This is a genomic window from Rhizobium sp. R339 (assembly GCF_002211395.1).
GTDB lineage: Bacteria > Pseudomonadota > Alphaproteobacteria > Rhizobiales > Rhizobiaceae > Rhizobium.
The window spans coordinates 115,344-230,686 of the sequence record NZ_LOKV01000029.1; the positions used below are offsets into that span (position 1 = coordinate 115,344).

At 58.3% G+C, this 115,343-nt stretch carries 102 protein-coding genes and 7 pseudogenes (1 of these 109 only partly in view); 64 read left to right on the forward strand and 45 right to left on the reverse strand.

Going from position 1 to position 115,343, the window contains the following annotated elements; translation table 11 throughout:
- The 7 genes from ATY76_RS32335 to ATY76_RS32365 all read right to left on the reverse strand — a co-directional run.
- Positions 1 to 1,048, reverse strand: partial view of a sugar ABC transporter ATP-binding protein gene (locus tag ATY76_RS32335; protein ID WP_013984721.1) — the 5' portion only. The gene continues 512 nt to the left of window position 1, outside the view; the window shows 1,048 of its 1,560 coding nt (coding positions 1–1,048); the start codon lies at positions 1,046 to 1,048; its stop codon lies beyond the left edge, outside the window.
- 538 nt (positions 1,049 to 1,586) lie between these two features.
- Positions 1,587 to 1,985, reverse strand: coding sequence for a GFA family protein (locus ATY76_RS32340; protein WP_028003115.1), 399 nt, complete (start codon positions 1,983 to 1,985; stop codon positions 1,587 to 1,589).
- Positions 1,986 to 1,987: 2 nt separating this feature from the next.
- A complete protein-coding gene (locus ATY76_RS32345; protein ID WP_176536670.1) occupies positions 1,988 to 3,214 on the reverse strand; it encodes an LL-diaminopimelate aminotransferase in 1,227 nt (408 codons plus the stop codon).
- A 67-nt stretch (positions 3,215 to 3,281) separates the two neighbouring features.
- Positions 3,282 to 4,451 carry an ABC transporter substrate-binding protein gene (locus ATY76_RS32350; RefSeq protein WP_013984725.1) on the reverse strand — a complete coding sequence of 390 codons (1,170 nt, stop codon included), beginning with the start codon at positions 4,449 to 4,451 and terminating at the stop codon, positions 3,282 to 3,284.
- Between the two features lie 128 nt (positions 4,452 to 4,579).
- Complete coding sequence (locus ATY76_RS32355) at positions 4,580 to 5,704, reverse strand: LLM class flavin-dependent oxidoreductase (protein WP_013984726.1); 1,125 nt, start codon at positions 5,702 to 5,704, stop codon at positions 4,580 to 4,582.
- A gap of 52 nt (positions 5,705 to 5,756) precedes the next feature.
- Positions 5,757 to 6,158, reverse strand: a complete 402-nt coding sequence (locus ATY76_RS32360; RefSeq protein WP_013984727.1) for a carboxymuconolactone decarboxylase family protein — start codon at positions 6,156 to 6,158, stop codon at positions 5,757 to 5,759.
- An 89-nt stretch (positions 6,159 to 6,247) separates the two neighbouring features.
- A complete protein-coding gene (locus ATY76_RS32365) occupies positions 6,248 to 6,757 on the reverse strand; it encodes a flavin reductase family protein (RefSeq protein ID WP_013984728.1) in 510 nt (169 codons plus the stop codon).
- Between the two features lie 129 nt (positions 6,758 to 6,886).
- Here ATY76_RS32365 and ATY76_RS32370 point away from each other — a divergent pair, with 129 nt between their 5' ends.
- Positions 6,887 to 7,654, forward strand: coding sequence for an SDR family oxidoreductase (locus ATY76_RS32370; protein ID WP_004130089.1), 768 nt, complete (start codon positions 6,887 to 6,889; stop codon positions 7,652 to 7,654).
- Positions 7,655 to 8,029: 375 nt separating this feature from the next.
- On the opposite strand, the gene ATY76_RS32375 is transcribed toward ATY76_RS32370, so the two are convergent.
- The 6 genes from ATY76_RS32375 to ATY76_RS32400 all read right to left on the reverse strand — a co-directional run bounded on the left by ATY76_RS32375 (position 8,030) and on the right by ATY76_RS32400 (position 15,636).
- The gene (locus ATY76_RS32375; protein ID WP_015341911.1) at positions 8,030 to 9,262 is read right to left on the reverse strand and encodes an alpha/beta hydrolase; all 1,233 of its coding nucleotides are present in this window, start codon (positions 9,260 to 9,262) and stop codon (positions 8,030 to 8,032) included.
- Between the two features lie 103 nt (positions 9,263 to 9,365).
- Positions 9,366 to 10,055 (reverse strand): GntR family transcriptional regulator, encoded by a 690-nt coding sequence (locus ATY76_RS32380; RefSeq protein WP_004130085.1) that lies wholly within the window; start codon positions 10,053 to 10,055, stop codon positions 9,366 to 9,368.
- Positions 10,056 to 10,206: 151 nt separating this feature from the next.
- Positions 10,207 to 10,983: an N-acyl homoserine lactonase family protein gene (locus tag ATY76_RS32385; RefSeq protein WP_028003113.1), complete on the reverse strand. Its 777-nt coding sequence runs from the start codon at positions 10,981 to 10,983 to the stop codon at positions 10,207 to 10,209.
- 21 nt (positions 10,984 to 11,004) lie between these two features.
- A complete protein-coding gene (locus ATY76_RS32390) occupies positions 11,005 to 12,129 on the reverse strand; it encodes a zinc-dependent alcohol dehydrogenase family protein (protein ID WP_013984731.1) in 1,125 nt (374 codons plus the stop codon).
- 12 nt (positions 12,130 to 12,141) lie between these two features.
- Positions 12,142 to 13,035: an MBL fold metallo-hydrolase gene (locus tag ATY76_RS32395; protein ID WP_013984732.1), complete on the reverse strand. Its 894-nt coding sequence runs from the start codon at positions 13,033 to 13,035 to the stop codon at positions 12,142 to 12,144.
- A gap of 84 nt (positions 13,036 to 13,119) precedes the next feature.
- A complete protein-coding gene (locus tag ATY76_RS32400) occupies positions 13,120 to 15,636 on the reverse strand; it encodes a HAMP domain-containing methyl-accepting chemotaxis protein (RefSeq protein ID WP_088678655.1) in 2,517 nt (838 codons plus the stop codon).
- Between the two features lie 461 nt (positions 15,637 to 16,097).
- On the opposite strand from ATY76_RS32400, the gene ATY76_RS32405 reads away from it, so the two are divergent.
- Positions 16,098 to 18,542 carry a glycoside hydrolase family 3 C-terminal domain-containing protein gene (locus ATY76_RS32405; protein WP_088678746.1) on the forward strand — a complete coding sequence of 815 codons (2,445 nt, stop codon included), beginning with the start codon at positions 16,098 to 16,100 and terminating at the stop codon, positions 18,540 to 18,542.
- Positions 18,543 to 19,146: 604 nt separating this feature from the next.
- On the forward strand, positions 19,147 to 19,404 hold the full coding sequence (locus ATY76_RS32410; protein WP_033054115.1) for a hypothetical protein: 258 nt from the start codon (positions 19,147 to 19,149) through the stop codon (positions 19,402 to 19,404).
- 177 nt (positions 19,405 to 19,581) lie between these two features.
- Here the strand turns inward: ATY76_RS32410 and ATY76_RS32415 are convergent, their stop codons facing one another.
- The 3 genes from ATY76_RS32415 to ATY76_RS32430 all read right to left on the reverse strand — a co-directional run bounded on the left by ATY76_RS32415 (position 19,582) and on the right by ATY76_RS32430 (position 24,084).
- On the reverse strand, positions 19,582 to 20,580 hold the full coding sequence (locus ATY76_RS32415; protein WP_013984736.1) for an MBL fold metallo-hydrolase: 999 nt from the start codon (positions 20,578 to 20,580) through the stop codon (positions 19,582 to 19,584).
- Between the two features lie 612 nt (positions 20,581 to 21,192).
- On the reverse strand, positions 21,193 to 23,058 hold the full coding sequence (locus ATY76_RS32425; RefSeq protein ID WP_028003112.1) for a TRAP transporter large permease subunit: 1,866 nt from the start codon (positions 23,056 to 23,058) through the stop codon (positions 21,193 to 21,195).
- 9 nt (positions 23,059 to 23,067) lie between these two features.
- Entirely contained in the window at positions 23,068 to 24,084 is a 1,017-nt protein-coding gene (locus ATY76_RS32430) for a TRAP transporter substrate-binding protein (RefSeq protein ID WP_015341920.1), read from the reverse strand.
- A gap of 394 nt (positions 24,085 to 24,478) precedes the next feature.
- Between ATY76_RS32430 and ATY76_RS32435 the strand changes: the two genes are divergently transcribed.
- The gene (locus ATY76_RS32435; RefSeq protein ID WP_267880566.1) at positions 24,479 to 25,447 is read left to right on the forward strand and encodes an NAD(P)-dependent oxidoreductase; all 969 of its coding nucleotides are present in this window, start codon (positions 24,479 to 24,481) and stop codon (positions 25,445 to 25,447) included.
- Entirely contained in the window at positions 25,444 to 26,292 is an 849-nt protein-coding gene (locus tag ATY76_RS32440) for an alpha/beta fold hydrolase (protein ID WP_013984742.1), read from the forward strand. The genes ATY76_RS32435 and ATY76_RS32440 overlap by 4 nt, the downstream gene beginning before the upstream one ends.
- A 71-nt stretch (positions 26,293 to 26,363) precedes the next feature.
- Here ATY76_RS32440 and ATY76_RS32445 read toward each other — a convergent pair whose 3' ends face one another.
- Complete coding sequence (locus ATY76_RS32445; RefSeq protein ID WP_088678656.1) at positions 26,364 to 27,293, reverse strand: LysR substrate-binding domain-containing protein; 930 nt, start codon at positions 27,291 to 27,293, stop codon at positions 26,364 to 26,366.
- 229 nt (positions 27,294 to 27,522) lie between these two features.
- On the opposite strand from ATY76_RS32445, the gene ATY76_RS32450 reads away from it, so the two are divergent.
- From ATY76_RS32450 to ATY76_RS32520, 14 genes and pseudogenes are all read left to right on the forward strand, one after another.
- Positions 27,523 to 28,374, forward strand: coding sequence for a TIM barrel protein (locus tag ATY76_RS32450; protein WP_088678657.1), 852 nt, complete (start codon positions 27,523 to 27,525; stop codon positions 28,372 to 28,374).
- A gap of 21 nt (positions 28,375 to 28,395) precedes the next feature.
- Entirely contained in the window at positions 28,396 to 29,388 is a 993-nt protein-coding gene (locus ATY76_RS32455; protein WP_013984745.1) for a dihydroxyacetone kinase subunit DhaK, read from the forward strand.
- Positions 29,389 to 29,398: 10 nt separating this feature from the next.
- Positions 29,399 to 30,040, forward strand: a complete 642-nt coding sequence (gene dhaL, locus ATY76_RS32460) for a dihydroxyacetone kinase subunit DhaL (RefSeq protein WP_013984746.1) — start codon at positions 29,399 to 29,401, stop codon at positions 30,038 to 30,040.
- Between the two features lie 654 nt (positions 30,041 to 30,694).
- Positions 30,695 to 30,868, forward strand: a complete 174-nt coding sequence (locus tag ATY76_RS33905) for a hypothetical protein (RefSeq protein ID WP_190233781.1) — start codon at positions 30,695 to 30,697, stop codon at positions 30,866 to 30,868.
- A 199-nt stretch (positions 30,869 to 31,067) separates the two neighbouring features.
- Complete coding sequence (locus ATY76_RS32465) at positions 31,068 to 32,099, forward strand: DUF3991 and toprim domain-containing protein (protein ID WP_190233782.1); 1,032 nt, start codon at positions 31,068 to 31,070, stop codon at positions 32,097 to 32,099.
- Positions 32,100 to 32,163: 64 nt separating this feature from the next.
- Complete coding sequence (locus ATY76_RS32470) at positions 32,164 to 32,769, forward strand: DUF1419 domain-containing protein (protein WP_088678747.1); 606 nt, start codon at positions 32,164 to 32,166, stop codon at positions 32,767 to 32,769.
- Positions 32,770 to 32,915: 146 nt separating this feature from the next.
- Entirely contained in the window at positions 32,916 to 38,015 is a 5,100-nt protein-coding gene (locus ATY76_RS32475; RefSeq protein ID WP_088678748.1) for a helicase-related protein, read from the forward strand.
- 582 nt (positions 38,016 to 38,597) lie between these two features.
- Positions 38,598 to 40,340, forward strand: coding sequence for a ParB N-terminal domain-containing protein (locus ATY76_RS32485; protein WP_088678659.1), 1,743 nt, complete (start codon positions 38,598 to 38,600; stop codon positions 40,338 to 40,340).
- A 94-nt stretch (positions 40,341 to 40,434) separates the two neighbouring features.
- Positions 40,435 to 40,910: pseudogene (locus ATY76_RS32490) on the forward strand (hypothetical protein).
- A pseudogene (locus ATY76_RS32495) lies at positions 40,907 to 41,790 on the forward strand (hypothetical protein). The pseudogenes ATY76_RS32490 and ATY76_RS32495 overlap by 4 nt, the downstream one beginning before the upstream one ends.
- Complete coding sequence (locus ATY76_RS32500) at positions 41,790 to 42,146, forward strand: hypothetical protein (RefSeq protein ID WP_088678660.1); 357 nt, start codon at positions 41,790 to 41,792, stop codon at positions 42,144 to 42,146. Before ATY76_RS32495 ends, ATY76_RS32500 begins: the two are co-directional and overlap by 1 nt.
- Positions 42,143 to 42,550 carry a hypothetical protein gene (locus tag ATY76_RS32505; RefSeq protein WP_088678661.1) on the forward strand — a complete coding sequence of 136 codons (408 nt, stop codon included), beginning with the start codon at positions 42,143 to 42,145 and terminating at the stop codon, positions 42,548 to 42,550. The genes ATY76_RS32500 and ATY76_RS32505 overlap by 4 nt, the downstream gene beginning before the upstream one ends.
- 368 nt (positions 42,551 to 42,918) lie before the next feature.
- Positions 42,919 to 43,506: a hypothetical protein gene (locus ATY76_RS32515; RefSeq protein WP_088678663.1), complete on the forward strand. Its 588-nt coding sequence runs from the start codon at positions 42,919 to 42,921 to the stop codon at positions 43,504 to 43,506.
- Positions 43,507 to 43,808: 302 nt separating this feature from the next.
- Complete coding sequence (locus ATY76_RS32520; protein WP_088678664.1) at positions 43,809 to 44,732, forward strand: zincin-like metallopeptidase domain-containing protein; 924 nt, start codon at positions 43,809 to 43,811, stop codon at positions 44,730 to 44,732.
- A 6-nt stretch (positions 44,733 to 44,738) separates the two neighbouring features.
- On the opposite strand, the gene ATY76_RS33910 is transcribed toward ATY76_RS32520, so the two are convergent.
- Complete coding sequence (locus tag ATY76_RS33910) at positions 44,739 to 44,915, reverse strand: hypothetical protein (protein ID WP_183934909.1); 177 nt, start codon at positions 44,913 to 44,915, stop codon at positions 44,739 to 44,741.
- 480 nt (positions 44,916 to 45,395) lie between these two features.
- On the opposite strand from ATY76_RS33910, the gene ATY76_RS32530 reads away from it, so the two are divergent.
- From ATY76_RS32530 to ATY76_RS33920, 7 genes are all read left to right on the forward strand, one after another.
- Positions 45,396 to 45,704: a DUF736 domain-containing protein gene (locus ATY76_RS32530; protein ID WP_088678665.1), complete on the forward strand. Its 309-nt coding sequence runs from the start codon at positions 45,396 to 45,398 to the stop codon at positions 45,702 to 45,704.
- A gap of 227 nt (positions 45,705 to 45,931) precedes the next feature.
- Positions 45,932 to 46,465, forward strand: coding sequence for a hypothetical protein (locus ATY76_RS32535; protein ID WP_088678666.1), 534 nt, complete (start codon positions 45,932 to 45,934; stop codon positions 46,463 to 46,465).
- Positions 46,466 to 46,594: 129 nt separating this feature from the next.
- Complete coding sequence (locus ATY76_RS33520; protein ID WP_141105072.1) at positions 46,595 to 47,509, forward strand: hypothetical protein; 915 nt, start codon at positions 46,595 to 46,597, stop codon at positions 47,507 to 47,509.
- Positions 47,510 to 47,941: 432 nt separating this feature from the next.
- Positions 47,942 to 48,250, forward strand: coding sequence for a DUF736 domain-containing protein (locus ATY76_RS32545; RefSeq protein WP_088678667.1), 309 nt, complete (start codon positions 47,942 to 47,944; stop codon positions 48,248 to 48,250).
- Between the two features lie 322 nt (positions 48,251 to 48,572).
- Positions 48,573 to 48,737: a hypothetical protein gene (locus tag ATY76_RS33915; protein ID WP_190233783.1), complete on the forward strand. Its 165-nt coding sequence runs from the start codon at positions 48,573 to 48,575 to the stop codon at positions 48,735 to 48,737.
- Positions 48,738 to 49,064: 327 nt separating this feature from the next.
- Positions 49,065 to 49,556, forward strand: a complete 492-nt coding sequence (locus ATY76_RS32555) for a hypothetical protein (RefSeq protein ID WP_088678668.1) — start codon at positions 49,065 to 49,067, stop codon at positions 49,554 to 49,556.
- A gap of 330 nt (positions 49,557 to 49,886) precedes the next feature.
- On the forward strand, positions 49,887 to 50,060 hold the full coding sequence (locus ATY76_RS33920; protein ID WP_190233784.1) for a hypothetical protein: 174 nt from the start codon (positions 49,887 to 49,889) through the stop codon (positions 50,058 to 50,060).
- Positions 50,061 to 50,094: 34 nt separating this feature from the next.
- Here the strand turns inward: ATY76_RS33920 and ATY76_RS32565 are convergent, their stop codons facing one another.
- The 5 genes from ATY76_RS32565 to traC form a co-directional block, all read right to left on the reverse strand.
- The gene (locus tag ATY76_RS32565; RefSeq protein ID WP_088678670.1) at positions 50,095 to 50,352 is read right to left on the reverse strand and encodes a WGR domain-containing protein; all 258 of its coding nucleotides are present in this window, start codon (positions 50,350 to 50,352) and stop codon (positions 50,095 to 50,097) included.
- Positions 50,353 to 50,553: 201 nt separating this feature from the next.
- Positions 50,554 to 50,997, reverse strand: coding sequence for a thermonuclease family protein (locus tag ATY76_RS32570; RefSeq protein ID WP_190233785.1), 444 nt, complete (start codon positions 50,995 to 50,997; stop codon positions 50,554 to 50,556).
- Positions 50,998 to 51,364: 367 nt separating this feature from the next.
- On the reverse strand, positions 51,365 to 53,341 hold the full coding sequence (gene traG, locus ATY76_RS32580; RefSeq protein ID WP_088678673.1) for a Ti-type conjugative transfer system protein TraG: 1,977 nt from the start codon (positions 53,339 to 53,341) through the stop codon (positions 51,365 to 51,367).
- Complete coding sequence (locus tag ATY76_RS32585) at positions 53,334 to 53,549, reverse strand: type IV conjugative transfer system coupling protein TraD (protein ID WP_088678674.1); 216 nt, start codon at positions 53,547 to 53,549, stop codon at positions 53,334 to 53,336. The genes traG and ATY76_RS32585 overlap by 8 nt, the downstream gene beginning before the upstream one ends.
- Before the next feature lie 4 nt (positions 53,550 to 53,553).
- Positions 53,554 to 53,850, reverse strand: coding sequence for a conjugal transfer protein TraC (gene traC / locus ATY76_RS32590; RefSeq protein WP_088678675.1), 297 nt, complete (start codon positions 53,848 to 53,850; stop codon positions 53,554 to 53,556).
- A gap of 257 nt (positions 53,851 to 54,107) precedes the next feature.
- Here traC and traA point away from each other — a divergent pair, with 257 nt between their 5' ends.
- Genes traA through ATY76_RS32610 form a run of 4 tightly spaced genes read left to right on the forward strand, consistent with a single transcriptional unit; the run spans position 54,108 to position 59,766 of the window.
- Entirely contained in the window at positions 54,108 to 57,419 is a 3,312-nt protein-coding gene (gene traA, locus ATY76_RS32595) for a Ti-type conjugative transfer relaxase TraA (protein WP_088678676.1), read from the forward strand.
- 53 nt (positions 57,420 to 57,472) lie between these two features.
- Complete coding sequence (gene traF, locus ATY76_RS32600; RefSeq protein ID WP_040140158.1) at positions 57,473 to 57,982, forward strand: conjugative transfer signal peptidase TraF; 510 nt, start codon at positions 57,473 to 57,475, stop codon at positions 57,980 to 57,982.
- Positions 57,972 to 59,135, forward strand: a complete 1,164-nt coding sequence (locus tag ATY76_RS32605) for a conjugal transfer protein TraB (RefSeq protein ID WP_088678678.1) — start codon at positions 57,972 to 57,974, stop codon at positions 59,133 to 59,135. The genes traF and ATY76_RS32605 overlap by 11 nt, the downstream gene beginning before the upstream one ends.
- 16 nt (positions 59,136 to 59,151) lie before the next feature.
- Positions 59,152 to 59,766: a TraH family protein gene (locus ATY76_RS32610; protein ID WP_088678679.1), complete on the forward strand. Its 615-nt coding sequence runs from the start codon at positions 59,152 to 59,154 to the stop codon at positions 59,764 to 59,766.
- Positions 59,767 to 59,783: 17 nt separating this feature from the next.
- Here the strand turns inward: ATY76_RS32610 and ATY76_RS32615 are convergent, their stop codons facing one another.
- From ATY76_RS32615 to ATY76_RS32625, 3 genes are all read right to left on the reverse strand, one after another.
- On the reverse strand, positions 59,784 to 60,161 hold the full coding sequence (locus ATY76_RS32615) for a DUF5615 family PIN-like protein (protein WP_088678680.1): 378 nt from the start codon (positions 60,159 to 60,161) through the stop codon (positions 59,784 to 59,786).
- Positions 60,158 to 60,790, reverse strand: coding sequence for a DUF433 domain-containing protein (locus tag ATY76_RS32620; RefSeq protein WP_088678681.1), 633 nt, complete (start codon positions 60,788 to 60,790; stop codon positions 60,158 to 60,160). The genes ATY76_RS32615 and ATY76_RS32620 overlap by 4 nt, the downstream gene beginning before the upstream one ends.
- Before the next feature lie 101 nt (positions 60,791 to 60,891).
- Positions 60,892 to 61,113: a helix-turn-helix transcriptional regulator gene (locus ATY76_RS32625; RefSeq protein ID WP_040140166.1), complete on the reverse strand. Its 222-nt coding sequence runs from the start codon at positions 61,111 to 61,113 to the stop codon at positions 60,892 to 60,894.
- Positions 61,114 to 61,341: 228 nt separating this feature from the next.
- Between ATY76_RS32625 and ATY76_RS32630 the strand changes: the two genes are divergently transcribed.
- Positions 61,342 to 61,662: a transcriptional repressor TraM gene (locus ATY76_RS32630; RefSeq protein ID WP_088678682.1), complete on the forward strand. Its 321-nt coding sequence runs from the start codon at positions 61,342 to 61,344 to the stop codon at positions 61,660 to 61,662.
- A gap of 3 nt (positions 61,663 to 61,665) precedes the next feature.
- Here ATY76_RS32630 and ATY76_RS32635 read toward each other — a convergent pair whose 3' ends face one another.
- The 14 genes from ATY76_RS32635 to ATY76_RS32700 form a co-directional block, all read right to left on the reverse strand.
- Positions 61,666 to 62,370, reverse strand: a complete 705-nt coding sequence (locus ATY76_RS32635) for an autoinducer binding domain-containing protein (RefSeq protein ID WP_245310219.1) — start codon at positions 62,368 to 62,370, stop codon at positions 61,666 to 61,668.
- A gap of 78 nt (positions 62,371 to 62,448) precedes the next feature.
- Positions 62,449 to 63,189: a LuxR family transcriptional regulator gene (locus ATY76_RS32640; protein WP_088678684.1), complete on the reverse strand. Its 741-nt coding sequence runs from the start codon at positions 63,187 to 63,189 to the stop codon at positions 62,449 to 62,451.
- 162 nt (positions 63,190 to 63,351) lie between these two features.
- Entirely contained in the window at positions 63,352 to 64,656 is a 1,305-nt protein-coding gene (gene trbI / locus ATY76_RS32645; RefSeq protein WP_088678685.1) for an IncP-type conjugal transfer protein TrbI, read from the reverse strand.
- A gap of 12 nt (positions 64,657 to 64,668) precedes the next feature.
- Positions 64,669 to 65,106, reverse strand: coding sequence for a conjugal transfer protein TrbH (gene trbH / locus ATY76_RS32650; RefSeq protein ID WP_088678686.1), 438 nt, complete (start codon positions 65,104 to 65,106; stop codon positions 64,669 to 64,671).
- Positions 65,107 to 65,109: 3 nt separating this feature from the next.
- A complete protein-coding gene (trbG, locus tag ATY76_RS32655; protein WP_088678687.1) occupies positions 65,110 to 65,922 on the reverse strand; it encodes a P-type conjugative transfer protein TrbG in 813 nt (270 codons plus the stop codon).
- Positions 65,923 to 65,938: 16 nt separating this feature from the next.
- Positions 65,939 to 66,601: a conjugal transfer protein TrbF gene (locus tag ATY76_RS32660; protein ID WP_088678688.1), complete on the reverse strand. Its 663-nt coding sequence runs from the start codon at positions 66,599 to 66,601 to the stop codon at positions 65,939 to 65,941.
- A 24-nt stretch (positions 66,602 to 66,625) separates the two neighbouring features.
- On the reverse strand, positions 66,626 to 67,801 hold the full coding sequence (gene trbL / locus ATY76_RS32665) for a P-type conjugative transfer protein TrbL (RefSeq protein ID WP_088678689.1): 1,176 nt from the start codon (positions 67,799 to 67,801) through the stop codon (positions 66,626 to 66,628).
- Positions 67,795 to 67,995, reverse strand: coding sequence for an entry exclusion protein TrbK (trbK, locus tag ATY76_RS32670; protein WP_088678690.1), 201 nt, complete (start codon positions 67,993 to 67,995; stop codon positions 67,795 to 67,797). The genes trbL and trbK overlap by 7 nt, the downstream gene beginning before the upstream one ends.
- Positions 67,992 to 68,795: a P-type conjugative transfer protein TrbJ gene (gene trbJ / locus ATY76_RS32675; RefSeq protein ID WP_088678691.1), complete on the reverse strand. Its 804-nt coding sequence runs from the start codon at positions 68,793 to 68,795 to the stop codon at positions 67,992 to 67,994. The genes trbK and trbJ overlap by 4 nt, the downstream gene beginning before the upstream one ends.
- Positions 68,767 to 71,223, reverse strand: coding sequence for a conjugal transfer protein TrbE (locus ATY76_RS32680; protein WP_088678692.1), 2,457 nt, complete (start codon positions 71,221 to 71,223; stop codon positions 68,767 to 68,769). Before ATY76_RS32680 ends, trbJ begins: the two co-directional genes overlap by 29 nt.
- An 8-nt stretch (positions 71,224 to 71,231) precedes the next feature.
- The gene (locus ATY76_RS32685) at positions 71,232 to 71,531 is read right to left on the reverse strand and encodes a conjugal transfer protein TrbD (RefSeq protein ID WP_088678693.1); all 300 of its coding nucleotides are present in this window, start codon (positions 71,529 to 71,531) and stop codon (positions 71,232 to 71,234) included.
- Positions 71,524 to 71,907 carry a TrbC/VirB2 family protein gene (locus ATY76_RS32690; protein ID WP_088678694.1) on the reverse strand — a complete coding sequence of 128 codons (384 nt, stop codon included), beginning with the start codon at positions 71,905 to 71,907 and terminating at the stop codon, positions 71,524 to 71,526. Before ATY76_RS32690 ends, ATY76_RS32685 begins: the two co-directional genes overlap by 8 nt.
- Complete coding sequence (gene trbB, locus ATY76_RS32695; protein ID WP_088678695.1) at positions 71,897 to 72,874, reverse strand: P-type conjugative transfer ATPase TrbB; 978 nt, start codon at positions 72,872 to 72,874, stop codon at positions 71,897 to 71,899. Before trbB ends, ATY76_RS32690 begins: the two co-directional genes overlap by 11 nt.
- A gap of 12 nt (positions 72,875 to 72,886) precedes the next feature.
- Entirely contained in the window at positions 72,887 to 73,510 is a 624-nt protein-coding gene (locus ATY76_RS32700) for an acyl-homoserine-lactone synthase (RefSeq protein ID WP_088678696.1), read from the reverse strand.
- Between the two features lie 391 nt (positions 73,511 to 73,901).
- Between ATY76_RS32700 and repA the strand changes: the two genes are divergently transcribed.
- From repA to ATY76_RS33925, 4 genes and pseudogenes are all read left to right on the forward strand, one after another.
- Positions 73,902 to 75,092, forward strand: coding sequence for a plasmid partitioning protein RepA (gene repA, locus ATY76_RS32705; RefSeq protein ID WP_088678697.1), 1,191 nt, complete (start codon positions 73,902 to 73,904; stop codon positions 75,090 to 75,092).
- Between the two features lie 75 nt (positions 75,093 to 75,167).
- Positions 75,168 to 76,163 (forward strand): plasmid partitioning protein RepB, encoded by a 996-nt coding sequence (gene repB, locus ATY76_RS32710; protein WP_088678698.1) that lies wholly within the window; start codon positions 75,168 to 75,170, stop codon positions 76,161 to 76,163.
- Positions 76,164 to 76,320: 157 nt separating this feature from the next.
- Positions 76,321 to 77,565 carry a plasmid replication protein RepC gene (repC, locus tag ATY76_RS32715; RefSeq protein ID WP_088678699.1) on the forward strand — a complete coding sequence of 415 codons (1,245 nt, stop codon included), beginning with the start codon at positions 76,321 to 76,323 and terminating at the stop codon, positions 77,563 to 77,565.
- 559 nt (positions 77,566 to 78,124) lie between these two features.
- Positions 78,125 to 78,389: pseudogene (locus ATY76_RS33925) on the forward strand (hypothetical protein); the annotation flags it as partial.
- An 88-nt stretch (positions 78,390 to 78,477) separates the two neighbouring features.
- On the opposite strand, the gene ATY76_RS32725 reads toward ATY76_RS33925, so the two are convergent.
- Complete coding sequence (locus ATY76_RS32725; RefSeq protein ID WP_141105073.1) at positions 78,478 to 81,774, reverse strand: AAA family ATPase; 3,297 nt, start codon at positions 81,772 to 81,774, stop codon at positions 78,478 to 78,480.
- A 226-nt stretch (positions 81,775 to 82,000) separates the two neighbouring features.
- A complete protein-coding gene (locus tag ATY76_RS32730) occupies positions 82,001 to 83,155 on the reverse strand; it encodes a site-specific integrase (protein ID WP_088678702.1) in 1,155 nt (384 codons plus the stop codon).
- A gap of 197 nt (positions 83,156 to 83,352) precedes the next feature.
- Between ATY76_RS32730 and ATY76_RS32735 the strand changes: the two genes are divergently transcribed.
- From ATY76_RS32735 to ATY76_RS32805, 15 genes and pseudogenes are all read left to right on the forward strand, one after another.
- Positions 83,353 to 84,525 carry an RHE_PE00001 family protein gene (locus tag ATY76_RS32735; RefSeq protein ID WP_190233787.1) on the forward strand — a complete coding sequence of 391 codons (1,173 nt, stop codon included), beginning with the start codon at positions 83,353 to 83,355 and terminating at the stop codon, positions 84,523 to 84,525.
- Between the two features lie 96 nt (positions 84,526 to 84,621).
- Complete coding sequence (locus ATY76_RS32740; RefSeq protein ID WP_245310221.1) at positions 84,622 to 85,488, forward strand: RES family NAD+ phosphorylase; 867 nt, start codon at positions 84,622 to 84,624, stop codon at positions 85,486 to 85,488.
- A 104-nt stretch (positions 85,489 to 85,592) separates the two neighbouring features.
- On the forward strand, positions 85,593 to 86,222 hold the full coding sequence (locus ATY76_RS32745; protein ID WP_141105074.1) for a hypothetical protein: 630 nt from the start codon (positions 85,593 to 85,595) through the stop codon (positions 86,220 to 86,222).
- Between the two features lie 175 nt (positions 86,223 to 86,397).
- Complete coding sequence (locus ATY76_RS32750; RefSeq protein WP_190233788.1) at positions 86,398 to 88,452, forward strand: DNA methyltransferase; 2,055 nt, start codon at positions 86,398 to 86,400, stop codon at positions 88,450 to 88,452.
- Positions 88,445 to 90,241: a DNA methyltransferase gene (locus tag ATY76_RS34485; protein WP_088678706.1), complete on the forward strand. Its 1,797-nt coding sequence runs from the start codon at positions 88,445 to 88,447 to the stop codon at positions 90,239 to 90,241. The genes ATY76_RS32750 and ATY76_RS34485 overlap by 8 nt, the downstream gene beginning before the upstream one ends.
- Positions 90,242 to 90,443: 202 nt before the next feature.
- Positions 90,444 to 91,265: a helix-turn-helix domain-containing protein gene (locus ATY76_RS32760; RefSeq protein WP_190233789.1), complete on the forward strand. Its 822-nt coding sequence runs from the start codon at positions 90,444 to 90,446 to the stop codon at positions 91,263 to 91,265.
- A 4-nt stretch (positions 91,266 to 91,269) separates the two neighbouring features.
- Entirely contained in the window at positions 91,270 to 93,441 is a 2,172-nt protein-coding gene (locus ATY76_RS32765; RefSeq protein WP_088678708.1) for a DEAD/DEAH box helicase family protein, read from the forward strand.
- Positions 93,428 to 93,625, forward strand: coding sequence for a hypothetical protein (locus ATY76_RS32770; protein WP_088678709.1), 198 nt, complete (start codon positions 93,428 to 93,430; stop codon positions 93,623 to 93,625). The genes ATY76_RS32765 and ATY76_RS32770 overlap by 14 nt, the downstream gene beginning before the upstream one ends.
- A gap of 1 nt (position 93,626) precedes the next feature.
- The gene (locus ATY76_RS32775; RefSeq protein ID WP_088678710.1) at positions 93,627 to 95,591 is read left to right on the forward strand and encodes an AAA family ATPase; all 1,965 of its coding nucleotides are present in this window, start codon (positions 93,627 to 93,629) and stop codon (positions 95,589 to 95,591) included.
- A 2-nt stretch (positions 95,592 to 95,593) separates the two neighbouring features.
- Positions 95,594 to 96,007 carry a hypothetical protein gene (locus ATY76_RS32780; RefSeq protein ID WP_088678711.1) on the forward strand — a complete coding sequence of 138 codons (414 nt, stop codon included), beginning with the start codon at positions 95,594 to 95,596 and terminating at the stop codon, positions 96,005 to 96,007.
- Positions 95,991 to 96,989 carry a hypothetical protein gene (locus ATY76_RS32785; RefSeq protein ID WP_088678712.1) on the forward strand — a complete coding sequence of 333 codons (999 nt, stop codon included), beginning with the start codon at positions 95,991 to 95,993 and terminating at the stop codon, positions 96,987 to 96,989. Before ATY76_RS32780 ends, ATY76_RS32785 begins: the two co-directional genes overlap by 17 nt.
- Before the next feature lie 322 nt (positions 96,990 to 97,311).
- A pseudogene (locus ATY76_RS34420) lies at positions 97,312 to 97,416 on the forward strand (IS66 family insertion sequence element accessory protein TnpB); the annotation flags it as partial.
- An 87-nt stretch (positions 97,417 to 97,503) separates the two neighbouring features.
- Positions 97,504 to 97,638 (forward strand): hypothetical protein, encoded by a 135-nt coding sequence (locus ATY76_RS34490; RefSeq protein ID WP_280950960.1) that lies wholly within the window; start codon positions 97,504 to 97,506, stop codon positions 97,636 to 97,638.
- 51 nt (positions 97,639 to 97,689) lie between these two features.
- Complete coding sequence (tnpB, locus tag ATY76_RS32800) at positions 97,690 to 98,022, forward strand: IS66 family insertion sequence element accessory protein TnpB (RefSeq protein WP_088678713.1); 333 nt, start codon at positions 97,690 to 97,692, stop codon at positions 98,020 to 98,022.
- Between the two features lie 9 nt (positions 98,023 to 98,031).
- Positions 98,032 to 98,951: pseudogene (locus tag ATY76_RS32805) on the forward strand (IS66 family transposase); the annotation flags it as partial.
- On the opposite strand, the gene ATY76_RS33930 reads toward ATY76_RS32805, so the two are convergent.
- On the reverse strand, positions 98,864 to 99,097 hold the full coding sequence (locus ATY76_RS33930) for a hypothetical protein (protein ID WP_190233794.1): 234 nt from the start codon (positions 99,095 to 99,097) through the stop codon (positions 98,864 to 98,866). The pseudogene ATY76_RS32805 and the gene ATY76_RS33930 sit on opposite strands and share 88 nt — an antisense overlap.
- 228 nt (positions 99,098 to 99,325) lie before the next feature.
- Between ATY76_RS33930 and ATY76_RS32815 the strand changes: the two genes are divergently transcribed.
- The 9 genes and pseudogenes from ATY76_RS32815 (at position 99,326) to ATY76_RS32855 (ending at position 107,558) form a co-directional block, all read left to right on the forward strand.
- Positions 99,326 to 100,186, forward strand: coding sequence for a heparin lyase I family protein (locus ATY76_RS32815; protein WP_141105076.1), 861 nt, complete (start codon positions 99,326 to 99,328; stop codon positions 100,184 to 100,186).
- A gap of 518 nt (positions 100,187 to 100,704) precedes the next feature.
- A complete protein-coding gene (locus tag ATY76_RS32820) occupies positions 100,705 to 102,540 on the forward strand; it encodes an ABC transporter ATP-binding protein (RefSeq protein WP_088678715.1) in 1,836 nt (611 codons plus the stop codon).
- 466 nt (positions 102,541 to 103,006) lie between these two features.
- The gene (locus tag ATY76_RS32825) at positions 103,007 to 103,612 is read left to right on the forward strand and encodes a methyltransferase domain-containing protein (RefSeq protein ID WP_190233790.1); all 606 of its coding nucleotides are present in this window, start codon (positions 103,007 to 103,009) and stop codon (positions 103,610 to 103,612) included.
- Between the two features lie 137 nt (positions 103,613 to 103,749).
- The gene (locus tag ATY76_RS32830; RefSeq protein WP_088678717.1) at positions 103,750 to 104,235 is read left to right on the forward strand and encodes a class I SAM-dependent methyltransferase; all 486 of its coding nucleotides are present in this window, start codon (positions 103,750 to 103,752) and stop codon (positions 104,233 to 104,235) included.
- A gap of 250 nt (positions 104,236 to 104,485) precedes the next feature.
- Complete coding sequence (locus tag ATY76_RS32835; RefSeq protein WP_141105078.1) at positions 104,486 to 104,995, forward strand: transposase; 510 nt, start codon at positions 104,486 to 104,488, stop codon at positions 104,993 to 104,995.
- Positions 104,970 to 105,143 (forward strand): hypothetical protein, encoded by a 174-nt coding sequence (locus tag ATY76_RS33535; RefSeq protein WP_245310222.1) that lies wholly within the window; start codon positions 104,970 to 104,972, stop codon positions 105,141 to 105,143. The genes ATY76_RS32835 and ATY76_RS33535 overlap by 26 nt, the downstream gene beginning before the upstream one ends.
- Before the next feature lie 27 nt (positions 105,144 to 105,170).
- Positions 105,171 to 105,602 (forward strand): transposase, encoded by a 432-nt coding sequence (locus ATY76_RS32845; RefSeq protein WP_088678718.1) that lies wholly within the window; start codon positions 105,171 to 105,173, stop codon positions 105,600 to 105,602.
- Positions 105,599 to 105,955, forward strand: a complete 357-nt coding sequence (gene tnpB, locus ATY76_RS32850; protein ID WP_088678719.1) for an IS66 family insertion sequence element accessory protein TnpB — start codon at positions 105,599 to 105,601, stop codon at positions 105,953 to 105,955. The genes ATY76_RS32845 and tnpB (ATY76_RS32850) overlap by 4 nt, the downstream gene beginning before the upstream one ends.
- A 71-nt stretch (positions 105,956 to 106,026) precedes the next feature.
- Positions 106,027 to 107,558 (forward strand): annotated as a pseudogene (locus ATY76_RS32855) (IS66 family transposase).
- Between the two features lie 89 nt (positions 107,559 to 107,647).
- On the opposite strand, the gene ATY76_RS32860 reads toward ATY76_RS32855, so the two are convergent.
- The gene (locus ATY76_RS32860; protein ID WP_141105080.1) at positions 107,648 to 108,154 is read right to left on the reverse strand and encodes a hypothetical protein; all 507 of its coding nucleotides are present in this window, start codon (positions 108,152 to 108,154) and stop codon (positions 107,648 to 107,650) included.
- A gap of 405 nt (positions 108,155 to 108,559) precedes the next feature.
- Here ATY76_RS32860 and ATY76_RS32865 point away from each other — a divergent pair, with 405 nt between their 5' ends.
- The 5 genes and pseudogenes from ATY76_RS32865 (at position 108,560) to ATY76_RS32885 (ending at position 113,755) form a co-directional block, all read left to right on the forward strand.
- Entirely contained in the window at positions 108,560 to 109,060 is a 501-nt protein-coding gene (locus ATY76_RS32865) for a hypothetical protein (protein ID WP_088678721.1), read from the forward strand.
- A 12-nt stretch (positions 109,061 to 109,072) separates the two neighbouring features.
- Positions 109,073 to 109,417 carry a hypothetical protein gene (locus ATY76_RS32870; protein ID WP_088678722.1) on the forward strand — a complete coding sequence of 115 codons (345 nt, stop codon included), beginning with the start codon at positions 109,073 to 109,075 and terminating at the stop codon, positions 109,415 to 109,417.
- Positions 109,418 to 109,591: 174 nt separating this feature from the next.
- Positions 109,592 to 109,720, forward strand: a pseudogene (locus ATY76_RS34425) (transposase family protein); the annotation flags it as partial.
- 1,291 nt (positions 109,721 to 111,011) lie between these two features.
- Positions 111,012 to 112,769, forward strand: a complete 1,758-nt coding sequence (locus ATY76_RS32880; RefSeq protein WP_088678723.1) for a hypothetical protein — start codon at positions 111,012 to 111,014, stop codon at positions 112,767 to 112,769.
- 386 nt (positions 112,770 to 113,155) lie between these two features.
- Positions 113,156 to 113,755 (forward strand): hypothetical protein, encoded by a 600-nt coding sequence (locus ATY76_RS32885; protein ID WP_088678750.1) that lies wholly within the window; start codon positions 113,156 to 113,158, stop codon positions 113,753 to 113,755.
- 453 nt (positions 113,756 to 114,208) lie between these two features.
- Here the strand turns inward: ATY76_RS32885 and ATY76_RS32895 are convergent.
- Positions 114,209 to 115,311 (reverse strand): IS3-like element ISRel21 family transposase gene (locus ATY76_RS32895; RefSeq protein WP_088678725.1). Its coding sequence is split into 2 segments (ribosomal slippage): positions 114,209 to 115,050 and positions 115,050 to 115,311, totalling 1,104 coding nucleotides; the frame shifts between segments, so codons are not numbered across the junction.
- Positions 115,312 to 115,343 lie beyond the last annotated feature (32 nt).

Consider the following 115,343-nt stretch of genomic DNA (forward strand, 5'->3'; position numbering starts at 1 on the left):
CTTCCCGCTTCCGGTCTCCGGATACGTACACAATGCCCTTGTTCGCGGCGTCGTCGAGCGTGCTGACTTTGACGAGACCGGTGCTCTCCCGATCCAGGATCCGGACCTCCCCTCCGAACGGCGATATAATCCTCGCGACCAGTCGCACGAAGGCGTCCTGGCCCTGGCCGTCCAGTCCCGCAACGCCCACGATAGATCCCTGCGGGAGGACGAAGTCGAACGGTTGCGATGCCTCTTGGGGGCGCGCGCCATGCACGGAAAGAACCTCCCTGCGATCACCCAACAGGCCCGCTGCAGACGTTGAAGCGGCGGCGGAAATCTGGCGGTCTTGAGGGGTCATCATGCGGAGGAGGTTCGCCTCGGTGATCTCGGATTTCTCAAGGACACCGACGGTGAAACCGTCTCTCAGTATTGTCGCCCGGTCGGCGATACGGACGAGCTCAGCGATGCGGTGCGTGACGATGATTACCGCGCACCCCTCGGACCGGAGCCGATCGATCTCTTCGTGGAGCCGGACGGTCGCATCGAGATCGAGTGCAGCCGAGGACTCGTCCAGGATCAAGACCTTGGGTTTCCTCAGAACGGCCCGGGCGATCACGATCCATTGCTTGATGCTGAGCGGAAGATCACCGACGTTCTGCCTGAGATCGATATGCTTTCCGACCAGGCGGTCCAGAAGGCTTTGCGCAACGCTTTCACGTTCCCTGGAGGATTTCCGAAGCGAGAACAGGTCCTCGCTTCCCACGAAAAGGTTGTCGAGGACACTCGCCTCATCGGCGACAAGGACTTCCTGGAAGATCGTAGCGAGCCCAACCCCTTTGGCATCGACTGGTGAGGCGATGGGCTTGCCAAGGATCAGGACAGATCCTGCATCGGCAGCGATAACTCCGGACATGATCTTCGCCATGGTGCTCTTGCCGCTGCCATTCTCGCCAACGATCGCGTGCACCTCTCCAGCCCTGGCGACAAAATCGCATTTCTTCAAAGCCTTCGTTTCGCCAAACGATTTGGCAACGGCCGTCATGCTTACGGCGACGTCATTCGTCATGCCCATCCTCCCTTTAGGCAGCAGCAAATCGCGCCAGGGCATCCGATGCCCGGCCTCTTGCTGGATTGTGACTGCCGTCCTTGAATGCTCCGAGTACTCACCCGGCGAACAGCAGAATGACAGATTGTCTGCTAATCTGTCAATAGAGACGTCATGCCCTTGTCGGGATGTCGAGTTGGCTTCGATGAAATCACGATGATATGGTCGCTAGACGCCCCGATATTTGCGAAAGCGCGTTGCCACGCACCTGACGTCCGGTCAGTGGTTCTCAACCGGAACTCGTCCGCCAGATCGGAAGCGATCTGGCGGCCTTCGCTATCAAGCCAAGACCAAAGCGCTGTTGAAGGTGTCCGGTCATGGGAATTACCATCGCACCCACTCCGATGAAGGCGACCGTTTCAATTGGGGGATACGTCACAGCCCAACCTCCACGCTTCGAACGCGGCAAGTGCCACTCGATTTAGCCCCTTCTCGGGGGTGCCCGGGCAAACCGCACTCATTGTCGATCAGCCCATAGGGGTGCGCAACCGTGAAAGGATCACGGGAATTCTTCGAAGTTTTCCTTCGCGGGGTCTTGGGCAAGCCACGGCCTGGCGTGGGACAGCCAGACGTTGGACATAGGAACTGAACCAGGATCAGTGTCAAAAGTGCCTGCCCGCAGCACCTTCATCTCCGGGTTGGCAGGCCGTTCGGCATAAACGTGCGAACCACACCGTGAGCAGAACCACCTCAGTTTTCCAGGCGTCGACTCAAAGCTGTGAAGGACGTCCTCGCCGGAAATCAGCTTGAAGTTCTCACTCTTCACCTTGGCGGCAGTGTTATGATCGGCCGCATGGGACTTTCTGCACGTCTGGCAGAAGCAGTTCCACATCGGGCCGTCCAGTTCCGACACTTCATACTGTACCGCTTTACATTGGCAAGATCCGAGGATCGGCATCTTCAAAATCCTTTCATCGCTTTATCGAGTTGTGGCTGTCGCGCGCTTGCAGAAAGCCACCGCTTCAAGTTCCGTGCGGCCTGCCGGATCCTGTCTTCATTCTCCACGAAAGCCAGCCGTACGTATTCGTCACCCATCTCACCGAAACCGATACCCGGCGAAATCGCGACCTGTGCCTTCTCGAGCACGAGTTTCGAAAACTCCAGCGAGCCAAGGTGTCGGAAATGCGGGGGTATCTTCGCCCATGCGAACATCGTCGCCGCAGGAGCTGGAAGGTCGAAGCCGGCATCGGCAAAGGTCTTCACCAGTGTATCTCTGCGCGTCCTGTAGATGTCTCTTGCCCGCGCGGCGTCCTCCCCGTCCGAGTTTAGGGCATGAGCGGCGGCGACCTGTATCGGCGTAAATGCTCCGTAGTCCAGGTACGATTTCACGCGCGTCAACGCTCGGATGAGCCGTTCGTTACCCACCGCAAACCCAACGCGCCAACCGGGCATCGAGAATGTCTTCGACATCGAGGAGAATTCGACGGCCACGTCGATCGCGCCGGGGACTTCGAGAACAGACGGCGGCGGGGGACCGTCGAAGTAGATTTCAGCGTAGGCGATATCCGACAGAACGATGAGATCGTGCTTCTTCGCGAAGGCGATGACGTCCTTATAGAAATCGAGCGTCGCGACGCGAGCGGTGGGGTTTGACGGGTAGCTTATGATGAGCGCCAGAGGCTTCGGTACCGAATGCCGCACCGCCATTTCGAGAGCTTGGAAGAAGGTCTCATCCGGCTCGACCGGTACCGACCTTATCACGCCCCCTGCCATGAGAAATCCGAACGTATGAATCGGATAGGAAGGGTTCGGACAGAGAATGACATCCCCGGGGGCGGTTATGGCCTGTGCCATGTTCGCAAACCCCTCCTTGGACCCGAGCGTCGCAACAACCTGGGTATCCGGATCAAGCTTCACATTAAACCGGCGGGCGTAATACGCAGCCTTGGCGCGGCGAAGCCCGATAATGCCCTTGGAAGCCGAATAGCGGTGCGTGCGCGGATGCTGCACCGCTTCGCATAGCTTGTCCACAACCCAGCTTGGCGTGGGAAGATCGGGATTGCCCATTCCAAGATCGATGATGTCGACTCCGGCCGCGCGCGCGCTGGACTTGAGACGGTTCACCTGCTCGAAGACGTAAGGGGGCAAACGCTGTATCTTGTGGAATTCCAACTTCTGGTTCCTTATCGTGGGTCCTCCGCGCCGACGGATGAAGCCGGCGCGGAGGTCGCGGGACAACTTGGGAGGTCGTCGATTACTTCTTCGGCCGCCAGGCCAGCGGATCTTCCGGGCGCTCGAAGTACTGTGCTGCTACGTCCGCGGGCCACCATGCATCGCCCTTGGGCTCGATCCACGCCGTGGAGTTCGGATCGCAATCTTCCGGAATTGCTTCCTTCACATCGTCGATCGTGTAGGGAAGAGCCGGTCGCAGGATCGACTGGATCTTCGGCCCCTGGCCTTGGAGCGTCCTCATCATCACGTCCCACACCAGGCGGGCGTCAGCCCGCGGCGGCCAGAAATGGAAGCTCTGGCTGATGAAGTCGGGATTATTGCGCCAGTAGCACGCCGCCGACGCCTCGCCGCCGAGGACGATTGGCATCATGTCGCGCCCGGACTGCTGGACCGCGTTGACGACACCGTTTTCCGAGGCCGACTGGACGAGGATACCAGCGATTTCGGTAGGGTTGGTCGCGAGGAATTTCTGGACTTCGACCTGGGCGACCTGATCGGTCCACTTGCCGGCGACATCGCCCACGACGGTGATGTCCTTATACTCGTCGAACGCCTTCTTGGCACCGACATTGAAGCTGTCGGATGATGCGAAGCCCGGGATGCCCGAAACCGTCAGCACGTTGCCCTTGCCGCCGATTTCCTCGGCCAGCCATTTCGCGGCCGTATAACCGCCCTGGGTGTTGTTTTCGGTCGCATTGATCGCGTAGGGCGATGTCACGTAACCCGAGAACGAGAACACCGGAACGCCCTTGGAGTGCGCGTATTCGATGGTCTGGTTGATGGCCGTTACGTTCGAGCAGCAGATGATGATAGCATCGACGCCGTCGTCGACCATCTGGCGCATCTGCTGGATTTGCGTCGCGTCCTTCAGGTCGGACTGCGTGACGACAAGCTCAGATACCAGTCCAGCCTCCTTGTATTTCGGAAGCAGAACCTCGTTCAATTCAGTGAGGATCTGGGCACGCCACGTGTTGCCTGCATAAGTGGATGCGTAGCCGATTTTCCATGGCGGCGGCCGCTTCGCCACAAAATCCTTGAGCGGCGTACCACCGAGGGGAATTGCCGGGTCCACGAGCTCGTAAAGCTGCTTCTGGTCCGGTGGTAGCGAGTCTAAGCCGTCCGCGAATGCGGCGGTGGTCATCAGGCCTAGCCCGGTGATCACGCTCAATGCGGTGTAAACCTTCTTTAGCATGTGTAGGGTCTCCTCCCCTCTGTGCATCCGCTACAGCAGTTGACGCCGTTGGCGTCGAGCCACGGAATTGGTTAAAAGTGTTTCGATTTCGGATTGGTGGCGGGCGACTTGCGCCGCCCGCGGAACGGTCAGTTCCTGAGGCCAGCCTGTTTCAGCAGAGGCATGACGCGGTCGTTGAAGAACGGCAGCTCTTCGTTGTAGTCGACCATTGTGAGAAGCGCGCCGTCGACGCCCGTGTTGCTCAATGCGACGAGCTTGTCGGCGACCTGTTCCGGCGTTCCGACGATCGGGTAGCCGCCCCAGCCAGCGATGAAGCGCTCCTTGAACTTCTGGTACATCTCTGCCGAGTGGTTCTGTGACTGAACCTGAAGAACCTCGCAGATGTTTTCGCAGGCTTCCCAATCGCCCTTCTGGTTCACGTAGTAGTCGTAGTAATCCCGGGCTTCCTTTTCGGTCTCGCGAACGACGACCGGGCACGCGGTGAAGGTTCCGAGTTCGCGCTTGTATTCCTCGCGAGCCAGCTCCTTCACCTTCTTCACCCACGCTGCGCCCGATTCCATGTCCTGCATGAAGCCGAAGTTGAAGTCGCAGAACTTGGCCGTGAAGTGCAGGCCCTTGCCCGACGAACCGGCGCAGATGAGGACCGGGCGACCCGTCTCTTTGTTATAGGGCTTCGGCTCGCTGAACGCGTCTTTCACCTTGAGGAACTGGCCGTCAAAGGTGACGCCGTTCTTCGTCCACAGAGATTCGACGATTTCCATCCATTCCGTGGCATATTCGTAGCGGGTGTCGTGTTCCATCATCGGAACGCCGAACATCTCCATTTCCGGGGTAAACCAACCCGTCACCAGGTTCAGGCCGTATCGGCCCTTCGAAATGTTGTCGATCGTCGTCGCCATCTTCGTCGCGACGATCGGGTTCAGGGTCGGGATATGCGTCGTCGAGAAAAACTGCAGCTTCGTGGTCACGGCAGCCAGGGCCGCGGCCCACGTGAACGTGTCCATGTTCACGCCGTTGAAGTTCGTCGGCCCGCCGAAACCGCGCCACCGGGCGATCGGCACCATGCATTCCCAGCCGGCCGCTTCGAGCTTTTTGGCAATTTCGACATTGTGTTCGAAGGTCGGTTCGAACGTTGATTCCGCGGTGGTGATGGCGCAAGCGCTGGAACAATTCGTTCCGAATACGCCAAGCTTCAGCTTGTTGCCGTTAAACATCGGGTTTCCGGCGGCGCGGAAATCATCGCTGGTCGTCATATTGAAGTCTCCTCCACAGAGTTAGTCTGTTCCCGGCCCGAAAGCCGGGCGATTAGATACCCATCTCCTCGAAGACTTCCTGCGCGACGCGGAAGCTGTCGATCGCCGCGGGCACGCCGCAATAGATCGCGACCTGAAGGAAAACTTCGCGAAGCTCGTCCTTGCTGAGGCCGTTATTGATCGCGCCGCGAACGTGCAGCTTCAACTCGTGGGGGCGGTTAAGGGCGGAAATCATGCCAAGATTGAGAAGGCTGCGCGAACGGCGGTCGAGGCCGGGCCTGTTCCAGATCTCGTTCCAGCAATACTCGGTGACAAGCTCCTGCATCGGCCAGTTGAACTCGGTCGCCTTGTTTACCGAAGCGTCCACATATGCACCGCCGAGAACCTCCCGACGGGTCTGCAGACCCTTTTCGAACCGTTCACTGACGGGACGCCCATTCACTTGCGATTTCATATCGGTGGCAATAGTCACGGATCAAACTCCTCATTATCGGCCGAAAGGCATTTGGTGGATGTCATAGGCCGAATGCTCGGCCAAACGTTTCAGGCGGCAGCATCGATCAGCGCTGCCGATCTAACCAATTTCCCGTCCTCGTAGAGGAGCGGGGCAATATTCTCGATAAACCGGGCCTCGATGACTTCCCCGAGAACGACGTCATGGGTGCCAACGGAGACTGCGGAGTTGAGGCTGCAAACGAATGCGGCCTGGGCGTCGCCGAGGACGGGAACTCCGCCAGCCCCGATCCACTCACCGTGAGCGAACCTCTCCTCCCCCTTCAGTTTTCCACTGAACAGCGGAACCAAAGGCGCATGGCTAAGATGCAGCATGTTCACTGCGAATTTCCCCGCCAGCTTGAGCGGGCCGCTGATCGAAGCGGATTGGTTGATGCAAACCAGGAGGGTCGGAGGGTCAGCCGTCACTGACTGGACGGCGGTTGCAGCCATGCCGTAACGGGCACCTTCCCATTCCGTCGTGATCAGGCAAATTGTTGATGTGAACCGGCGTAAAGCAGTCTTGAACGCCGCTTGCGCTGCTATTTCAGCACCAGCCATCGTTACCTCCCCCAAGTCATTCGTGACCTAAGATAAGCAGATTGGCAGACAATCTGTCAACACGTTTTGTTGGTCATTGACAGATTGTCTGCGAAAATGTTTTCTTGGGCAGTGAAAGAGGAGACGATTATGGATCTAGAATCGAAAGTCTGTGTGGTGACCGGGGCTGGCAGCGGGATCGGGCGCGCAACAGCTGAACTGTTTGCGCGCCAGGGCGCTAAGGTTGGCGTCGTCGACGTCAACATCGATGCAGCACGAGACGTCGCCCGAGAAATTGGGACGGATGCGATCGCGTTAAAAGCCGATGTGTCTTCCTCCGCCGAAGTCGAGGCGTTGGTCAGGTCAGTTAAGGAAAAATGGGGGCGTATTGACGTTCTCGTCAACAACGCGGGGTTCGGAATGACGGGAAACGTCACCACCATCGCCGAATCCGACTGGGACCGGATCATGGCGGTGAACGTGAAGGGGATCTTCCTCTGCTCGAAATACGTGGTTCCGATTATGGCGGAACAGGGCAACGGATCGATTATTAACACGACCTCATACACCGCCGTGTCAGCCATCGCCAACCGCACGGCCTACGTGGCGTCGAAAGGCGCGATCTCGGCACTCACGAGAGCCATGGCACTGGACCACGCAAAAGACGGGATCCGCGTCAACGCTGTCGCCCCCGGGACGATCGACTCGCCCTATTTCACCAAGATTTTTGCGGAAGCGGCGGACCCACAAGCCTTGCGGGAAGACTTCAACGCCCGTGCAGCCTTGCACCGGATGGGCAACCCGGAAGAGATCGCCGAGGCGATGCTCTTTCTCGCTTCGGACCGCTCGCGGTTTGCGACCGGAAGCATTCTCACAGTCGACGGAGGATCGTCGATCGGTAACCACTTGGTGCGCTGAAGCACATAGGTGCTAGCAGGTGCCTCCTTCTTGACCACGGGAGGCATTTTTACTGTGGTACTACGTGTCGGAAACACAGAGACCCGCAGTGGGAAAAGATAGAGATCACGCGCAAAGCTGCGTGATCAAGACCCTGCGATGAGACGTGGCTACGGCGCTTTATAGTCGCATCGCCGCGCCTGATCCTTCCCCCAGATATCGCGGGAATTTTCCCAATCCACACCGGAACTTCTCGGGAGCGCGTGAGGGATGCCGCCTGCGATGCCGGCCGTGTCATCGCCGGGACGCCAATTGCAAAGCCTCGGTATGCGCCCGCCCGCTTTCGCATGCGATCGCCCGGCGGCTGCACCGGGCGACGAGAGTCAATCCAACCGCTCAGCGAGCGGCGTGCCGTACGAAATCGAGCCCTTTGACAAGATAGCTCCGGAAGAAGTTCGGGTGTTCGCACATTGGAAAGTGACCTAGTCCGCCCATAACGAGGTGGAGGCATCCCGGAATAAGTTCGGCGAGCTTGGCACCGTCGGCCGGCGTGGCTGAGTAGTCATAGTCGCCCGAGAGCAGCGCCACCGGGGTGCGTGATGGGTCAATACGGGGAGCTGTCACTGCTCCGTCGAACTCGTCGCTGTAGAAGGAAAGATCGCCTGGGTAAACTCCGGGTGCTCCCTGCGAATAGATCCAGCTTGACCTCCTGCGCTCCCCTGCGGGGCTCAGTGGGCTCATGATCCCTCTGACATATGCCGAGTTATGAAGTGAGCCGTGTACGTTTACGTTGTGCTGGTATGGGTTCCGTCGTCCCTTGGAGCGGAAAGGTGGCTCGATCGCTACGATCCCGAGGATATGCTCCGGCCGTTCCGCCGCGAGAACCAGCGACATTGCCGCGCCCATGGACCCACCCGCCACAATCGCCTTTTCGCGAACCACCTGTTCGAGAATGGCCGTGCACCATTTCAGGTAGAGCGATGCCGTGAGCTTGTAGGGTGCTCCGTCCCACGTCAGCGGCGGCATGGACCGACCGTGGAATGGTAGGTCAACCGCGATCAGCCTGTAGCTTTTCGCAAGCTCGGTGTCCGCCAGCTGAGGCATGAATTGGCGGCTATCTGCTCCGGCGGTGTGAAGAAACAGGACCGGCACCCCCTCACCTGCTTCTTCGTAATATATTTCATGGGGGACGTCATCGATATTGACGACGGCATACTGCCCCCGAATTTGACGCAGGTCGCGTTGCGCACGCTCCGCTGTCATCTCGGGGGACGTGACGACGAGCTCGAACACCCGTTCGAGAGCCGGGCGTGCTTTCGCGAGGTCGAGCGGTGAGCCGGCGATCTCGAAGAGAGGATTTGCAAGCTGCAACGCCGTGAAGGAGTGAAAGGTCGCCGGCGGCGGCGTCATCAGAACCTGATCCCAGGCGTCCGTGGTGGCCCTCACTGTCACCTGGGGGGCACTGCTTTCCCCCGAGATCTCCGCGCCGCCTTCAGCGAAATCGAGGGCGATCACCTGATCGCCGACGTAGAAGGCGATCTTTATCGTCAGGTCCGGAGTGAGCCGGGGCAATTCCTGATCCCCAAGAGCCTCCGACATGCGGGACCGCAATTCATTAAAAATGCCCAAAGCAACCTCCCTGTTCGAGCGAGCGCCGCACGCGTCGGCAGCGCCATGACTTCGAATAAGCAGATTATCAGACAATCTGTCAATACCGGCTAATGCCGCTTCTTCAATCGCCGTGGTTTTCAGAGGTTTTACGCAGGTAGTCCAACGCGACCTTAGCCGCCATATCGATGTGGTACTTGCAGGCTGCGGCGGCTTTCGGTCCGTTTCGGTCGGTAATGGCCGCAGCGATCTCCTTTATCTCTTCCACACTGTGGTTCAAGCGCCCCGGCTGCGTCATCGACGTCATGCGCAGCAGCGTCACCCGATTGTGGAGCGATGTCAGCATTTGCTTGACGAAGACGTTTCCGCTCCCTTGCATCAGGCAGTCGTAAAACGCGGTTTTCGCCTTGATGAGCCTGCTACCGGCGCCGTTTGCCGCGGCTTCCGCAAACTCAGCAACCGCCTCATTGAGTGTGTGGATATCCTGGGCGGTTCCGTTTTCAGCGAATTCCTTTCCAGCATAGCTCTCGAGCAAAGCCCTGACGCTGTAAAGCTGAGCGGCTTCTTCGTAAGTGATAGTGCTGACGACGGGGCCGCGGTGCGGATAGCTGGTAATGAGGCCCTCGGCCTCGAGTTGTCGAAGCGCCTCGCGGATTGATGTTCGTCCGACACCGATCGACTCGCAGAGTTCTCGCTCAACGAGGCGCTGACCCGGCTTGAAACGGCCGCTGGATATCGCCTGCCGCAGTTTATCCTCTACCTGAGTGCGCAAAGTGGCACTCTGCCGTGCAATCTGTAAATCCATATCACCCATAGGATCCAAAAGTCCGTTTTACCAAGGCCGGAACCGGCCGCGCAAGTCATGGTACTATATGGTGGGTTATCCCGATGAGACAACCCGATTGTCTGACGAAAACGAAGAACACCCAAGCCTGGCCTCTTACCGGACATTCCATGCGTCCCCATTACCGTAGAACCTTTGCAAATGCGAGATCCGGTGACAGCGATGGGAAACTCGTCAGGACTGCGGGATCGTGGCCTGGAACGAGTACTCCGGACGGTCCTGAAAGCTCACGGAGAGTTCGGTATCCCTCCAGTACGTCGGCGTAATCGGCGAAAAGCGGAAAGACGTCGTCATGCTCTAGATAGCGTTGAAAATGGAGTGCGTCCGATGCGATAACGACGACGTCATTGCCATCGTCCAGCCTCACGACCTGAAGGCCCCTAGAATGACCGCCGACGAGATGGATAGTGAGCCCCTCCATAATCTCGCCGTTCCCGTCGTGGAAGCACACCCTGCCGGAAAACGTCAGGCGGACCGCATCGACTACGGCGTCCACCGCAAAGGGACGCCGAAGACGATCATGGCACATGCATCGTCCTGTACCGTAGGCCATCTCCCGATCCTGCAAGTGGAACAGGGCTTCGGGGAAGTCCGCAAGGTTTCCTGCGTGATCATAGTGAAGATGCGTGATGACGACGTCGGTAATGGACGATGCGGAAATCCCGAGCTGGCGAAGCGCCTCGACCGGATGGATCAACATGGTCCTCCCGCGCCTTTCAGCCTCCTGCGGGCTAAACCCGGTGTCAACCAGGATCAGACGTTCACCATGGCGGATCAACCAAACGAAATACTCGATCCTGCCCGGGGCGTCGTGGGGATCTCCTGCTTCCAGGCCGAGTTCGCCAACGGGCCGAACCGCAGTGCCGTAATGTATCGCCAGGACTTTCCAGTCGGTCAAATTCTCGCTCCTTCCGCAGGCTTAAGGAACCAGCAGATGCCGGATCACCTCGCCACGGTCTAACCGGTCGAAGGCCTCGTTGATTTCCTCAAGCGGGCCAGTGCTGGACAACAGTCTCTCCACGGGCAACCTACCCTTGAGGAACAGGTCGATATAGCGGGGAACATCGCGCGAAGGTACGCAGGACCCCATGTAGCTGCCTTTGATGACGCGTTCTTCCCCGACAAGAGGAAGCGGCGAGATCTCGAATTTGGTGTTCACGTTCGCCAGACCCGCTGTGGCCGTCGTGCCGCCGCGCCGCGTAATGCCATACGCGGTTTCGAACGCTTTGCTCGACCCTGCCATCTCGATGGCGTAGTCCACTCCGCCGCGGGTCGCTTCCTTGACCTCGCCGATGACATCCGGCGTGGTTGCCAGGAAGGTACGCGTCGCGCCCAGCGCCTTAGCCAACTCAAGCTTCTCCGGCATCAAATCGATGGCGACGATCTCGCTTGCCCCGCTAGCCACCGCTCCGAGGACGGCCGACAACCCCACGCCTCCCAGGCCGATGACGGCGACCGACTGCCCCGGCTTCACGCCACATGTATTTACGACGGCACCGACGCCTGTCATCACGGCGCATCCGAACAAGGCCGCCATGGTGACGTCCACGTCTTTGGTGATCTTGACGACCGAGTGCGCCGACACGACCGCGTATTCCGAAAACGCCGATACGCCGCTGTGATGGTTGATATCGTAGCCCCGAAGACGGATATGCTTGCTACCGTTCAACAATGTCCCGGCGGCGTTTGCGCGATAGCCCGGCTCACAGAGGCTTGCGCGTCCTCCCGCGCAGTAATCGCAGTGTCCGCAGATGGGCAGGAACGACATCACGACGTGATCGCCAACCTTCACTGTATCCACACCGGGTCCGATTTCTTCGACAATGCCGGACGCTTCATGCCCCAACGCGACAGGCAATGGACGGGGGCGGTCGCCATTTATCGCCGACAGGTCGGAGTGGCACACACCAGCGGCCTTGATTTTGACCAGGACCTCAAGATTGCCCGGAGGCGCCAGGTCGACGGTCTCGACACTGAGAGGCCGCGAACTTGCATACGGCTTGGGAAGCCCTGACTCTCGGAGAATGACTGATTTCATCTGCATTGTCGCGTATTCCTATCTCGAGAGCATCTGCATGGCGGCGGGTACGTAGCGGAAGCCTTCCCCCTCGCGGGCGACGTTGCCGAGCCCGGGCCACGCAAAGTGATAGGACATCACTGGTATGCGGTCTGTCGCGAGCATATCCAGCACCCGTGTGCGCGACCGCGCCGAGAGCTTGGGATCGGTGTCGTACTTGAACTCCATCCACGGGCGTTCCATCAGCAGGATATGATGATGGGTCAGATCGCCGAGGAAGCAGAGCCGATCGCTGCCCGACTGCATGAGGAAGCAGAAGTGGCCCAAGGTGTGGCCTGGAGCGTGCACTGCCTGCACGCCCGGCAGAAACTCCTGACCGTCCACGAAATGCGTTATCCGATCACGGTGTGGAAGAAGGTTCCTCCGGGCATTTTCCACCTGGGCCTTGAAACCGTCATCAAGCTTGCCTCCGTCGGTCCAGTCATCGAAGTCGCTTTCGCTTATGAAGATCTCCGCGTTGGGAAAATTAAGCTTGCCGTCCTGATCGCAAAGTCCGCCGGTGTGGTCGATGTGTGCGTGGGACAACACCACGGCATCGACTTCCAAAGTGTCGATCCCTGCCTCCTGCATGCTCTTCAGCAGGCGACCGGTCGTCGGCCCGAATATCTTCGACGTCCCCATCCCGGTGTCGAACAGGATGGTCTTTCCGTTGATTTTGACCAGCGGGATGTTCTGCTCGAGGGTCACCGACGAACTGGACAGGAAGTTCCTGTCGAGCATTTCCGTCACCGTGGCTGCGTCGACCCCGAGGAAATTCTCCCGTGGGTCGCCCAATTCCAACGGTCCGTCCGAAAGTACCGTTATTTCGCCGCTTCCGAACTTGAACGGATAGAAATAGGGCAACTTAGTCTGATGCGCTTGGTCATTGAGCACGCCGCTTATCCTCCCAGATTGGCTGCACCATTTGACAGATTGTATGAAAATCTGTCAACACAATAGTGGTGATTGTCTACGAAGTCAGGAAACGATCGAAAGCACGTGACCCCTTGGCCTGCCGATGTTGAACTGTTCGATCTGCTGCATCAGCCGCTGGGTCTCTTTTGTGAGTTCCTGGGTGGCGGCGTGGGCTTGCTCGGCGATGGCAGCGTTTCGCTGGGTGCTGTCGTCGATCTCGCCAACGGCCTGGTTCACTTCGATAAGCGAAGCCGCCTGGTCCCTGCTCGCCGCAGCGATAAGCTCAACCCTTTCGGAAATTCCGGCAACATTCGACGATATCGCAATCAGCACCTTGCCCGCCTCGTTCACCAATCGCGATCCCGAGGCGACTTCCTCGCTTGATCTTGCTATGAGTTCCTTGATTTCCTGGGCGGCTAGAGCCGACCGCTGGGCAAGTTCCCTGACTTCCTGGGCCACGACAGCGAAGCCCTGCCCCGCTTCTCCAGCTCTCGCGGCCTCGACACCGGCATTGAGTGCCAGGAGATTGGTCTGGAAGGCAATCTCGTCGATGACGCCGATGATTTGCGAAATGCGCCCGGAAGCCGCTTCTATTCGTCCCATAGCGTCAACCGCGTTCGTGACCACTGAAGCAGACGCATCCGCGGCCTGCTTGGTTTCTTTTACCAGCTGGGCTGCGGCTTGTGCCTGCTCTGTCGAGGAACGCACCGTCGCGGTGAGTTGATGAACAGCGGCCGCGGTCTCCTCCAACGACGCGGCTTGACGCTCGCTGCGGCGGGAGAGATCATCGGCGCCACTGCTGAGGTTGTCTGCATTTTGCCGAATGAGCACGATGTTGCCGCGAAGTTCCGACATCGTCGCCTGCAAACGCAGCAACGAATTGTTGAAGTCCCGTCGCAATTGTTCCAGCCGCCCGGAGAACGGTTGATCGATCGTGCTCGAAACATCACCGTTGGATAACCTCTCCAGCCCAGCGGCAAGACTGTCGACGGCGTCGCCGATCTGTTTGTCGATCTCGGCTTTCTCCGCCTCGTTGTGCCGACGGTCAGCTTCGGAAGCCGATCGTTGACGATCCGCGTCGTTCTCGATCTCGATCTTCCTCGCGGCATTCTCCCTGAAGACACAGAGCGCCCGGGCCATTTCTCCGAGCTCATCAGCGCGCTCAGAACCGCCGATCTCAATGTCAAGGTCCCCTTCCGCCAAACGCCGCATGTCGTCGGTCAACTGGACAACAGGTTTTTTGAAAGTCGCAATCATCCCGAAGCCAGCGAGAAGTGCGACGAGGACGCCGGCAAATGTCGTGATGAGGCCAATGCCATTCGCGTAAGCCGTCTCTTCAATGGCTCTTGCGCGCTGGGCGTCGGCAAACGTCGTGAGGTGGCCCCATATGGTGTTCAACTGGTCTGTCGTTTGCCTATATTGCGCACGCCTCACTTCCGAGATCTCGACGAGCTTCGCACTGTCCTGCGTCATACCCTCTACCGCCGGCGGCACCGTATTCTGGACTGCCTTGAAAAGGTCGAGGTCGGAAGCGGCACTCCAGATGTCCAATATCTCCTTCTTCGTTCTGTCAAAGTTCTGGACGAGCTGCGCACGGTTTTGTTCGGTAGGGTCGGCTATGAAGCGCGCAAGGTTTATCCTGATGAGATAGCTGGAGTCTGAAAGTCTTCGGCTGCCGTCCAAGGCGCTGCTGATCTTCGCCAAATGTTGGTCGAGACCTGCGAACTCGACGATTGCTTTCTTTGTTTGCTGGTTCGCTACCGCGTTAATCGCGACGGAGATTTCCTTGAACGCGGACATTGCGGTGTCGAGGCCTACGGTGTTGTCCGATGAAGCGCCCTGCGACAGAAGTTGTGTTACGCTTTTCACCGCGCCATCGACCGAGCTCGACAGTTTTGTGGCGTCCGATGGCAAGGAAGCCCGCAGATTTCGGGCGCTCCGACGCAACTCGCCCACTTTGCCGCCCAAATATTTGAGTTTCAGCTCGGTCGTTCCGGCGGATTGGTAGCCCGCGGCAAGATCAAGGAAGAAGGTTGCATAGCCTGTCACCCTGTCGGCATCGCGCAACACGGATTTGGCGGCGCCCTCGGACTGCTCGCCGGACTTCTTTAACTCGTCTGCTAGCCTGAGCATTTCATTCTGCGACCAAACCAGCGATTCAGAATGATTGGCGATCGAGCTTATCAGTTTCTCTTCGCTTTCATGGATGCTCCAGAGAGAACCAAAATTGTTCACCACGTCCAGCATAATCGCGTTTGCCGACTGGAGGCCTTCGCTTTCCGCCGTAGCTCCGGCATTCGTCACCAAAGCCTGCAGATGCGATTGCTGCGCGAGCAGGTCAGCCTTCACGCGATCGCGCCTTTCTTCCGACGCCTCGTCGAGAAACTCTCTCATCGAGGCGGAGACGTCACGGAAACCCGAGAGCACCTGCATCACCTGGCTTGAGGTTTCCAGGCGGCTTTGTAGGAGACCCGCGGCGTAGTGCCCCAAAAACCCCACCGCGCAAATACTGATTATGAAAGGCAGTACGAAAATGATTACTTTTGTCTGTAGCCGGAAACGGGACAACAGCCTGTCCATTGTGGTCCATCCTTGTCCATAGGCGGTGAAGAAGCTTCATCAATCGGGATCCGCCTCCGATGGAAGCATCGAATCATCAATGACGACACGAGGCTGCGCGACTGAGGATTGTCTGTCAACAGATTGTCTGATAAAGCATGTTTAGGTTTATCAAAATTGTCTCGCGAACTTGCGCAGGAATAACTCCAGAACCGGCGCTGCCGCAGTCGGCACAACGTTCACCGCTGACATCGATCAAACCGCGATGTCCTTGTTTTCAGTGGAAAGCGGTGACGGCATCTCGGCCATGTGAAGACTGCGAACATGTCGTCGTCGTGGTGACGGCGCCTTGGGGAACAAACGGGTCCTTCTCATGGATGGACGGCTCCACGGATGACGCCGACCTCACCAGCTTTCCCAATATGCATATCGAGATGTCCGATCTGGGAACGGTAAGTGTTGAGATTGAGGAAGCAGAGAAGATGACTGATACGAGAGCATTGCTCGATAATATGACCTTGGCCGAGCAGGTCTCGCTACTTTCCGGCGATACGTTCTGGTCTTTACCGCCCATCGACCGCCTAGGGATAGGGAGACTGCGCTTGACGGACGGCCCCAACGGCGCCCGCGGGGCGGGGTCTTTTGTCGGGGGTGTGACTGCAGCGGCTTTCCCGGTAGGCATTGCCATCGGAGCGAGTTGGAACCCGGACCTAGCCAGGGAAATCGGCAGTGCGCTAGGTGACGAGGTTCTTTCCAAAGGGGCCCATGTCTCGCTGGCGCCGACCGTTAACATCCAGCGCAGCGTCACAAACGGCCGAAACTTTGAGTGTTTCTCTGAGGATCCGATACTGACGGCGGAACTTGCCGTCGGCTATATCGAAGGTCTGCAGTCCAAGAAAGTGAGTGCCACGATAAAACATTTCGCTGGCAACGAGTCCGAGATCGAACGTACAACCATCTCTTCAGATATCGATGAACGCACTCTGCGCGAAGTCTACCTAATACCCTTTGAGGCGGCGGTGAAGCGGGCAAAGGTCTGGGCCGTGATGTCTTCATATAACAAACTAAACGGTACTTACACGGCGGAAAGCCATTGGCTGTTGAACGAGGTACTGCGCGGTGGCTGGGGTTTTAACGGCGTGGTGATGTCGGACTGGTTCGGCTCGCGTTCGACCGCACCCACCGTGAATGCTGGGCTGGATTTGGAGATGCCGGGCCCGACCCGCGACCGCGGCTCCAAGCTTCTGGCGGCGATCGACGCGGGCGAGGTAAGTGTCGAGACCGTCCGCGCCTGTGTGCACAATATCCTGACCCTGATGGAACGCACCGGCGCAATCAACGATCATCGCGAGTTTAAGGAGTACGCCATTAATCGGCCGGAACATAGGGCACTCATCAGGCGCGCGGGAGCGGAAAGCGCAGTTTTGCTACAGAATGACGGCATCCTGCCATTGGCTCAGCAAGGTACGGTCGCCATCATTGGACCCAATGCCAAGATCGCGCAGGTTATGGGAGGCGGCTCGGCGCAGTTGAAACCCCACTATGTCGTCAGTCCGTGGCAGGGGCTGGCGGACGCCTTGGGTGAGGAGAACGTGTGCTACGCTCGGGGTTGCAGCAATTATCGGTTTCAGCCGCTGATCGAAAACCCGACAACCTTCGAATTTTTCCAAGAAAGGGAGCTTGCTGGCGAGCCCGTGAAGGTTATCGAGGAACCGTCGAGCCTCGGTGTATGGCTGCCCCCCGTGGCCGGGGGCCTAGTCGATCCGCATCGCTTTTCCGCCCGAATGCGCACCGTTTTCACAGCCTTAGAAGCCGGCGTCTATCGCGTCGGCCTGACCTCGGCCGGGCTTAGTCGGGTCTATGTGGACGGCAGGCTTGTGGTGGACGCCTGGGCTTCCTGGACACGTGGTACCACATTCTTTGAAGAAGGCTGCGAGGAGGTCGTGGGTGAAATCACGCTCGAAGCCGGCCGTACATACGAGGTCGTCGCCGAGTACGCCCGGCACGATCACGTCAACGTCTATATCGCCGCAATTCGGGTAGGAATAGGCAGGTTTTCGGCCGAAGCGGAGATTGCCGAGGCAGCAGCCGTCGCCGCGAAGGCTGATCATGCGGTAGTCTTCGTGGGCAGAACGGGCGACTGGGATACCGAGGGCTCCGATCTCCGCGGCATTGCACTTCCTGGTCTGCAGGACCAGCTTGTTGAGGCGGTAATTGCGGCCAATCCGAACACGATTGTCGTCCTGCAAACCGGTGGACCGGTGGAAATGCCCTGGCTTTCCGGTGCTCGTGCAGTACTGCAATGCTGGTATCCCGGCCAGGAAGCTGGTAACGCGATCGCCGATGTGCTCCTCGGCAAGGCCGAGCCCTCAGGCCGACTGGCACAGACCTTCCCCGTGCGCTGGGCTGACAATCCCACACATACCGAGGATGACGCGGTCTATCCAGGCAAGAATGGCCATGTGCGATATGACGAATGTGTGTTCGTTGGATATCGGCACTACGATCGCCAGGACATTAAGCCACTGTTCCCCTTCGGTCATGGTCTCGGTTATTCAAGCTTTGCGATGTCAGACCTGACGGTAGGGCTGCCGGATCCTGCCGGCGCGGTGACAGTGACACTGGGATTGACCAACGTCAGCGAGCGGCCAGGTTCGGCAGTGGTGCAAATCTATGTCGGCGATGTTGAAGCATCTGTACCCAGACCGGTTAAAGAATTGAAAGCCTTCTCGAAAATCGCCCTGGAACCCGGTGAGAAACGAAGGCTCAGTTTCATTCTTGACGCCCGAACATTTGCCTTCTTCGACACGACCGAGCGGTGCTGGCGGATAGAGACGGGGGAATTTGCAGTTATGGTTGGGTTCTCGGCCACCGACATCCGTTTGAGTGGAACTGTCACGCAAAAGGGCGCTGTCTTAGCGCTCTAATCGTGCAGAGAATCAAAGACTACGTTTGGCGGTGGTTGAGTCCCAAAAAGAGCGCAGTGGCGGTGAAGCTCGGTGAATGAGTGAAAGAATGGCTCAAGACGGGCGATATTGTCATCGACAGGAAGGATACCGACCTTCATAGGCGGCGAAGATGGCGTCGGAAGCGTTGGCGGACACGTTCGCGACAGCGTCGGTCCTACGTTTTTTTTGATGCCTTTCGCAGTCTCTCGAACTGAGCTCACGCTAGCCGCGAGATCGGAATCGTCAATCGTATCGAAGGCTGCCACATTCTCGTGCAGTTCGGCTCGACCGATCTCCTTCAGGACATATGTATCGAGCAGAAATTTCAAGCTTAGTCATCCAGCGCGCTGAGATCGGGAGCCCCGATTGACCCGAGCGATATCGTATCCACCGGTGCGAAGATTGCGGGCAGCAAAGGTGAATCTCGATCGCCCAACCCTGATCATTTCTGGCAATGAGAAATCTTGTTTTCGGACGCGGAGCCACGGACAGACGCCATCGCTCTGTGCGAAAACTTGAGCCTGCAGCCCTTTCCAGGTATCTATCGGTCGAGAGCGCAAAATTACAGGCACAGGATGCGGCGATGCTGAAAACCGACACCCGCCAAGCAAATTGGCGCCGTGCTAATCCAGCGAAATATGATGCTCATCTTGCTGTACAGCGAGCTGTAAAGGCAGGCGAGCTGGAAAAGCAAACATGTGAGGTCTGCGGGATTGAAATGGTCGACGCCCATCATGATCAATACGACGACCCTTTAAAGGTGCGCTGGTTATGCCGACGGCATCACACGAGGCTTCACCACTGCGGCGAGGATATGTTTCCGATCAGGAATGGCCTTTAGGTGCGGTCCGCCGATCGCTCTTGATTTCAGTTGGCGTTCCCGCGAGACTTGATGTCTAGCAACGCGATGAAGGCGCACACTGCTTGTTGCGTAACTTCCGCCATGTGATGATTTTGTTCGACTGCCCTCCGGATAGGATTGACGCGAAGGCATTGCCCTCGCGCCCTTCTCTACCACTCAGTCCAACAGGCTAAGATGTAGTGGCTCAGGAAAATACTCGAAGCCCTCTCCCGCTATGCCAACGTGCCCGTAGCCCGGCCATGGGAAGTGGTAGGACATGAAGGGTATTCTATTGGAGGCCAGCATTTTCAGAATGCGCACACGCGATTGAGCTGACAGTTTGGGATCGGTATCGAACGCAAATTCCATCAAAGGCTTTTCGAACAGAAGCACAGGATGATGAGTGAGGTCGCCGCCATAGCACATTGTCTTTCCTGCTGACTCAATCATAAAGCAGCTATGGCCGAGTGTGTGTCCAGGAGCGCTAATGGCATGAATACCAGGAAGAAACTCTTGTTCGTCCTGGAAAAAAACCATGCGGTCCCGCACGGGTTTGAGGTTGTGGATCGCGGCTTTAACAAGACCGTTGAGATCGCCTCCAAGTTTTTTCTCGTCGGTCCAGAAATCGTAGTCGGTTTGGCTGATGTACACCTGGGCATTTGGAAACGTTGGTTTCCCGTCGTCGCCCCAGATTCCGCCGACGTGGTCCCAATGAGCATGCGAACAGACGACAGCGTCAATATCTTCCAGCGCAATATTCGCGGCGGCCAAGCAAGACTTGAGACGGCCAGTCGTCGGGCCAAATTGCTTAAGCGATCCCATCCCCGTGTCGAACAAAATCAGCTTGCCACCGATGTTTACGACAGGTGCGTTCTGAGCGAGAACGACCTCATCCGTGGGCAGGAAGCTGTGGTTTAGCATGGATCTTATCTCGTCGGCCGGGACGCCGAGAAAGCTTTGTGTCGGGTCGCCGAGCGGAAGTGGGCCGTCTGATACGATGGTTACCTGGGCGTCCCCAATGGCAAATCGATAAAAGTCCGGAGCTTGTGCCCCGGAAACGGGGCTCGCCCCAGCGTGAGCCGCTACACTGTTCGCACCCAAAACGGCTCCACTCAAAGCAGCTCCCCCTGCCAATAGTAAGTTGCGGCGGTCGATCTCGAAACGTTCATTTCCCATTTCACTCCTCCCCATTTGTAAAAAAGCGTCTGCAGACCGCGCTTGTTGCGACGGATTTCGGCTTTGTCTGCATTGGAAAGGTATCAAGTGGCAGGTCTACGACAATTGAATTGCAAGTCCATTTCAGTGAGCATCGCTCAACAAATGATCTCGCTCGGACCTGCGATTAATCAATCGAAACAACCGGTTTCGGGGTACCGCGTTGCTCCGGCCATTAGATCTCGTTGGCTTACGGTGAGTTCGAAAGAACTCTTGGCTCCCTGACTGCGGGACGCGGCTCGCATCCGAATATCGGCAAGATTATCGTGGATCGCCTTGGCTGCCTCATTGTCATGTGAGTGGCTCTGCGTCAGGTCGCCAACGGTGTTCATTAAGCGGTCGGAGGATAGATGTTACCTCTTCCCTCGAAGAGCGCACCGCTCCTGAGGAAGAAGCCACGGAAAACCGCGAGGACGTAACGATCTTCCGGTGGGCGGCACATTCCTTCCCGGGCATAGTGCGGAGCCAGCAGCATGCTTCTGAAGCACGTTGCCAGCCCGGCATTCCGCCTTATCCGACATGGTTACGACCGTAGAATAGCCGACTTCTCTACCGGCCGCCTACGGTCGCACGTCATAGGAAGCCGATCGAGATCCAGGGCACCGCTGCGACGATCGCAAGCCCGAGAAGCAGGGCGATCATGTACCCCCACAGCGGCTTTATGCCTTCCACCGGGTTCACACGGCCGATTGCACAGGCGGCATAATAACCGACGCCGAACGGCGGGAGGAACAAGCCCACTCCCATGGCGAGAATGACCACGATCGAATAGTGCACGTCGTGGATCCCTAATCCCTTGGCGATCGGAAATACCAGGGGTGCGAACAGAACCACCGCGGGAATGCCTTCCAGCACGCTACCGAGCACAATGAACGCGACGATCGACACGATCATAAAGATCGGCGCTCCTCCGGGTAGACCCGCCATCGTCTGAACCAGCCCACGCGAAAAACCCGATTGAGTCAGGCACCAGGCCACAGCCGTTGCCGCCGCGATGATGAAAAGGATGGCTCCGGACAAGACCGCCGTTTCCACCAGCATCGGACCCACCCGCTTCCAGTCGAACCGGCGGTAAATGAGGAGGCCTGCCAGCAGCGAGTAGGCAATGCCGATTGTCGAGACTTCCGTGGCGGTAGCAACGCCTTCGACAACCGCTGTACGGATGATAAAAGGCAGGGCCAAAGCCGGAAGCGCAATCAGGAATGTGCGAAAGATCTCCCTGGCTGGCGGCTTGCGAAAACCCGACATGTCCTCGTTGCGATAGCGCCACCAGACGACAACGCAAAGCATCAATCCGCAGACGAACGCCGGCAAAAGACCGCCTATGAACAGGGCCGAAATCGATACGCTCGTAACCGATCCGATGGTGATCAATACGAGGCTCGGCGGGATCGTCTCCGTCTGCGCACCCGTAGCCGCAAGCAGGGCCACGAGATCGCCGGGCTTTGATCCTCTCGCTTTCATCTCCGGGAACAGTGCCGGGGCGACAGCAGCCATGTCGGCGGTCTTCGAACCCGATATCCCAGACACCAGATACATTGCCGCGACGAGGACGTAACACAGGCCGCCTCTGACATGTCCGAGCAAGGACGCCAGGAAGTTCAACATCGCTTTTGCCATACCCGTAACCTCCATCAGCATACCCAGCAGCACGAACAGCGGGACCGCCAGCAGGAGAAGATGCGACATTCCCTCATCAAGCCGACCCGCGATCACGCTTATCGGACGGCTCGTACCCAGAGCCACATAACTGATGGCAGCGAGAGCGAACACGAACGCGATTGGTACGCCGCTCAGCACACCTAGTGCGATGAAGACTACGAAGAAAAGCACGAGGTTCCAGTTGCCCATCGCCATGATCAACGGTTTCGCCGCAATCGCCAACCCTATCAAGCATGCGGCTACAAGGACCCCGATCAGGAAATCGCTCAGCGTGATGCGCTGAAGGGCATTGGTCACGCCAAGGATAAGCATCAGGCCAAGTCCGATCGGAAGACCAAAAGAACGCCATGCGACCGAAACTTCCATCGCGGGAGTGACGACCGGAACTTCATGAAGAGCGTAGGCCGTGGCCTTGGGCAGAAGAAGCACGCAGACCGAAAGGCAAAAGACAAGTGCAGCCACCTCCAGTCTTGCCCTTACGACGGGCGGCATCGCGTCCGCGATAACGCCCATCCTCATGTGCTGTCCGCGGTGAAAAGCGAGGACCGCGCCCACGATCGAAAGCCAGAGGAACAACATGGAGGCGAGCTCATCCGACCAGATGAGCGGCTCGCCCCATGCATAGCGGGCGAAGACGCCCGCCGACAGCACGAGTACCTCGACGACAACAAGTGCTGCGGCGATCAATTCAATCAGGCGCACCAGGCGCGTTTCAGCTTTCGCCAGGACTGGCCACGCGCCGATCACCGGGGGGCTGACATTTTCAGAAGTAGCCATGTCAACGCCTCAGATCAATTTGCCCGAGGTAGACTCCAGCAACGCCCATGCTTCCTCGCCAAAACGCCCCTTCCAATCGGAGTAGAACGACGAAGCTTGCAGCGTCGCGCGGAACTTGGAAACATCGACGTCGATAAATTCAAGACCCTTGCTCGTCAGCTCTGCCTGGAGTTCGGAATTCAGCTTTTCGACATCAGCGCGTTGCACGATAGCCGAGCGATTGATCTCGGTGACGACAATGTCACGCAAGTCCTCAGGCAGCATCTCGAAGTTGTCCCGATTGGCGAGAATCCAGAAGCCGTCCCACATATGGTTAGTCCGGGAGAGATACTTTTGAACCTCGTACATCTTGGCAAAGTAAATGCCAGCGAGCGGGTTTTCGAGACCGTCGGCGACGTGGGTCTGGAGTGCGGAATAAGTTTCGCCCCATGGAATCGACGTCGGCGCGGCGCCGAGAGACTTGAAAAGCGATGTCCAGAGCGGCGCAGGAGGGACGCGGATCTTGAAGCCCTTGAGGTCCTCGGGCGACTTGATCGGTTTCCCGATCGAGGTCGTCTGCCGAAAGCCGTTGTCCCACATCTTCTCGAAGGCGATCAGGTTGACCGTCTCAAAAGCCGTCCGGATGCTCCGGCCGAGCTCACCATCAACCGACTTCCACACGTGCGCGTAGTCGGGGTAGGCAAATCCTACACCGGTGATGGCCGCCGGCGGGACGAGTGTCGCTGCGATGAGGCCTGTCTGCGCAAGAAGGTCCAGGCCACCTGATCGAAGCTGGCTGAGCATATCAGCATCGGTGCCGAGCTGGCTCGCGGGGAACACCTGAATACTCACGCGGCCGTCTGTCTGCTGGCTGATCTTGTCGGAAGCCTCGGTCATCCGCGTGTTGAGCGGATGATCAACCGGCATGATGTTGGCGAATTTAAACGAGAATTCAGGCGAACTCGCACGCATGATGCGCGGTGCCGCAAGCGCGGCGGTCATCGCCACGGAACTCATAATAAGGGTACGGCGATTCATTCTGATCATTGGTTCCTCCTCTAACCGTGTTGATCTATGTCGATGTTTTTAGGAGCCTCCAGCGCAGGCGCTCTCCTCGTAAGCGTCCTCAGTTTCTTGCAGGTTGCTTAGACCTTGGACTGATGTCGCTGAAGCCGGGAGCCTCCCACTGTGCGGCTGGACGTAAATTAGGCGCTTGCGCCAAACGTCCGCAAATGAATTGCCTCCGGCCAATGGTGAGTTGAACTCAGGCGAGTTCGGCGTGACCCGCGATGGAGGCAAAGTTTTTCTAGGAGAACGCGCCAGGCAACATGAATCCAGGTCACATGTTTTTTGCGCAAACTCTTTTGATGTGGAGGAAGCCGCCATGCTAACCGCTTTGCATGCGAGCATGGCACTCCGGTGGGATGTGCCGGCCTATGACGTGCCAGTATCGCGGAGGAGACCGGAATTGCACCAAGCTTTAGAAACAAAGCCGAGCCCGGCACGAGGACCGGGAAAACCGACAATCGGTTTTATCGGTCTCGGCTCGATGGGATTGCCGATGGCGTCGCATCTCCTAAAAAGCGGCTTCAGGGTCAAGGGGTTTGACATCTCGGAGAATGCTCTAAGAAGCTTCGCTGACAGTGGCGGGACTGCCTATCCAGACGCTACAGAAGCGGCCAGCGAGACCGACGTCTTGATGTTGATGGTAGTCAACATCGACCAGGCGCACCAAGCCCTCTTCGAACGGGGCGCCTTGGCAAATTCAACCAGGGCCAGCGTCGTCGTCCTGATGTCAACATGCCCTCCCGGCGAGGTTGAACAGCTCGCCGAGGCCGTTATTGCTCGCGGTCACCGGTTTCTGGATGCGCCTGTTTCCGGCGGCGTCGCCGGAGCGCGCGACGCGTCGCTCTCCATCATGGTGGCTGGCGACAGGCAAACCTATGAGACGAGCCGCAATCTTTTCGACGTGCTCGGCTCCAAGATCTATTATCTCGGAGAGCGGCCTGGCCAGGCATCGGTTGCCAAAGCAGTCAACCAGTTGCTGTGCGGCGTACACTTGGCGGCAGCGGCTGAGGCGCTGTCGCTCGCCGAAAGGGCTGGCCTCGACACCTCAACGGTACTCGAGATCGTGTCCGGCTCGGCGGCCGCCAGCTGGATGCTCAACGATCGTGGCCAGCGGATGCTTCTGGAAGACCCTGAGGTAACGAGCGCGGTAGACATTTTTGTGAAAGATCTCGGTATCGTGCTTGCCGCCGGCTCCTCTGCCAGGGCCGCCCTGCCGCTCGCCTCCGTTGCGCATCAGTTCTTCCTTGCCGCGTCTGGGCAGGGGTCAGGCTCGGCAGATGACAGTCAGGTCATTCGTGCGTATCGGGGAATGACCGCGGGCCAGAAGGAGGCAAAGAAGTGAGTGCCGAGATAAAGAGCAATTACGCGCGACTGTCCGGCATCACCATGCACTACCTGACCGCAGGATCCGGTGAGCCGCTGGTTCTCCTTCACGGGGTGCCGCAGAGTTCGCACGAATGGCGGCACGTGATCCCCTTCCTCGCGGACAAGTACGCGATCATCGCGCCGGACCTGCGGGGCCTCGGCGACACTTCCCGGCCCGCCGATGGGTACGACAAGAAAACGATTGCCGAGGACGTGTGGGAGCTTCTTTCTGAACATCTGAAGATCGATCGCTTCAATCTTGTGGGACACGACTGGGGCGGCCCGGTGGCGTTTGCCCTGGCCGCGCAGCACCGGGGGGCTGTTAGCAAGCTCGCGATCCTGGACGTTACCATTCCTGGCGATGGAGCGGACATGTCGCAAGGCGGCCGCCGTTGGCACCACCCTTTCTTCAGGACGCCGGATTTGCCGGAAGCGATGTTCGGCGGTCGCGAGCAAATCTATCTGGAATGGTTGTTTGACAATTACGGCAGCCGGGCAAACGTGCTATCTCAGGAAGACAAGAATGAGTATTTCCGTACCTACCTGAAACCGGGTGGCCTGCGCACACTTCTCGCCTATTATCGGGGCTTTCCAACCGACGTCAAAGACAACGAGTTATTCCTCGAAAGGGATGGCAAGCTCGAAATGCCGGTCCTCGCCCTGGGCGGAGACAGTGGTTTTGGCCGCGGCATGGAGACGATGGAATCACTGCAGCGGGTGGCAAGTGACGTTCGAGGCGGATTGATCCCGGGCTCGGGTCACTGGGTTGCGGAAGAAGCTCCCGAATTCATAGCGAACGAACTCGGGAAATTCTTCGGCTAAACCACTGCCTGACGTCGGGGATGCGCGTCTGATCCACCAGTCGCGCATCCCCGACCCTGATTGCGCATAACTCACCTCCCGCCGGCGTCGATCTCATTCGCAGAAACCGCGTCGCCAGCCAGGGTCTCTTCGATCCAACGTTTGAACAGAGCGATCTTTGGCGTTCTTGCCCTGGACCGTAAGTACACGAGACTATGGCAATTGATGCTGGGGCCTTCCAGGCCAAACGGCGCAACGAGCCTCCCGCTTTTCAGATCTTGCCGGACGAGTATGAGGCTTTCCAGGCAAACGCCAAGTCCATCCGCGGCCGCATTGATGGACATGAAAGATCTATCGAAACGCAGCCCCCGATCCATGTTGAGCCTCACACCGTGGTCGTCGGCCCAATCCTGCCAGCGATAGAGGTTCACTTCGGAGTGGATGAGCGGAAATCTGGCGAGATCCTGCGGTGAGCGTATTCCGTTTGCGCCCTCGACCAACGATGGGGCGCACAGGACCACTATTGGCTCGGGCGGGAAGGGCTCGACGGCGATGCCAACCTCCACGGGCTGCGTTCCGTAGCGGATGTCTATATCGACGTTGCCGGTCCTGAGCTCGGCCGGGTCACCAGAAGCGTGCAGTCGAAGATCGATCTCCGGATAGCGGGCGCTAAACCGGGCGAGGCGAGGCATGAGCCACTGCGAAGCGAGACTGACAACCGAATGGATATTCAGAATGTCACTTTTGCCCTTCGTCGTGAAATTGCGAGTAGCGCTCTCGATCTTTCGAAAGGAGGCGCTGATCTCTTCAGCGTAAGCCCTTCCCGCGTCAGTCAGCATGATTGAACGCCCGGAACGATGAAATAAAGCAATTCCGAGCTCCGAATCCAGCGCGGCCATTTGATGGCTCACGGCCGAGGGGCTGATGCTCAGTTCCTCGGCGGCTTTTCCAAAAGATCCAAGACGTGCGACGGCTTCCAACACCTGTAGCGATCGCAGCGAAGGAAACTCCAACGCGCTCATCACCCCTCCTCCTGTTTATGCGTGCCTCGCCACCTTTCCTACTTGAGACATTCAGTACGCTGGAGGACGCCCTTCCTCTATATTCCATGAGGAAATTTAACGCAAATAACGCATTTGTTGAGATGGATTCATGCATTGACCGATGGAATTCGCTTGTCCGGATGAAGCGTTTTTAACACTTTGCCCTTCGGAACGGCCTTTGCGCCGTTCTTTGCTAAGGGAGGAATGCATGGCTGAACGGGTGATCTCCGTGTCCGGCGCGCCGTACGACGGGCATAGCAGAGAGGCCGCACTGGAGAGCGCGGCAACCCTCGGGTTCACGCATTTCGAGCCGGCCTTTATCGTTGGATATACAGAACCCTTCGATGAGACCGCCTTCACACCTTCCGAGATGACCAGTTGGCGCAGCGCGCTTAGGTCTTCGGGGCTCTTGTGTCATGCAATGTCGTCGCACATCGACCTCGGTTTCGAAGATTCGGTCGAAGTGTTCACGGGCCGCATGGCATTCGCCGCGGCGATTGGAGCCAAGGTTATTGCGACCAACGCGGCTGCCCGACAGAGAGAGGCAACATTCCGTCGCAACGTCGAAACCATACTGAGAAGAGCGGAAGCCTTCGATATCATCGTTGGCCTGGAAAACCCAGGAGACGGCAGCGATAGCCTGATCAACACCGCGCGGGACGGTATTTCTCTTGTTGAGGAATTCGGATCGCCCTTTCTAAAGCTAAATTACGACGCCGCAAACACAGCGTCACATCGACCGGACATGGACGATCTCGCAGGTGATGGAATCCTGGCGCTGCCGGAATCGGCGCACGCCCATATCAAGGATGTCCGTGAAACCGACGAAGGTTGGTTTTTCTGCGATATCGGCGACGGCAAGGTCGGGTGCGAGCGCCTCCTGGCTGCAATCGCAAAGCTCGACAGTCTCCCGGTCAGTATTGAACTTCCCTTGAGACTGCATCGCAATCGGCAGGCGCAGCCCGTTCGCCGCCGAGATCCCGTGCCGCTGTCATCGATCGAGGACTCGCTGGCTCGGTCGCTCAAGGTCGTCCGGCGAGCGCTCAACGACAATCAATGACCGTGTCTGGAGGAGGACGCAGTGCAACGTTTTGTAAACAACCGCGATGAGGTCGTGGAAGATACCATCAAGGGCTTTGTGAAGGCACACCGAGACATCGTGCGCCTCGCCGAAAACCAACGCGTGGTGACGGCGATTGACCGGCCCGCGCAAGGAAAAGTGGGTGTCGTAACTGGAGGTGGCTCCGGACACGAGCCTGCCTTCAGTGGCTATATAGGCCGCAACATGCTCGACGCGGTCGCGGTCGGCGAGCTGTTTTCGTCGCCAACGGCAAAGAGCTTTCATGATGCCATACGCGAAGCGAATGGTGGAAACGGCGTCGTTGTCCTCTACGGAAATTATGCCGGAGACAACATGAACGTGAAAATGGCGATGAAACTCGCCGCGAAGGACGGCATCGAGGTTGCCACGGTGGTTGCGAACGATGACGTGTGCTCCGCCTCCGCCGAGGAGCGGGAGAAGCGCCGAGGCGTTGCCGGAGAGATCTTCATGTGGAAGGTCGGCGGAGCGAAAGCGTCGATGGGCGCCAGCCTATCCGAGGTTCGTGACGCAGCACAGAAGGCCATCGACAATTGCCGCTCGGTCGGTGTCGGATTGGGGCCGTGCACTCTTCCAGCGGTCGGACATCCGAACTTCCAGATCGAGCTTGGCACCATTGAAGTCGGTATCGGCCATCACGGCGAGCCGGGCGCGCGAGTAGAAGCGCTCAAGAGCGCATCAGAGGTCGCCAAGGATATGTGCCAGATCGTGCTGGATGATCATGATCTCGGCTCGGGGACAGAAGTGGCCGTACTGGTATCTGGCCTTGGCGCGACACCGCTGAACGAACTTTACATTCTCTTCGACACCGTCGAGGAGGAAATCTCCGGCCGCGGCCTCAGGATCCACAAAGCGTATGTTGGTAACTACTTCACGTCTCTTGAGATGGTTGGAGCGACTTTGACGGTCATGGCGCTCGATGAAGAGCTAAAGTCGCTACTGGAGGTCGAGGTTCGCTGCGCGGCGACGCTTTAAGGAGGGAACAATGCAAAAAATGAATAACGCGGCAGCCGGAGAAATCGTAGTCTCCATGGCAAGAGCGATCATCGACAACCGCGCCTACCTCAGCGAGATCGACGGCAAGATTGGCGACGGCGATCACGGAATAAATATGGCGAAAGGTTTCGGTTTAGTGGCCGACCGGATACGCGGCAAGGAGCTATCGCTCGCAAAAGCGCTTGAGACCCTCGGAACAGTCCTGATGACCGAGATCGGCGGATCTATGGGTCCGCTTTACGGTGTGATGTTCACCGAGTTTGCCCAGCAGATCGATCAGGTCGACCAGATCGACAACAAGACGTTCAGCCGAATGCTGCATGCTGGCTTGACGGGTATTCAACAAATTGGTTCGGCCAAAGTCGGCGACAAGACATTGCTTGACACGTTGGTGCCTGCTGTTGAAGCTTTTGACAATGCGACATCAGAAGGAAAATCCTTCGACGAGGCATTGGAACTCCTCGTTGCGGCAGCCGAAAGTGGCCGCGATTCGACGGTGAACTTGATCGCGCGGATCGGCCGAGCCAGCAGGCTGGGCGAACGATCGCTCGGCGTGCTGGATGCTGGTGCGACGTCTTGCGCGCTGATCCTCAAGGAGTTGTCTGAGGGAACCCGTAATAGGCTTCAATAGTGTCATCGCTTCTTGAGCGTGATCATAGTGAGAACCGAAGTGATGCCGAGCTTAAGGGGAAGCCAATCCAGAGTGCCGCTCGGTTATTGATGTGAAACGCGCCGCGATAGAAATCCGGCAACAGTCCTCCGTGTGCCGCCCGAGGGTGGACACCCGCTTTCGCGGACTCCGGGAATCAAATTTGGCGGACAGATTGGGTCGGCGGCGAACTATGCATTCGGTCTCCGGGCACCATCGCTCTCGCTTGCAGGGTCGGGTTCCGCAAACCGCGAAAGGCACGACTCATCGCAACTTAGGCGGTGCCACGACTGAAGCTGACGCGACATTCGGTCACGCGGCGACGCAGAGTCCTTCGCTCAGCCAACACCTGACCCGCTAAATCGAAGACACGAGTAATCGGCCTGCGGGCAGCGACGACCTGGCACGAAGCTCGAAAATCGTGCGTCGAACGGTGGCCCAAACGGAAGCAAGCCAATCCCGCTTGTCTGTGATGGCGTCCTGGCCCGGTTCCGGATCTTCCACGATCAACCCATAAAGGGTCCGCTAGCAAGCTGCGGCCGCGTCGGCTTCGCCTCGCGGTGATCGCGCCCGGACCCCGTGCCTTTTGAGGAGCCATCGAGCGGGAATTGGCCCGCTCCCGTAGGAGCCTCTCAAATGTCGCACGATCTCTCTCTCGCACAGTCCCACGCCCTCCAGCTTTCCCGTGACCTGATGGTCCCGGTCACCCTCTTCGAGGTCGACGGAGAATACGGCGTCCTTCCTTCTGACGAGATCGACGCCGACGATCTGGCGATCGTGCACGAGTATACGCCATGGCCGGCTCATTGAGCCGGCGCCGCGTGGGTGCCCCTTGCGAGCGGCAGGCCGCAAGGGGGGCTTCGCCGCGTCCGACGTCAGCTTGCATGATCCGACAATTGCCAGCCGCGCCCTTGCGGTCTTTGCTCTTCGGGGCCTGCCGAAAGGCGTCGGTGAACCGACGGGCAAGGAAGGATTATGGAGGCCGATCGCTGGGCGATCGGAATGAAAAATGAAGAGAAGAGAGATTGAAGCGCTGCGCGATCAGGTCAGTTGTGCGGCAGTGCTTGAGCATGCCGGTTTTGCAATAGACGCGAAGGAAAGCACACGGCGGGCGGTCAAATTCCGCCGCGGCGGCGAGATCATCATCGTCACCTATGAAGGGCGCGGATGGTTCGATCCCCTGTCCGACGCGAAAGGCGATGTGTTCCGGCTTGTCGAGCATCTCGATCGGGTCGGCTTTCTCGAAGGTGCCGAGCGGGTCGCGGCTCTGGTCGGTTTTCAGATCACGGAGCCGGAATGGCAGTCGGCGAGAGATGGCGAGAGATGCGACCTCTCTCTTGCCGATCGTTGGCAATCCCGCAGGCGACCCTGGCCCGGTTCCGCGTCGTGGCGATACCTCAATGGCGAGCGCCGCCTGCCAGCGACCGTGCTGCGAGCGGCGATCAAAGGCGACCTTCTGCGCGAAGGTCCGCAAGGCAGCATGTGGGCGGCACACCGAGACAAGGCCGAGCTCTTGACCGGCTGGGAAGCGCGGGGTCCGCAATACCGGGGTTTTGCGTCCGGAGGAACCAAGGTTCTTTTCCGCTTCGGTTCGGACAGCGCACTGCGCCTGGCCGTCACGGAAGCCGCGATCGATGCCATGAGCCTCGCAGCGATTGAGGGTTTGCGTCAGGGCACGGTTTATCTCAGCACTGGCGGCGGATGGTCTCCCACCACGGAGGCAGCGTTGCGGGAGTTGGCCGCAAAACCTGGCGTCCAGATGGTTGCTGCGACGGACGCCAATGCGCAGGGCGACATGTTTGCCGAACGGCTGCGGACGCTTGCCGACGATGCAGACTGCGACTGGACGCGACTTCGGCCGCCCGTGGAGGACTGGAACGAAACCCTGAAGATCAGGGAAAAGGAAAAGACGGAAAGGATGGAAGGAGGAGGCGTGCCGCATGCGCGCCGCCCGCGTCAAGGGAGGCTTCGCCCGGCGGAGCCGGCCCTTGACCCAGACGGTCACGATGCCGGCGGCAGCCAGGGGGTCATGAAGGACTGAAGAGGAAGGCAAGGTCGAGAGGACAGTGCCGCGCTTCGGCCCGAAACCTCCGAAGGAGCCGCAGATGAATTCCTCTCCCGCAATCCGAAAAGTCTTCCAGGGCGTCGCAAGCCGACCGCAGATGTTCCGCATGTTCGACCGTCATCTCCAGGGGCCCAACCGCTGGGAAGACGACGCAATGCCGCTCTATGCCGGCGAATGGTTCGAGATCGGCGAGGCCGAGCACGACTATATGTTCGAAATCCTGCCGCCGCTCTGGATCCGCGGTTCGATGTTTGCGATGCGCGAGTTCCTGACCGGCTCGGTGACATCGGTGTTCTTCGCACTCCGGATCGACGAGGCGTTCCGCTATTTTCACGGCTATTGCGACCTTGCCGAGCAATCGTCCGTCGAGACCATGCGCCTTGCGATCATCGAGCGCGAAAGTCGTCCGGTCAGGGCCATGACGCATGAGGAGCGCCTCGAGCATATCTGGAGCAGTACGGCGGACGACTATCGCGGCTATGCCGGCGAGCGCTGGCCGGAGGCCTCGCGTGGCAAGCGCACCGTGATGATCTACGGCGGTAAAGGCGGCACTGTTCTGAAGTTGCTGGAAGACCTCAGCAACGACGAGATCGCCGCCAAGCTGCCGGTACAACTGCGCAACCTCGCATCGCCGATCGCGGCTTGAGAGTTTCCGCTTGTATCCGTGCGCGAGCAATCGCGCTCGGCCCACGATAGCCGCGCAGCCCATGCAGGCGGCCCCCCTCCACCCCTTCGCGTTCCTCGACTGTCGCTTGCGGCGGATCGATGACGCTCGCTTACAAGGAACTTTCGATGAGCAACGATCCCTTCACCCTCGATATGTTTGGCAGCAGCGCCTTGTCATCAGGACTCGGTCTTGGCGTCACCGCGTTCGGCGGTTTTGCCGCCAACGACGACGAGTCCGACCCGACCCCGCCCTCTCCTGCGCCGGCGCGGGCTCTGCCGGCGACCAACCGGCCGGCGTCGCGAAAGCAAGGGCAGCGCGCCAACTTCTATCTCGACGACGGCGACCGCGATCTCGCCGCGACCTGGAAGGAGCGGGCACGCATCAATGTCGTGGCCATCCTCACCGCCAACGAAATCGAGAAGCTCAATCTGCCGGCGACCCCGACTGCGCAGGCGAGGCTGATCCGCTTCACCGGCTTCGGCGCTGGTGAATTGGCGAATGGCATGTTCCGGCGGCCGGGGGAAACCGACTTCCGCACAGGTTGGGACGATCTCGGCAACTCGCTGGAATCGGCCGTCAGCGGGGAAGAATATGCGTCGCTTGCCCGTTGCACCCAATATGCCCACTTCACCCCCGAATTCGTCATTCGGGCGATCTGGATGGGCTTGCAACGTCTCGGCTGGCGCGGCGGCCGTGTGTTGGAGCCCGGCATCGGCACTGGCCTGTTTCCGGCGCTGATGCCGAAACACTATCGCGAACTGAGCTACCTCACGGGTGTCGAACTCGATCCCGTCACGGCCCGCATCGCGCGTCTGCTGCAGCCGAACGCGCGCATCGTCAACGGCGATTTCGCGCGCACCGACCTCAATGCGATCTACGATCTTGCCATCGGCAACCCGCCCTTCTCCGATCGGACGGTTCGCTCCGACCGGCAATATCGTTCGCTCGGTCTTCGGCTGCACGATTACTTCATCGCCCGATCGATCGATCTCCTGAAACCCGGTGCCCTGGCCGCCTTCGTCACCAGCGCCGGCACCATGGACAAGGTGGATGGCACTGCCCGCGAGCATATCGCCAAGTCCGCCGACCTAATTGCCGCGATCCGACTGCCCGAAGGCAGTTTTCGGCGGGACGCAGGGACCGACGTCGTCGCCGACATCCTTTTCTTCCGCAAGCGCAAAGCAGGCGAGCCGGAAGGCGACCTTTCGTGGCTTAACCTGGAGGACGTCCGGCCGACTGCCGAGGACGGGGGGGTGATCCGCGTGAACCGGTGGTTCGCGCAGCATCCGGGCTTCGTGCTCGGCGATCATGCCCTGACTTCCGGTCCCTTCGGGAAGACCTATACGTGCCGGCCTCGCGCCGGCGAGGAGCTCGACGCGGCGCTGACGGAGGCAATCGCGCTTCTTCCGGAAGGTCTTTATGACGGCGAGCCGACCGCCATCGACATCGATCTGGAGGATGAGCTTGCCGAGATCGTCGATCTGCGTCCCGACAATGCCAAGGTGCGCGAAGGCAGCTATTTTGTCGATGTCAGACATGGTCTCATGCAGGTCGTCGACGGCGAGCCCGTTGCCATCAAGGTGCGCAAGGCGCGCAGTGGCGTGGGAATTTCTGAAAAGCACGTCCGGATCATCCGCAAACTGATCCCGATCCGCGAGGCCGTGCGCGACGTCCTGAAAGCCCAGGAACTGGACCGGCCGTGGCGCGAGCTGCAGGTACGGCTGCGCATCGCCTGGTCGAACTTCGTGCGCGATTTCGGCCCGATCAACCACACCACTGTCTCGATCATCGAGGATGAGACGACGGGCGAGGTTCGTGAGAACCATCGCCAGCCGAACCTTCTGCCATTTCGCGACGATCCGGACTGCTGGCTGGTCGCCTCCATCGAGGACTATGACCTCGAAACCGACACGGCCAGGCCCGGGCCGATTTTCTTAGAACGCGTCATCGCGCCCCCTTCCCCGCCCGTCATCACCTCCGCCGCCGATGCCTTGGCCGTCGTCCTCAACGACCGCGGACGCATCGACCTCGATCATATTGCCGAACTTCTTCATTGCGCCACGGATGCGGCTCTCAATGCGCTTGGCGATACTATTTTCCGCGATCCCGCCGACGGCTCCTGGCAAACCTCCGATGCTTATCTCTCCGGGGCCGTGCGCACCAAACTTGCTGCCGCGGCAGCTGCGGCCGAGCTCGATCCCGCTTATGAGCGCAATGTCCGTGCGCTTCAGGCGGTGCAGCCGGCTGATCTCCGCCCGTCTGATATCACCGCCCGGCTGGGCGCACCCTGGATTCCGGCCGCTGATATCGTTGACTTCGTGCACGAGACGATGGGCGCCGAGATCAGGATCCATCACATGCCGGAACTCGGCTCTTGGACAGTCGAGGGGCGGCAACTTGGTTGGACGGCAGCCGGTACATCCGAATGGGGCACTGACCGCCGGCATGCCGGTGAGTTGCTCGCCGATGCACTAAACAGCCGCGTGCCGCAGATTTTCGACGTGTTCAAGGACGCCGACGGTGAGCGGCGCGTTCTGAACGTCATCGACACCGAGGCCGCCCGCGACAAGCTCCAGAAGATCAAGCAAGCGTTCCAGAACTGGGTCTGGACCGATCCCGATCGCACCGACCGGCTGGCGCGGGTCTATAACGATCGCTTCAACAACATCGCCCCACGAAAATTCGACGGCTCGCACCTGAAACTTCCCGGCGCCTCTGGCGCCCTTGTTCTTTATGGGCACCAGAAGCGCGGCATCTGGCGCATCATCTCGTCGGGATCGACATATCTCGCCCACGCCGTCGGCGCCGGCAAGACGATGACCATGGCAGCCGCCATCATGGAACAGCGCCGGCTCGGTCTTATTGCCAAGGCGATGCTGGTCGTACCCGGCCATTGCCTGGCGCAGGCGGCGCGGGAGTTCCTGGCGCTTTATCCAAACGCCCGCATTCTCGTTGCCGACGAGACGAATTTTTCGAAGGACAAACGCGCTCGGTTCCTGTCACGCGCGGCGACCGCCACGTGGGACGCGATTATCATCACGCATTCGGCATTCCGGTTCATAGCCGTGCCGTCGAGTTTCGAGCAACAGATGATCCAGGATGAGCTCGAGCTCTACGAGGATCTGCTGATCAAGGTCGACAGTGAGGATCGCGTGTCGCGCAAGAGGCTCGAGCGGCTCAAGGAAGGCCTGAAGGAACGGCTGGAGGCGCTGTCCACCCGCAAGGACGACCTGCTGACCATCCCGGAGATCGGCGTGGACCAGATCATCGTCGATGAGGCGCAGGAATTCAGAAAACTTTCCTTCGCCACCAACATGTCGACCTTGAAAGGCATCGATCCGAACGGATCGCAGCGTGCCTGGGACCTCTACGTCAAGTCTCGCTTCATCGAGACGAAGAACCCTGGCCGGGCTTTGGTTCTGGCGTCCGGCACGCCGATCACCAATACGCTTGGCGAGATGTTCTCGGTCCAACGCCTGCTCGGGCATGCGGCCCTCGCCGAACGCGGGCTGCATGAATTCGACGCCTGGGCCTCGACCTTCGGTGATACGACGACGGAACTGGAGATCCAGCCATCAGGCAAATACAAGCCCGTCAGCCGTTTTGCTTCCTTCGTCAACGTCCCGGAACTGATCGCGATGTTCCGGTCCTTCGCCGACGTGGTGATGCCTGAGGATCTCCGCGACTACGTCAAGGTGCCTGATATCTCGACCGGCCGCCGGCAGATCCTGACGGCCAAGCCGACTCAGGCCTTCAAGAATTACCAGACGATCCTCGATGCCCGTATCAAGGCGATCGAGATGCGCGAGGGACCGGCGCAGCCCGGCGACGACATCCTTCTCTCCGTCATCACCGACGGTCGCCATGCCGCCATAGATCTCCGCCTGGTCGACGCGGACAATGACAACGAACCGGACAACAAGCTCAACCTGCTGGTCCAGAACGCTTTCCGCATCTGGCAGGAGACCGCGCAAAGCACGTATCTCCGCCCCGACGGCAAGCCTTTCGATCTGCCGGGTGCGGCGCAGATGATCTTTTCGGATCTCGGCACCATCAATGTCAAGAAAAGCAGGGGCTTTTCCGCCTACCGCTGGATCAGGGACGAGCTCGTCCGCATGGGCGTTCCGGCATCCGAGATCGCCTTCATGCAGGACTACAAGAAGTCGGAGGCGAAGCAGCGCCTGTTCGCCGACGTCCGTGCCGGCAAGATCCGCTTCCTGATCGGCTCGTCGGACACAATGGGTACCGGCGTCAATGCGCAGCTCCGTCTCAAGGCGCTGCATCATCTCGACGTCCCCTGGCTGCCTTCGCAGATCGAGCAGCGCGAGGGCCGGATCGTGCGTCAGGGCAATCAGCATGACGAGGTCGATATCTTCGCCTATGCCACCCAAGGTTCGCTAGATGCCTCGATGTGGCAGAACAACGAACGCAAGGCTCGCTTCATCGCGGCGGCACTCTCTGGCGATACTTCGATCCGCCGGCTGGAAGATCTCGGCGAAGGTGCGGCCAATCAGTTCGCCATGGCCAAGGCGATTGCGAGTGGCGACGAACGCCTGATGCAGAAGGCGGGACTCGAGGCGGACATTGCCCGTCTCGAACGCCTGCGCGCCGCCCATGACGACGACCAATATGCCGTGCGCCGGCAGATTCGTGACGCCGAACGCGATATCGAGATCTCGAAGCGGCGGATTGCGGAAATCGGCAAGGACATCGGGCGCCTCGTTCCGACCGCGGCCGAAGCCTTTGCCATGACTGTCGTCGGCGAGGCTTTCAACGAACGGAAAGCCGCCGGTCGCGCCTTGATGAGGGAAATTCTCACTCTCGTTCAGCGCCAGCAGGAAGACGACAGCGTCATCGCCTCGGTCGGGGGCTTTGACCTCGTCTATTCCGGCGAGCGGTTCGGCAGGGACGATGGGTATCGCTACACGACCCTTCTCCAACGCACTGGAGCCGATTACGAAATCGATCTGCCGGTGACCGTGACGCCGCTTGGCGCTACCTCCCGCCTCGAGCACGCGCTCGACGGTTTTGACGAGGAGCAGGAACGCTATCGCCATCGCCTTCATGACGCCCAGCGGCGTCTCGCCTCCTACCGCTCGCGCGAGGGCGGCCTGTTTGCATTTTCCGAAGAACTCGCCGAGAAGCGCCGGCAGCTACGGGACGTCGATGAGGCATTGGCAGCCGTGGCACACGAGAAGAGCTTATCCGCCTCGGAAGCGGCCTAGGTCCGACGCCATTGCCGGACCTGTGTCCGCTCGGGTTTTGGAAGCGCTGCAGCATTCACATGGCTGCAGTGCACAAAAAGCGTTTTCCAAGTGGTCAAAAATCGAGCATAACGCATACAGCTGATGCACATGGCGGCTTTCCTCCCAGTTCCGCCGCAGCAGCTGTTCCCCTCTGGAGGTTTATTGACCTTCACACTTCATGGGCCGCGGTTTCCGCTGGCCCATTTTTTTTGTCTCCCATCTTATCCCGATCGACATCCAGTCGCGCGCAATCCGATGTGTTTTGCAGGCCGGCGCGTCAGCCGCCGAAATGAGAAACAAGCAAGGGAGAAAAGAAGAAGAGGGAGATGAACCGGTCGCAGAGCAGTCGGCTGGTCGCCGCTTCCGCTCAACCGCCGCCTCCGCATCCCGCCACTCGTCCTTCGCAGGGCTGTAAGCCCCGCTCGTCCTTCGCGGCAGCGATGCTCGGCCGCAGTTGCACCCAGCCGCCCGCTCCGCGGCCCGGGAAGTGTCTTCGGAAAGAATGAAGACGCGAGAAGGGCAGGCAGAGGGCCGTGTCCAATCCCCGACAAGGAGCATCCCATGCAACTGATGAAGGTCGATCCGCGTGCGCTGAAGGACAACCCCGACAACACGCGCCAATCGAAGTCGACGCCGCAGGCCGACGCCCTGCTTTTGGCGACGATCAAGGCCGTCGGCGTGATCCAGCCGCCGGTCATTTTCCCGGAAGTCGGCGGCAACGGTTACATCATCGAAGCCGGTCACCGGCGCACTCGAATGGCGATTGCCGCCGGTCTCGAGGAAATCGACGTGATCGTCGTCGAAGCGGCCAACGACAATGGCGGCATGCGCTCGATGGTCGAGAACATTGCGCGCGAGCCGCTCAATCCGGTCGACCAATGGCGGGGCATCGAGCGGCTGGTCGCGCTCGGCTGGACCGAGGAGGCGATCGCGGTGGCGCTCGCGCTTCCCGTCCGCCAGATCCGCAAGCTTCGTCTGCTCGCCAACGTGCTGCCTTCCATGCTCGACCAGATGGCGAAGGGGGACATGCCCAACGAGCAGCAGCTAAGGACGATCGCGGCCGCATCGTCCGAAGAGCAGAAAGAGGTCTGGAAAGCCCATAAGCCCAAAAAGGGCGACACGGCGGCCTGGTGGCAGATCGCCAACGGCCTCTCGAAAACCCGCATGCATGCCCGCGACGCAAGTTTTGGCGACGATCTTCGCCTCGCGTACGGTATCGAGTGGGCCGAGGACCTGTTCGGCCCGGCCGATCAGGACAATCGCTACACCACCAATGTCGAAGCCTTTCTCGGCGCCCAGCAGGAGTGGATGGCGAGCAACCTTCCGAAGAAGGGCGCCATCGTCGAGGTCAACAATTGGGGCCAGCCGGAACTGCCCAAGAAGGCCGAACGCGTCTACGGCAAGCCGGCGAAGGGCGATTGCACCGCGATGTATCTCGATCGCGACGGCAAGGTGCAGAGCGTCCACTACCGGATGCCGGAGCCAAGGAAAACCGATGGGCGACCCGGTCCAGCCGGTGGCGCTTCGACGGAGGCCGACGACGACACCGATGTCGTCGGGAAGACCAGGCCCGAGGTCACGCAGAAGGGCCAGGACATGATTGGCGATTTCCGTACCGATGCGCTGCATGAGGCGCTCGCCCGGGCGCCGATCGAGGACGACATGCTGATGGCGCTCCTGGTCATGGCGTTTGCCGGCACCAATGTTCGGGTCGATTCCGGTGCCAACGACACCGTGTTCGGATCGAAGCGTTTCCAGCGTCATGTCGCGCGCCTCTATTCCGCAGACGGACGCTTGTCGTTCGACATGGACGGCGCGCGTGTCGCCGCCCGCTCCGTTCTCATCGACGTGCTCTCATGCCGGCGCGGCATGTCGAACAGTGGCGTCGTCTCGCGCATTGCCGGTGACGCGATCGGCGCGGACGCTTTCCTTCCAAACATGGGCACCGAGGATTTCCTGCTTTGCCTGTCGCGTCAGGCGCTGGAAGCCGCCGCCAAGTCGGTCAATCTCGTCCCGCGGGCACGGGTCCGCGAAACCCGCGCGGGACTCGTCGATCACTTCGCGGCCGATGCTGCCTTCGTCCTTCCGGCGGCGCTGTTTGCGCCTGACCCGAAGGACATCGCAGATATCATGAAGCACGCCGATGATGTCGCGGGCGACGACAGCGACGGTGCTGAGGACGAGAGCATCGGTGTCGACGGCCTCGATCCAACGGCGACGGGACATGACGATCCCGGCGACGACCCACTGAGTGATGCCGCCTCCGACGAGGAGGAAACCGCCTACGGGATTGCGGCGGAATAGCCGCCGCCCCATCCTTCTCCGTTTGATCTTCCGCCGCTGGTCGTCCCGGCGGCGGTTTCGTTTCCACCACCCGCAAAACTTGAAGGAGGATGCGATGTCCGCGTCTCTGATTTATGATCTCGCCCCGATCGGCTCCATCGTCGCCTGGTCGGATGGTACCCCACGACCGCCCGAGTGCCACAAGAAGAAACTGTCAGCTTGCAAACGCGCAATAGCCAGGGTCGGCTGATCCGCAAGGAAGGCAAGCGCGGCGTCGGCGCCACCAGCCTGACACCGTGTTTCACGCTGCATGAAGGCGATCTCGGCGCAAATGGCATCATCACCATCCGTATCCACCGGACCTTCTCGCTCGATAGCGGCCTGACATTCAAAGTCGTCGAGCGTCCCGCACTTGGATCAGTTCGCGTCTTCGATCGCCCCGGCGCCAATGCCGAACTCGTTTACCTGGGAAACAATCGGCAGGCGGCCGCGGAATGGCTCGCCCGGCACGGATATCCGCATGCCGTTCTCGAGGAGGTGACCGCCGACGAGGTCGCCGCCGATCAGATCGAGGGTAGGACTGCAGCATGACTATGGTCCGTTCGCAATCCTTCGAAGTCTCCGCCCCTGACGCGTCAGGGGTGGAGTTCGGCAGAAGCGCCGACGGCATGGCCGTTGCGCGTGTGGCCGATCTCGTCTTCGCCATGGTTCCCGCCCGGGATAGGCAGTATGTTCTTGCCAGTGCCTGGCGCGTGTCGCGGGCGCTTGCCGAACTGAAGCGCGATGATTTCTATTCGCACCATGGCTCTGTCGAGGGCGAAGCCGCGTTCCGTAACCGCATGATCGAACAGGCCGGGCACAGCCGCGAACTGCGGATACTATCCGCCAGACCGTCCGGGTGACCTGCAGCACCCCATGGGGGCCGTCGCAGGGCGCCACCGTCTACGCCGACGGAATCGTGTGCCATACGACGGCAGGTCATGGTGGCTTCAGGCTCTCCGACGCCCGCAATGCCAAGGTCCACTCGATGCTTAGGATAGATGGCGGCTGGTATGAAGAGGACGCCGCCTGGGCAATCGTCGCCCTCACCTTTCCGGACCTGTTCACGACCTATGAGCGCAAGTGCGCCGACAAGACGATCCGCGAGAGCTGGCCGGATGCCTGGGAAACGATCTTCGGTCGCTCGCTTGCACCCGGCGAGTCTTACCATAGGAACGCCGAGCCATTCGCACGGGAACATGCCGGCGACTGGATCGTCACCGCGGCACTTCGTTCGGACCATCACACTGGTATGACCGAGGTGATCGCCACCATCGGCGGCAGGCGAGGCGAACATGCGCAAGAGCGGCGCGTTCTGGTGCCGAGCGACGAGTATGCGGTCGGTCGCTTCGGCTTCATCATCGATGAGACGCGGCATGCCGTCTATGCCGGCCCCTCCAGCTTCGCCGCTTGGCGCGGGAGGGCGGCGTGATGTCCAATTCCGAGCAACGCGCCGCGCAGTTTACCAAAATGGAATCGGCGCGACGGCAGACGCAGCACCAGCTCGATCTAATCAACCGTCAGATCACGCGACGCATGACCACGATTGTTCCCCAGTTCGGTCGCCGTCAGTGCGGATATCGTCGCGGCAAGGCGCCGCAGCCAAGCGCCTTCCTCGAACGCTACCGATCCAATCTTGCAGCGATCACCGCCGAGCGTCAGCCGGAAATCGATGCGCTTTCGAGAAAACTCGCCCGACAGGATGCGGCAATCGCGGCGCTGCGGGCGAGAGCCGGGTCCGACGGCACAGTCGTGGCCGCTACCGGTCCGGGAGGCAGGACGCCATGAGCACGATCGGAGACCTGGAGCGAAGAGCAGGCATCGGCGCATCACCGGCGGAACGCACCGCTTTCTGGCTGCAGTTCCATCACCTCGAAGGCGAAGCCTGCCTCAATGCCGGTGTCGCGGAACTCAGGCGGTTGATCGCTCTAAGGGAAGCACCGGCGGATCCCAGACCAAAAACGCGCACCGTCCGTCGCACACGCGAAACGCTGCCGCCTTTGACGCCGGAACGGGAAGCAGCACTTCAGGCCTATGCCGCCAGGCATGGAAGGCGCTGGAAATCGATCCTCAACAACGCCTGGATGGGCGGGCCGCCGTATGATGACGGCGGTCTGCTTCGTGGACTTCGCAACTCGCACGGTCCCACCTGGCTACAATCCTACCGGTTGCCGAAGCCGGCCAAGCGATAGGTCGAGTGCTTGACGTCGGTGAGCTGGAAAGGCTCAGGCAAGCGGGCGGGCCTGTTATTTCGTTCGAGGACATCATAGTCCCGCGCCTTGCCGGATCGCCCTTCGGTTTTGCTGCGGTCTGAACCGGCGGCCGTGCGCTTCAAGGCCGCTGTCGCGCCGCGGGGCGGCCGGACCCCGCCGTCCTTCACGGAGCAGGCTTCGCGTGCTCTATCGAGGGCAGTTTGCCCTCTTCGCCCGCAAACCGGCTCCGCTCGTCCAGGCAGGACCGGACCCTGAAACGCCCGCCTTCCGCCGGTTCGGGATGACCGCACCGAAGGGCAAGCCGGCATGGGCCGGAGCCCGTTCGGACGACCTCGAAAGGAACGATCATGGCCAAGCCCGCACCCTCCTCTCGCCAATCCGCCCGCGTCATGCAACTGCGCAAGGGCGCCACCATCGAAATGGTCCGGCTGACATGCCCCGACGCCAGCCAGGCCCTAAAGATCGCCGAGAGTTTCGGCACCGCGGTCATCGACAGCGACGGCATCCGCGACCTGCATGAACGCCTCGTCATCGAGACCGCCGATGCGCTCGGAGACGGCCTGGGCGACAAGGCCATGCAGATTCATCTGCAGCGGATCGTCGGCGCCTTCGTCGGCTCGGCCCATGGCGCCGGGCAGTTCTATAGCCGCGCTGTCACCGAGGCGCGCGATGCCACGGCAAAGGCCGCCAACGATGCCCGCGACGAGGACCTCGACGGTCCGGTCGGCTATGACAGCGCCGCCCAGCGCAAGCGCGAGTTCGCCGCCGACATGGGCATCCAGGCCCATTCGCTGAGAATGGCAGCCGAAGGCGCCGTCGCGGCCTATGCCCAGGTGATCGGCGAGACCTGGAAGCCGTTCGACCGGCCGGTCGAGCAGCCGGGTCATTCGCTGGGCCGCAAGGCCGCCGAAGCGCAGATCTCGGCCTTCGACTAGGCTATGCCGGCGGGGCTCCGGCCCCGCCTTCGATAAACGCGAGAACGGCCGGTTCCCTGGCGGAGCCGGCCGTTTTCGTGTCGCTGACGGGGCCAAGAGGGAAACGGAAATCTGGCAGATGGCACGTCCGTTGCGGCCCGTCCCGCTTGTCGGGTCTGCAGGAGCTGCCGGCAGATGCAACGGCTCCGCCGTCCTCCACTTAAGTTCCGGCCGTTCCGGTGCATCGGCCGGCTGATCGGCTCCTGCCTTCTGCCCTCCGCAACGGGCCGCGATGGGCGCGGCCTCAAAACGGAGGCTTGAAGATGAGCAGTACGGAGAAACAACGGGTCGATATTTATACCCGCATCACTGACAGAATCGTTGAGGATCTGGCGAAGGGCGTGCGGCCGTGGATGAAGCCATGGAACGCCGAGAACACCACCGGCCGTATTACCCGGCCGCTACGTCATAACGGCCAGCCCTATTCGGGTGTCAACGTGCTGCTTCTCTGGTCGGAGGGAACCGCCCGGGGATATACGTCATCCACGTGGATGACGTTCAAGCAGGCACTCGAACTGGGTGCTGCCGTCCGCAAGGGCGAGACCGGGGCGACGGTCGTCTTCGCCAGCCGTTTCACCAAGTCCGAAACCGACGGAAATGGCAGCGAGGTCGAGCGGGAGATCCCTTTCCTGAAGGCCTACAGTGTCTTCAACGTCGAACAGATCGGCGGACTTCCCGACCAGTATCGTCGCCAGCCGACGCCTGGTCCGGATCCGGTCGAGCGCATCGAGCATGCCGACCGGTTCTTTCGCAACACGGGTGCCGTGATCCGCCACGGTGGCAACCAGTCCTTCTTTGCGCCGGCCGCTGACATCATTCAGATGCCGCCCTTTGAAAGCTTCAAGGACGCGGCCAGCTATTATGCGATTCTGAGTCACGAGGCCACGCACTGGACGGCGCCGGCGCATCGCCTCGGCCGCGACCTCAGCCGCTATGCCAAGGACAAATCCGAGCGGGCGCGAGAGGAACTGATCGCCGAACTCGGCAGCTGCTTTCTGTGCGCCGACCTCGGCATTGCTCCCGAGCTCGAGCCCCGTCCCGATCACGCCTCGTACCTCGGCTCCTGGCTCAAGGTCCTGAGCGACGACAGGCGGGCGATCTTCCAGGCGGCGGCGCATGCGCAACGGGCCGTCAGTTTCCTGCATGGCCTGCAGCCCGAAACCGCCGACGAGCGGCTCGCGGCCTGAGGACCATCAGCGTCGGTCGTTGGTCTCGCCAGCGGCCGGCACCTGATCAGGCTTCGACGCGGAGAGCGTGTCGGGATCAGCCGTAAGGTCCAGTTTGCCCCAGATCGAGGATTTCCGGTCGGTCGGCTTGAGCTTCCGGGACGGCTTGATTTCGACGACAAACGGCTTTGGCTGCTGACGCATAGATCCTCCAGGCGACGATTCGCGAGCACGACGATAGCCCGAAGAACGGCCAAAGCAACGCCCTTGTTCGGCTGTTCCCGGACGTCTGATTTTGGCATGTGGACGGGGCGGCAGGTCCACCGTTGCAGGGATCCGGCAGGCAGTCGGGGCGCAGCTGCCATCGCCATATCCCCTTGGCCCTGGAGCCAGGCCACGTCCTTCGCGGGCTCGATGAGGCGTGTCTGATCGAAAACCGGCTTCGCCTCGATCGTCCTCCCGCAACGGCCTTCCAAAACTTTCTTCCCCTGAGCGCGGTGCGCCCATTCCTCGCGGATCAACAAAGTTCTTCCTGGCCGCCCTCCATTTCATTCCGGCCCTACGAGCCACCCCATTGCGCAGGCGCAACGGGGACCCCGGGGGTGCGGTCCGATCGTCCCCGATCCTTGCGACAGCCATCGAGGCCGCGATGGGCGCGGCCCGAAACAGCAAAGGAATACGACAATGGCAACCATCGGCACCTTCACCACCTCCGAAGCCGGCTTCAACGGCTCGATCCGCACCCTCGCCCTCAACGTCAAGGCCCGCATCGCCCGCATCGAAAACCCCTCCGACAGGGGCCCGCACTACCGCATCTACGCCGGCAACGTCGAACTGGGTGCGGCCTGGCAGAAGCGCTCCGAGCAGGATCGCGACTACCTCTCGGTCAAGCTCGACGACCCGAGCTTCCCCGCTCCGATCTACGCAACCCTCACCGAAGTCGAGGGCGAGGACGGCTACCAGCTGATCTGGTCCCGCCCCAACCGGGACTGAGGCCCGACAGGCCCCGCCGCCGAGGCGGGGTCAACCGGCGACAAAGATAAGCCGTCGGCTTTTTCGGTGCCATGCGTGACCGGAAGTGTCTGATTATGTGAGCAAGGGCAAGCAGAACTTGAGATGAAGAGGCGCGTTTGATTTAATGCGCTGCTCCCAGGGCAAGCCACCCTAACAGGGCCGTCAACGAGCGCGTCTTTTTTCTGATTTAGCCGAGTTTCAATTTGATGGCCGAAAACGATATTCAAGTCAGCCTCGAAAACTGCCTTCAGTTACTGGTAGGGCTGCCATTAAGCATTGCCCGCAACGCTGCGGACATGAAGGTTTTCCATTTTGGTACCATTCGACCGCATCCCTCAGGCAGAGGGACTGTCGGGGCCTATGCACTGCATGTTCAATGCCCGTGGCGCTTCGTTGACGAGAAGACAATAGTCACAGGGACATCAGATCGTTTCGTCGAGCCGGCTGAAGGAACGGAGCCAAACGATGACGACCCTAAATCGGGAAACTTACAGCTCATCAAAATTGCATCTCTGCTGAAAGGCTACGACGCGGAGACAAACTCCTTCGTGAACGCCACAGAGCAACTCGTCGTCATAGCCGTTAACACAGACAACTATGGCGGGGCCGACTTCTTGCTGTCAGGTGGTTACCGCCTGCAGGTTTTCCCGGATGGTTCACTTGGTGAGGATTGGCGCTTTGTCGAGCTTCAAGGCCGCCATGTCGTTATCGAAGGGGGTCGCGTACAGGTTAACGGATAGCAATCTAATCTCAACACCCGCTCGTCGGAGTTTTTCAACGGTATCTGCCATAAGCGGACGTAACTCGTTCGACGTCACAATGACCGTAAGGTCATGTTGGATAGAAATACTGTGAAAGGAAGGCAGAGAATGGATCATTTCGATATACTTGGCCGCAGCATTGCCGACCCAGTTGTCGAGTCTTATCTTGCCCATCACGAGAAGCTTGACCCTATCGATTTTCGTACGAATGCGGAGATGGGATTTTTCGGCGGTTTCGATAGCGGTTTCGGTCTGCAGGTGGAAAGCCTTTCCGCATACATTGCCGAATTCGAAGAGGTGCGGTCAAGACGCCTGTCGGACGGCGAGGAGAGGATCGTCTCTCGCCTGTCATTTACCGGGCCGGATGCGATCAGGGCAGTGCAACGCGCCTATTCGTCGGCGTTGCCATTCGGTCTGACGTTCGGAGACAGCAGCGACATCGTGGCCGAGAAGCTCGGGACGGGCCCGTTTCGAGAAGGCAAGAGCAGCACGCTGCCGGAATATTCAGCCGAACGCTTCGTTCACTCATATGCTGTCGGCAATATAGTCGCGATCGCAAAATATGACTCCGACTTGCGGCTGATGGCGGTTTATCTGATGCAGGCTGACCGCACCATGCTCAAGGCCACGCGCCGAAAGGCGTCCTTGCCCAAGCAGAAGATCATGCCTGGAAATATCGATAAAGTCGAAGCATTGCGGGTCCAGATGCCGACGCAGCGCTGGCGGGAGTCCATGGCCGAGGGAGACGAGCTTTTCAACGAGGCCGATATCGCCGCGGCTGAAACGGCGCTGAATGCGTTCATCGACACGGTGAAGGCCGCAACCAGCCAGCGGGATGCGCAGGCAATCCAGGCAGCGGTCAAGGACATCGTTCTTGCGATCAATGAGATCCACGGCAGAAGCGGGATGATCGAAACACTGGAGCGCGACGAACTTGGTGTCCTGATCGACGCGGTCGTAAGGGCGTCGGGCTTCAGCCTCCCGGATGATGAAGATATCACCGCCGAATGGCGGGAGTGGTAACGAGACCCGTGTCGCGGAAATCCTGATTTTTGCTACGGGGGCGGCAAGCGTCGTGTACGGATGTTCCCTTGATGACGGCAGGATCCGGCAGGCAGTCGGGGCGCAGCTGCCATCGCCATATCCCCTTGGCCCTGGAGCCAGGCCACGTCCTTCGCGGGCTCGATGAGGCGTGTCTGATCGAAAACCGGCTTCGCCTCGATCGTCCTCCCGCAACGGCCTTCCAAAACTTTCTTCCCCTGAGCGCGGTGCGCCCATTCCTCGCGGATCAACAAAGTTCTTCCTGGCCGCCCTCCATTTCATTCCGGCCCTACGAGCCACCCCATTGCGCAGGCGCAACGGGGACCCCGGGGGTGCGGTCCGATCGTCCCCGATCCTTGCGACAGCCATCGAGGCCGCGATGGGCGCGGCCCGAAACAGCAAAGGAATACGACAATGGCAACCATCGGCACCTTCACCACCTCCGAAGCCGGCTTCAACGGCTCGATCCGCACCCTCGCCCTCAACGTCAAGGCCCGCATCGCCCGCATCGAAAACCCCTCCGACAAGGGCCCGCACTACCGCATCTACGCCGGCAACGTCGAGCTGGGTGCCGCTTGGCAGAAGCGCTCCGAGCAGGACCGAGACTACCTCTCGGTCAAGCTGGACGACCCGAGCTTCCCCGCCCCGATCTACGCGACGCTCACCGAGGTCGAGGGCGAGGACGGCTACCAGCTGATCTGGTCCCGCCCCAACCGGGACTGAGATCTGGACAGGCCCCGCCGCCGAGGCGGGGCCAACCGGCCACAAGGACAAGCCGGCGGCAGGCATCGAGCCTGCCGACGGCTTTTTCGGTGCGATGCGGAACCGGAATATGTCTGCTCAGTGGATGCTATCGTGCCGGGAAGAAATGCCGGCCTCGAGGACGAGCGGTTTCCCCCAATTTTGCCTCCGCTCCGGTTCCCTCCGCTCCAACAAAATCGGCACCCCCACTCGCCGGCTCCGCCGGTCGCTTTTGCGCTCCTTGACCCCGTCATCTCTTCCCGCCCCGCCGTCTCGTCTTTCACGAACTCAAGGAGATGAGACGATGACCATCGAACAGCACATCGAGGAACTGCGCGCTGAGTTGAGGAACGCCTGCGATGCCGTCCAGCGGCGCCAGGTCGAAGCGGAGCTTCAGCTCGCCGAGGCCGATCTGGCCGTGGCGCTTGCCGAACAGGACGGCATCATCGAAGCCGAGCCGCCTTTCTGAGGCGGCTCTCATTCTACTGGAATATGAGCCTGGCGGCCGGATCGACCGGCCTTCCGGCTGTCAGGGACTTCATCCCTCGACACTCCCGCCGGCTCGCGCCGGATACGGTCACGCCCCCCGCGGGGCCGTGGGTCTCTTCTCTCTCTGACGTCCCAGTTTACTCCAGCAAATCCGGCGTCAAGGACGGCGCGGTCTCCCCCAATTTTTCCGCCGCTGCGCTTCTCAGAAAAATCGGTTCCCCCGCTTGCGAGCCGCGTCCCGCGATCCTTGACCCCTCTTTGCCACGGAGTGGCCGATCTCCGTCATCAAGATGAAGGAGATCACACAATGACATCTGACCAGAACCTTGCGCTCTACACCAAGCTTTCCGGTTTCCGGCTCGTCGTCCTGGCAAACCGCTTCGGCTGCGAAACCGACGTCTTGCGAAAGCTCCATGAGCGACTGCTCGAAGGGCTCGAGGCAGCTGCGGGTCGTATCCGGACCATCATGGCATTGGAGCGGAGCATTCTTGCCGGCGACGACGGATTTGCCACGTACCGGCTGGAAGGTGAGACCGAGATCTTCGGGCGTTTCACCATCACTCTCCTGGACGAGCTCGACATCGATTTCGACACGCACGAATACCGCATCAACGGCGGCGATTGGTCCAGCGCTTTGACGGCGGACCATACCGGCGTCGACATCGACTATCCCGAACTGATTGCGCTCACCGACGACGAACTCGGCTCACTCGCGCCGATCATCAAGGATATCACACGCGAAACCGGTATTGCGGTAGGCGCCTCCCGCGTCAGCTACATCAGGTGCCCAGCATCATAATCAATGCTGTGGCGGGCTCGACCATCCGGATGGCTGCGAGAGCGGTCCTTCGTTGAGATGCCTGCGAGACCATCGCAATGATGGCGAGAACGACCAGTTGAGCCTCTTCCTTTCGACATTCCGTCATCTGTCATCGGGGATGATGCAGCCCGTTCGTCGGGACGCAACCTGGCGGCAACAGAATTTTCCCCGCCGCCTTGCTGCTCCTTGCGGATCAAAATTCAGCCGCCGCCAGGTCCTCCACATTCGTTTCGGCCTTGTCAGGTGCATCCCTCCTTTCCGGACTGCGCTCTCACCCCGCGATGACCGCAATTCGAAAGGAGAAATACCATGCAACAGCTCGCTCAATTCCTCGCCGCCACCGGCCGCCGACTCCGCGCCGTTGGCAAAGTGATCAGCCACTTCTTTCGCAAGGGAAAGCTCGGCCTGAAGCTCGCGATTAAGATCCCGTTCTTCGTCGAGATCGAGGTGTCCTTCGAAACCGACTGGAACCGGCGCCGATGACGTGCTGGGCACGGCCCGCTTCGGCGGGGCTTTCTCAACTCGCCACGGAGGCGCGCGGGCGGTAACCGCGTTTTCGCTTTTGTCGGAGCAGATCGAGAAACAGTTCGACGGCTTCTTCTTCCCGTCCGAAATGATGGACCATCATCTGACCCTTTGCGCCAATGCGACCCCACTTTCGCATCAGGCAGACATCCCCGAACAAGTTCGGCTCGATCGACATCGCATAGTAGCGCGCCATGTTCTTTGCTGCGTCCGTGCGTTCGACATAGAGATGGTAGGGTTGCGCGATCATGAGACCAGAATCGCCGATAGCGGGAATCGCGTCCAACGAGACTTATGAATCGGTCGACGCAGATCGATTCATAACGGTGATGACATGCGAACGGTCGTGACAGGCCTGGGCGAGACGCCTTCGGCGCACGGCTCTATTCGCGGTGCTCACGGAGCCCGCACGCGGTCTCCGCCTCAAGGGTGACGATCCTCTCGCGGCGCCTCAGCCGCACCATCCGTGTCTTGCACCGTCCCAGCGCCTGGCGAGGCCCTCCTCGACAAGTGTGATGCCGAGCGATTGTCCTGATCGTGTTACGGTCCGGAGCTTGCGGCCATACTTGTCTTCGTCGCGCCAGCCGGCCGCCAGCGAGAAATTGCCGGCGTTCAACAGCGCCAGGAGGCGCGCCTTTGCCGCCTCGCCTTTGATCCGTTCCGCCTCACAGCGCGGCGGGCTGAGCTCCGGCGTGTCGATATCCGAGATGCGGATTTTCTCTCCCTGGAACCAGAACGTGTCGCCGTCGACGACGCAGTTCACGTGGCGATCGGGGCCGCAGAATGAAAATGCCCCCGACGAGGAATCCGTTGTTGGTATCCTGGCCGCAGCTACAAGCCCGGGAAAGTTGTCAACGTTCCCGAAGGCAAGCCAGCCTCCCGTAGCAATGATCACGGCGCAGAGGATCGTCGTCAGTGGTTTGCGCCGGCGGCTCGGTCCCGATCGCGGTGACTTTCCTTGCCAGCGGTTCCGACCATTCCTGCTGCCAGGCTTTCTCGGCTTTTTGAACGGGATCACATTCGATTTCGTCACCCTAGTCCTCTCCTGTCCGTCTCAACCTAACTTGGTTTCGGTTTCATCTGCGTTTACGGACAAGGTGCCTCCATGCGGTGTGCGAGGCGCAGGGCGCAGTCGGTCCCGCCTCCCCTGCGGGCCACTATGTTGAGGCTCCTGCGGCTGCGCTGTTTCCCGCTCTCGCACGACGAGAATTCCCGAAATCCCGCCCTTCGTGCGACCGCTATGCTGATTTCTCCGATACTCTTCATCTTTCTGAATCGACCTTGCTCGTTGCACTGCGCGCCGGCTCGATCCCAGTGACTTCGGGCTTGCTGCTGAGCCCGTGAAACCTGTTCGTCCCAACACAAGCCTTCATGTCGTCGCGCCGGAACCAGATGGCGCGACCGCATCTGAGCGGCGCGTTGCCCGCGGTGAAGACGATCTGCTCATCGGCGCGCATGCGAAGCACCTCATACGGTTGGATCAGTGCTCGCGCGGCGAGTTGCTTTGAACGTGTGCGCGAGGATCCTTTCGCCTGGAAACTGCGGCTGACCTGGTCGATCTCGACTGTCGTCGTGCCGCAGCGGCGCGAGATGTACTCCGCTATTTCCGGATCGTTGATGGCTGCGAAACTGATCCAGCTCGCGCTCTCAAACCATTTGCTGGCGGCATCACGACCGCCATAGGTTTCCCGCATCTGCCCGATCGACTGATAGATCATGACAAGCGTGATGCCGTACTTGCGGCCGGCGTCGCGCGCGGTCTCCAGGATCCGCATGTAGCCGAGGCGCGCCACCTCATCGAGAAGGAACAGGGCTCTGCCCTTGATCGAACCATCGCGATTGTAGATCGCGTTGAGGAACGACCCGATGATGACGCGTGCAAGACCGGCATGCGTCTCCAGTGTTTTCAGATCGATGTTGATGAACACGTCCGTGTTCCCATCGGCTAGATCGGCCGTGGAAAACGTCTTGCCCGAAACCAGCGCGGCATAGTTCGAATACGACAGCCAGTGGGTTTCTTTGATCGCATTGGCGTAGACGCCGGAGAAGGTTTCGGGCGTCATGTTCACGAAGGCTGCGACATTCTCCTTCACGAAATCCGACTCCGAATTGTCGTAGATTTCCTGCAGCCGTTGGCGCAGTTTCGGCTCCGGCTCGGAGAGATTGGCGCGAACCTGGCGCAGCGTCTGGTTTTCCTTCTCCGTATGGCCGGACAGGCAAACGTCGGCGATCATCGCCGTCAACAATTGCAATGCCGAGGCCCGGAAGAAATCATCGCGCACACCACGCGTGCCGCCGCTATCGCTCATGATCCATGAGGCGACGGACGCGATATCCTCTTCCTTGGTGCCGCCGAATTGCCCGATCCAGTCGAGCGCATTGAAACCTGTCCCCGGGTTTTTGGGGTCGAGGACGAGCAGGTCCCGGTTGGCGCTCGTCCGGTGGGCCGAGACCATCGGCGCCACCTCGTTCGACGGGTCGAGGACGATCAGCGAACCGCCCCATTTGAGCGCCGTCGGTATCGTCGCCGACGTCGTCTTGAAGCCACCGGAACCGGCAAACACGATGCCATGCGACGAACCGAAGGAGCCGTCGAAGCAGAGCAGCGGCGACTTGCCACCGGCGCCCCATGTCTCCGGGTTGTCGGCACGAAACGAGCGCGCTGCGGTGCTGTCCTTGTCGACACGATATCGTTCGCCGATGACAATACCGCCCGTCACCGGAAACAGCTTTTCGGCATCGGCAAGCGTCATCCAGGCGGCCTCGCCATGCAACGCCCGCTTGCCGCGGATGCGCTTCGGCTCGGCTCTGGCGAATGCCGCATTGCCGGCCAGCGCGATGCGCAGCGCGAAGCATGAGGCCATCGCCGCCGCCCCGGCTCCGATCAGAGTCGCCGGATCGACATAGGAGAGAAGGGACTTTCCCGCCGGAACCTTATCGGTGAGTGCAGACAACCTCATCGTTTCGCGAAGTGTGGCGATCAGGATCGTCGCCACACCGCCGGCGATGACGCCGCAACCTGCTGTCTTGATCCTGATCGCGCCGGCGCTCGCAAACAGGAAGACGATGCCGACGAGCCCTGCGCTGACATACGGCAGCACGATCCCGGCTCGGCCAAGCGTCTGCCGGGCGGCTTCCGTCTTTCCGAAGGCGGATAGCCAGTGTTCGATCCCGGTCATGCCGATAGTCACCAGGATCATCAGTGCGGCGGGCGCGATGAAGAGCATGATCCTACTCATCGGCTTTCCCGAAGGCCTCCGCGCCGATCGCCATCAGCCGCGCTCGTTCCATCTCGTCGACTTTGAGGCGCTGGCGCAAATCGATCAGCGCCCCCAGCAGAAGCGCGCGCTTCTCGTAGCGAAGACCGGCTTTGACGATCAGGCCGCCAAGCTCGATCTTTTCCCGCGTGTCCTTCTTGCGGGCATCGGACGTGGTGGTGCGCGCCATCCGCTCAAGCCTCAGCATTCCCGCCCGCAGGCGCGCCAGACGGGTTCTGCGTGGACGGTGCGCTGCTTTCGCCGGCGTTACCTCCCTTCTTCCCTCCGTTCGTAGCGGCCTTTCCTCCTCGAAACCGCTTCGCCAGTTCCTCGAACGCTGCCTGCAGCTCGGATTCTTCGATCTCGATCTCGCCAAGACCAGCCTTGAGGGCGATCCGGCCGATGCGCTCGGCCTCACGGGTCTCGGCGGCCTTGAGCTGCTCCTGGAGCTTGGCGATTTCGTCGCGGATTTTTGAGGATGGCTTCTTCATTCCGTCTGTCTCCCTTGGGTGAGAACGCTTGTCGTTCGAACCCAGTTTTTAGGGAGGTCAGTGCGGAACGCACTACTGTGAATCCTACAATCGCCAAAGCGCAAGGTTTGGTGAATGATCCCGGCCGTTCCGAAGGAGCGGATCCGAAGGGCGCAATTATACGTCGCTGGCGCGACGCCCTTGCTTGAGGCCCATGCCGGGCCTGCCGCTCTCGATGAACTCATTGGTTTCGTTCGCAACCGGGAAAGAATTCCGCCGTGGCCGTCCCCCATTTCTCCGTCAGCGTCGTCGCTCGTGGCTCCGGCCGCAGCGCCGTCCTGTCGGCGGCCTATCGCCACTGCGCCAAGATGGATTACGAGCGTGAGGCGCGCACGATCGACTACACCCGCAAGCAGGGCCTGCTTCACGAAGAGTTCGTTGTTCCCGTCGATGCGCCGGAATGGCTGCGCTCGATGATCGCGGACAGTTCGGTGTCCGGCGCCTCCGAGGCTTTCTGGAACAAGGTCGAAGATTTCGAGAAGCGCTCCGACGCGCAGCTCGCCAAGGATGTCACAATCGCCCTGCCGATCGAGCTGAGCGCTGAGCAGAACATCGCGCTGGTGCGGGATTTCGTCGAGCAGCACATCACCGCGAAGGGCATGGTTGCCGATTGGGTCTATCACGACGCGCCCGGCAATCCGCATGTTCATCTCATGACGACCTTGCGGCCGCTAACCGAGGACGGTTTCGGCGCCAAGAAGGTCGCGGTAACAGGACCGGATGGCAATCCGATCCGCAACGACGCCGGCAAAATCGTCTATGAGCTCTGGGCCGGAAGCATCGACGATTTCAACGGGTTTCGCGATGGCTGGTTTGCCTGCCAGAACCGGCATCTGGCGCTCGCCGGCCTCGACATTCGCGTCGATGGCCGCTCCTTTGAAAAGCAAGGGATCGATCTCGAGCCGACCATCCATCTCGGCGTCGGCACGAAGGCGATCGAGCGGAAATCCGACGGTGCCGCCCAGCCGATCGAGCTGGAACGCCTCGAATTGCAGGATGCGAGACGGAGCGAAAACGTCAGGCGGATCGACAGGAATCCCGAGCTCGTGCTTGCGCTGATCATGCGCGAGAAGAGCGTCTTTGACGAACGGGACGTCGCAAAGATCCTGCACCGTTACGTCGACGACGCGGCGCTGTTTCAAAGCCTCATGGTGCGGATCTTGCTCTGCCCCGAAACCTTCCGCATCGAGCGCGAGCGGATCGACCTTGCCAGCGGTATCCGAGTGCCGGCGAAGTACACGACCCGCGAGATGATCCGGCTCGAAGCCGAGATGGCCAATCGAGCGGTCTGGCTGTCCCGGCGGTCGTCGCACGGTGTTCGCGATGCGGTGCTGGCCGCGACATTTGCGCGTCATGAACGTCTATCTGACGAGCAGAGAACCGCGATCGAGCATCTGGCGGGACCTGAGCGGATCGCTGCCGTGATCGGCCGCGCCGGCGCCGGCAAGACGACGATGATGAAGGCGGCGCGCGAGGCCTGGGAAGCGGCCGGCTACCGGGTCGTCGGCGCAGCACTTGCCGGCAAGGCGGCCGAGGGCCTGGAGAAGGAAGCGGGCATCATCTCGCGCACACTTGCGTCGTGGGAGCTCCGCTGGAACCAAGGCCGTGATCAGCTCGATAGCAAGACGGTGTTCGTTCTCGACGAGGCCGGCATGGTGTCATCTAGGCAGATGGCGCTGTTCGTCGAAGCGGTGACGAAAGCAGGCGCCAAACTCGTCCTCGTCGGCGATCCCGAACAGCTTCAACCGATCGAGGCAGGTGCCGCCTTCCGCGCCATTGCCGATCGGATCGGCTATGCCGAACTCGAAACCATCTATCGCCAGCGCCAGCAATGGATGCGTGACGCCTCGCTCGATCTCGCGCGCGGCAAGGTCGGTAGCGCGCTCGATGCCTACCGCGCCAACGGCAAGATAATAGGATCGGATCTGAAAGCCGACGCGGTCGACAACCTCATCACCGCCTGGGACCGCGATTACGATCCGGTAAAGACGTCGCTGATCCTCGCTCATCTGCGCCGCGACGTGCGCATGCTCAACCAGATGGCGCGCATCAAGCTTATCGAACGCGGTGTTCTCGACCAGGGAACCATGTTCAAGACCGCCGATGGCGAACGCAACTTTGCCGTCGGCGACCAGATCGTTTTCCTGAAGAACGAGGGATCGCTCGGCGTCAAGAACGGTATGCTGGCGAAGGTCGTGGAAGTGGGACCGGGACGCATCACCGCGCGGATCGGCGATGGGGAGAATGCCCGCCAGGTTGTGGTCGAACAGCGTTTCTACGACAACCTCGACCACGGCTATGCCACGACCATCCACAAGAGCCAGGGGGCGACGGTCGACCAGGTCAAGGTGCTCGCCTCCCTTTCGCTCGACCGCCATCTCACCTATGTCGCCATGACCCGTCATCGTGAGGACCTGGCCGTCTACTACGGTCGTAGATCCTTCGCCAAGAACGGTGGGTTGATCCCGATTCTGTCGCGAAGGAACGCGAAGGAAACGACTCTCGATTACGAGAAAAGTGACTTCTACCGCCAGGCGCTCCGTTTTGCCGAAGCCCGTGGTCTGCATCTCGTCAACGTCGCCCGGACCCTGGTTCGCGACCGGCTGGAATGGGTCGTCAGTCAGAAGCAAAAACTTGCCAATCTCGGTGCCCGCCTTGCTGCGGTTGCCGGCAAGCTCGGGCTCGTTCGTGGCGCCGCGCAGTCCCCAAGTCAAAACAACATCAAGGAGGCAAAGCCGATGGTCTCGGGCATCACAACCTTCGCCAAATCCGTCGACCAGGCGATCGAGGACAAGGTCGCCGCCGATCCAGGATTGAAGAAGCAATGGGAGGAGGTCTCGACCCGCTTCCACCTCGTCTACGCCCAGCCGGAAAGCGCGTTTAAGGCAGTCAATGTCGACGTGTTGCTGAAGGATGAGACCGTTGCGAAGTCAACGATAGCCAAGATCGGATCGGAGCCCGAACACTTCGGCGCGCTGAAGGGCAAGACCGGGATACTCTCCAGCCGCGCCGACAAGCAGGAGCGAGAAAAGGCACAAACGAACGCGCCGGCGTTGGCCCGCAATCTTGAGCGCTATCTGCGCCAGCAGGCGGAGGCGGAACGCAAGTTCGAGGTCGAAGAACGTGCCGTCCGCCTGAAGGTCTCGATCGATATTCCCGCACTGTCGCCAAACGCAAAACAAACATTGGAACGCGTTCGCGACGCGATCGACCGGAACGATCTGCCCACCGGTCTCGGATATGCGCTCGCCGACAAAATGGTGAAGGCGGAACTGGAGGGTTTCGCCAAGGCGGTATCGGAGCGGTTCGGCGAGCGGACCTTCCTGTCGCTTGCTGCAAAGGACCCCAACGGGCAGACCTTCAACACCGTCACTTCGGGAATGACAGCCGGACAGAAAGCTGAGGTGCAAGCGGCGTGGAATTCGATGCGGACGGTGCAGCAGCTCGCCGCGCATGAGCGCACAACCGAGGCGCTGAAACAGGCGGAGACCCTGCGTCAGGCGAAGAGCCAGGGGCTCTCGCTCAAATGAAGACATCCGTGTTTGCGTTTGGGACGCGACGCGCTCAAAGGGCGCACGCAGTCATGCTTTTGGCCCTGGCGGCATCCATCGTTGGCGGTGGTGTTGCTGCCGCAATCGTCGGCGGTTTCCGCATCAACCTAACACCGAGCGAACCCCTCGGTCTCTGGCGTATCGTGACGCTCGATCGCCCGGCTGCTGCCGGGGACCTTGTCTTCATTTGCCCCCCGCAAACGACAGAAATGCGGGAGGCGAGAGAGCGTGGTTATCTCCGCGCCGGCACCTGCCCGGGCGGCGTCGCGCCGCTCATCAAGACCGTCATCGGAGTCGCCGGGCAGCGTGTCGAAATCGGCGCCGGCGTGACGATCGATGGGCGTGCGATCGCGTCTTCCGATTTGGCAGATCGGGACGGCAACGGCCGGCCGATGACACCATTTGCCGGCGGAGTCGTGCCTGACGAAAGCGTCTATCTCCATTCAGGGTTCAGGGGCTCCTATGACTCCCGCTATTTCGGGCCCCTGCCCGCCTCTGGAATCCTTGGCCTGGCGCAACCGGTGCTCATCTATGCGCCGTGAGCAGCTCCAGCCCACCGCTTTGATTGCCGTTTCGATCGTCGCCGGAACGGTGGGATGGAGTGGCTATGTACTGCTACTCCCGGTCGCGTTCGCGTTTCCGTTTCTCTGGGCGCTTGCGCGAACGAGGCGGACGGCCGCGGGTGTCTCGGCCGGCTATTTCCTGGCCGCATCCCGGGGATTGCCGCAGGGCGTAGCGACCTTCTATTCCTCGGACCTCTTGCCGGGATTATTGCTTTGGCTCTGTGCGTGCGCCGGCTTCGTCATCGTGCATACCGTCCTCTGGACAAAGAAGACGGGTGCTCGTCCGCGTCGCTATCTCCTGGCAGCGGTTCTGATGGCCATTCCGCCATTCGGCATCACCGGCTGGGCTCATCCGATCGCCGCTGCAGGCGTACTGTTTCCAGGATGGGGATGGTGGGGACTGGCTGCCGCTACAGCCGGCCTCATGGGCCTCGTAACCCGCATGTGGCCAGCTGTCGCGATTCTCCTGGCAGGCTTTTGGATCTGGTCCGCCGCAACCTGGGACGAACCGAAACTACCGGAAGGTTGGCAGGGGGTCGACCTCGAAATGGGTGCATCGCTGGGGCGCGACACCAGCATTGAGCGTCACCGTGATCTGATTGCCACGGTGACGGATCGGACATCCGGTGGCGCCCGGTCCATTGTTCTTCCCGAAAGCGCTCTTGGCTTCTGGACGCCGACCGTCGAGCGGCTATGGGTGCGAGCTTTGCAGGCAACTGACGCCACCGTTATCGCCGGCGCGGAAGTTATCGATGCGGGCGGATACGACAATGTTCTGATCGCCATCTCTGGTGACGCCGCTCGGCTCCTTTATCGCGAACGTATGCCGGTGCCAGGCTCGATGTGGCAACCTTGGCGTCCCTTGCTTGGGGCAAGTGGCGGCGCGCGGGCGCACTTCTTTTCGAACCCCGTCGTGACCGTTGCCGGCGGACGCATCGCACCACTGATCTGTTACGAGCAGCTGATCGTCTGGCCCGTCCTGCAGTCGATGTTGCTGGAGCCGGACGTCATCATCGCCGTCGGCAACGGTTGGTGGACCAAAGGGACGTCTATCGTCGCCATCCAGCGCGCCAGCACGCAAGCCTGGGCGCGCCTGTTCGACAAACCCGTCGTTTTTTCCTTCAACACCTGAGTGCCAAGGAGCCCTCATGCTCGATGCTGCCTTGATTCAACATTGCGCCGACCCCTCGCTGAAGCCCGCGATCGTCGAGCAGTTCGTGTCCGCCGCTGGCGCGAACGATCCCCTTGCCGTCACTGTCAAATCTGGGGGCCGGTTGATCCTCGTTCCGAAGGCGGCGTTGCCGGACGAAGCGATGGCGATCGTCCGGCAGTATGTTGGCCAGGCTGTCGTTCGCGTCGGCCTGACGCAGTACCCGGCGGGCGTTGGCGTGAAGGACGCCGCCGATCTGAAGTCCGATCTCGTCGATCCTTGCGAAAACCTCCGCAAGGGAACGGCGATGTTCGCCAAGGTCTTGCGGATCGTTGCCAAGTGGTACGGCAATCCGAAGAGCGACGACGTCTTCCCCCAGATCTTCGACGATGCCGTCTATGCCTGGAAGAGTGGAGAGTTCGAGGGCGTGAGTGTCTTCCAGGCGGACAATCCCGGAAAAGGCGTCACGATCGACAACATGTTGCCGGCAGACCAGGGCAAGGCCAGCGTGGACATACCGCCCGCGGCTGCAAACACTGAAAGCGTCGAGAAAGGCGAAAGCGTTGGATCGGCAGAAATGCGGATCGACCTATCAAGGATTGGAGGACAATGATCTCCTTGGGAAGGCCGCTATGCCTCCGGAAGCGAATAGCGCGTGAGAACAGCGTCCTCGCCATCGAGGATCACTTCGATGACTTCGTTGACCATAGCCTGCTCTCCCGCCAAATCCTGCAGTATGAGGGCAAACAATTCTCGTTGCTGCGCGGGAAGCACCTGCGGGACAATGATCACCAGGCCCGCATGCAATTCCTCTTTCGCGTACAGCTTCCGGAAGTCGCGAGCATTGTTCGTTACGAAGGTAAAATCCTCCTCGATGATCCGAGGCATCAGATCCCAGTCTGCTTCGCCGCTCAGTCCCAGCCAGTTCACATGGAAGCCATCGTGGCCGTGCGCTTGAGCCACGGCCACGAGAGACGTGTGAAGGCATTCATCGATAAGAAATTTCAAGAGGTCGAGCCAGACGGTTTGAAGACGTTTTCGTTCCGAAGGCTCAGGCGCTTCACGGATTTCACCTTCAGGCCCTGCTCCGAAAGCTTCCGCGGACGTCCTCTGGCAGGATGGGCCGCAGCCCAGATCTCGGCAAGTTCCACCATGCGCTCGGTGAGCGAAGGATAGCCCTCGACGATTTCCGCTGTACTTGCGCCTTGGGTCTTAATCGCGGCAATCGTTCGCACGGGAACACGGGTTTTCTTGAATACCGGCTCACCGCCCACGACCCCTTTCACGCTTTCAATCAGTCGTTCGGCTTCTCGAAGCGCCTCGGCCCGCGCGGCCAGTTGTTCTCGTGCCCGCGCAACGTCGATAATGAGATAGTCGTCTGCCCTAACAGTTTCGGCATTCGGGTTCTGGTCGATCGTATCGAATAAGCGCTTGCGGCGCTCGGCAGACAAGATCGATCCGACGCCGTACCAGAGCTTCAACCGAAGCAAATCCTCATCGGTGAGTGCTCGACCCCTGCTACCAACGAGATGAGTCTCGATGATGCGCTTGTCGATCGCATTGTGCACCGATTTCACAGCGATCTCGCTGACAGCCGCCGCCTCGGCGGGCGTGTAGGCGTGTGATGTGCTGGTCATAATCATTCTCCTTGTGGAGAATATATAATGCAGGTGACGTCCCCCGTAAAGATCGACCGATCTTTTCGATCTTACGAGCTCGTCAGGCCGGCAAGGAAGGTTCACTTCTTGTCCGGCGATCGTTTCAGCAAATCAGACGCTTCTACTTCCAGAATCGCTGCTAAGCGATCCACCACATCAATGCTCGCATTGTATATGCTGCGCTCCAGGGAACTGATGTAGGTACGATCGATCTCTGCTCGAAAAGCAAGCTCTTCTTGCGACAGTCCCTTGGCGAGCCGCGCGGCTTTCAGATTTCGTGCAAATACCTCTCGAATCTCCATGATCGAGAGAGCATCGGCTTGTAGAGTATTTCACCACGGAGTATTCTCTACAAAGACATTCCGTTGACGAATCAAGCTGATGCAGCAGCAGCAGAAAGCTCCTTTCGTGCGCGTGCTGAGGCGCTCAAAATATGAACTCCCTCCCATCCTGTGACGAGCTGGTATTTAATCGCGAGCGTATGCAGCCTCGGGTCTTGATGTCACAGTATGCAATTTGAGGAGACGGGGATGAAGGACGCCAGCTCATCCGGCGCAGACGACAAAAATGGAAGACAACTTCGTTACAGTTCAGCGCGAAAATCGGACTTGAAGGCGCTGGCTATTTCGGCAATCCGCGAACACCGTCGGCTCCTCGCAGCCGACCAAGCCGTTTATGACGAGTGGGCGCACGCAAGCGACGATCCGTCGATTCCCGGTTCGGTGCTTCAAGCTCTTCAAAACGAATACATCGCGCGTCAGAAGAAGTCTGAAATCCAGCATGAGGAGCTCTCGGAGATCCTGGACGCGCTCGGCTACGTTCCGGACGTGCCATTTGAGAGTGACGAATAAACGTCAGACCAAGCCGCGATCCTTGGCAATGGCGACGAGCTGCGGCACGGACTGGGCGTCAAACTTTTCACGCGCCTTGTCGAGATAGTGTTGCACGGTTCTAGCATTGATTCCGGTAAGCATCGCCGTTTCGGGTGCAGTTTTTCCCTTCGTCGCCCAAAGCAAGCACGTCATTTCGCGCGGTGATAGCGTTCGCTTCGGCGCCAGCTGTGTCCTCGCGGCTATGAACCGCAGCCGGTAGTGAACGACTAGCAACGCTTGCAAGGCTTGGAATGTCTGCTGCATTTCAACCAAGTCGGTTCTTGCTTCGGAAGTCGCAAACGTCAACATCAGGTGCGAGCCGAAGCTGCCGTCGGTCCCGATCGTGACGCCGCTCCTCAGCCCATGATCCACGGCTTGTTCTCGGAACTTTCGAAGGTCAGACATCCCGCGCACCGGCCAATTATCTGCAGTCCACCCAAATGCCTCACGTCGGCGCTTCGCCTCAGTGACAACGGGGTCTATACGTGAGTAGTGACCCGATAAATATGTTTCCTGCCACTCTTTAGGATAGTTGTTGAATGTGCGAACTTCCGCGCCTGACGCTTCGAGGTAAGCGTATTTCTCGAGCCCGAATGCGGCTCCAAAGTTACGCAACGCCATTTTGATCGATACCTCGTCTTGCGACGCCTCAACGGTATCGATCAAATTCCTCAACGCGTCATTCAATCTCACTCTCCCATGTTCGTGCCGTCGTTCGAACATGCGATGAGAATGCGAGGAGATAAATCCCCCGAACCGATGCCCCTAACTTGGGGTACCAACGTGAGGCGTGATGAGGTTTAGGTGTACTGCATGAGCTATTGCGGCCGACAGCGTGGGGCAGCCCAGCTTGTAGCGTGCAGCTTTTAGGTAGCCGCGCGTCGTATGCTCGGATAGTCCCAGAATCTTGCCAATGTCCTTGCTATCTTTGCCGCGCGAGGCCCAATGAAGGCACTCGATTTCCCGTGATCCGAGCGCAGGTACGGGATCGTTCTCACCGTGGAGTTCGAACACTGCTTTGCGATGCAGAAGAAATCCAAGCTCAAGCCACTCTGGCAAAAATTGGCGCTCGATCAACGTCCATTCTTCATCACTCTTCTGGGAGTTGATCGAGAGGAGCGAACGCCTCGATTTGTCAACAATCGGGACAGAGACTCCGTTGGTGCCGATCCCATGCAGCTCGGCATCGACCATGAACTCTTGCGCAGTCTCGGTAATATCGATCTCGCGCCAATCGAAAGGCAACTGTCGAGAAAAGCCCTCCCGAATGATTGGATCGACGTTTATGTAATCGTTGAGCAAATAGCGTGAAACCCAGCTATCGGGATAGGTCGTTCGTACAAACGGAGCGTCAACGTTATCGACGATTGTTCTCGCAAGATGAAACGTGACGAAATCAATAGGATAGTGCGATTGGAATTCATCCAAAGCGGCCGCCACTGTCGCCGCATTTTTCATCGCGCCGAAAGCGTCGGGATAGGTGGTCGAATGCTCGTTTTCCTGCATGCTTCTTTCCGTAACAGTGATTATCGTTTGCGGGTTAGCGACCATAGAATCGCTGAGCTAGTCGCTAAATGCAACCCCTGAGAGCGGTAAAAGCCGACATGCTGCGGCATCCGCTATCGCCGCGAGTATTTTTTGGAGCATTTGCAATGATAAGAGAACTCATTACAGTTGCGACTGTCGATAAGCTTGCGGAAAAATGATGTCCTGATCGACGAGCACGTTGAATTTGTAGCCAGGGCGAATTTGAATTGTCGGCTGTACATTCAGATTCTTCGAGATCGTCTGCTCGGCGACGCGACCGAAGCTTTCCGCGAAATTCCGCCTGGCCGCATCGGATGCCGTCTCCTGCGTCGCAAGCGTCGAACTCTCCGGCATCGACATGTCGATCCCGGTTCCGATCAACGCGACGAGGGCTGCCGAACTCCAGGTGCGCCAGAGATGGCGATCGACCTTGTCCTTGAAGCCTCCATATCCCTCGGCATCCGTGCCGGCCATGCCGCCGATCTGCAGGGTGGATCCATTCGGAAAGATGAGGTCAGTCCAGACCACGAGGACGCGCTCCTGGCCGAACGAGACTTTGGAATCGTAGCGGCCAAAGAGCTTGGCCCCCTGCGGGATGAGAAGCCGGTAACCGGTGGCGCTGTCATAAACGTTCTGACTGACCTGCGCGCTGATGCGTCCCGGCAGGTCGGAGTTGAGGCCGGTGATCAACGTGGCGGGAATGACGGAGCCGCGCTTTAGCTCGTAGGGCGACATCTGCGGCACGACCTGGTTCGGCAGATAGCCGAGATCCTTGATGTCCTGATTGAAGAAGTCCTCCTTCGAACCTTGGGCATTTTGGTCAACGGTCTCGCCCATGAGACCAGATTTCATGGCGGCGGCGTAGAGGTCCGAGGCATTGTTGGCTGTCGCTGTCGTCTGCCTGCCCGCGTCCGTGGCGTTGTTGGCGGTTTTCTCGACATCGGAGAAATCCACCTTCAATGGCGAGTCCAAAGCCGTTGCCCGCGCCTGCAGCCGAGCCATCCTTTGGCGCTGGGCCTCGCGGATATATTGCTCGTCCTGCTCCCGCCTCAGGCGCGCTTTCCATTCCTCTTCGGATTCGAGCCTAGGCCGCCGTTCTTCCCTTTCGGTTGGCCGGTGGTCGACAACAGGTGTTTCCTTCTCGACTTTCTGTTCGACGGTGGGCGTTGGCTGAAGCGCCTCACGTTCCACCGGCTCGCCGATGATGCCGTCCGTGACGCCGCGTTTGAGCTGGTCTCCGAAGTTCGTCGCGGGAGCATTCGAGGCACTGTCGAGATCGTTGTTCCGATTGAAGGGGAGCCCGCGCCATGAAAGTCCGATCACCACCACGCCGACGAACAGAGCGATGATGACGATGGCGATAATGACCGGCAACCGATTGAGACGGCGCATGCCATTCTGATCGTCAGCCTGATTGGATGCGCCGAGCTGGAGCGATTGGACCATACCCGCCTCCCCTTAATTCCGCTGAATGATCGAGAGCGGGCTTGCCGGCGTGGCGCCGGCTGCCGTTGTCGTGTAGGCCCGGCCAAGGACAATCGACTGCGTTGAAAGCTGCGCGAGCACCTGACCGTCGATACCATCGACCGAATAGGCGAGCTCGACCGGTTTCACGTCCTTTCCGACCTTGCCGTCGGTGATGACCGTGTAGCCCCATCCCTTCAGCGCCGCCTCCAGTGCCGCTGCAAAGTCCGACGAGTCCTTTTCCATTTTAAGCGTTGTCGCGCCATCCGGACCGATCTGTTCGGCGAGCCGGCTCGCCATGTCGCCGGCAATGGCACTTGCGGCCGGGCCGGTGACGGCAACGGGCGTCGAACTGGTGGTCAATCCGTCTTCTGCTGTCTGGCAGCCTGAAAGAATGGTGATGATGATGACGATGACAAGAAGCTTGCGCATGGTTCAGCCTCCCCGCCTGATGGTGACTTTCTGCTGACGCCATCCGACGCCGGAGACGAGGATCGCTTTGTCGACTGCATAGTCGACGATCATCATGTCATTCTTCATCCGGTAGTTGACGATTCGGTTCTGACCGCCGCTGACGACGAAGAGCACCGGTGCATCCTGGCTCGAGACTGATTTCGAGAATTGAATGTATGTTTTCACTCCATCCGAATAGACACGCTTCGGCTTCCAGGACGCGCTCCCGCTCACCGAGTAAGAGAAGTTCAGTTTGTCAGGTGCCGCCCCGGGAATACCGCCAGTCTCAAGCCGTGAATTGATATCGGCGAGCTTGGTCGAAACGTCCTCCGGGTACTCGAAGCCGACGCGGGCCATGTACTGGCTCGGATGGGACTTGAGCTGGATGTGATAGGTGCGGCGCGATGTCGTGACCACCATCGAGGTGATGAGACCTGCTTCCGATGGCTTGACGATCAGGTGGATCGCCTGGCCGCCGGTGGCGCCGGAGGTCGCTGGTTCCACCTTCCAGCGCACAGTGTCGCCTACGAGAACGTCGCGCACAATCTCGCCGCCCTGGAGTTCGATGTCGCAGACCTGCAGCGGCGAGCAGACGACAGACGGCTGCGTTTCGCCAAAGAGGAAGATGACCTTGCCATCGGGACCGGTCGTGACCAGTCCGGGCGTACCACGCCATTTCCGGGAAATGTTCGTGCCCTTCGTCTCGTTCGTCGTCATGCTCTGCGCCTCAGCACCCCCGACAAAGACGAGTCCGGCCAGGCAGCCGGCGGCTGCGATCAATCCTGTTCTGTGCATTGAGTAATCCCCTGCCTTAAAGCTGCGCTGTCCAGTCGAAATCCCGGACATAAAGGCCGATCGGGTTGAGGCGGATGGTGGCCTCATCCTGCGGCGCGGTGAGCGTCACCGTCGCGATACCGCGGAACCGGCGCGTGCCGGTTTCCTTGCCCTTGCGATCCCGTTCGTATTCGGTCCAGTCGATCTGATAGGTCTGGTTCGACAGCGCCACGATGTTGTTGACCTCGATGGCGATCGTCGAGGACTTGGCCTTTTCGAAAGGCGAGTTGCTCCGGAACCAGTCATTGATCTTCTGCGTCGATGGATCGGAAGTCCGAAGCAGCGCGTAGGTCCGGTCGATATACTGCTTCTGCACAACAGCATCCGGCGTGATGCTGCGGAAGCTGGTCACGAAGTTGCCAAGGGTAGCCCGCACCACCCGAACGTCGGCATATTCGATCTGCTCGGGGAAGCCCGCGGTCACCGCCGTGCCGAGCTTGTCGACCTGGACGATATAAGGCACCAGCTTGACCTGCGTGCTGAGATACATCGAATATCCGAAGCCAATCACGGCCATTGTCAGACCGAGGATGCCGACGATGCGCCATGCGGCGGCCGCCTGCACATAGGAACCGTATCGCTCGCTCCATTCCTGGCGCGCGGCAAGATACGGGTTTTCGGGGGCGCGGTTCGCTGCCATCGATCGATCACTTTCTGATTGCTGTTAGTCTTTGCGTTCGGGAGGTGGCTTTGGTCCGCTGTGCCCACCGCGCGCCTGATCCAGCTTTGCGTTGGCCAGTCCGAGGATCGAACCAGCGTACGCTCCTGGCGAACCGATGGCCTTTTCCTTGGCCGCGGAGCCTGCGGCCATCCCCGCAAACCCGACCCCAGCGCCGAAACCTCGAAGAGCCGCACCAGCGACGGATGAACCTGCAGCTCGGGCAGCCTGACCCGCCGCAAAACCTGCCCCTGCCGCGCCCGCCCCAAGGAACCCGGCGCCTGTGGCAAAGGAGGCTGCCTGCCCACCATGCCGGATCGCTTCCATTCCGCCGGAAACCGAGGCGCCCTGAACAACACCCTGAATGATGTTCGGAACGTACATTGCGATAATGAAGACAACGACCGAGATCCCGGCGATGGCGAGCGTCGTGACGAACTGGTCTGAGGAAGCCGTTGGCGCATTCGCCAAGCCCAATAGGACCTCTGATCCGATCTTTGCGATCATCACCAGCGCCATGAGCTTCATTCCGACGCTGAAGGCGTAGACGAGATAACGGACTGCGAAGTCTTTAGTGAAGGAGGATCCGCCGAGCCCGAGCATGATCATGCCGGCGAGTAGGCCGACGTACATCTCCACCATGACTGACACGAAAATCGCAGCAACAAGCGAGAAGCAGATGACAACGACGCCCATCGCCAGCACAGCCGCGATCGCCAACGCATTGTCCTCGAACACGCCGAATTGTGCCTGCTGCGACATTTGCGAGGCAACCCGGATGCCTGCGTCGAAGACTTCGGCGGGCGACGCCGATCCGCCGCCGGCGCCAATCTGGAAGAGGCTGTCAACAACCGCTCGGGCAAATGTCGGACCTTGCGTGAGAACAAAGGCGAAAAAGCCAATGAACATGATGCGCCGGACAAGCTCGGCAAACCAGCTGTCAAGGGAGGCCGCCTGGAGCGCCAGCCAGACCGCGGCAATGCCCACCTCGATGGTCGCCAGGATCCAGAACAGGGATTTCGCTGCGTCCATGATGGTGGTCTCCCACCCTTTCGCGGCGGTCGAAACCTGATTTTCTAGTTCTGTCAGGACTTGTCCCTGTTGCGCGAAGGCGGGAGTTGCAAAGACGAGGCAAAGGAGGCCCGCGATCAGGAACGATTGTTCAAGGGTACGTTTCACCATCTTGGACGCATCTCCTGGCCTTCCTTGACCTGCGGCAGCTCCTTGATCGAGCCGAAGAATTTGTCCCTGACGGCGCGTTGTTCCTCGGTGAGCGCGGGTCTCGTGGTGTCTCTGGATTTGACCATCAGCACCGTCGCCGCAGATGAAACAGCAGCAACAAGTGCCAACAGGGCAATGACGACGGCGCGGTTCACCAGCGGGGCTCCATCTTCTGACCTTCGGGAATACTCTTGACCTCGGCGTTGAAGAATTTCTCGCGCCGCGCCTGGGCAAGATCCTTGTCGGTTTGCTCGGTCTGAAGCCAGGTTCCCATCATTGTCATTTGTTGGGAGACGAGGCCGCGAAGCTTCTGCATCTGCGCGACCTGTTGTGCAGCGATCTCGTGACCGACTTGCAATGCCTTCATCTGCCCGTCGGCGGTCTCAGACATCGACCGCAGCGAGGACATTGTGCCTTCCTCGCTATCGAACTGGTCGGCCGTCAGGCTCGCGGCCTTCAGTGTGCTGGCGATCGTGTCCCGGTTCGTATCGGACCACGTTTGGTAGCTCGACGAAAAACTTGTCGCGTCCGGTAAGTTGGTCTTGAGGCTCGAATAGCTCTGGAAGCGCTGCTGCAGCACGTCATCGGCATTGCCCATCGAAAACGAGATGCTTTGACCCTGATCGACGATGCTGCGCAGCTGATTGAGGTCGCTTTCGACCTGCCCCCACATGTGCGACGGAAGGGTCGCGGTGTTCTGAAGCAGGTTCTGATAGATGTTCAGCTGCGTCTCGATCTGTTGGGCGAGCTGGCTGATCTGGGTGAGCTGATTCTGGATCTGCTCGCCGGACTTTCCGACCAGCGCAACCAACTCGCCATTGTTGAGGACCTGCGTCCACTCGGTTGCGGCCCCAGTGGCGGTACCCGCATTTGCGGGCACGACACCGGCGGCCATCAATCCGACGGCCGCCAGACCAGCGAGCAATCTATTCGACGTTGAGCAGCGATGCGGCATCGTGAACTCCTCTCGTTTGAAGCCAGTGGATCGGCCAGTCGCGACCGTGTTCGGAACTGAGGGCGCGGATGTGCTTCAAATCTTCCTTGCCCGATGCGCCGACGAAGCTGAGCGCCACGGGACCGAGCGCCATATCGAACAGCCGCCGACCTTCGGGGGTGACGACGTAGTATTCGCGCTTGGGGATCGCGTTCGAAACAATCTCGATCTGCCGCTCGTTAAAACCGATCCCCTCATAGAACTCGCGTGTTCCAGGCTCTCTGGCTGCGCCGTTCGGCAGGCAGATTTTGGTGGGGCAGGATTCCTTCAGGACATCGATGATCCCGGAACGCTCGGCGTCCGAAATCGACTGCGTGGCGAGCACGACGGCGCAGTTCGCCTTGCGCAGTACCTTGAGCCACTCGCGAATCTTGCTGCGGAATACCGGATGGCCGAGCATCAACCAGGCTTCGTCCAGCACGATCAGGCTCGGCGAGCCATCGAGGCGCTTCTCGATCCGCCGGAACAGATAGGTGAGCACGGGCACGAGATTGCGCTCGCCCATGTTCATCAGCTGCTCGATTTCGAAAGTCTGGAAGGCACCGAGCGAGAGACCATCCTGTTCCGCATCGAGAAGCTGGCCCATCGGTCCGTCGACGGTATAGTGATAGAGCGCGTCCTTGATCTCGCGCATCTGAACGCCGCTGACGAAGTCCGAAAGCGACCGGCCGGCTGCGTTGGCCATCAACCCAATCTGGCGCGAAATGGCGTTGCGATGATCAGGCGTGATGGCAACACCCTGAAGGGCGACCAGCATCTCGATCCATTCTGTTGCCCATGCCCGATCTGCATCGCTGGACAGGTCCGATAGTGGGCAGAAGGCAAGTGCCTTTGCCTCTTCTTGAGCGTCGCCGCCAATCTCATAATGATCGCCGCCGGCGGCGAGCGTCAGCGGCAGGAGCGAGTTCCCCTTGTCGAAGGCGAAGATCTGGGCGCGTTCGTAGCGCCGGAACTGCGCGGCGATCAATGCCAGCAGCGTCGACTTTCCCGAGCCGGTCGGCCCAAAGATCAGGGTGTGACCGACATCGTCGACGTGGAGGTTCAGCCGGAAAGGCGTCGAACCGCTCGCCACCTGCATCAGCGGCGGCGAATTCGGCGGGTAGAACGGGCAAGGTGCGACCGGGTTGCCCGACCAGACTGAATTGAGCGGAACGAGATCGGCGAGATTGCTCGTGTTGATCAGCGGTTCGCGGATATTGCAGTACCAGTTGCCCGGCAGGCTGCCGAGAAAGGCGTCGGTGGCGTTGAGCGTTTCGATCCGCGCGCCGAATCCCTCCGCCTGGATCAGCCGGCGGATTGCTTCTGCTTTTTCCTGCAGGGCCTCCCGGTCGTGATCAAAGAGAACGATCACCGGCGTATAGTAGCCATAGGCCACCAGCTGCGAGGAGGCTTGGGCGATGGCGTCTTCCGTCTCGGCCACCATGGTCATCGCGTCCTGGTCTACCGACCGGCTCTGCGTCTGGAAGAGCTGATCGAAGAACGGCCGCACCTTCTGCTGCCACTTCTTACGGGTGCGTTCGAGTTTTTGCCGCGCCTCTTCCGCATCGAGGAAGATGAAGCGCGATGACCAGCGATAAGTGAGCGGCATCAGGTCCAGGCTGTTGAGAATTCCCGGCCAGCTCTCGGCCGGCAGTCCGTCGATCGCCACGACGCCGAGGAAACGGTTTTCGACCTTCGGCGTCAGGCCATGCTCGAGCTCGGCAGTTGCAAGCCAATCGAGATACATGGGGGCATCCGGCAGCCGGATCGGATGGTTTTCTCCTGTGACGCAAAAGCGAACGAATTGTAGCAGCTCGTCATAGCGGGCGACCCGCTCCCCTCCCCTCTCGACGGTTTCCCGGGTTTCCATGCGACGGATTGAAAGGGTGTTGGCGAAATACTGCTCAATCTCCCGGACAGCGTTCTTGAAAATGAACAGTACCGTGTCCGCATAGGTTTTCTTTCGGCTCTCCTCGTCCGAGTAGATGTATTTGCTGAGCGCCGTCTTTTTGGATTCGAGCGGCCGATAGGTCAGGATGAGCGCGTGCTTGCTCTCGAAATGCCCCAGCTCGCGCCCGAAATGCGCCCGCCGTTCGGCGTCGATCGCGCGGGTGACCGCGTCGGGGAAGTGGCAACGATCATCCGACGGATAGTCGAACGTCGGGATGCGCACGGCTTCGACCTGGATCATCCAGCCGCTTCCGAGACGCGACAGGATCGTATTGATCTGCCGCGACAGTTCGTTGCGCTCGAGATCCGTGGCGCTTTCGGAGTCTGGTCCGGCAAAATACCAGCCGGCCATCAGGCTTCCGTCCTTCAAAAGGAGGACGCCATTGTCGACCAGACCGGCATAGGGAACGAGATCCGCAAAGGATGGGCCGGTGGCCCGGAAATGTTTGAGAGCAACCATGCCTGCCCTCAATACCGGCGCCACGGCGAGGAGGTCGCCTTGTAATAATGCTTGTAGGAGATGTGGCGGACATAAACCCGTCGCATCAGCGGATCGGCCTTTGCCATCATTCTCAAAAGCCCGACGATGACGATCCAGACGGCAACGCCGAAGAGCGCGGAATAGATCGTCAGCACCACGAAAATGAGAATGACGGCGGCAAGCCCCGTGAGAAGCACCAGTTCCCGGTCCGCGCCCATCAGGAGGTTCGGGCGCGACAGCGCGCGGTGGATGCGGTTGCGTTGCAGTCCGGACAGGGACTCAGCCATGGGCCCCCTCCCCTTCTCCACCGTGATCGATGGACGTAGCTCGCGCGTCGGGTAGTCCGATCGAGGCTCCGGTTGCGCCAAAAAGGCCAACGATGGTGGTTGCACCGAGAAGAATGCCGGCGACAAGTACGACATAGACGAGCCGCCGCGCGAAATCGTTCAGCTCGCCGCCAAAGATCAGCATGCCGCCGGCAATCGCGACCGCCGCAAGGGCAATGGCGCCGGCGACCGGTCCGGTGATCGACTCCTGGATCTGCTGCAGCGGTCCTTCCCAGGGAAGACTGCCGCCGGAACTCGCGAGCGCGGGCGAGACTGAGGCAAGAGCGATGGGCACTGCCAAGAGTGCAACGGCAATGAGGGCGTTTCTACGCGACATGGCGCGCCTCCTGTTCTTCCGTGAGCTGGTCGGATTCGATCTCGTATTGGCCGCAGGCGAAGCGCTCGACTTGGATGACGTCGCGAACACGCCGCCCGCGCGGCGTCCGTTCTATCGAGACAACGAGATCGACCGCCTCGCCGATCACCTCGTGCATCGGCTGTTGGCTGGCTTCGGCGGTCAGTTGCTCGAGGCGGCGGAGCGCTGACATCGCGGTGTTGGAGTGGATGGTGGCCACCCCTCCGGGATGGCCGGTATTCCAAGCTTTAAGCAATGTGAGGGCTGCACCATCTCGGACCTCGCCGACGACAATCCTGTCCGGACGCAGCCGCATGGTGCTCTTCAACAGTCGCGCCATGTCGACGTTATCGCTGGTGTGCAGGAGCACGGCGTTGTCGGCGGCGCACTGAATCTCAGCGGTGTCTTCAAGGATAACCAGGCGGTCTTCCGGGGCTGACTTGACGATTTCAGCGATAACGGCGTTGGCGAGCGTTGTCTTGCCGGAACCGGTGCCCCCCGAGATGATGATATTCAGCCGGGACGAAATCGCGCTGCGGATGGTCGAAGCTTGATGCTCGGTCATAACGGCAGACCGCACATAATCGTCGAGCGGGATCAGGCGCGAGGCACGCCGCCTAATGGTGAAGGCCGGTTTGGCGACAACCGGAGGCAACAGCCCTTCGAACCGATGACCTCCAATCGGTAACTCGCCGGAAATGATCGGCTGCTCGGGGTCAACCTCGGACTGGAGTGCATGCGCCACGGTTCCGATCACCATTTCTGCAGCCGCCGCCGACATTTCGCCGGCAGCCGCCACGCCATGCCCCAGCCGTTCGATGAACAGCTTGCCATCGGGATTGAGCATGATTTCTACGACCGTTGAGTCGTCCAAGGCGACGCAAAGCTGATCGCCGAGCGCCTCCTGGAGTTTGCGGACAAGTCGAGGATGAGAGCGAAGCTGGTTCACGGGTTTTCTTCCTTACGCTGCCTGGCTGACGGTGCTGAGTTCGGAACGGTAGTGGGCCGGCCGAAGCCGTCGGAATGTGTCGGCGTTTGCGGGCAGGATGCCGGCCACGGCGATCGTCACCCCGATCTTCCTCGGCTCAGCCAAACGCTGCAGGGGCCAGCCGACACGCGCGAGGATCCGCTCGAACCGGAGATCGGTTACCATGACAATCTCGGTGTAGCCATTCGCCATGCACCACTCGACGATGCCCGCGAACATGGTCAGGGTCGCTTCATGGACGGTGCCGTCTCTCCTGCCCTCCTCAAGGGTCGTATCGACGCAAAATCGGGAGCTCTCGATCATCGCGGCGTGTGCATTCAGCCGGCCATTCGGAAGAAGCGACGGAAAGATGTTCGTCACCATCGTCGCGCCAAGTGCCGGGAGCAGTCTTGCGCAGCCGGTTACGTCGCCGCCGTTAGAAATTGCGAGGATGTAGGTCGGCAGAAGAGCGTCAAAGTCGTCAGACTCTTGACCGTCGGCAACGTTGACCTCCCAGCCCAGGCGCTCAGAGAAAACGCGTGCTCGTAGCTGATGATGGCGGTGGAGAAGCTGAACTTCTTGAATATTTCGCGGGTGGGAAATCGCGAGAATCTGCATGGATTTCTCCGTCGTCGTTGGTCGGCGGGGAAATCAGCACAGATGAGAATCGGACGGTAGTTGTAGGATCCTACAAATCCGGTTCGAAGTGAGTCGCGCCTTCGGCAAGTGGCCAATAGCGATTTGGATGGCTCGCTCTGCCAATGGGTGCAGAACGTATTGTAGGATTCACAGTAAAACAAACCTAGAACACGAGCCGTCGTGCAGCATGCTAAATGCGCGAAAATAAAGAAGAAAGACGACGAGATCGGCTCTTTTGGCTGCTGTTGCGTTAACCTTTTGTTAACCTTAAATCCCTTGCGGCTCGGGGGGAATCGGGAGATAGTTGCGAAAAGTTTGGCCATAGAGCCATTTTTTCGAAATTGTCCTCATCTCGGAAATAGTTTGCAAAATGAGCCAGCCGCAACCCAACCGATTTGATTTCGAGATCGCCCAGCAAGGGTCGAAGATCTCGACCGCGTTGCATATGCTGCGCAGTCAACAGTATCCGCCCGACGCTCGCAAGGGTCTCCGCAAGTTCCAACTCGGCGAAGTCGCCGACTTTATGGGTGTTACGCAGAGCCATCTGCGACAGATCCATTCGGAGGGTAAGGGACCCGAAATCGAATCTATCAGTGGCCGGCGTTACTATACGGCCGAGCAGATGCTTGAGCTTCGCGAGTATCTCGAAGCGAACAAAAAATCCGACAAGCGATATTATGTTCCACAGCGGCGCGAAGGCGAGCCGATGCAGGTCGTATCGGTCGTGAACTTCAAGGGCGGAAGCGGCAAGACGACGACCGCCGCACATCTCGCGCAATATCTTGCCCTCACAGGCCATCGCGTCTTGGCGGTCGATCTCGACCCACAGGCGTCCTTGACATCCCTATTTGGAATTCAGCCTGAGCTCGACGACACGGCCTCCCTTTACGAGGCACTGCGGTTCGACGATGAAAGGAAGCCGATCGCTGAGGTCATCCAGCCTACGAACATTCCCGGTCTGGACGTCGTCCCGGCGAACCTCGTCTTGCAGGAGTACGAGTACGATGTGCCGCTCGCCATTTCCTCAAAGAAGGGAGATGAAGGCCGGCTGTTCCACATGCGTATCGGCAATGCATTGAAGGAAGTTGACGACAGGTATGACCTGGTGGTCATCGATTGTCCGCCGCAGCTCGGATATCTGACCATCACTGCCCTTATGGCCTCAACCGGCATCCTCATTACGATCCACCCCCAGATGCTGGACATCATGTCGATGAGCCAGTTCTTGATGATGCTGGGTGGCATTATGACGCCAGTCGCAGAGGCAGGTGCGGAGATCCGCGTCGAATGGTTCCGCTATCTTGTGACGCGGTTTGAGCCGACGGACATCCCGCAAACACAGATGGTCGGCTTCATGCAGTCGATGTTTGCTCAGCACATGCTTCGAAACCACGTGCTAAAGTCGACGGCCATTTCTGACGCCTCGATTAAAAAGCAAACCTTGTATGAGGTCGAGCGTGGCGATTTCGTCCGATCAACCTATGGCCGGGCGATTGAAAGCTTGAACGCGGCCAATGGCGAGATCATGGAGCTCATTCACAACGCTTGGGGGCGGAAATGAGCAATTTGTCAGCCGTTTTTCCTCCAATTTTAGATAGTAATATCAGAGCCTTATCAAAGTTGAAGGAGGTTGGCTGTGTCGCGTGAAAATCCGTTCGCGAAGCTGGACCTCGCCTCCATCTCTGCAGACAAGACGCCCACAAAACCTGGCTACGGCATGACTGGTGCCGCGAAGACAGTTGTTCGATCTATCGAGGATCTGGCGGAGAATACTAAGAAGCTTATGGAAGGCGAAGTGATCGTGGAGTTGGATCCCCGATCACTCGACGTCTCTTTCGTTGCCGACCGTCTTTCCGATGATGACGAGGAGTACCAGGAGCTCAAACAGGCGATCAAGGAGTCCGGGCAGTCAACCCCCATTTTGGTGCGCCCCAGTTCCACGGACCCACAGCGTTACATGGTTGTCTTTGGCCATCGTCGCCTGAAGGTAGCTCAGGAACTCGGAATCCCTGTCAAAGCGGTCGTCAAGAAGCTGGACGACATCGCCTCTGCGATTGCGCAAGGGCAGGAAAACTCCGCTCGTTCAAATCTATCGTTTATTGAGCGCGCCTATTTTGCGCAGAATCTCCTCGCGTCTGGACTGACAAAGGACGTGGTTAGGTCGTCGCTCGCAATCGATGAGGCTATGCTCTCCAAGATGCTCGGCGTCATCGACGTGGTGCCAGCCTCTGTCATTCAAGTGCTCGGGGCGTCCAAGAAGATCGGACGCGACAAGTGGCTAAGCTTGCGCCAGATTCTGCTCGCCCCTGCCCTCCTCAAGGTCGCCACAGATTATGTGGGAACTCCCGAGTTTATCGAACACGGAGAAGAAACCAGGTTCGACAATCTCCACGGTTACCTGACACGGTACAAAAACAAATCGGCGGCCAAGACGCCGAAGCGCCAGTCGTCAGCGACGGAATGGACGTCGAGCGACAGCTCTTTGAATTTAACGATGAACGCCAAGTCGAAGAAGGTTGCAATCGAGCTTTCGAATGCGGAGGCGAAGCCCTTCAGCGATTGGCTTTCGAGCCGGATGGATCGCCTGTACGACGAATACAGACAGTCCAAAACTGAACCCAACGGAGATTAGACCGCAAAAGAAAAAGGCCCCCAAACGGTAAACCGTGGAAGCCTCTCTCGTTATCCTTAGCAAGATCGAGAATCGCATTTCCCGGAATCGCAGTCAAGAGTCTTTGGCACCGATTTGGTGAGTGGATTTCTTTTGCCTGAAGAAAGGTGAGAGAGAAATGCACACGGGACATGTAACGACGCCCTTTGGGCGGCGGCCGATGACGCTTGCCTTGGTTAAGGGGCAGCTTGAGGTCGCGGAATCAAAATTCACTGCACGCGTTGAAAAATGGAAGGTGTTTCGTGACGTCTGCGAAGCGCGTGAGCGCTTCGGCCTCCAGGACAGAGCGCTTGCGGTTCTCGACGCACTGCTGACTTTCTACCCTGAAAACCAGCTCGACACGGAGCAGGGGCTTGTCGTGTTCCCGTCAAATGGACAGCTATCAGTGCGCGCCCACGGAATTACCGGAACCACCTTGCGACGACACCTGGCGGCCCTCGTTGAAGCTGGGCTCGTCCAGCGGCGTGACAGCCCGAACGGAAAGCGTTACGCGCACCGCAATCGCGAAGGCGAGATCGAGCAGGCCTACGGTTTCGATCTTGCGCCGCTGGTAGTGCGCGCCGCCGAATTCGCAGCTCTTGCGCAGGACGTCGCAGCCGAGCGCATTCGGTTTCGCCGTGCGAAGGAATCACTGACGATTTGCCGGAGGGATGTTCGTAAGCTGATCACCGCCGCGATTGAGGAGGGGGCGCCGGGGGATTGGCTTGCTGTTGAAGGTGTGTACATCGACATTCTCGCGCGGCTACCGAGGCATCCTAGTCACCCGCAGGTCGAGGCGACGCTCGATGAAATGGTGCTTTTGCGCGAAGAGGTGCTCAACCGCCTGGAAATTCAGGTAAAAGCTGAAAATAAGGATGGCAATGGTATCCAAGATGGATGCCACATACAGAATTCAAAACCCGAATCCGTCTATGAATTTGAACCTAGCTCCGACAAAGAGCTGGGCGGACCGGCGCGGCCTGAACCGGAAACGAGCCGCGAGTCGCCGGCAAAAGCGAAGGCATTCGTCGAGCCGATTAAATCGTTTCCGCTGGGGATGATTCTACGGGCTTGCCCCCAGATTGCCGACTACGGGCCGGGCGGCGGCATTTCGCATTGGCGCGAACTGATGGCGGCCGCGGTTGTGGTCCGCTCAATGTTGGGCATCAGTCCGTCAGCCTACCAAGAGGCTTGCGATGCCATGGGTCCCGAAAATGCGGCCGTTGCGATCGCATGCATCCTCGAGCGATCGAACTTCATCAACTCCGCTGGTGGCTATTTGCGAGATCTGACGAGACGCACGGAGCGAGGCGAGTTTTCACTTGGACCGATGCTAATGGCTCTGCTGAAAGCAGCTGGCGAGGACAGGCTCCGAGCCGGGTGAGAACGGGCTCGCGAGGGCCGCGGGCGTCGATGGATTGTTGCGATTGAGGGACCTGAGCCGATCCGGCGACATAAGCCCCTGAGTCACTAGGAAAAATCGGCCGAGACGAGGGGCTCCTAAACTAAACTTGTCAGCCGTTTTTTTTGGATGTTTAGTGTTGAACAGCAATGACTTATGAGTTTTGAACCTAATTTTTGACAATGTCATTGCCCGACTGAAGAACAGGAGTTTCCAGAATGTCTCCTGCGATTTTTTTAGAATTGCTCGATCAGACGACCTCGCGGGAGCACAAATTTCGGTGAGGCTGCTGGGTCAACGACGGGTATCCGGAAAACTGCCAGTGAATGGGGTGTGTCGCGCGTTGCACCGGCAGCGCGATTATTGCTGGACCCTGATTGTCCCGGTCGTCCAGAGGCGACGACTATCTCGCCATCCACTCATTTCGTCAGGTCGTCGGACTGATTCACCCTCAGCTTCACAAGCTAGGGCTCTATGTGGGGGATACGGCCCAGTAAAGTATCTATATCACCGAGCAGGCAAATAGTTGTTCAAGAGTAGGTTGAGCACTAAAATCCACGCCAACACCGAGGCGCTCGGGCTTCGGCCCAGCCCCGGGCAGCGGAATGACATTGCAATCTCACTCAAGCGCAACCGGAAAGTCCTGCGCCCTTACGACGCGGATCTCTACAAGGAGCTCAACAATATCGAGCGCTTCTTCAACAAGCTCAAGCAGTTTCGACGCGTCGCAACCCGCCAACGTCGTGGGATTCGTCAGAGTAGCTAAATTATCGCTGCGCCCTAGTCTTATGCGCGGTATTGCCTAACCACGGCAGCCAGACGAGGCGCCCCCGGCGGCCCGTCAGGAACGACGTCCCGTCTGATATTGACGAGGCGATAGATGGCGAACTTCGCTTAATTAGCTGTCAAAGGCGAGTTGGTCGCCGTGACGGCGTCACCCGGATTACAAGCAGCGAGTTCAGCGAGTAGCCAGCTGGCATTTTGCTCAAGTTCATCATGCGGGCTAATCTCCGTCATGACTCTCTCGTGTCCAAACCTGTCGATGAGGAACCGCAATTGTGCCAATGGCTGTGCACGCTCGTGGGCACTTTGCAATATCTTCCAACCGATAACACCGAGATTCTGCCCACCCTCGTTTCGCACGAGTTCCCAAAGAAGTTCATTCTTGAACTCTATCAACTCCCTGCTCGATGTCCCCCTTGCCGGTGTCCCAGCGAAGTACGTCAGCGGGCGCCGAACGTCCGGATTTGGCGATCGTGCAATCTCCATTGCAACAGTCTTCAGATGATTTAGGTGTTCCAGGTTAGTGGATGAATAGAGAAGAACCTCCACTGCCAGAGCCGCATTGCGACGGCCAACATCATTTGCTGAAGGGATTGCGGCCCTGATAAGTTCACTTAGATAGGGCCAAAGCCTCGGTGGAAGGGCTCGGGTTGAAGTCCCAATGTATGCTAGTGCTTTACTATGTTTTGCCGGTGTTCCGTTGTCATTGACTATACGACAGACAGCGGCCCGACGGTGAGAGCCAAGTAGCTCCACGGCCAACCAGAGATCCTCTGGATCGACTTCTTCATAGGCGCGAAAAAGCTCCGCCTGCAGCAGCCGGTTCCGTTTGTGCATCAGTGCGCACATGATGAGTTTGCTTCGTAGGCCGGTATTCGAGATCTCGACTAGTAATCTTCTTGCATTAAGCCCAAGGGGAGCAAGACTAGCACTGTTCGGATCCCTCGCGTAAAGTGCGCGGGCTGCCCGAAACAGTTCTAGTACATTCTCATCTGACGGCAGAGGGTGTTCGTCTAAAGCTAAGCTCACAGCCTCAGACATTTTTGCAGGGAATAACTCAGCGATTTCTCGCAGAATAGGAGTGCGTAGGTGAACTGGAATCTCCCACAAGGGTTTAAGTTGATTTGCCGGAAGCGATACGAACGCTTCGATCAGTAGGAACACTGCGACCGCCGAACGCTTCTTGCCGCGCGTCAATTCGGCAGCCAACAGCGAAATGACCTCCGGCCCGGAGCGTTTAGTCAGATCCGCAGCCGCTCGACCGAAAGGTGTGATGAACCGCCCAAATTGATCGCCCTGCCAGTACTTCAAGCGCCAATCATCGAGATCTTCGTAGTCGGCAAGCGGCAGTACCACTTCTAAGTGGTCGAGGGCGGGCAGCCGCAAATTGCTGATGAGTTGGCCAAAGTTGGACGTTAGTAGGTAGAGGTTCGGGCGGCGCCAGAGCATGACAAGCGCCCTAATCTCTTCCTTAATCGCTCGAGCCTCTGCAAATTCGCTGACTGCACGAGCAGCGGCTTCAAAAAGCTGCCTGTTACCGTCGGATTGTTGCACGATCGTTCGAATGGCATTGTGTGCCGAAGCTTTGTCGGCGTTTTCCATAATCGCAACAGAGAGCGCCAAAGCCCCTACCTTGAGCGGGTTAACGTCCGCGGAACCACAGCTCTCTAGAAGGGTCTTGAAATCGATCGCCGAGGCCCAGAGGTATTCAATAATTTCATCCATTTCTGGGCGAACGACGTCGTCGTGCACTCGAAGAAGGTCCGATTTCGTGAACTCATCAATAATTACTGCCGATGCGGTGTCAGGCAGATCTTGAAGTCTTACTCGACCATCTTCGGATCTCGCGATCAGACGGCCCAAGGCGAGAAGGCTGGTCATTGCCGCTGCCCGGCCAACACCTGATCGGTGTTCGACATCTCGTACAGCCTCGTCCACCCGCGCCTTCAATATCGCAAGCCGTGTAGGGGAGTGGCCCGGGTTAGGTTGTCCATCGGACATACGGGAGGCGTTTGCGATCATCGATGGCGTCCGAAGATAGCTGTTGCCGTGGCGCCAGATATCCATGCCATAGGCAGCATAAATCAAACGCGCTTCATCCCAGCTTAAGAAATCCATGGGAAGGGAATTCAGCGAGCTCGTCCGCTGTTCAGCGATGTCCTGCTCAAATAGCTTGGATGCAATTTCGTCCAGTTCCGGTAGAAGCAACGACCACGTCTCCGGCCGGGTGGTAATGACGAAACGAACCGGCGCGCCATTGCAGAGCGCTAATGACCGTGTCAACCATCGATGCAGTCTTTGTCGTGCCTGAGCCGGGACGCGATCAAGTCCGTCGATTAGGATTATGCGGTTTGCGCTGTCGATCCAATTCCAGACTGCTTGGTCTAGCTCAAACGAGGTGATATTTGAAAGCCGACCGCTCCTCAGATGTCGACCAAGCGTGATGGCAATTGAATCGTCACTGTCGGCAATGTCGTCGCCCCGAATGAGCGTGAACGGATTTGTGGAGTTGTCTTGTTCCAATAGCCTTGCGAGCCATGTTGTCTTTCCGAAGCCTGAACCGCCGACGACAACCATTACCTTCGAACCAGACTGCAAGAATTGATCGAACGCCAAGCTGATCGACTCCCGGCTAACGTAGGGCGCATCGCCCGCTTTGCCCGAGGCTGTAAATGCCGACAATTGCTGACGTCGAAGAGACTCTACTAAGCCGTCGATCTGTTCATAGGTCGCACGTTCTGGCGTGTCGCTGGGCCCGCGAAAAAACCAACGTGCCACCTTTGGTTGGGCCCATAGCTTTTGATTAATATCTATACCGCCGATGTGCTTGAAGCGTAGGCGAGAAAATCTTCGAACAACTGCTTGATGTTCTTCTTCGGGTGTTATGTTGCCTGGCAGGTCAGCAAGGCTGCGATACGCTTTCCTGACTTTCTCAATCGCTTCCGGAATTAGGGCAACTGCGCGATGTTCAGGATCGCTAGCCAAAATGAATTCGCGTAAGTCTTCAGTTATCCCTTTGCTGGTCCAAAGCTCATAGGGAATCGTGTTGGCTTGGCCCAAAATTCTCTCGTCCCGAAGGGAAAACATAAGCAGCTTGCAGACCTCGACAATGAAATTGTTGAGCCCAAAGGACGAAGCATATCGTTTGCATTGGATGATCCCTGAGGGGATGCCTTCATTATAGAGTACAATGTCGCGGCCCTTATCCGCGCCATAACCGAGAAGCGAAACCGCACGGTGGTCGATCGCCGGAATCTCCCCCTTTGCGAGTTCATATACAAGTATTTCGAACTGTCGGTCGTCGAGGAGATTTAGCGGGAAATCTCGCACCTGCGCCACATAGTGCGGTCGAACCGGAACGGAACCCCGCTCGGCAACAATAGCTTCCGGATTTATGAAACTGTGCAAGTTCATTCCTCGTTACGACCGGCGACTTCTGAAACTGAAGCACTTGAGAAAACGACATATACTGGGATCTCTACTGCTCTGCCAGATGCTCTGCGCACGCTCAAAAAGACTCGACAGCTGCTAGCGCCTCAATGCGCCAGCGAACTCCCAGACCAGGTTATGCTACGCTGCCTGGCTTCGTGAGGCGTACGCGGCGTCGAACGAGAGGTCGTGGAATCAGGGGCAATCAGGGAATAAGACGCGCAGCTCGACCGCTTCGACGTGCAGCACTATTATAATAGCTGGATGCCTGTTGCACCGAGCGATGCCGTGATTGCTCCATTGCCTCGGGCAGGGGGATCCCGCGGTTGGCTGCCTCCGTCAGGTATCCCGACCGCAGCCCATGGGCGGAAAACTCCCCCACCTCCAGCCCAGCCATTTTCACCCGCTGTTTGACGATATCATTGACCGCCTTCGGATCGAGCCCCCGGCGCGAAACATTGCCCCAGCGATCGATCGCCCGGAACACACTGCCGCTCCCAATCTTCGCGGCGGCCAGCCATGCATTCAGCGCCTCCACTGGTCGGCCGGTCAAATAAACGATCTCATCCTGACCGGCGCCGGAATTCTTGGTGCGGCCGAGATGGATGGACAATGAGGGGAGGGGGCTGCCGTCCTCGCCGGCAATTGGCGGCTCGATCGTCAGTTGCTCCTTGCGCAAGCCGGCGACCTCGCTGCGCCGGCGGCCGCCGGATCCGAAGGCAACCATCAGGATCGCCCGGTCGCGCAGATCGCGCAGGCTGTGTTCGCCGCAGGTCGCCAGCAGCTTGGCCAGCACGTCTGATGTCACCGCCTTGGCGCTCTTGCGGCGGCGTAGCCGCGGCACGGCGCGGACAGCGAGGCGCAGCGCTGATCGGAGGGCAGGGGAGGAGAAGGCGCCGTCGAGACCGCGCCATTTGGTCAACGTCGACCAGTTGGCCAGCCGTCGGCGCACGGTGTCGGGCGCATGCGGTCCCGACGTTCTCAGAAAGCCGCCACTTCTCAGGGCCTGGTCGACATCACCGGGCATCCCGTGCTCGGGATCGTTTTCGCGCCGTGCCGGATCCCACAGATGATGGGCGACGAATTTCAGCAGCAGCGCTTCCGGCGCCGGCCAGGGCAGGGGATTTTCGGTCGCCGCCAGTGCCCAAGCCTCGAGGTAGCCGAGGTCGGAGGTCAGCGCCCTCAGCGTATTGGCGCCCATGCCTTCGTTGACCAGGTGCCGCAGCGTCTCGACGTCCTGGTCGGTGAGGATTTCCGCGAGCTTGTCGCGCCGGTCGATCGGCAGCACCGCGGCGATGGTGTCGAGCGTTTCGGCACGCCGAGCAATCGCGTCTGCCGTGTTCGCAGCAAGAATGTCCAAAATGCCTCCTGAGGCGCGAAAACCGGGAGTCAGCACGGCTGCATTGCCCGTCCATTGAACCGTTTTCGCTGATTTGCGGCTTCAAATCAATCACTTCCGATAAGCGGTACTTATCGGAAGTGAGACGTCGTCTCGGCGACATCGATCTGTGACGGACTCTATTTATCAGATAGCGTCCGTTTAACAAACCATTTACCATGAATTCAATGTCTTATGATTTGTCGAAAATCCATCTGGCCAGCTTGCACCGACCGGTTTCTGATGCGACCGTGGCTCTGGTGCGGCTGGACGAGCGCGTCACCCGTTCACCAGTCGGCCAAGGCTGGATCGAACGCATGCACTTTGCCGATGCCTGCGCCTCGCTGTGGATCGACGGCGAACTCGTCCATCTCGAAGACCTGGTGCTGCACGACGCCCGTCTCGACGTCCGCGCCCCGACCCATGAGTTAGCCATTGCCCGTGACGTTTTGAAGACGCGCCGGCGGATCGTCGCGCAGCCACCGGGCTGGGCGCAGAGCCCGGATGGTCTGCGCGCCTTGCGCGGGCAGGCGTGGCCTGCACCATCACTTGCCGCCAATAGCCATTACTCCGACGATACGCCCGACGTGATTCCCGCAAGCATCGCGCCGTCGGCCACTACGGCCGCAGAGGCTGGCGGGGAAGGGGAGGGTGCGGCGCTGGACGCGTCCGATCCGTTGGCTGCGGAGCTTGCGGCGATCGACGAAGTGCTGGCCCGATCGGAGACGGCCATCGCGGAGGCCAAGGCGCCCGGACGCGGCGGGGGGAGAGAAAGGGATCCGTTGGTCTACGATCTCGATTGGGACGAAGACGAGCGGCTCGACGAATGGCGCGTCGTGCTGGCAGAAACCGAAGGCCTGCCGCCGGTGTTGCGCGCCGCGCTGTTGCTCGATGCCTGGAACGATCTGCAGGTGCTGCAACATGCGCCCTGGCTCGGTCGTTTGTTGGCGGCGGCGGCGCTGCGGCAAGCGGGTCTGACGACCGCGTCGCATCTGGCCGCCCTTAATTTCGGCCTGAAAACTATTCCTGTCGAGCGGCGCCGGCATCGCGCGCGCGACACCCGCCTCTTGGCGACCCTCAACGGCATCATCGCGACCGCCGAATTCGGCCTCAAGGAGCATGACCGGCTGGCGCTCGCAAAACAGATGATGGAGCGGCGACTGGTCGGCCGGCGATCGTCCTCAAACTTGCCGGGCCTGATCGAACTTGTCGTTTCACGGCCGCTCGTCTCGGCTGGCGTGGTCGCTGAAACGCTGAAGGTGACGCCGCGGGCGGCGCTCAGGATCGTCGATCAACTGGGGCTCAGGGAGATGACCGGCAGGGGGAGGTTTAGGGCGTGGGGAATTGTTTAAACCCGCGTTGAGCGAGGATGGAGCGAGGGTCACGGTAGACTGTTATAGCTTCTTCGGGTTCGTCTAATTGCGATCCAACAGGTGGGGAAGAGCCAGGTGCAGCAGATAGAAATGGATGACCCCAGTAAGCGGGAGTTTGCTTCCTATCGAAGCTATGGGGAGTTTGCGCGACGAGTGCGACACCAAAGTCGTTACGTGTGGGACGAGCACGTCAAAGCGTTCATTGGCACCGTGCTGGCTACTCTGAAAGACCGGGATGTCGTTCTGAAGAAGGGAACGCCTCTTTATCGTGCTCAGCTCGGAATCGACTATGTCTCATTTGATAAGAATAGACCCGACGAGCCATCGGGCTACAATGCAGCAAGAATGAAACCTAGACCTAACCGCTCCACGGAAGGTCGAGCGAATGCCGCCGGCGTCTCCGTCCTTTACCTCGGGACCACAGAACAGAACGTCATTTCAGAGGTCAGGCCTTGGGTAGGTGCCGAAATATCGGTCGCTCAGTTCGAGCTGAAGCGGAATTTACGCACCCTCGATTTAACGAGGGGCCATGGCAAGTCGTCGCTTAGCATGCTTCTTGATCATCTGGTAAACGGGACTCCACTCACTCCGGAACAGCGAGAGACGGCTGTTTGGATTGACATCGATAATGCATTCTCCCGGCCGGTGACGAAGACCGATGATGCTGCAGAATATGTTCCTACGCAAATTCTGGCGGAGGTATTCAGGAGCGCCGGATATGACGCGATAGGATACAAAAGCCAATTCGGGGAAAACGGGTTCAATATCGTCGTGTTCAACCCGGATGATGCCGATGTGCTCAACTGCGCCCCGTACCAGGTGAAACGTCTGGACGTGTCATTCGAGGAGATGGGTAATCGCTGGTATCGTTCGGAGAAGGTCCAGAAGGCAAAGTCGTCATCCAAACGACGAAGCGCAAAGGCGAGCCCCAAACAAGTCTGACGCCGCCGGCACCTCAATATCCAACCTTTCCCGGTGAGTTGACTTTGGGGCACGGGCTCTGACCGATACGATCGAGCATGATGAGGGCATACGAGGGAGGCAGCGTGTCAAAAGCTGAAGAAAGTAAGACTTACATCGCAGGCAAGCTCACTGGTGACGATTGGCGGAAATTCAAGGCGAAGCTGGTTGTCGGCGGTGACCACGAGATTTGGGCGTCGGCCTATGAGGATTTCTTCAGGCAACGTTTGAAGCTTCGTTACCTCGATCCCATCGAGCTTCTCGGCGCACCAGGGAGTTGGCAAGGCGAGGGATTTTCGATCGTTTCAATTCAATGCGCGCTGATCGAATTCCTTGCTGCGACCAGGTCCGGGAAGAACTACAGGTTCCTGAGAAAGGGCGACGTTCTTGGGCCCCACGATTATAGCAGCAGCAGTGCTCTCTTTCAGGATTTCCTCTCGGGCGTCGCTCCATTTTCGACTGCATTCGACGCTGATTCTGCCAAGGACTTCTATCAAGCGATCCGCTGCGCGCTGCTCCACGAGGCGAGAACCCGCAATGGCTGGCGCATTTGGGTATCGGGCTCCAAGCCGATAGATTCTGCTCGCAAGATTGTCTACCGGGACGCGCTGCAAGCGGCCATTTTGACCTTCGTAGACGATTACGGTCGAGCCTTATTGACGAGCCCTCTGCTGCAAGAGGCATTTATCCGAAAGTTCGACGATCTCGCCGCCTGAATCTGGTCGTGGATGCTTATTTTATGCATCCGCGCAACGTCCGTGGATGCACATCGACAAGAGGCAGAGCCAATGGGAAAGTCAGAAAAGCAATAATTTATAAACAGTTAGCGAAGCCAACTTGGTTGACATATTTTGTAAACCTGCGATGATTCCCGCGCCACAGGGAATCACAATGTCGCTACCAGAAAACTCGATCAAGGTCCGTCGCTCGGCTCTTGGCCTAACGCAGCAAGATGTAGCCGACCGGCTGGGACTGACGAAGAGCCATGTCAGTCACATCGAGCATGGCCGCAGGATTGTTACCGACAGTCAGGCGTCGGTTTTGGCAGAGATGCTAGGCATGCCTGCAGATCTCGTTTTGCTGAGCAGCGGGCGGTTGCCCAAAGATGTTCAGGGGGCGATAGAGGCGGATGCAGCGGGGGTGGCCGCAGCGATAAGGGCCAGGGGGCAATCCCATGCCATCTCTTATCCGGACGCGCCACTGAGTGCGCCAACAATGGCCGTTTGTGATGAATTGCATCATTGCTATTCCGATTCCGATCTGCCGGTGGTCATCAGTGCTAGCAAGGCAACGACCTCTTACAGGGCGCACAGTTACCATACCAAAGTTCCGCCGGCGGCTATCTCGCCGTTCATTGAGGCCTATTCGCGACCAGGCGACTGGGTTTGCGATCCATTCTGCGGCTCCGGCATGACTGGGGTGGCCGCGCTGATGGCCGGTCGCCGTGCTCTGCTATCGGATTTGTCACCAGCTGCAGTTCATATCGCACGCAATTATACGACTTGGTGCGATCCTGTTGCCTTGAAGTCCGCATTTGATGAGGTCGAAGCGCGAGTGGCGCCGACGATGCGTTGGCTGTACACGGCGCTTCCAACCCACGAGGAGACAATCGAATACACGACATGGAGCGATGTATTTGTTTGCTCCAGCTGCGGTGAACCGATCGTTTACTGGGATACAGCCAGCAGTTTGGAGGGAGACCGGTTGAGATGTCCCTCCTGTCAGGCGTCGCTGCGCAAGGGCGATCTCCAATGGGTAGGCGAGACCCCGGTGCAGACGCAAGTCTCCAAGGGTAGCAACCGGATCTTCAGCCGTGCTCCGACGCAAGGTGACTTGGCGCTTATTGCAGAAGTAGATGCGGCGCACATCCCCTATTGGATCCCAGAAGTTTCATTTGGGTCCGACCGGGAGATGTGGCGGGCAGGTCATCGTGCGATGGGCATCGATCATGTGCACGGCTTTTATTCGACGCGGAACCTGCACGCACTCGCAGCGCTGCGCCACGCGATCATAGAGACTGCGCAAGGAAGAGTTAGGGAGGCGTTGTTTTTTGCGTTCACAGCTTGCGTTAATCGCGCCTCCAAGCGCTATCAATGGAATGCCAAGCGCCCGACCAATGTGATGACGGGAACGTTGTACGTTTCATCATTGCGCTATGAGTGGAACGTTTGGAGCCTCTTCCGCCGCAAGTTTGTCGATGTATTGAAGTATTACAAGGACTTTCCGCGTGATGCGCACACCGTCGAGATCTTCCAGCATTCTGCAACGAACTTGGACTGTATCAATTCGAGCTCGGTCGATTTCGTCTTCATGGATCCTCCTTTCGGATCTAACATTTTCTACGCTGACAGTTCGTTACTCTGGGATTCTTGGCTAGGGACGCTGACCGACCAAGCGGATGAAATTGTCGTCAACAAGCATCGTCCTCGAAATTCAGGTGGCAAGGGCATTGCCGAGTATGGCGCCCTGATGACGAGCGCATTTTCAGAAGTGGGTCGTATATTGAAACCAGGTGGAAGAAGTGTTCTCGCTTTTTCCAACGCTGACGATCAAGTTTGGTCAGCCGTGCAGGATGCGATATCGGACGCTGGCCTAGAGGTTCGCGCCGTGCATCTGCTCGACAAAGGGCAGCCGTCTATCAAAGGCGTAAAGGGCCAGTTGGGCAAAGAACATGTAACCCGATTGGATCTCATGCTCGACCTTGCTCACCGTCGCAAACCCCGGCAACGGAAGCAAATCGTGCCTCCTGATGACTTTATCGAAAAATCACTCGAGGCAGCTGTCAGCACCGGGGCAACTCGGACCGACCATATCTACTCCCTCGTTCTACGTGATGCACTGCAGGCTGACTTCGCAGTCACCGGAATTACCATGCCGATGATTGCGAAGCGCCTGTCAAAGACCTCCGCCACCTCACGCAAAAAAGCGGTAGCAGAATATGCCTGACAAACCCTCCACTCACCTCGATTTCGTTGCAGGATATATCTGTGAGCCGTCACGCATGCCCAAGGCGCAGAAATCGCTGACGCCGGATACCCCTCCGGAAGGCAAGAGTGTTTCTGGCGGGCGCGGAAGCCCATTCTATCTCGCGCACAGTTACCACACGAAAGTGCCGCCAGAGGCAATTGAACCGTTCATCGAACATTTCACCAAACCCGGTGATGTCGTGCTTGATCCTTTCAGTGGTTCAGGGATGACAGGCGTCGCTGCATCCATGCTCGGAAGGCAGGCGATCATCAACGATCTCTCTCCCGCCGCCGCTCACCTTGCCTGGAATCACACGCGTGAGTGCGATCCGCGAGCGCTTCGGACGGCATACCAGCAGGTGGAGAAAGCCGTGCTTGACCGCCTCGGCGACCTCTACGCTACAAAGGATGATTCCGGGAAGCCGGCTCAGATCAATTGGACGATCTGGAGCACTCGCCACGTTTGCCCGAACTGTGAAGGAAATTTCTTACTTTGGGACACCTTTGACAGGTCGTCAGGTCGGATGGGGCGTGACTCCACATGTCCGCATTGCAAAGCGACGCTGAACAGGCGGCAGTTCGCCACCGCCGGAAATGTGCCAGCATGGATCTCCTTTACCCGCGCCGGCGGCAGCAGGGGATACAAGCCGGCCGATCCAGAGGACGTTGAAAGGGCGCTTCGAATTTCTCGCGAGGCTATCGGGGAGTGGTATCCTGACACTCCTCTGGGGCCGGACAGGGAGATGTACCAACGGTGCGCATTGCATCTACAGGGGGTGAAATCGGTTGCAGACATGTACACGACCCGGAACCTTATGGCGTTAGCGGTTCTTTGGTCCGAGATTGTCGGTGTTACTGACGAGAGAGTTCGCCGCGCTTTGGCCTTTGCGTTTACAAACACTGCGTGGCACGGCACGCGTATGCGCAGGTTCAATGCTCGCGGCGGGCATCGGCCGCTTACAGGCACCCTTTATGTACCCCAGCTCTCATCGGAGGCTAATGTCCTCGATGTCATGCGAAAAAAGATCGGCCAACTCGGCCGCTATTTCTCGGAGTTCACGCCTAAAACCAAGATCCCTCCTGCCGTTATGGTCGGCAGTGCAACGAGGTTAGCGCATGTTGAGGACGCGAGCGTCGACTACGTTTTTACCGACCCTCCGTTTGGATCAAACATTTTCTACGCCGATTGTAATGTAATCTGGGAATCATGGCTCGGTCGACTGACCGACGTCGCAGAGGAAGCTGTTGTCAATAAGTCGCTTAAAGAGACTGATGGCGGCAAGAGCTTGAACCGTTACGCTACCATGATGGCGAGCGCTCTTTCAGAGATGCATCGCGTCCTGAAACCAGGCGGGTGGGCAACGATCGTCTTTCACAACACTGACTCCGCCGTGTGGGGAGCATTGCAGCAGGCTGCGGATCTCGCCGGCTTTGAGTTTCACGAGGCCGCATCCCTCGATCGAAAGCAGCAGAGCCATAAAGGCTATAAAGGCCGCGAGGGTATCGAGGACGTCGCGCATTTCGACGTCATCATGAATTTGAGGAAGTCCGTCAACGCCGTCGATCGCATGTCCAGCAATCGCCGATCCAGGAGCGATCTTGTCGAGCTTGTTGATCGTGCCGCGCAAGACCGGTCTGTAGCGGTGAATGGATTGCAGGGGATCCATGCCGAAGTGATGCGCCAGCTGATCTCAGAAGGAAGCGGTTGGTTTCCCGACTTTGCCGATATTAGAAAGGTGTGGGAAGCGCGACATTCCGTCAGCGTATAGCGAACTTTGTTCGGAGCAGCGTGGTCTTGTTTGAAGAGCGGCATTGCCGCTCTTTTCTATTTGCAGCTGTCCGCACTAATTCCCCGGTCTTGCCAGCTATCTAAGCTGCTGACTGACAATGACTGAAAGCGCTTAGTTTTTTCTTGACAGCTAACTAAGCTGTTGCAATAATCGCAAAGAGCGAGCGGCGCTGGTGGTGGCATTGGACAAGATTCTTACAATCGCAGAAATAGCAAAACACCTGAAGATATCCGCTCGTACGGCGTATGCGATGGCGGCAAGTGGAGAGCTTCCTGCCTTCAAGGTTGGTGGGCAATGGCGTATGCGGCAGGGCGACTTTCTCGTTTGGCTCGATCAACTGGCAGGCCATCGGCCCATTCAAGGCTCGCAGGTCGAGCTAAATGATCAACGGATTTCGCGAGAGAACATCGAGGAGGCAGGGCTGATGGACGAGGTTGCGCTTGGCGATGGGCTTGCAGTGCCGCATTTGACCGAACGGCTGAGTCTCGTCGGCATGCATGAGCGCTTCGTCGCGGCATTAGGACGTCGGGTGTCGGACGTAGGTCCGCTCGACGCGAAGCCGCTCGAGATATCTCTTGGCCCACCTCTCCCGATCAAGGCGCGCGTCTATATGTACAATGCTACTCGCCCGCCAGGTGGGCGCCCGTTAGGAGAGCATAAGGTTCAATTGATCGTGCCCGGGCAAACAAGGGGGCAGCGCGGCTCCTTTGACAACCATGATGGTCGGACCGTCCTGCTTGTCGGTTACGCTGCAGAGGAGGACGTATTTATCCTTTGGGATGCCGGGCTCTACACGGACTTTGCCTGGTCACGGAATGTCCAAGTCAAGGCGGAAACAATTATCGAAGCGACTGCTGGAAAACTTGCAACCCAGTTGAGGCAGCTTCGCCCGGCAGATGGAAAGGCAATCCAAGAGGTCTTGATTGCAGCGCCCTCGGAAAAGCTTCCCGAGGCGATCGACCGCCGCGTTCAGATAACCCGGGACCGGATGAGTAAGGACTGATTTATTGGCATCGCTGTCGGACCTTCCAATCAGGAAGTCGTATCACAAGCCAGAAGATGATATCGCCCGCGAGTTCTACCTTCCGGCGATGGCGGCCTCGACTGGCTATGATCGGGCTGTCGGGTTCTTTAGCAGTTCGATTTATCTGCTGGCTTGGAAAAGTTTGAAACAGTTCGTCGATAACGGCGGCAAGATGCGTATGATCTGCTCACCGGTGCTTTCAGATGAGGACAGCGAGGCGCTCTATTCTGGCTACTCGGCGCGGGCCGAGAGCGCGGCGGCAGATGCCATCATTCGCGAGTTTGACCAGATGATGCTCTCCGGCGCCATGATGAAGCCGGCGATCGTTCTTGCGAGCTTGGTCCAGATGGGCGTTGTTGAGTGTAAGCTCGCATGGATTGGGGCCGAAGCTGGAGGCCGACCCCGGCGCTTATTCCACGACAAGGTCGGTATCTTGAGCGATGGTGAAAACCACGTCGTCTTTAAAGGCTCGATGAATGAAACATGGCCCGGGTTATCACTCGACGGCAATCTCGAATCAGTCGACGTATATGTGAGCTGGCGGGACGCCGGCGAACGGGAAAGAATCGACGAAGAAGTCGAGTATTTCGAAAGGTTGTGGCAGGATCACTGGCCGGGCGTTTCCGTTGTCCCGCTTCCGGAAAATGCTCGCCACCATATTATTTCGGCGAGCGAGGCCTCGAAGTGGCCCAGCTATGTCGATGAAATAAATCTGGAAATGGAAGAAGCGGCCAGCTGGTCTCCGGAAGCATCAAAGCAAGGCGGCCGGCTACCCCGAAGCCACCAATTGCAAGCATTGGAAGCATGGACTGCTGCGGGTCGCCGCGGCATCCTTGAGCATGCGACCGGATCAGGGAAGACGTTTACTGCCCTATGCGCGATTAACGACGGACTCGGCCGTGGGGAGGTTCCCCTCGTGCTGGTGCCGTCTGAACTGCTTCTGGTCCAGTGGGAAGAAGAACTGCGTGTTGCGTTCGACCCGTCCGGACTACAGCTGCTAGTCTGTGGCGGGGGCCACGCCGACTGGCATGTGCAGGCGCGCTTGCGAGGCTGGACGAGAGAGCCGTCTTCAAAGGAGCCGCCACGAGCGGTTCTGGCGACGCTGCAAACGGCCTCCAGTGACCGCTTCATTGGTCTGTGCTCGCAGGGCTCTCATCTCCTCTTGATAGCCGACGAGGTGCACCGGCTGGGCGCCTCGGGAACTAGGCGCATCATGGCAATGACGACTGGACCTCGTCTTGGCTTGAGCGCGACACCAAGGCGCGCGGGTGATCCGGAGGGGACCCAGGCTGTCCTCGACTATTTTGAGCGGATTATCCAACCTCCTTTCGGAGTTCAAGAGGCGATCAAGTCTGGCGCCCTGACGCCCTATGCATATCGGGTTTATCCGGTCCATCTGAATGACGGCGAGCAGGCCGAGTGGCAGAAGCTAACGGATCAGTTTCGTAGGCTCTACGCTAAGACAGAGGCCGGCGGTGACAGTGCCAGGTCGTTGAACGCGTCGCGATTGAAGAACCTCCTCATTCAGCGCGCCCGCATTGTTAAGGCAGCTGCGGGGAAAATCGACATTGCCGCGCGGGTGTTGCGGACACATTACCAGGTGGGTCAGCGCTGGATTGTCTATTGCGATAATCAGATACAGGTCCAGCAGGTCCGGAGCGCAATCCTGAATTCCGGGCTGGAAGATGTCTACGAGTATCATTCTGCGATGAGTGGCGACAGACACAGCACGTTGGCTCAGTTCAATGCGCTCGGTGGCATTGTGGTCTCGATACGCTGTCTCGACGAGGGCGTCGATATCCCTGCAGTTTCGCACGCGTTGATCCTGGCATCCTCCCGCAATCCGCGGGAATTTATCCAGCGCCGTGGTCGCGTTCTAAGGCGGGCGCCAGGTAAAGCTTTAGCCTTCATTCATGACGTGATCGTTGCGCCGCACGCCACCGAGACTGGCGACGGCGATTCCATTCTGCTTGGCGAGATTGCTCGCGCAATCGAGTTTGGCTCGCACGCAATCAACCCGGCCAGCGTGACCGACTTGAAGGTGTTGGCTGCGAAAATCGGCTTGGATTGGGCGGAAGCTGGTTATGGCATTGAAATTGATGATGAAGATCAAGACGGCGATTTCGAGAGCGAGGTGACGCATGCCGGACGATAAAGACAAAGAGGCGCGGAACGAAAGCCTGTTCGATGTTCTCGAACGCATCCGCACGGAGCATTACCCGCATATCGACCGCGAGATCGTCCGCGAGATTTTGCGCCTCCACGCGGATCCGGGCTCGAATAACATGGAGCTTAGCCGTGCTCTCGACGAGATGATTTTCGCAAGGACTGGAAATTGATATGCTGCGTCTAACAGCACTCCATCTCGATAATTTTGGCCCATACAAGGGCAGGCAGACCGTCACGTTCCCAAGCGAAGATGGTGTTACGATCATCTATGGCGAGAACATGCGGGGCAAGACATCGCTGCTGAACGCCATACGCTTTGCGTTTTTTGGCCGGATCCTCGGCCGCGGCCGTAGGGACGCAGCTCTTCACCTCGTCGGAAATTGGGAGGAGGCTAAGGATCGTGGCGTCTACGGCTTCGATGTCCGGCTGGATATGACCTATGATGGAATCAAGTACCGGCTGACGCGCTCCTTTAGGCCACGTCCGGGCATCAAAACGCCTGAAGATGACGCCGATTACGAACAGTCTCATTTTCTAGAGCGAGACGGGATTCCTCTCGGACCGCACCAGACGAAGACGGAGCTGGAGCGGATCCTACCTGAGCAGATATCACGGTTCTTTCTATTCGACGGAGAGCTGCTGCAGGAATACGAGGACCTGCTGGTCGCAGAAAGCGACATGGGCCCAAAAATCAGCGAGGCGATCGAGAGAATCTTGGGCCTTCCGCTGCTAACGAACTCCCGAAATAGCCTTTCCGCGGCAAGGGAGCGCGCCGAGGCTCGGTATTCGCGCGCTGCTCAGGGCGACCAGAAGACAAGAGAGTTCGGCAATCAGCTGACCAGTCTTCAGGAGGAACGCGCGGTCCTCGTGGCGGATCTCGAACGTCAAGAAACCGAGCTCGACGAATTGCGCAAGCAAAAGACTGCATTGGAAGAGGCAATGCGCAAGTCCCAACGTCTTGCCTCTCTTCTCGACAAGCGTGACGGTCTCGAGCGCGAACTGGTCGAGCTTCGAGCGAAGCTACAAGCAAAGCGATCCGATATCGGATCATCTATGAGCACGGCCTGGTCAGCATTAATCGTCAACAAGATGAAGGCCTCGCTGGATCACCTCAGGGACCGTGAGACCCAACTGCAGACCGCCCTCATCCGGACAGCAGTCCTGCGGAGCCTGTCTCTTGAGGGGCAAACGACGTGTCCTGCCTGCCTGCAGCCGGTGTCCGATTCCGCTCGTCAACACGTCCATGACTCGCTCGTGCAACATGGCGGTCTTGCGGGCGCGACGGAGGAGCAGGAGCTTGCATCGATCCGTCGCAAGATCGATGCCGTTTCCAAATCGGTCAACGCGGCCAATCCTGAAGCACTCCGCTTGAAATGGCAGGCGATTGAACAGGATGATCGGGATATCTACAGCAAGCAGAATGAGATCAAAAGCCTGACAAGCCAGATTGAAGGCGTTAATGAAGACGAACTGCGCCGGACCCGGTCGGATTTCGAGCTCACAATCCGGCAAATTTCACTGCTTGAGCAGGGTCTATCGGACACTCGCGACAGCCTCCAGCACAACACAACCTATCGGGAAAATATCCAGCGGAAGCTCGACCGCTTCGCCGGCTCAAGCTTCGACGTCGAACGCAAACGAAGCGTCTTGGCTGCTGATCTGGAAAAGATGTTCACCGAGGGGATCGAGGTGTTCCGAGAACAATTGCGCAAACGCGTCGAAGTGGACGCGACTGAACACTTCCGGCAACTGACCTCCGAAGCCGACTACGCCGGCTTGAGGATCAATGACAGCTACGGGCTCTCGATTGTCCATAAGGACGGCACGGGCATTCCGGTTCGCTCGGCGGGTGCAGAACACATTGTTGCCCTGTCGCTCGTAGCTGCATTGCAGAACAATGCTCCGCTGCGCGGCCCCATTATCATCGACTCGCCTTTCGGACGTCTGGACACCATCCACACAAACAAGACGGTTGCGGCAATGCCGAATATGTCGCGACAGGTGATCGTGCTTGTCTACGAAGACGAACTGCCGCCGGTGCGTGCGCGCGAGGGACTTGGTAAGCATCTCAAAGCCGAGTGGAAATTGGAGCGACGGTCGGCCCGTCACACCGAACTTGTTCTTCGAAAGGACTGAACGTGACCGAAAAAGCAAAGACGCCGACCAACGACAAGCGCACCATCGGTATCACCTCAGCGAACGAGAAGAATCTGGCCGCGCTCGTCCTGGCCGGCAACTTTGGGTCGGAGCTCGACGCTGCAAAGTTCGCTTTGGCATATGCCATTCAAAACGATGTTTCTGCGGGGACCGCGGAAGGCACAAACACAAAATGGAACATTGGCACGGTCGATGGTGACGGATCGCTAAAGTCAGTGGTTGAGGCCGTCTTCGACGGCGTTACTGAGCCTTATCGGTTGATCGAATATCTGATCAACGAGGGCCTTTCACGTCTTGGATCTAATGACGCCATACCACCAGACGTCGTCGGCATTCTCTTTCAAGCGGATCAACGCGCGCGCTCGCAGGATAACAAAAATGGCCAGACTGAGTAAAAAGAAACTCCTGCAGAAGGTCATTGATGCGCTACAGCAAGGGGGCCTGCAAGTCGATCATCCACTCATTTCGGCCGAGCATCCCTTTCAGTTTACCGTTGACCGCCACGGAACGAAAACCACCGTCAAAGTGTACATCTGGAACGTCACGCATGGTGGGAATACCCGCGGTGATGATGAATATCGTATCCAGATAACAAGCAGTGTCAGCAAGTTCGCGCCAATAAGCGGCGGCATTAACCTCGTTCTGGGCTGGAGTGAGGAGTTCCAAGTGTTCGCAGCTTTCGACATGGATGCGCATCCAGGAGAACTCGGATCGTCGCCGTCATTTCAGATTGATCTCGGAGCTTTGAGGGAAGCCGGAAGAAACGGTGCTGCCATTCATCGAAAAGGTGGGCAAGAGACTGCGGCTGCGATCAGGCCCGACCATTTTTCGAGCTACATGATCCACTACAAAGAGGTTCATGCCGGTTCTCTCGACCATGTACGAAGCTGCGACGAGGTCGACTTTAAGGCGCTTACCACATCATCAAGCGGTCCGCGGTTCGGAACTGCGCAGGAACTGGCCTATCGTAAGACTGTCTTGGAGCGGCTAGACGATCTTGAGAAAGTTGTCGGCATTGCCGGCACGAGTCCGATGATGGGTCACAATGGGCCTCCTAAGGACGAAAACTCTCCCGGCGCCGAGGGTGGTCGAGATGAGTTGATGAACGCTGCTGCCGATCTTAAGACGCAACTTTCACAACCTGCTCCTGATCTCGCTACTGTCGGCAAGGCAGCTGGAACCTTTCAGCGGCTGTCACGACTGCTGAAACAGCAGATCGCCAAAGCGGGGGAGACACTCGCCGAAAAAGCACGCGAGCATGCGATCGGAATTCTCCTGACCACAGCGATTTCACTGGGGTCACGAGCTCCGGACGTGATTTCAGCCATCAATGGATTGTTGAATGCCGTCAGCACCTGGCTCGCTTCGCTATTCTAAGCATAGCGTGGATTTAAAACTCGCAGGTCCGGATCAACCCAGTACTGGCGATATGTTGGCGTCTTTGCTTTGATCCTGCCGTTAAGGAGAGCCTTGGCTGCCTGATGGCGCGCCCGACGCATGTCTACACGATCGACTACGTCGCCACGCTGATCGGCGAGAACCTCGAACTCCTCCAGGAAAGTCCCTTCGGCGAAGGCCGTCTGCGCTGATTTGGTGACTGGGCTTTAAGTGCATGCCTTATGTCATGCGCTACAATCATTTCCCCCATTGAGGTCTTGTCCGCCGACGATCTTGGTCGCCGACGGTTTGGTCAGACGAAGAGAAGGTTCGGATCGTCGAGGAGAGCTTGCAAGGTTTTCGGCAGGGGTCGGTAACGGCGCGGCGATATGAATTGTCGCGGTCATTGTTGACCCGTTGGCGTCGGGAATACCGTAGTGGCCTTCTGAGCGCTTCCGCATCAACAAGCTTCGTGCCACTTACGATTTCGCCGCCGCCGCCGGCATCTTCCGAGATGGCCCGTCCGCTCCGGTCGGACGGCGACAAGACGATCGAGATCGGGCTGCCGAACGGTCGTCGCCTGACGATCCCGGCTTCACTCGATCCGACCATCCTTGCCCGCCTGTTGCCGGTCCTGGACGCGTCATGATCGCCTTTCCGGCCGGGGTGAACGTATGGATCGCGGGGCGGCGTGACGGACATGCGTTGCGGCATGAACAGCTTCGAGCTGAAGGTTCAGCAAGGCCTTGGCCGCGATCCTCATGGCGGCGAGGTCTTTTGCTTCCGGGGGCGCAAGGGTGATCTGGTCAAGGCCCTGTGGCATGACGGTGTCGGCATGTCGCTTTACTTAAAACGCCTCGAGGCCGGCAAGTTCATCTGGCCGGTCAGCCAGAATGGCTGCGCCGTGCCGGTGTCGGCGGCGCAACTCGGTTATCTCCTGAAATGGATAGACTGGCGCAATCCCCGCTGGACGCAACGGCCTTCGAAGGCAGGCCGATCGCCTGCATTGGGCTTTCGACATGCGACATGTTAGCTTCTGGCCATGGATGACGCTGCTTCGGAGATAGCCAGACTGCGCGCCGCGCTTGCGGCATCGGAAGCGCGTGCCGCCTGCGCCGAGGCCGATCTCGTGCAGGTGCGCGCCGTCGTGACGACCTCCGAGCCGATGATCCGGCACCTCAAGCTTGAGATCGCCAAAATGCGTCGGAAGCAGTATGGCCAGAGTTCGGAACGGCGCGCCCGGCTGATCGACCAGATGGAACTGCAGCTCGAAGAACTCGAGGCCGATGCCACCGAGGACGAGATCGCCGCGGAACGCGTGGCGGCGAAGATCACAAATGTCTCTGCCTTCGAACGCCGTCGCCCGGCACGCAAGCCGTTCCCGGAACATTTGCCGTGCGAGCGCCTGATCATCGAAGCTCCCTCAATTTGCACCTGCTGCGGCTCGGCGCGGATCGTGAAGATGGGCGAAGACGTCACCGAGACGCTGGAGGCAATCCCGCGCCAGTGGAGGGTGATCCAGACGGTGCGCGAGAAGTTCACCTGCCGGGATTGCGAGAAGATCAGCCAGCCTCCGGGCCCTTTCCATGCGACACCCCGGGGATGGGCAGGACCGAACCTGCTGGCGACGATCTTGTTCGAGAAGTTCGGCCAACATCAGCCCTCAAACCGCCAGGCTGAGCGCTACGACGCAGGGAGGGCGTCGATCTCAGTCTCTCCACACTGGCCGATCAGGTCGAAGCCTGCGCGACGGCGCTGCAGCCGATCCATGATCTGATCCGCGCCCATGTGCTGGCCGCCGAGCGGCTGCATGGTGACGACACCACCGTGCCGCTTTTGGCCAGGGGAGCAACAAGGCAGGCACGGTTATGGACTTATGTGCGCGATGACCATCCCTTCGCGGGCGGCGCGCCTCCTGCGGCACTCTTCCATTTCTCTCCCGATCGCGAGAAGACCCATCCGATATCCGCACCTGGGGCGGCGGTGTTCGGCAGTTCCTTGTCGATGAGCAAGGCGATCAAGAAAAGATCGAACGCATCATGGCAGACAAGCCGAAATAAGCCCTCGCGGCCTTCGCCGGATGGATGCCGTTCGATGCCGGCGGTCAATATACCGAGTCGAGCGGAAGAGGAGCGGCGGCAAAACCTTCCCACCGGTGGCGACGGCGAGCCCGCATCCGCTAAGTCGAAAGCTGAAGGGCAAGTCCGATGCCCTCACGGCCGACTTATGTAGAATCTACTGACCGATGTTTCCCGCATCTTTTGACAACGAGGACTCCTGATTTGGCGATCCGACTGCTAATTTGCTAACCGTTGTTGCAGAAGAGTAGGATCGCGATGACTGAAATAGAGGAAAAGGTTCTGTTCGATGGATTTGATGACCATCGGTTTGCAGATGAAGGCGGGTTGGTTTTTCCGGACAAACCCGAACAACGAGCGGGCCGGTTCGAATTCCTTAGAGATGAAGACCGTGTGGGTAATGGAATTTTGCGGCTAAGCGTTCAGACGCCGAAAAGTGGCCCCCAATCCAATCTTTGCAAGCGGGCTGAGGTGTGGGAGCGATACGGCGCTATGACCTCCTACCAGACCGGGACATGGTACGGCATATCTGTGAGATTTTGCTCTGATTATCCCAAGGATTCAGAAAGGTATATGATTGCGCAATGGAAGCGCGAGATCGTGAGCCAAGATTTGACGCGCCTTAGTCCTTTCTTGGCGCTCAGGCTACGACGCGGAAAGCTATTCGTAACAGCAGAAACGCACTTTCGCGATGAAGGAGCTCGCTTTTTAGGGGCAGGCGGAACGCCCTCGAAGATGTGGGTGCGACCTCAATGGGGCCAGATGCGCGCGCTGCTAGCTACAGATGATCGATGGACAGATGATGATGATATTGACTTCTCCGAGTTAAGGCCAGACATCTTGATAGAGAGCTATGGAAGATCACTACCAAACCCCGATTCCGGATGGATCGACTTTATTGTGTTTGTTAGGCCGGACCCAAGAGGCCGAGGTTGCATATTGCTCTATGCGAACGGTAACTTGATCGTAAAGGCGACTGGATGCATAGGCTATGAGGGTGAGGGACTGGGCCCCAAAAAATATTTCAAATTCGGACCTTATTGTGATGTACAGGCGGCGGATTGGGCGCTGGAATTTGACAACTTTCGTCGTGGTCCCACATTCGAAAGTGTAAGTTGAGCCGCACGTGCTTCGAGTCCTCGGGCAGAAGTGGTCCCAATTGCTTGCGGCGTCTTTTGCTCCCAGATCTGTGCGTTTAGGTCTTAGAAACAAGAAGAAGCCGTCTGGCATATCGCGACAGTTGGATATGCATCCAAAACGGGATCTTCCCGTTACGCTTGTAGAAGCGTTGCAATTGCACAAAACTGCGTGCATCCTGTGTACGTGCAAGCGAGCTTCGGATTTTGTCACGGTTTAAAAAGTCGCGGAGGCGACACGGCGGCAAGGATTCGCATTAGGTTGCTTTGAAGCCGGCGGCGCCAATTTAAGTCGCCATCGAGTACAAGCCCACCTCGATCCGAGTGTCATCGTATCAGAAAAATCGCACTGAATTTAAAAAACGAAAGCGCATTGAATTTTAAATAAAAAACGTCAGTAGAAGACAAGGCTGCATACTACTTAACTGAGTCACCCTATTTTAGTGCCGTCGTCGTCAGATCTAATTGTAAACAACTCATTGAAATGAGGTTACTGTGTTGATGAAGACAGCACGAATGAAAATTGCGAGGCTGACACACAGGCGATTCCGGCCAAAAGAAAAAATACATATTAAAGCGCAGTCTGCTGTTGGTATTTTGATAGATGAAATCCGATCTAGGTGGAGAATTTTATCTATTTGTTCGATTATAGGCGCTTCGGCGTCTTTGATAAACATATTCAGCATTTGGGGCATGTCGCGGGTTGTTGACGGCGTGAATCACCAGGACGCCGCTAATATTCTAGGCGAAAACTTCACGTTGATAGTCGCCTTATGTGTACTAGTTATTATAGTGGAGCCACTTCTCCAATATTTCAACGCCACGATAGTTTCTTCCACCGTAGCGGTGCCCTCGTTGGGAGCCGTATTTTGGAAAGGATACAGGACATTAGAGGCACAAGATGTCGCGTTCCACAACGATAATGCAGTTGGACAATCTGTTTCCCGTATAAAGCAGGCGTCTCGGGCGGTGCAGCGACAACTTACTTTGTTAGTCGACTTCATACCGAGGATCACCATTCAATTGGTTGGCGCAGTGATTTTCATGTCTGCAATCGCATGGCCGCTCTTAATTCCAATAATTCTTTGGTTAATTGGCAATATTTTCAATGCCAAATTTGCGATAAAACGACAGATCCGCAGGGCGCAGGAGGTTGCAGCGATCGAATCTGTCTCACTAGGTGCCCTCACCGATCTGTATAACAATATTGTTTCGGTGAAGTTATTTGGTTCCGAACGTTTTGAAGCGGTGCGCTTTACAAGAATCATCCGGCGGCACATGTCCGCATGCCGGCGAGAGGATGCCTCGCTTGCATTTTCAGATCTTGTTTCAAGCTTATTGAACGGAGCTCTGTTAGTTCTCACGCTGCTAATAGGTGCTCTAGGTGTCGCCTATGGTTGGACATCTACCGGCGATTTTGTTGCTGGACTTTTGATGTGTCGAAGCTTGGGAGGATATTCTCGATCGTTTATAGCAATTGGACAAAGTGCATCACAAGCTTTGGGCACCTTAAACGACGCAGTTCCGGTTCTTGTAAGCAAACCAACGATTCAGGATAGGCCCTACGCGAGCCCGCTACGAGCTGAAGCGAAAGATATTGTTTTTGAGAATGTAAGCTTCGTCTATCCAGGGGGCTTTCGCTCAGTTGAAGAAGTATCGTTAAACATCAAAGGCGGTGAGAAGGTTGGACTGGTGGGGATGTCTGGTGCAGGGAAGTCGACTCTTGTTAGTCTGCTGCTACGTCTCTACGACGTCAGCAACGGTGCCATATATATTGGGGGCAAAGATATTCGAATGATAACCCAAGATTCTTTGCGGGATTCCATTGGTGTAATTACTCAGGATACCTCCCTGTTCCACCGTTCAATCGCAGATAACATTGCATACGGAAAATTTGGTGCGGACTTGGACGAGATCCAATCAGCTGCGAAAAAAGCGAAGGCGCACGACTTTATCATAAATGCAAAGGATGACGCGGGACGCGAGGGCTATCAGGCGATGGTTGGAGAGCGTGGCTTGCGGCTATCCGGCGGTCAAAGGCAACGCATTGCCCTGGCACGCCTCTTCCTCAAAGATGCTCCTATCCTCATTCTGGATGAAGCGACCTCTGCCTTAGATTCCGAGGTCGAGGCAGCGATTCAGGAGAACCTCAGCGCTTTGACAAACGGGAAAACCGTAGTCTGCATCGCCCACAGGCTCTCAACAATCCTTAGCATGGACCGAATCATTGTGCTTGAAAAGGGACGCGTTATAGAACAGGGAACACCGCGAGAGCTTAGGGAACGAGATGGTCTGTTTTCACGACTCTGGCGAAAGCAAATTCTTGCCACCGCTTAGCATCAATACCAATCGGGGTGATGGCTGACGTTGGCCATGAGCCCTGCGCGCCACGCTCGCTTGATTTCAAAACGGACGCAGGGAAGCATCAGTCAGCATCGATGTAAGCAAGCGGCCATGGCTCATTCCTGCCTCATTAAAGCGCACGTGAGAGTTGTTAAATGGGTCGCTTTACTACCTACTTGATTATGGTAGTCTGAATGCCCCAGGTTAGTTCCAAGTTGTATCCATGTGACTGAAGTTGAGCGAGTCAAAAGAGCGAATAGGGTTCTGATGGTTCGTCTCTCCGAAAAGGATCCAGGTCTTCAAGGGTTCAAATCGAATGACAAGCCTTCCTGTTCGCGCCCTTAACTTGTGCCCCATTTGCGCCAAGACTTCCGTGTTCGCCGAATTTAGAAATAGAGCACGAGAACGATGCGCTCATTGCAATAGCGTTGCACGAGCTCGCTGTATTTACCTCTGCCTCATGATCAAGGGTCACCTTAGCACTGAGCGAGGATCATTTTTTCTGAAAAATGTTCACCACTTCGCTCCTGAGAGATGCCTTAATACGGTTCTTTCCGCAGCTGGTAACAATCCCAATTATCGATGCTATGATATCGAGCCGGAAACCTATCACATTGAAGGGATATTAGGTCATGATCTAACCCATTCAATCAGCAATCAAAGGTTGCTTTCAGCCGACATCATTGTCCACAATCATGTGCTCGAACATTTACCAGGTGATTTTCGGCGGACACTCCGAGAGCTCAACGCTCTTCTAAAGCCGGGCGGCATCCACCTGTTCACCATTCCCTTTCGAAAAGGTAACTTAGATGAGGATTTAGATCCAAGTTTGACTGCGAAACAGCGCATCGCTCGCTTCGCGCAAGCAGATCACATGCGTCTATTCGGAACTGAAGACACCGTGCAAGTGATGACCGAGGTATTCGGCGCGGTGGACGTGACCTTTTCAATTTCTAAGCACTTAACAAGAGATTTGGCAGAGGCTTTTGGCGTTGAGAGCGCATATCTAGCCGATCGCGAGGGTAAACTATGCGGGAGTACAGTGTTTTACTTTGAAAATAAGTGAGTACGCAAAGACAGCCAGAGAAAATGTAAACAATAATCATTTGGTCCGAATATGGTTCTGAGCCAGAAAATAAATCGGCTTAAGTTGATTTGCTGGAATCTTAGCGACGCATACCTTTTCGAATAAGGAGAATAGACGTGAGTCGACTGGATAATATGATACGTCGATTGACAGCTCAAAGGGATATTCTAAATTCGATTCGCGGTTTGTTGTATGATGATGGGAACAAGGGGCCCATTATCGAGTTCGGACTTGGCAATGGCCGTACCTATGACCATTTGCGCGAATGTTTCCCCGAACGAAGAATAATAGTATTCGACCGCGAGATCCGCTCATTCTCCGCGTCCACGCCTTCGAAACAAGATTTTGTACTGGGTGAAATCAGTGAGAGCGGTCTCGCGTTCCAAGGGATTGGTGCGGCGCTTGTCCACGCTGACATTGGGTCCGGGCACGACGACATAGACGCAGTTACATTGGTCTGGCTACCGACGTTGGTGGTCAGTCTCCTAGGTGCCGGCGGTATCGCTGCAAGTGGTTTGCCTTTGGAAGTGCCCACATTGGTTCCTATCCCACTTCCAGAAGGAATTCGACCGGGGAGGTATTTTCTCTACAGGAAAGCGTAGCTGACCTGAACTGGCATAATCGCCCAACGGTGCAGGGTTTTTCAGATACGACAAGTTCCTCGCCAACTTCTTGGGATTCGTCGAGCCGTCAACCGGCTCTGAGCCTTCCATGTGATGTCTCTGACTGCCGGCGATGCGTCAAGGACATGCACAACTATGCGGCGGCAATAATGTAAGCCCACGGTGAGGGCCGTCTTGCGAGGTTGATGCGAACATCGGAAGTCCTAGTGCAAACACTAGGAGTAGTCCTATGACCAAGCATCCGATTGAAGTGATCACGTCTGTCGAGCGCCGTCGGCGCTGGTCTCGCGAGGACAAAGAGCGGCTGGTTGCAGCCTGCCTTGAGCCTGGTGCGGTTCTTTCCGAGATTGCCCATGCGGCCGGCATCCACGTGAGCCAGCTCTTTCGGTGGCGCAAGGAACTCTGCCGGATCGAGGAGGCGTCGACGCAGGTGTCGAGCACCTTGGTGCCCGTGATCGTTTCGGAGACCGCGCCGGCAGCCCAGTCCGCCGCCTCAGAAGCGCCGGGCTCACCGCATCCCCGCCGGAAGCGCAGCGATGTGACGATTGATCTGGGCCGCGGTCGTCGTGTCCGTGTGGACAGCGACATCGACACGGAGGCCGCATTCTCGATTGTGTGCTGGGTCGGCGATGATCCCGGTTCCTGCTGGTGTGAAGGTCTGGTTGGCGACTGGCCATACGGACATGCGCAAGGGCTTTCCCGGTCTGTCGCTGATGGTGCAAGAGACACTGAAGCGTAAGCGGTTACGCGTCGCCCGACAGCTCACCCGTGGACGGCGGAACGACGACGATAAACAGCTGCGCCGGCAGATCACCATTGTCTTTCCGGCGGGCTTCGCTGTAAGCGCTGTTTTGCGCCCACCTTCCGGATCAGCGTTTGATTGTTGATGTTGTTGCCGAACGAGGCTTCGACATATGACGATTACAGGGTTTACGCATGGCACCAGTGCAGAGGTGCCGGTGCAACGGTTTGAGGTTTTCACTGGAGCCGGCCGTCGCCGCGACTGGAGCGACGAGGAGAAGGACCGAATTGTCGCCGAGAGTTATGGCGGCGAGATGTCGGTCAGTGCTGTTGCGCGTCGGCATGGGTTGTCGCCCGGACAATTGTTTACCTGGCGTCGGCAGGCGCGAAGTCAGGCGAAGCAAGGCTCGCCGCCGATGTTTGTGCCAGCGGTAATTGATCGTCCGGTAGAGCCGCCTCCGACACGGCGAAAGACGATTACGAGGAGCGCACTTCCAGTTGCGGCAATCGAGCTGGAGGTTGGCGGCGCGGTCGTCAGGATCGCATCTGGCACGGACAGCGCGACAATTGCTGCTGTGATCCAGGCGTTGAAGGCTCCGTCGTGATTGGTCCGTCCGGTGCGGTAAAGGTGATGATCGCCACCAAGCCCGTCGACTTCCGCAAAGGCGCTGACGGATTGGCGGCGCTCGTGAAAGCCGAGATGGGTGCTGACCCATTCTCTGGCACGATCTATGTGTTCCGGGCCAAACGAACGGACCGGATCAAATTGATCTTCTGGGACGGCAGCGGCGTATGCCTGGTCGCCAAGCGCCTTGAGGATGGCGAATTCCATTGGCCTCGAATGCAGGATGGTGCGATGCATCTGACAGCTGCCCAGTTCTCGGCTCTGTTCGAGGGATTGGACTGGAAAGGCGTGCATGCGCCAAGCGAAACACGCATTCCCATAAAGGCTGGATAGCGGCCGCGACCAATTGAATCAGCATCATCCTGCCTCTCGTTTCGAGCGGCAAAATATGCTGTTCTCGATCCATGACGATAACGGCAGACGAGCTTCCGGATGACCTGAACGCGCTCAAAGCGATGGTGCTTTCGCGCGAGGCAGAGAATACTCGGCTGCGTCAGATCATCAAGGAACTGCAGCGCCACCGCTTTGGCCGCCGGGCCGAGACCCTTCCCGAAGACCAGCTTCTGCTTGGACTTGAAGAGGCTGAATAAGTCGAGGCTGCGGGGCTGGAAGAGAAGGAACAGGGCTCGACTGCTCTGTGCCAGGCGCAGGTCGCCAAACGGCGCACCAACCGGGGTTCGTTGCCAGCGCATCTGCCGCGCGTCGAGATCGTGGTCGATATCGATGACCATGCCTGCCCCTGCTGCCGCAACGACCTGCATCGGATCGGCGAGGATGTCAGCGAGAAGCTCGATTCTGTGCCCGCCCAATTCCGGGTGCTTGTGCTGCGGCGCCCGAAGTATGCCTGCCGGGCCTGTGAAGAAGTCGTTGTCCAGGCGCCGGCCCCGGCAAGATTGATCGAAGGCGGCATCCCGACAGAGGCAACCGTCGCACAGGTGCTGGTCTCCAAATCTGCCGATCATCTGCCGCTCTATCGCCAGGCGCAAATCTACAAGCGTCAGGGCATCGACCTCGACCGTTCGACGCTCGCCGACTGGGTCGGTCGCGCCGCATGGCATCTACGCCCGGTCCATCAGCGGCTGCTTGATCATCTGAAGTCGTCGTCCAAGCTCTTCGCCGACGAGACGACAGTCCCGGTGCTCGATCCGGGACGTGGCAAGACCAAGACCGGTCAGCTTTGGGCCTATGCACGAGATGACCGGCCGTGGCAGGGCGAAGACCCGCCCGGTGTCGCCTATGTCTATGCGCCAGATCGCAAAGGCGAACGACCGATGGCCCGTCTCGACGGCTTCGTCGGCATCCTGCAGGTAGACGGCTACAGTGGATATCGCCCGCTCGCGGCAAAGAACACCGTGTCGCTGGCTTCTGTTGGTCCCACGTTCGACGCCGCTTCTATGAGCTGGCTGCGGCCGGTCCGGCACCCATCGCCAGCGAGGCGCTCAAACGCATCGCCGAACTTTACAGGATCGAAGAAGAGATACGTGGCCGGACCCACGAGGAGCGTCGCGTCGCCCGTCAGGAAAAAAGTCGTCCGATCACCGACAGCCTCGCTCCCTGGCTGCGTGAACAACTCGGCTACATCAGCCGGAAGACAAAACTCGCCGAAGCAATCCGCTATGCCTTGTCACGCTGGGACGGCTTGACCCGCTTCATCGACGATGGCCGGATCGAGATCGATTCCAACGTCGTCGAACGGTCAATCAGGCCAATTGCCCTCAATCGGAAGAATGCACTCTTCGCAGGGTCGGACGCCGGGGCCGAACACTGGGCGACCATCGCCTCGCTCATCGAGACTGCCAAGCTCAACAATGTCGAGCCACTGGCCTATCTCTCAGACGTCCTCACCAAGATCGTCAACGGGCATCCAAATAACCAAATCGACGACCTGCTGCCTTGGGCCTATGCCGCAAAGCACGAACTCAAAGCCGTGGCCTGAAAACAGCGCTTACGCTTCGCTCGGGCCTCTTCGATTACGACTTGTGCGGCTCATGGTGTTCTCCTGCCGTCAATGGTATTGGACCGGGCCTATCGAAGAGCACCATCCGCGATAGCTGTTTCAACCTTCTCAGAGGCGGGCTTTACTCCAATTTCTAAGATGTCGTACAAGCCGTAGTCGTTTGTACGCTGGGCCTCGCTTTGTAACCATTCAAGCCATTTGATGACGCCTGTTTTTCCCTCAATCTTCTCGCGCATGGCTTCCAGCACTATCTGCACACACGAGTCTGTAAGGCTCCTCTTGGATTCGTCGAGTTTCTCTTTCAATGAAGCCCGCTTCTTCCGACCGGTGGTCTCGGCGTTGGGTAGAATAGAATCGAGGTAGTTGGAAAAGGCGCGATAATACGCGTCGGCCTTTTCAAACATGCTTAGAATCTTGGCTTGAGCGGCTTCGCTGACAGTGGGCATCCCGGAACTGCCGACGGAGCTGCGAGACGACGCGCCAGGGACTGAGTATTCGCGTTGCTGTGACTTCAGCTCGCGTATGTAATTGTCGAGGAGACGAAGCGACGGTCTGTTATGATTTATTTTTGTCATCGGCTAACACTCCATGAGGCTCCAGGCCAAACACATTTCTCTGACTGTGAAAGTCAAGAGGCATTCGCTAGCAATGAAGCATCCACGGGGATTGACATCGGGCGGCCGAGAACGGACGCGATTATCTATATCGGGCTGGTACAGGACCCGCTCGGCACGCGATCGACGACCTACCGCAATTGAACGCTCTCGGTGGAAGCTGCCCGTCTTGCGAGCGGGAATCGTGGATCGATCGTCATCAGCTGCGCCGGAAGTGGGGCAATGCGATACTGCATTCGCTGTAACTCCGATTGCGCTGCCTTGGGTGCTACAACAAGCAGGGAAACCGCTGGATTCTCGGACATCTCACGCGATAATCATTCTTCGACGACAGTACATTCAAACCGGAGGAGGGGGACAGGATCGATGTTCTGGAAGCGCAAGGAGAAAGTCGAATGGCTGCCGTGGTATCGTGCGCCTGGCTACAAAGGAAATCTAACCGAGGCACAGAAGCGCCAACTCGATACCTTCCGAACGCAGGACCGTCATCCAGCCGCTTCGTATTCCGATCTGCCAGACGAGGTGCAGTCCTACATCAATCGGCTAGAGCTGGAGAACTATGACTTCAAGCAAGGCAAGGCAGCCGGGGCAAGCATGGTAGGGAGCGCATTCGGCGCGCTGATCCTCGGCGTAAACTATTTTGGGGTCAACATTCCGCCGGTGAATTCGATCTGGTCTTACGCTATCGCCATCCCCTTCCTGATCGTCCCATGGTTCCATTATTCGTGGCAGTGGCAGCGCAACGCCAATGAGTTTCGGCCTCGCGGTGGGCCGCGCCCGGTTGACGAGTATATCAAGCAGGAATGGGAACTCGACTATCTGGAACGCCTCTACCTCCAAGAGCGTCACTCGCAGAAGGAGGGCTGATCCAGAGCGTAAATGAAGGGCGTCGAAAATGATCCGGGTCCCAAGCCGCGCCACCGATGGCGCGATACTTGGCCGAGAGAAGATCAGATCGACCACGCCGCGTGGGATGGCGATCGCCAGTTCGGCCGGATTCGGCTTGAGACGAACGGGCCGACGCAGGCGACGATCCTCCGACTTGTAATCGGTCAGGCCGTCCATCGCCTTGAGGAAATCGCGGACAAGCGGAACGAGGCCGTCCGGAAGGTTCGCGCAGCGGCCCAGAAGTTGACGGTGATGCCATCTCTGCTCACGAAGGGCCGTGTTGCCCCTGCGGAAGGGTCGGGCCTCTCCGGTCCGTATTCCAACGGGCGGCTGTGATTAGGCATGGAATGTGAATCTGACTCATATTTGATGATTTCGCAGTCGAAACTTGTGCGGTTATGAGAAGGAATCAGCACCATGGCGACCAAATTTCGTCTGATCCCGTACGATTGATTGTTGAGCGTTCCGACGAGAGCGAGGGGTTATCATTGTTTCCGCGCTGCCGCCGATCGACGTTCCTGCCCTTTATGCAGCCGACCGTCGAATCGTGTTCATAGCCGCTATGTTCGGGAAATTGCCGATTTGCCTTGTGCTGGCGCCAGGGTCCAACTGCGGTTGTCGGCACGGCGCTTTGTCTGTGAGGTGACATTCTGCCGTCGTCGAATTTCGTCGAGAGGTTTGGAGAGCTTGTCGTTCCGGAGCGCAGCGGTCGAACTGCTCGGCTTGATACTGTCGTGCATCATCTCGGGTTGGCTCTGGGAGGGAGGCCTGCAGCAGCCTCTAGGGATGTGAATTATCGCGCTGCTGAATAGTTGCAGAGATTTGACGACATCGGCCCCCGTCCTTGATTACCTGAACGCCGTGACTGGGAGAGGAGGGCCGACGAGCAACCTAACTGCCCGAAACGCCTTGAGTTAGATTAGGTATCTTAGATGTAAGTTGAAAACGCGTGGCCAATCGTGAGACCAATTCTTTAATGTTATAGTAAAAGAACGAACATTAGTTTTATACTGGTGATCATAGGTTACTAGGCACCATTCACTTCGATATTCCCATTGCTAGGATTTAAGGGATTGATATTATAGATTTTTCCTCCGACTGCGTTTCGCACGATGACCACTATTTCTTTCATTATACTTTCGGCAGGTACTTTATAGGTAAACCAATTGGAAATCGGTCCATCAACTGTACCTGCCGGAACTCTGGTAGCGGACTATCCTCAATCTGTTCGACAAGCTCAGCCACGGTCTTGTTAATAAGAACAGGCATGCCGTCGTTAGTTAAGAAGGTTGGTACTTAAATCTTCGGATGCTCTTAATTGTAGGCAATCAGATCACTTTGGTTTAATCCGCGTGAGCTAAGTAGTGACAAGGTTCGGGGATCGGCAATGCTGAGCGAAATCGAGATCACCTATTTCGGTGACGTAAGCTAAAGAAAATACGCTGTTCATCTTTGCCTCGCACGGTCTTGAGTGATTGAATATTAAGTTTTGACTGTCGATTGAAGTCTGTTCATAGATTGCAGACTGCCGATACCGTTTAGCCGCCGGCAACCGCCGCCCGCGACGACTTGCCCTTGGAGCGCCGTCGAATGTAACCCACTACTTTGGGTGAATTGACAAACAACCATCGACTCACGTTGCTCGCCCTTGGAAAGGCGATCACAGCTCAGGGCGGTGAGGACAATTTGAGAACGAAACACCTGTTACTGTGGAGCATTCCCTCATGCCCTTCTCCATCAAAGAAGATCGGTCAGTGTGATCGATGACAGCAGACTCAGAGCCTTGCCAGAAGGGTCACTGCCGGTGTTTCCAGGCGCATGTGTTGGCATCGAGCGTTTCCGGGCGTGAGGTTGAGACAGAACCATTCGTTGTATGTTAGATACAAATAATATACACTTTTGAGGCGTCTTTTTATCGGGGAGGAAACTGATGCTTTCTCTACGGACCGTACTTGCACTCCTGATGACCCTTTCTTTTACTGAAACAGCTGCTCAAGAGGTCGAGTTGCCGACCTCAGCCCCAGCACGACAAGCACCGAGAGCGGATGCTCAATGGATACCATTCACCATCGAGGCACTGGGGAATGCTTCGCTTTCCACTAATCGTGTCGTGGAAGGCGAATTGATCCATTATTATGTAAGTCCTTATTTTGTATTTGACGTTGAAGCCTATAAGACGAGCGTTGCCACAGAATGTCAGGGGAAATCCGCGTCCGACACTGCGACAGCAGTCTTGTCATTTGAACTCGCTTCTAATGCCGTCAACGACGAAATAGAGTATCACATAGCCACCGAACGGGACGAGACGTCGAAACCCGTGTTGAGCCCATACCCATTCGGGCTTTTCCTTCTCTACTCTGGTAATTTTTCGAGTTTGGATAAAGTTAACGGCACCATTCGCTGGTCTTCACCTCCAAATGCAGGAGAGAAAATCAAAGAGGGCTTCGTTGCCCCATCGAACGCGTTCGATTTTACAAAGTATGAGATCGACATTCTGGACTCTTGCGGAACGCTGGAGGCGCTAGGAAGAGGAAACGGAGACTTTCAAGCCTCGATTTTCACGGCAGTGCCGGACACCAAAACGAGGACTTTTACAGTGAGCTACGCGGCAGTGGCAACTGCGGAGGCAATTCAAAATCTTACAATGAACCAGCGCCAAAGCGGGATGATCGAAGTGACCTCTTCAAGTGGCTCAAAAAGCAAGGGCCTCAACTTGGGTGTATTCTCTAGTGGGAAAAGCTCCTCAAATGGGAAAATCCGTCACCTCGATAGTAGGCGCAGAGCAGTAAGTGCAAATGTGGTTGAAAGCGTTATTCGTGATGTCAGCCAAACGATTATTGTGAAAAGGGTAAGAGACAGCACTGATGAAAATACAGCGGATGAAATCGAGAATAAACTTTTGGATACAGTGCTCAAAAACGCCGACCAAACCGAGGCATCGATCCAGAAGATTAGTGACGAACAATACGAACTTGTCTCCGACATCACCGAAGAGCTTACCAAAATATCTAAACAAGACGCGGAGCTACTAATAAAGTCGCTCAACAAGCCCGAACTTGCAGCGCGAAAGAATGTGTCAGGAGAATTTGCGGGAGTTAAAGGTCAAAGCGACACCGATACCACCGTTAAGAACGAAACTCAGATCGAGGTAGGCGAAAAAGGAAGTGACTGGGTCCCAACCAAAGTCACTTTATATTTGGTTGGGGAGGCAGATCTACGGAAAAAACTTGTTGCGATCTTTGAGGACGTAGCAGTTCTTGATACAAAGAAAATACAAAGAGTTAGCCTTATTCCACTGCCTCGCACGCTAACTTCAGTATTCGCCGGACCTCGAAAGGAAGTTCTATCCACGAAAACAAAGAACCTCCGCAAGGTGCTTTTCAAGGATGGCAAAAAAACCACAAGGACGGTCTTTTGTCTTCCGCCAGAAACAACACCCAGGGGGGAAAAGGTGGACACCATGATCTACCCGGCCGACAAGTCCCCAGAAATTACTGGGTCGGGTGGCACAGAGTGCGCAAAAGCCGGTTTTTGTTACAGGCCTGGAGATAAGTGCCTCAGCTTCGAAAAAGCAGGCAGTTGCCTGATCAATATTGATTGGGTGGAGTGGTATAAAAAGCGTCAGGATTCAGCCAATCTAGCTGTTTCCAATAGGGATATCTGCAAGAAGCCCGGGACAACACCATGAAAGGAAGGTCACTGCGATCATCTGCGGACTAGCATTGTCAGTGGTTGTCGACCATGCATCTGCAGCGTCTCCTTCCGATAAAGGATGCTGTGTCTACTGGCTAACTACCAACAGGGCCCTTGCCGTCCAAAGTGTCGAGCAGACTCGGGAGTAGTGCTTTAATAACGCCAAAACATAGCGAGTCAGCCGGTCGCTTCGATTTTTATCGCGGAAGAGCATGCAGCCAAGCGGAGCGCTGCACCGACGGCACGTGCTCGAATCTAGCTGCCGAACCTATAGACCCATCGATGATGACGATGACACGCCCTCCCTCGGTTATCTCATGGCTTGCGTGGAGCAGAACATCGAGCCAGTTGGCAAGGAAGCGATGATCCAGGTGGACGATGATGAAAGATACGTTCGAGGCGAAGCTAGCCCGCGTAGCCGGAACGATCCACCATGTTGCGATGGACGACCAGCATCGACGCTATCGCGACAGCTTGCTCTACTACTCGAACAAGGCGGAACGGCTGCACGATGCAGCTATGGTTCTCGGAGGGGACCCTTTCGGTCATCACTTCGAGGCTTTCGCCCTTCTTGCTGGCTTTTCACTTGAGGTGCTGATCAAAGGGATCTTAACTGGACTTCGCGAAAAGGTCCCCTTCAAGCACAATCTTGTCAGCCTGTCCGAAGCGGCTGGCGTGGCCATCTCGACTGATGACCGCTCGGTCCTCAAAGCCCTCACTGTCTACACCACCTGGTATTCCCGGTATTCGGCAGCAAAAGGAGCTAGGGAGACTATCGAAGGAATAGAGGTGCTCCGAGCTCCATATCCTCGAGCTGGAAATTTGGGCAAGATCGCCGAGCGGGTGCGAACGTCCCCTGCCGCACTCAACGACAACAGTTACGAAAGGCTGTACGAGTTTTATCGTGCGCGGTTCTTTGACGTCCAGTCGTCGGTCTACGAGAGTCGTGGGAGTTGCCTGATACCTAAACAGGCTGCGTAGTGATCTAGGAAATCCGATCCAACTCCTCCTGAATCGACGCAAGCCTACGCTCTGCGGTCGTCTTGGCATACCCACTCAAGTTGGAGAGCTGCCTTCTGAGGTCAGATTGTTCGATCTCGAGAGAGCGACGTCTGTCGGGTGCATTTCTTGCAGCCCGCTCGTCAGGGCCATCTCCTATGCTATACGGCATCTGTCTTGTCCTCCTTCTTTGAGCTTCCATTCAGAAATTGCTTGAAATGCTTAATCGCGAGATGCACACCTTCTCATGGAACACGATCGCCACGGGTCCCGCTATTGGCTCTGAACCGCTCCCAAACGTTGGACCACCGGATGCTAGAGTTTTCCGGCTTCTGAACCGCTCCCAAACGTTGGACCACCGGATGCTAGAGTTTTCCGGCTTCTGAACCGCTCCCAAACGTTGGACCACCGGATGCTAGAGTTTTCCGGCTTCATTCAGGGAGGCGGGCTGGTTGCGCCTCCCGAATTCACCAACGAGATCGGCACCTTGTTGCCGATCGCACCATGAGGTCTTTCCTCATTGTAGTATCTACGCCAATCCTCCATCTTTTCGCGGGCATCCGCAAGGGTCAGGAACCAATGCTGGTTCAGGCATTCTGCACGGAAACGGCCATTGAACGCTTCGATGAAAGCATTATCAGTTGGCTTGCCGGGACGTGAGAAGTCCAACGTCACGCCCTTGGAATAGGCCCACAGGTCCAAGTCGCGCGACACGAACTCGGTCCCTTGGTCGACACGGATCGTTTTCGGATAGCCGGCTTTTTGGCACACCCGTTCAAGGGTTTGCACAACGTCTTCGCCTCTATAGCTATGACGTGGATCAAGCACCGGCACGTAGCGCGAGAAGGTGTCGACCACCGTCAGCACGCGCAGTTTCTTACCCGTTGCGAGTTGGTCGTGAACGAAGTCCATCGCCCAGACGTCGTTGGGTCCGACGGCCATGTGCCGATCCTCGCGAAGCTTGGCTTTTACCCTCCGCTTCGGTGTCTTGTTCCGCAACTGTAGCCCCAAGTCCCTGTAAATGCGGTAAGTTCGCTTGATGTTGGTGCCCCAACCCTCGCGTTCCAACAGCACATGCACGCGGCGATAGCCGTACCGCACACGGATCTCGCAGATCTCGCGAATACGACGTTCCAGACCGGCCTGATCAGCACGGCGAGAGGTATAGTGGTGAGTTGATCGATCGAAGTTCAACGCTCCACAAGCACGCCGGATCGAGATCGCCCAATCGCAGCACATGCCTTTCACCATCTCCCGCTTCCGAGCAGGCCTTAGAGCTTTCGGCGGATGACATCCTGCAACATCTCGCGGTCCAGCGTCAGATCCGCGACGATCTTCTTCAGGCGCGAATTCTCGTCCTCGAGCTGTTTCAGCCTCTTCATCTCCGGTGGCAGCATGCCCGCGTATTTTTTCTTCCAGTTGAAATAAGTCGCCTGGCTGATCCCCGCCTTCCTGCAGATTTCAGCAACCAACACGCCTTCATCACCTTGCTTCAGAATGAACGCCTTCTGAGCGTCCGAAAACTGCGATGCTTTCATCGTCTTCTGGTCCCTTTCCCAGCCAGGAAAAT

Coding starts and splice junctions, on each gene's coding strand:
- ATY76_RS32585 (WP_088678674.1), bottom strand. CDS start 53,549: ATGGCGCGCACCACCACGTCCGATGCCCGCAAGAAGGACACGCGGGAA.
- ATY76_RS32425 (WP_028003112.1), bottom strand. CDS start 23,058: ATGGCTACTTCTGAAAATGTCAGCCCCCCGGTGATCGGCGCGTGGCCA.
- ATY76_RS32845 (WP_088678718.1), top strand. CDS start 105,171: ATGACGATTACAGGGTTTACGCATGGCACCAGTGCAGAGGTGCCGGTG.
- ATY76_RS32815 (WP_141105076.1), top strand. CDS start 99,326: ATGACTGAAATAGAGGAAAAGGTTCTGTTCGATGGATTTGATGACCAT.
- ATY76_RS32390 (WP_013984731.1), bottom strand. CDS start 12,129: ATGCAGATGAAATCAGTCATTCTCCGAGAGTCAGGGCTTCCCAAGCCG.
- ATY76_RS34490 (WP_280950960.1), top strand. CDS start 97,504: ATGGCCCGTCCGCTCCGGTCGGACGGCGACAAGACGATCGAGATCGGG.
- traF (WP_040140158.1), top strand. CDS start 57,473: ATGCTTTTGGCCCTGGCGGCATCCATCGTTGGCGGTGGTGTTGCTGCC.
- repC (WP_088678699.1), top strand. CDS start 76,321: ATGCACACGGGACATGTAACGACGCCCTTTGGGCGGCGGCCGATGACG.
- ATY76_RS32355 (WP_013984726.1), bottom strand. CDS start 5,704: ATGACGACCAGCGATGATTTCCGCGCCGCCGGAAACCCGATGTTTAAC.
- ATY76_RS32630 (WP_088678682.1), top strand. CDS start 61,342: ATGAAGGACGCCAGCTCATCCGGCGCAGACGACAAAAATGGAAGACAA.
- ATY76_RS32500 (WP_088678660.1), top strand. CDS start 41,790: ATGTCCAATTCCGAGCAACGCGCCGCGCAGTTTACCAAAATGGAATCG.
- ATY76_RS32620 (WP_088678681.1), bottom strand. CDS start 60,790: ATGACCAGCACATCACACGCCTACACGCCCGCCGAGGCGGCGGCTGTC.
- ATY76_RS32690 (WP_088678694.1), bottom strand. CDS start 71,907: ATGTCGCGTAGAAACGCCCTCATTGCCGTTGCACTCTTGGCAGTGCCC.
- repA (WP_088678697.1), top strand. CDS start 73,902: ATGAGCCAGCCGCAACCCAACCGATTTGATTTCGAGATCGCCCAGCAA.
- ATY76_RS32610 (WP_088678679.1), top strand. CDS start 59,152: ATGCTCGATGCTGCCTTGATTCAACATTGCGCCGACCCCTCGCTGAAG.
- ATY76_RS32825 (WP_190233790.1), top strand. CDS start 103,007: ATGATCAAGGGTCACCTTAGCACTGAGCGAGGATCATTTTTTCTGAAA.
- ATY76_RS32430 (WP_015341920.1), bottom strand. CDS start 24,084: ATGATCAGAATGAATCGCCGTACCCTTATTATGAGTTCCGTGGCGATG.
- ATY76_RS32770 (WP_088678709.1), top strand. CDS start 93,428: ATGCCGGACGATAAAGACAAAGAGGCGCGGAACGAAAGCCTGTTCGAT.
- ATY76_RS32340 (WP_028003115.1), bottom strand. CDS start 1,985: ATGCCGATCCTCGGATCTTGCCAATGTAAAGCGGTACAGTATGAAGTG.
- ATY76_RS34485 (WP_088678706.1), top strand. CDS start 88,445: ATGCCTGACAAACCCTCCACTCACCTCGATTTCGTTGCAGGATATATC.
- ATY76_RS33535 (WP_245310222.1), top strand. CDS start 104,970: ATGGTGCAAGAGACACTGAAGCGTAAGCGGTTACGCGTCGCCCGACAG.
- ATY76_RS32685 (WP_088678693.1), bottom strand. CDS start 71,531: ATGGCTGAGTCCCTGTCCGGACTGCAACGCAACCGCATCCACCGCGCG.
- ATY76_RS32735 (WP_190233787.1), top strand. CDS start 83,353: ATGAATTCAATGTCTTATGATTTGTCGAAAATCCATCTGGCCAGCTTG.
- ATY76_RS32605 (WP_088678678.1), top strand. CDS start 57,972: ATGCGCCGTGAGCAGCTCCAGCCCACCGCTTTGATTGCCGTTTCGATC.
- ATY76_RS32360 (WP_013984727.1), bottom strand. CDS start 6,158: ATGAAATCGCAAGTGAATGGGCGTCCCGTCAGTGAACGGTTCGAAAAG.
- trbI (WP_088678685.1), bottom strand. CDS start 64,656: ATGGTCCAATCGCTCCAGCTCGGCGCATCCAATCAGGCTGACGATCAG.
- trbL (WP_088678689.1), bottom strand. CDS start 67,801: ATGGTGAAACGTACCCTTGAACAATCGTTCCTGATCGCGGGCCTCCTT.
- ATY76_RS32660 (WP_088678688.1), bottom strand. CDS start 66,601: ATGGCAGCGAACCGCGCCCCCGAAAACCCGTATCTTGCCGCGCGCCAG.
- ATY76_RS32485 (WP_088678659.1), top strand. CDS start 38,598: ATGCAACTGATGAAGGTCGATCCGCGTGCGCTGAAGGACAACCCCGAC.
- ATY76_RS32775 (WP_088678710.1), top strand. CDS start 93,627: ATGCTGCGTCTAACAGCACTCCATCTCGATAATTTTGGCCCATACAAG.
- ATY76_RS32885 (WP_088678750.1), top strand. CDS start 113,156: ATGAAAGATACGTTCGAGGCGAAGCTAGCCCGCGTAGCCGGAACGATC.
- ATY76_RS32865 (WP_088678721.1), top strand. CDS start 108,560: ATGTTCTGGAAGCGCAAGGAGAAAGTCGAATGGCTGCCGTGGTATCGT.
- ATY76_RS32475 (WP_088678748.1), top strand. CDS start 32,916: ATGAGCAACGATCCCTTCACCCTCGATATGTTTGGCAGCAGCGCCTTG.
- ATY76_RS32640 (WP_088678684.1), bottom strand. CDS start 63,189: ATGCAGGAAAACGAGCATTCGACCACCTATCCCGACGCTTTCGGCGCG.
- ATY76_RS33920 (WP_190233784.1), top strand. CDS start 49,887: ATGCAACAGCTCGCTCAATTCCTCGCCGCCACCGGCCGCCGACTCCGC.
- ATY76_RS33905 (WP_190233781.1), top strand. CDS start 30,695: ATGTCGCACGATCTCTCTCTCGCACAGTCCCACGCCCTCCAGCTTTCC.
- ATY76_RS32400 (WP_088678655.1), bottom strand. CDS start 15,636: ATGGACAGGCTGTTGTCCCGTTTCCGGCTACAGACAAAAGTAATCATT.
- ATY76_RS32700 (WP_088678696.1), bottom strand. CDS start 73,510: ATGCAGATTCTCGCGATTTCCCACCCGCGAAATATTCAAGAAGTTCAG.
- traC (WP_088678675.1), bottom strand. CDS start 53,850: ATGAAGAAGCCATCCTCAAAAATCCGCGACGAAATCGCCAAGCTCCAG.
- ATY76_RS32505 (WP_088678661.1), top strand. CDS start 42,143: ATGAGCACGATCGGAGACCTGGAGCGAAGAGCAGGCATCGGCGCATCA.
- ATY76_RS32530 (WP_088678665.1), top strand. CDS start 45,396: ATGGCAACCATCGGCACCTTCACCACCTCCGAAGCCGGCTTCAACGGC.
- ATY76_RS32820 (WP_088678715.1), top strand. CDS start 100,705: ATGAAGACAGCACGAATGAAAATTGCGAGGCTGACACACAGGCGATTC.
- ATY76_RS32860 (WP_141105080.1), bottom strand. CDS start 108,154: ATGACAAAAATAAATCATAACAGACCGTCGCTTCGTCTCCTCGACAAT.
- ATY76_RS32785 (WP_088678712.1), top strand. CDS start 95,991: ATGGCCAGACTGAGTAAAAAGAAACTCCTGCAGAAGGTCATTGATGCG.
- ATY76_RS32370 (WP_004130089.1), top strand. CDS start 6,887: ATGGATCTAGAATCGAAAGTCTGTGTGGTGACCGGGGCTGGCAGCGGG.
- ATY76_RS33910 (WP_183934909.1), bottom strand. CDS start 44,915: ATGCGTCAGCAGCCAAAGCCGTTTGTCGTCGAAATCAAGCCGTCCCGG.
- ATY76_RS32750 (WP_190233788.1), top strand. CDS start 86,398: ATGTCGCTACCAGAAAACTCGATCAAGGTCCGTCGCTCGGCTCTTGGC.
- ATY76_RS32450 (WP_088678657.1), top strand. CDS start 27,523: ATGGCTGAACGGGTGATCTCCGTGTCCGGCGCGCCGTACGACGGGCAT.
- ATY76_RS32380 (WP_004130085.1), bottom strand. CDS start 10,055: ATGGGTGATATGGATTTACAGATTGCACGGCAGAGTGCCACTTTGCGC.
- ATY76_RS32880 (WP_088678723.1), top strand. CDS start 111,012: ATGCTTTCTCTACGGACCGTACTTGCACTCCTGATGACCCTTTCTTTT.
- trbG (WP_088678687.1), bottom strand. CDS start 65,922: ATGCACAGAACAGGATTGATCGCAGCCGCCGGCTGCCTGGCCGGACTC.
- ATY76_RS32465 (WP_190233782.1), top strand. CDS start 31,068: ATGAAGAGAAGAGAGATTGAAGCGCTGCGCGATCAGGTCAGTTGTGCG.
- ATY76_RS32520 (WP_088678664.1), top strand. CDS start 43,809: ATGAGCAGTACGGAGAAACAACGGGTCGATATTTATACCCGCATCACT.
- trbH (WP_088678686.1), bottom strand. CDS start 65,106: ATGCGCAAGCTTCTTGTCATCGTCATCATCATCACCATTCTTTCAGGC.
- ATY76_RS32350 (WP_013984725.1), bottom strand. CDS start 4,451: ATGCTAAAGAAGGTTTACACCGCATTGAGCGTGATCACCGGGCTAGGC.
- ATY76_RS32565 (WP_088678670.1), bottom strand. CDS start 50,352: ATGATCGCGCAACCCTACCATCTCTATGTCGAACGCACGGACGCAGCA.
- trbJ (WP_088678691.1), bottom strand. CDS start 68,795: ATGCCGCATCGCTGCTCAACGTCGAATAGATTGCTCGCTGGTCTGGCG.
- ATY76_RS32555 (WP_088678668.1), top strand. CDS start 49,065: ATGACATCTGACCAGAACCTTGCGCTCTACACCAAGCTTTCCGGTTTC.
- ATY76_RS33915 (WP_190233783.1), top strand. CDS start 48,573: ATGACCATCGAACAGCACATCGAGGAACTGCGCGCTGAGTTGAGGAAC.
- dhaL (WP_013984746.1), top strand. CDS start 29,399: ATGCAAAAAATGAATAACGCGGCAGCCGGAGAAATCGTAGTCTCCATG.
- ATY76_RS32445 (WP_088678656.1), bottom strand. CDS start 27,293: ATGAGCGCGTTGGAGTTTCCTTCGCTGCGATCGCTACAGGTGTTGGAA.
- traG (WP_088678673.1), bottom strand. CDS start 53,341: ATGAGTAGGATCATGCTCTTCATCGCGCCCGCCGCACTGATGATCCTG.
- ATY76_RS32365 (WP_013984728.1), bottom strand. CDS start 6,757: ATGGCTGGTGCTGAAATAGCAGCGCAAGCGGCGTTCAAGACTGCTTTA.
- ATY76_RS32835 (WP_141105078.1), top strand. CDS start 104,486: ATGACCAAGCATCCGATTGAAGTGATCACGTCTGTCGAGCGCCGTCGG.
- ATY76_RS32410 (WP_033054115.1), top strand. CDS start 19,147: ATGCTGAAAACCGACACCCGCCAAGCAAATTGGCGCCGTGCTAATCCA.
- ATY76_RS32545 (WP_088678667.1), top strand. CDS start 47,942: ATGGCAACCATCGGCACCTTCACCACCTCCGAAGCCGGCTTCAACGGC.
- ATY76_RS33520 (WP_141105072.1), top strand. CDS start 46,595: ATGGATCATTTCGATATACTTGGCCGCAGCATTGCCGACCCAGTTGTC.
- ATY76_RS32405 (WP_088678746.1), top strand. CDS start 16,098: ATGACTGATACGAGAGCATTGCTCGATAATATGACCTTGGCCGAGCAG.
- ATY76_RS32515 (WP_088678663.1), top strand. CDS start 42,919: ATGGCCAAGCCCGCACCCTCCTCTCGCCAATCCGCCCGCGTCATGCAA.
- ATY76_RS32470 (WP_088678747.1), top strand. CDS start 32,164: ATGAATTCCTCTCCCGCAATCCGAAAAGTCTTCCAGGGCGTCGCAAGC.
- ATY76_RS32680 (WP_088678692.1), bottom strand. CDS start 71,223: ATGGTTGCTCTCAAACATTTCCGGGCCACCGGCCCATCCTTTGCGGAT.
- ATY76_RS32535 (WP_088678666.1), top strand. CDS start 45,932: ATGGCCGAAAACGATATTCAAGTCAGCCTCGAAAACTGCCTTCAGTTA.
- ATY76_RS32415 (WP_013984736.1), bottom strand. CDS start 20,580: ATGGGAAATGAACGTTTCGAGATCGACCGCCGCAACTTACTATTGGCA.
- ATY76_RS32625 (WP_040140166.1), bottom strand. CDS start 61,113: ATGGAGATTCGAGAGGTATTTGCACGAAATCTGAAAGCCGCGCGGCTC.
- tnpB (WP_088678713.1), top strand. CDS start 97,690: ATGCGTTGCGGCATGAACAGCTTCGAGCTGAAGGTTCAGCAAGGCCTT.
- ATY76_RS32870 (WP_088678722.1), top strand. CDS start 109,073: ATGAAGGGCGTCGAAAATGATCCGGGTCCCAAGCCGCGCCACCGATGG.